The following is a 103160-nucleotide window of genomic DNA, read 5'->3' as shown; positions in this document are numbered from 1 at the left end:
GCGATGCGGACGTAGCTCAGTTGGTAGAGCGCAACCTTGCCAAGGTTGAGGTCGCCGGTTCGAACCCGGTCGTCCGCTCGGAGAGGGTTCGGCAGGCCAGCTTTCTTCCTGGTGGAGTGGCCGAGAGGCGAGGCAACGGCCTGCAAAGCCGTGTACACGGGTTCGAATCCCGTCTCCACCTCGCAACCCTGAATCTAGAGTTGTTCTTGTTGTTGTTTGGACGATTGGCGCAGCGGTAGCGCGCTTCCCTGACACGGAAGAGGTCACTGGTTCGATCCCAGTATCGTCCACGAAGGCGATGGGCGACGTGTGTCCGCGGAGTGCGCGGACCGCGTCGCCTTCGTCGTTTGTGCGGCAGCGCTGCGCTCGCCGCGAGCGGGGGCTCCGCCACCCGCACCCCCTTCTGGGGCCTTCGCTTCGCTCGGCCCGCTGGGGTTGGGCGCCGCGGGGACGGTTCCGGGCGGGGGCTGGCCGGCGCGGGACAGTTGCCGGCGGGGGTTGCTCACCGCCTGATGGGTTTCGTGTGTGGCTGGGGTGGGGTGGTTGCGCGGTCAGACCGCCGAGTTCAAGCAGCGGGTTAGGGGCGGCGGGCTTTTAGGGCTACTGCCGTTAGGAGGGTGGCGGCTCCTGTGAGGGTTTGGGGGGTTGGGTGTTCGTGGAAGAGGAGGACGGCTAGGGCTGTGGCTGTTAGGGGTTCTAGGAGGGCTAGGACGGCTGCTGTTGAGGGGGTCAGGGTGCGGAGGCTTGAGTAGAAGAGGGTGTAGGCGAGGGCGGTGGGGATGAGACCGAAGTACGCGAGGGTGGGCCAGCTTGCCGCGTTTGGGGTCAGGCCTTCGAGTAGGGCTAGTGGCAGGAGCGCCAGGGCTGCGGTGGTGAAGCCCAGGAGCGCCGTGGTGGTGGGGGCTGGGTGGTCGCGGTTGAGGAGGGTGGTGGCGGCGTAGCCGGCTGCTGAGAGGAGGGACAGGAGGATGCCGGGGAGGGATGCGGTGATGGCGGTGCCTGGGGCTGTTACCAGGAGAGCCAGACCTAGGACTGCCAGCAGGAGTGCCGGCGTGATGCGTTCTCGGGTTGCCAGGGCTATGAAGAGCGGGCCGGCGCCCAGAGAGATGACGGTGGCTACAGCTACGCCTACTCGGGGTATGGCGGCGAAGTAGCCGAGTTGGCAGGCGGTCAGACCTAGACCGGTGAGGATGTATCGCCTTGGCGCGGCCATGAACGTGGCGCGGATCGGGGTTCTGGTGAAGAGGCAGTTGGCCAAGAGCAGCCAGGCGGCGCCAGTGGCCAGTCGCCAGAAAGAGATCGCGGTGGACGTCAGACCGCTGGATTGGAACAACAGGGCGCCGGTGGGACCGCCTGTGCCCCAGGCGAGGCCGGCCAAGGCTACATAGGCGAGGGCGCGCGTCTTCGTGGGTCGGTGCAGCATCGAAGTACTCCGGGATGTTCGCGGGAGAATGTGGGTCGTCTGCGAACAGCCCGAAGAAGCCCAGGTCAGAACCTGGGCGCTAACCGAGTGACCGTCCGCCTAAGCGGCGGTCGGCGGGGTGATGATGCGATGCACGGTCAGGACCCTAGCCCGAAAGCGCGAGCCGGCCGAGCGAATTACATCCGCAGCTGGGAGCCGCCGTTGAAGTCCAGGACCGTGCCGGTGGCGAACTCGGCCTCCGGCGACGCCAGGTAGAGGATCGCCGCCGCGACTTCCGACGGGTCGGCGACGCGTTCGAGTGGGCTCTCCCTGCGGCGGCGGTCGTAGCCATCGCCGGTCAGGTGTACGGCGGCCATGTCGGTGGTCGTCCAGCCGGGCGCGATCGCGGTCACGGCGATGCCTTCCGGGCCGAGGGCACGGGCCAGCGACTGGGTGAACGACACGATGCCCGCCTTCGAGGCGCCGTACGCGGGCTGGTTGGGCTCGCCGCGGAACGCACCACGGGACGACACGTTGACGATCCGGCCGCCGCGGCCCATGTGCCGGACCGCGCACCAGGTGACGTTCGACGGGCCGACGAGATTCACCGCGAGGGTGTCCGCCCAGGCCTGCTGCCATTCGGCGTACGTCGTCTCGCGGATGCGATGGGGGTGGTAGACGCCGGCGTTGTTCACGAGTACGTCGATCCCGCCGAGAGCGGACGCTGCGTCGTCGACCATCGTCTGGATCGCGGCCGGATCAGCCAGATCGGCATGCGCGAGCACATGCCCCGATCCCGGCAAGGACTTCAGCACAGTCTCAGCAGCGTCGGCCGAGGCGCCGTAGTGCACCGCCACCCGGTCCCCCGCGGCCGCGAACGCCTGCGCCGTCGCCGCCCCAATCCCCCGCGAAGCCCCCGTCACCAACACAGAACGACCCATGCCCCGATCCTTTCACTCCACCCGACCGCCTTGGGGCCGGAGGAGCAGGGAGGGCGTCGATCTACTGGCGTGGGTTCACGTCGCGGCGGTAGGCCTTGGACTGGCGAGCCCATTGCTTCTTGGCTTCGGCGCGGAGGCGGAGGTTGTTGCGGCGGGCCATGAACGCGGCCTCGCGCTGCAGTTTGGTCCAGCTCTCGAAGCGGCGGATCGGCAGCGTGCCGTCCTCCAGCGCAGCCCGCACAGCGCACCCGGGCTCAGTCGCATGGGCGCAGTCCTTGAACTTGCATTGCTCAGCCAGCGCCGTGATGTCCGGGAACGCCGCAGCCAGCCCCTCACCGGACTCCTGCAGACCGATCCCTCGCAGCCCAGGCGTGTCGATGACCACGCCTCCACCCGGCAGCACGATCAGCTCACGCCGGACCGACGTATGCCGGCCCTTCCCGTCCTCACGGATGTCCTGCACGTCCAGCAACTCCACGCCGGCCAGCGCGTTCACCAGCGACGACTTCCCCGCACCACTCGACCCGAGCAGCGCCACAGTCGCGTCACCGTCCAGCAGCGCCCGTACCGACTCCAGGCCCTGACCAGTCGTCGCGCTGCACACCAGTACGTCGGCACCCGGCGCAGCACGCGCCACATCCTCAGCGAGGGCGTCGGCATCGCCGACAAGGTCCGACTTGGTCAGTACGACGACCGGCCGTGCACCGCTCTCCCACGCCAGCGCGAGGAAGCGCTCGATCCGGACGATGTTCGGCTCCGGCACCAGGCCGACGACGATCGCGATCACGTCGACGTTGGCCGCGAGCACCTGGCCTCTGGACGAACCACCGACCTCCGCGCGCACGATCGCCGTACGCCGTGGGGCCAGGGACTCGATCGTGATCCGGTCGTCCGGCCAGTACCGCAGTACGGCCCAATCCCCTGTACATGGGCCGGCCTGGGGGTCAGTGGCCATCGCGGCGAGGAGCGCACTGGACCACGTCGCGCGGACCGGGCCGTCCTCGGTGAGTACCGTCGCCAGGCCCTTGTCGACCCGGGCGACGCGACCCGGCACGAGCTCGGCCGGGACAGAGCTCAGGTAGTCGGCCGTGGAGCTGTCGAGTCCCAGGGCCTGGAGTGTGGCTGACATCGGCGAACCTTTCGGAGGGTCCGGCCGCGAGGTCAGCTCAGCGGACGGACGGGGTGGGAGACATCGGCCCGGTGGGCCTGATCCAAGCTCATGGCGGGCGCCTCCCTTCCAAGTCCTGCGGTCCTGGTCCAGGACCGGCTGATGGCGTCAGCGTAGGTCGTCGGTGTCGGTTTGCGCACCGGGTTTTCCGACCGGCTCGGGCTTGCGCTGCGGCGCCGCCCCGGGGGCCGGATCGGGCTTGCGCTGCGGTGTCGGCCCGGGGGCCGGCTCGGCGACCTCGGTCTTCGGTCCCGGCTCGGCCGCCGGAGCCTTCGGCGGCCGGTCCGTCGGTGGCCGGTCCGTCCGCTGCCTGTCCGTGGGTGGCCGGTCCGTAGGTGGCCGCTCCGACGACGGGGCCTTGGGCGGCTGGTCCGCCGCCGGTACGCCGAGGCCCTCGACTTTCCGCGCGATCTCGATCTCCGGCCGCTCCTGCGCGACCGGGGTCAGCGGGTAGTCGTGATGCGGCTCCGACTCCGCCTTCATCACCGGCTCGACCTCGTCCGGGGTCTCCTTGGCCATCTCCGTCACCCGGACCTTGTGCGGCCACAGCCGGTCGACGACCGCGTTCAGCGCCGCGCCGATCAGCACCGCGATCGCGGTCATGTAGAGCCACATCAGTACGGCGATCGGTGCCGCCAGCGGACCGTAGATCGACGTACCGCCGACCGTGCTCTGCAGGATCCAGCGCAGGACGAAGCTGCCCAGGATCCAGATCGAGAGCGCCAGGAACGACCCGGGCAGATCGGAGACCCAGGGCGTCCGCACCGGCACCGACAGGTGGTACAGGGTGTTCAAGAAGCCAGCGGACAGGATCGTGACGACCGGCCAGTACAGCTGGTTCAGGAAGTCGAGGCGGTGCGGCAGCAGGGCCTGTACGGCGTCCGGTCCGGCCAGCACCAGCGGCAGGACGATCACGCCGATCACGAGGGCGGCGCAGTACAGCGAGAACGACAGCGCCCGGGTCCGGACGATGCCACGCTTGCCGCCCATCCCGTACATGATCGTGATGGTGTCGACGAACACGTTCAGCGCACGGCTGCCGGACCACAGCGCGAGCACGAAACCGATCGAGATGACGTCCGGCCGGCCGCCGTTCAGGACCTGGTCCAGGGTCGGCACGATCACACCCTGGACCGAGTCGGCGGTCAGCGCCCGGGCGGCCAGTTCGACGATCTGCGCCTTGATGTCGTCGATCGTTTCGACCTCGAAGTACTTGCTGGCGATGTAACCCAGACTTCCGGCCAGCCCGAAAATCAGCGGCGGCAGCGAGAGGATCGCGAAGAACGCCCCCTCGGCCGCGAGACCGGTGACCCGGTAGCGCAGACAGACACCGACAGTCTGGGTGAGCAGCTTCCAGGTCGTCGCGGGGATCTTGCGGACCCATGCCAATGAGAGGGAGCTCCCACCCGCGGGTCTTGCCCCTGAACGTGCCATACCGCTTACCGTACTGACATGGCGGACCCATTCGCGGTAACGAATCAGGCTCCCCCACTCCAGGGGGTGAACTTCTTCACCCGGGACACGGCCCTCGGTGACGCTCTGCGTCCGTACGCCGACCTCGCGGACGATCCCGGACTGACCCGGATCGGCGAGCTCGCGGGCTCCGAAGAGGCCCTCGCCCAGGCACTCCCGGCGAACCAGAACCCACCGGTCCTGCGCACGCACGACCGGTACGGGAACCGGATCGACGAGGTCGAGTTCCATCCCTCCTGGCACTGGCTGATGGAGCGCGCCGTCGACTTCGGGCTGCAGGCCGCGCCGTGGATGAGCGACCAGCCCTCCCCACACCTGACCCGCGCGGCCGGCTTCTACGTCTGGTCCCAGGTCGAGCCCGGCCACGGCTGCCCGATCTCGATGACGTACGCCGCCGTCCCCGCTCTCAGGGCCGACGAACGGCTCGCCAAGGAGTGGGTCCCACAGCTGGCTTCGCGCCAGTACGACGTACGCCGGTTGCCTGCGGCCACCAAGACCGGCGTACTCGCGGGGATGGGGATGACCGAGAAGCAGGGCGGCTCGGACGTCCGGGCGAACCTGACCACCGCGACGCCGGCCGGTGACGACGGTGAGTACCAGCTGAACGGGCACAAGTGGTTCTGCTCGGCGCCACAGGTCGACGTCTTCCTGGTACTGGCGCAGGCGCCGGACGGACTGAGCTGCTTCGTCGTCCCGCGCGTGCTTGCCGACGGCAACCGGAACGCGTTTGCCCTGCAGCGGCTGAAGGACAAGCTCGGGAACCGGTCGAACGCGTCCAGCGAGGTCGAGTTCCACGGCACGGTCGGCTACCGCCTCGGCGACGAGGGCGCCGGGGTCCGCACGATCATCGAGATGGTGGCCGCGACCCGGCTGGACTGCGTCCTCGGCTCGGCCGCTCTGCAGCGGCGCGCGCTGGTGGAGGCGCTCTGGCACACCCGCCACCGTTCGGCGTTCGGTGACCTGCTCGCCGACAAGCCCGCGATGCAGAACGTGCTGGCCGACCTGGCGCTGGAGAGTGAGGCTGCGACAGCGCTCGCGATGCGGCTTGCGGCGGCCGTCGACGCGTCGGCCGGCGGCAACGAGCAGGAGGCCGCGTTCCGGCGGATCGGGCTGCCGCTGGCAAAGTTCTGGGTGAGCAAGCGGACGCCGTTCATGGCCGCCGAGGCCCTTGAGTGTCTCGGCGGGAACGGGTTCGTCGAGGAGTCCGGGATGCCTCTGCTGTTCCGGGAGTCCCCGCTGAACTCGATCTGGGAAGGGTCGGGGAACGTCAACGCCCTCGACGTACTGCGAGCCCTCAGACGGCCCGAGTCGCTCGAGGCGTGGTTGCTGGAAGTCGGCGCGGCGCGGGGTGCGGACGAGCGCCTGGACACCGCGGTGAACGACGTACTGCAAGCGCTTGCTGACGTCGAGGGCGCGGAGGCGGGAGCCCGTCGGCTGGCCGCGCGGATGGCGCTGTGCCTGCAGGCGTCCCTGCTCGTCCGGCACTCGACTCCCGCGGTCGCGGACGCCTTCGTCGCGTCCCGGCTGGCGAACGACTGGGGCGGCGTCTTCGGCACCCTCCCGCGGACCACGCCGTTCGGCCTGATCACCGACCGCAGCCTCTGACTCCGAGCGGCGGCCGCACGGTAGGGTGGCCGCGTCGCGACTGGCGCGCTGAGGTGGAGAACCACCGGGGAGCGAAGACCGTCGGCACCGTGCGCCTGGGTGCCCACGACCCACTGCAACCGCAGGAGAGACAACGATGACTCAACCCTTCGACGCAGCGGCCGCGTCGGCCGCGTACAACAACGCGCTCCAGGTGATCGCCGCGGTGGAACCCACCGTCGCCGGCGCGATCAAGGCCGAACTGGCCGACCAGCGTTCCTCGCTGAAGCTGATCGCGAGCGAGAACTACGCCTCCCCCGCCACCTTGCTGACGATGGGCAACTGGCTCTCGGACAAGTACGCCGAGGGCACCATCGGGCACCGCTTCTACGCCGGCTGCCAGAACATCGACACCGTCGAGCAGGCCGCGGCCGACCACGCCACGGCGCTGTTCAACGCCCCGCATGCCTACGTCCAGCCGCACTCCGGCATCGACGCGAACCTGGTCGCCTTCTGGGCGATCCTGGCCCAGCGGATCGAGTCCCCGGCGCTGGCCGAGGCGGGCGCGAAGCACGTCAACGACCTGTCCGAGGAGGACTGGTCCAAGCTGCGCCGGGCGTTCGGTGACCAGAAGATGCTCGGCATGTCGCTGGACGCCGGCGGCCACCTGACCCACGGCTTCCGGCCGAACATCTCCGGCAAGATGTTCCACCAGAGCTCCTACGGCACCGATCCGGAGACCGGGCTGCTCGACTACGACGAGGTCGCCCGCACGGCGCGGGAGTTCAAGCCGCTGATCCTGATCGCCGGCTACTCGGCGTACCCGCGGAAGGTGAACTTCGCGAAGATGCGCGAGATCGCCGACGAGGTCGGCGCGACGCTGATGGTCGACATGGCGCACTTCGCCGGTCTGGTCGCCGGCAAGGTCTTCACCGACGACTTCGACCCGATCCCGCATGCGCACGTCACCACCACGACCACGCACAAGTCGCTGCGCGGCCCGCGCGGCGGCATGGTGCTGTGCCAGCCGGAGTACGCCGACGCCGTCGACCGCGGCTGCCCGATGGTTCTGGGTGGCCCGCTCGGCCAGACGATGGCGGCGAAGGCGGTCGCGCTGGCAGAGGCCCGGCAGCCGTCGTTCCAGGAGTACGCCCAGGCCGTCGCCGACAACGCGGTCGTGCTCGCGGAGGGCCTGATGAAGCGTGGCGTCAAGCTCGTCACCGATGGCACCGAGAACCACCTGGCCCTGCTCGACGTCTCGTCGTACGGGATCACCGGGCGGCAGGCCGAGTCGGCGCTGCTCGACGCGGGCATCGTGACCAACCGGAACGCCGTACCGCGCGACCCGAACGGCGCGTGGTACACGTCGGGCGTCCGGATCGGTACGCCGGCACTGACGACGCGCGGCTTCGGGGCCGACGAGTTCGACCGGGTCGCCGAGCTGATGGTCGACGTACTGTCCTCGACGACGCCGACCACGACGTCCGCCGGCGCGCCGTCGAAAGCCAAGTACGTGCTGGCCGACGGTGTTGCCGACAAGGTCAAGGCCGCCTCGGCCGAGATGCTCGACAAGCACCCGCTGTACCCGGGCCTCGAGCTCAACTGACGTCATCGCGCGGCGCCCGCTCTCCCCTCGGGAGCGGGCGCCGCGCTGCTCTGTCAGGCGTCCTGCTTGATCCCCATCAGCGCCTCTTGCGAGGCCTTGGCGGCCTGCTTCGGCATCAGTACGGCGGCCAGTACGGCGCCAGCGACCGCGATGCCGGCCGAGACCCACATGGTCGTGTTGAGGCTGGTCATGAACGCGTCACGTACGTCGCCGAGCAGGTCCGCCGACCCGACCTTGGTCGCGACCGCGAGCCCGCCGCCCAGGCCCTTCTCGACCGCGTCAGCCGCCTGCGCCGGCAGGCCGCTCGTGTCCACGTTGTTCCGGTAGACCGAGTTCAGCACCGTGCCGAGGACGGCGACGCCGACGGTGCCACCGACCTGCCGGAACGCCTGCAGTAGAGCGGATCCGGTGCCGGCCCGCTCCGGGTCGAGCACACCCAGCGCCGCGTTCATTGCCTGCGGCATCGAACAGCCGAGGCCGAACCCGACCACCACGAACCAGATCGAGGTGTAGCCGTAGCCGGTGCCGAGATCGGTGAAGGCACCGAGCACGAACCCGGCGGCCATCACCACGAACCCGGCCATCACCACCAGCCGGGTGCCGACCTTCGCCTCGACCGGCTCAGCCAGCTTCGCCCCGACCGTCATTCCACCGATGAACGGCAGCAGCTTGATGCCGGTGTGCAGCGCGTCGGACCCGTTGATGCCCTGGAAGTACTGCGGCATCGTGAAGAGCAACCCGAAGATCGCGAACACCGCGACGGTAAGCAGCACTGCCCCGCCGGTGAACACCTTCTCCCCGAACAGCCGCAGCTCGATCAACGGGTCGGAGTTCCGCCGCTGCCAGAGCAGGAAGACGGCAAGGAGTACGACGGCCAGCGCCAGGAAGAGCACCGTGATGCCGTCGGTCCACGAGGTCTCCCCCGCCTTGGTCACGCCGTACACGAGCGAGGCCAGGCCGGCGCTGGAGAGCAGGATGCCGAGCCAGTCGATGGCCGGCCGGCGCGAGCTGCGGGTCTCCGGGACCAGCAGGCTGACCGCGATCGCGGCGATCAGCGCGATCGGTACGTTCAGGTAGAAGATCCACTGCCAGCCGGCGTGGTCCAGCAGCAGGCCGCCGACGATCGGGCCCAGCGGCATACCGATGCTGTTCGCCACGACGAAGAAGCCGATCGCCTTCTTGCGCTCCACCTCGGTGGGGAACAGCACGGTGATCAGGGACAGCGCGACCGGCACGATCATCGCGGCGCCGACGCCGAGGAAGGCCCTGGCGCCGATCAGCTGGCCGGCCGAGTCGGACAGCGCACAGGCGAGCGACGCCGCGCCGAACAGTGTCAGCGCGATCGCGATGATCTTGCGACGCCCGAAGCGGTCGCCGAGCAGACCGGCCGGCAACAGCAGCGCGGCGAGAACCAGGTTGTAGCTGTTCGCCATCCACTGCAGCTGACTGGTCGAGGCGTCGAGGTCGGCGGCCAGGGTCGGCAGCGCGACGTTCAGCACGGTCGTGTCCAGGCCGAGCACGAGCACGGCCAGGCAGAGGGCGAAGAGGACTCCGAAGCGGCGGGCGCCGGTGAGCGTCGGCCCTTCGGCAACGGAGGATGTCGTCATGTGGAGCAAATTATCAGATACTTGTGATAGTTGCGATAGATCAAATTACTGTAGTCTTCAACCATGGCGCCCGAACCCACTCCCGAAGAGGTCAGCCAGTTCGTCGAGCGCTTCGCCGGCATCCTGGCGAACAGTGGCGTCCCGACCATGTCGGCCCGGGTGATGGGCCGGATGCTGGTCAGCCCGACCGGGACGATGACGGCCGCCGAGCTGGCCGAATCGCTGAAGATCAGCCAGCCCGCGGTGTCCGGCGCTGTCCGGCAGCTGATCCAGGTCTCCTTCATCACCCGCGAGCGGCAACCCGGCTCGCGCAAGGACCACTACCGGATCCGCGACGATGTCTTCGCCGCCATCCTCGAACGGCGCAATCTCGCGCTGAGCGAATGGGAGTCCAGCAGCCGGTCCGGCGCGGAGCTGTTCGGCCCCGACAACCCGGTCGGCCGCCGCCTCTCCGAGGCCGCCGACTTCTTCGCCTTCATCCACGCCGACATGGACCAGATGATCAAGAACTGGCGCGCCGAACATCCCAGGTGAGCAGCCTGTAATCGTTGGTGGGGACCGGCAATAGACAGGTGTGGAACCGATGACCGAGCCTCCTGGGGCCGATCTTGAGCAGCTGTACCGGGAGCACTATCGCGCGGTACTGCGGTACGTCGTACGCCGGATCGGCGACGCTGACGAGGCGCACGATGTGACCGCGGACGTGTTCCTGACGGCCGTGCGGCGTTGGACGGACTTGCCGCAGGACCGGGCGCTGCCGTGGCTGTACCGAGTCGCGGCGAACGTACTGGCCGACCGACGTCGCCGCTCGCAGCGATCCGCAGCCGCGTATCAACGCGTCGGCAACGACCTGGTGACTCGAACCGGACCTGCCGCGGACGAGCGACTCGAGTGGTCCGACGAGCTCGCGGGGACGTTGGCAGCACTGCGAGCCCTGGGCGCGGCCGACCAGGAGGTGCTGATGCTGGCCGGCTGGGAGGAACTGCGCGGCGCTGATCTCGCGGCGGCGCTGGTTTGCTCGAGACCGGCCGCGGCGGTGCGGTTGCATCGCGCGAGAGCTCGGTTGAGGGCAGCACAGGAGCAGTACGACGCTCAGCTCACCCCGGTTCGAGGTTCCGCGGCGGTGCGACCAGGTGAGGCCAAGACGCAGGGAGAACGCTCATGAACACCAACGACCTCGAAGCACTGAAGCGCGTCGACCCGGCGGACGGGATCCCGGACGGACCGTTGACGCCTCGCGAGCTCGCGGGACTGCAACGGATCACGACCCGGATCGCCGCAGAGGAGCACGTTGCACAGCACAACGGCGTACCGGCTGACGTTGGTTCCCACCGCGGAAAGGTCCGTCGGCGTGCGGTGCTGGTCGGCGCGGCCGCGGCTGTGGGGGCGGCGGGCGCGGGGCTGGCGGTCGTCGACCCGTTCGGGTCGAGTGGGGTTGCGATGGCGGCGACCCCGCCGCTGCTGGAGGCGGAGCTCGCGCAAGGCCGGCCGGGCAAGGCGGCCTTGCTGGCGCTCGCGGCGAAGGCGGCCGCGGACAAGACGCTGCCAGGCGACGCCGGGTCGCACACAGTCCGGATGCAGGCGTGGTACTTGTCGACGGCAGTCGACAGCAAGGAGCGGGTCACGTCGGCGATCATCCCGGAAGAGATCACGCGGACGTGGACCAGCGATCTGTCCGGGCGCTGGGTGGTCAGGACCGGGCAGCCGTACTTCCCGGATCCGGCGTCCCACAAGGGCTCTGTCGGCAAGCCTGGCACGGTGAAAGGTGAGCAGTCGTGGCCACCGGGGAAATACGAGCCGATGTTCCACTATCCGTTGCCGAGTGACCCGGCCCGGCTCCTGGCGGCGCTGAGGATGGACCACGACCTCGACGCCAACGGACCCGGCTTCCTGACCGACGTGGTCACGGACATGTACAAGGAGACGATGCCGGCCCCGGCGGTGCGCAAGGCTGTGCTCGAGGTCCTCGCAGGTCACAGCGGCGCGGTATCGCTGGGGACGATGAAGGATCGCGCCGGACGTCGAGGCCGGGCGTTCGCGGTGGACAGCCGCTATGGTGGCCTGCCGAACCGGCGCGTGCTGATCTTCGACCCGGCGACCGGGCGACTGTGGGCCAAGGAAGAGGTGCTGACGAAGACTGCCGGCCGGCTGAACGTCCGGATCCCGGCGGTCATCTCGTACGAGCTCTATCTGTAGCCGGGTGGCGGGTTGTTTGCCGGCTGGCGGGTTGTATCACGCCACCGGTGAAACAACCCGCCAGCGACGTTAGCGGGTCAGGGCGTAGACGGCTATGGCGGCGAAGTCGTCGGCCGGTTCGGAGGCTTGCCAGGAGCGAACGTCGTCGACGTAGCGGGAGCCGTGGCCAGTGAACTGGGCGTACTGATCGACGCCGTCGGCCGGGCAGGGGTTCATGCCGTCGAGGTGATCGCCCAGGCCTTCCTCGAAGAGCTCCTCCGAGTTCGGCCCGTTCACGACCGCACCCGTGAGCTCGCGGCCGAGGATGTTGGCGATCTGGTGGTGCGGGCAGCGTTCGGCGTTCTGTCCGACGCCGACCATGAACGACACACCCCACGCGTTGGCGCCGAAGTTCCAGTCGAGCTGCTGCGTCCCGAAGTCGTCGTACCGCCGATCTCCCGTCACCTGCCGATACAGATGCGCGGTAGCGGCCAGCCCGAAGGCATGCGGTACGGCGTCGAAGTTGTCGTACTGCGCCCCAGCGCGGAACGGATCCGCGGACGCTCGCTCCGCCCCGATCTCCAGCTGCGCACGCAGATCACCAGCCAGCTTCTTCACCAGCGCATGCTCCGATCGGTTGGCCCGGATCAGATCCGCATGCGCCAGCGCGCTCACGTCGTACAGGTTGAGCGTGTCGCCGCCGGCCTCGTGCTCGATGTACTGCCCGGCCCAGTAGCCGGCCTGCTGCAACCACGCGTGTCCTCGTGGATCGCGGAGCCGCTGTGCGGCAAGCGCCAGCTCGGTGGCACCCAACTCGAGGTCGTCGCGCCATGCCGATTCCGGGTAGAACGCGAACGGCAGCGACGTGACCAACTGCCCGACGTTCTTGGTCTGAGCCTGAGCGAAGATCTGCGCCGCCGTCTCGAGATGACGACGAGCCTTGGCCGGATTCGTCCGCGCCTCGACCTGTGCGGCAAGGGCGAACGCCGCAGCAGTGCGGCCCGCAAGGTTGGGGCTGATCGGCTGCCCGGGCGCCGCTGCGCGGAACACCGGCCGGTTGCGCAGGAACCGCTCGGACGGATCGGTCAGGTGATCGTCGACCTCCGGCAGCCGCCAGATGTCGTGGTCGCCGATGAAGGTCTCCTCGACGTTGCCGGTACCGATTCCGACCTGGATGTAGAGCGTCTTCGTCCGCTCGTCCCACATCTTGTCCAGCCAGTCCAGGCCGTGCCGTGCCTCGGCCAGCACCTGCCTGTCCGGCTTCCGCGCGTCCCGGGTCGATGCCCACAGCAACGACTCCGAGTACGCCGCGATGTGCGTGAACTTCAGGTAGTCGCCGGCGTCGTACCAACCGCCCTCGACGTCGACCGGCCCGCCGATCCGCTGCAGCTCACCGACGGTCTGATCGGTGTCGGGATCGACGAACACCGGCCAGTCGTAGACCTGCGCGGCCCGGTCGTTCAGGTGCGCCGGCTGCCGCCCGAGCGAACCCGGTACGACGTTCGCGCCGTCACGCTGCTCGGTGAAGAAGGTGACCGCCTTGTCCTTGGCCCCGGTCAGCATCCGGTCGCTGTTCGCCCGGATCTCGAACGCCGCCGACGACGCGACCCCGGGCACCTCGACCCGGTAGGTCCCCGGCACCTTCAGCGCGGACAGGTCCAACTGGTACACGTGCTGGTACGTCGCGTTCCACTCCCCCGCGTCACCACCGACGCGCCCGGTCAGCACCCGATGCCCGTGCCGGTCGACCACCTGGAACTTCTTCCCGGCCGCCGCGTCCTGCGTCATCACGTACGCCGCCTTGCCGTCCAGGGCGCCGTACCCGAGCTGACTCACCCGCACCACGCCGCCGGACGCGGCAGCGGACACCGTACTCACCGGCCCCACCACCAGTCCCCCGGCCAACCCCGCGGCCATGACGATCGACCCCACCCGGCGCAACGACCTCACGAGCGACTCCTCCCACCCGACCGCGAACCCCAGGAAGACCAATAGGAAAGTTTCCTGTTGATTTTGTCGGAAGGTAGCGCAGTCCCCCGCCGGAGTACAGAGCTCAGCGCCCGACGCGAACGACCGCCCAGACCATCAGCGCAGCGAAGGCCGAACCGATCACCGCACACGCCACCGAGATCCCGGCCAGCGTGATGAACGCACCGAAGGCGACCATCGCGACCGGCATCAGGCCTTCGTCGGACAGATGCACGATGCTGAAGCTCCGGCCCAGGTACGACGCGTCGACCGTCAACTGGAACGCGGCCGACAACTGGGCGGACGCGATCCCGGCCGTGCTGCCGATCATGATCATGGCCAGGAAGATGCCGGCCCGCGGCATCACACCGATCATCACGCAGCCGGCCGCCTGGAAGATCAGCGCGATCAGCCCGCTGCGGGCGAGGTTCGCCGGCTTCCAGCGCATCGCGACGATCGCACCGGCCGCGGCCGAGATCCCCGAAACGGCCTCGAACCAGCCGAGCGCGGTCGGTCCCCACCCGTCCAGATGAGTCCGCTGCACCAGACCGACCGCCAGCACCGGACCCACGCACAGGTTCAGCCCGGAGAACGCGATCACCAGCGTCCGCGCCCTGGCGTCGCGACCGAGGTAGGCGAAGCCCTCCTTCAGGTCCGCGCGGATCGACGTACCGGTGGACGCGGGTTGCGGGAGCCGCGGCTTCACCAGGAACGCCAGGACACCCGCGATCACCGCGAACGACACCGCGTCGACGACCATCACGGTGACCAGGCCGCCGTGCGCGACCAGCAGGCCACCGAGTGGAGCCCCGACGAAGATGGCGAGGCGGACCGCCAGCTGGTTGCCGGCCATCAGCTTCACCTGGTCGTCCGGCTGCACCATCCGCCGCGGCAACGTCCCGGCGGCCGGCGTGTAGATCGCGTCGACCACGCCGAACACCACCGCGATTGCGAGCAGCAACGCCAGGGACAACCCCCACATCGAAGCGACCAGGGCGGCCACGGTCAGGACGACGATCCGGCCCAGATTCGCCAGGACCATCACCCGGCGTCCGTCGATGCGGTCGGCGAGCGCCCCGCCGAACAGCCGCACGAGCGCCTGCGGCAGGGCGCCGATCCCCATCACGAGTCCGGCGCCGGCCGGCGTCGTGATCTGCGCGGCACTCCAGGCCAGACCGACGTACCAGGCCATGTCGCCGACCTTCGAGACGGCGGCTGCGAAGATCCAGGCGTGCACGCGGGCGTCCCGGCGCAGCGGCGGGAACACGACGGCGGTAGCAGTGGGCGGAAGCTCGCTCATGGCCGGGCGGGCACCGCGTGCGCGAAGAAGAAGACCCGGTGGGCGTCCTCCCCCTCGGACGGTTCGTCGTAGTACTCGCGGACGAGATCCTCGATCCGCTCACTGAGCTCGTTCAGCCGCTCGGGCGTCAATGTGAGCCATCTCTCGGTCGCATACGCCGCGCGCACCCAGGGCTCCTCGAACTGGTACCTGATGTCGAACCACTGCCGCACTTTGCCGACGTGATGAGCGAGGTTCTGATCCTCGGCCGTGGCCGCGACCAACTCGCCGGCCGGGTCGCCCTGGGCGTCCGCGATGGACCAGGAGTACGACGACGTGTCGCCGAGCTTCCACCACCGTTCCCGCCGGTTCTTGGCCAGCTCGGGGGCCTCGACGATCACCCCGGCCGCGCTCAGAACCTTGAGGTGATGACTGATGTTGCCGACCAGTTCACCGGTGGCCTCGGCCAGCCGGGAGGCGGTCGCGGGGCCGTCGACGAAGATGATGTCGAGCATCCGGCGGCGGAGCGGATGGTGGATCGCGGCGAGTACGGACGGCGTCACCGACCGTCGGTTGGCGGGTGTCATGGGCAGCACGATAGCTTCCACAAGAATTCTTGTGCAAGAGTTCTTGTGGAACGAATCCGGAGCCCGAAACAATCTCCATCAGACTGGTAGACATAGCCGTATCGTGAGACCGGCGCTCAGGATGTGGGATTGTGGGTTGATTTGTCAGCCGCTGGAGCTGACTCTTGTGAACATGCTCGCTGCCCAGTCCACCCACCTCGTAGGTCGCATTCATGTCGACCTCGGGCGGATGCGCAGCGCCATCTGTTGTCCTTCGATGTTCTGACAGCGACCCCGCCGGGCCCGATGACGGCCCCTGATCACCCCCGATCACCGCTGGGTGCGCACCGCGCGGAACGCATCGAACCGACGACGCTTCGATCTCGCCGCCTGCGGACGCACCTGTCACGAGGACTAGGACACGTTCCCGATGACTGGCGTCACCTCAGCTCCCGCTCCCCGCAAACCGGCCCGCCCGCGCAAGGGCAAGGGCGAAGGTCAGTGGGCCCTCGGCTACCGCGAGCCGCTGAACAAGAACGAGGAGAACAAGAAGAACGACGACGGCCTCAACGTCCGGGCCCGGATCGAGAACGTCTACGCGCACACAGGCTTCGACTCGATCGACCCCGCCGACCTGCGCGGACGGTTCCGCTGGTGGGGGCTGTACACCCAGCGCAAGCCCGGGATCGACGGCGGCAAGACGGCGACGCTGGAGCCCGAGGAGCTGGACGACCGCTACTTCATGATGCGGGTCCGGGTCGAGGGCGGCCAGCTCAGCACCGAGCAGCTCAAGGCGATCGCGGAGGTCTCCACCGACTACGCGCGCGACTCCGCCGACATCACCGACCGGCAGAACATCCAGCTGCACTGGATCCGGATCGAGGACGTGCCGGCGATCTGGCAGAAGCTGGAGTCGGTCGGCCTGTACACCACCGAGGCCTGCGGCGACGTACCGCGCGTCGTCATCGCCAGCCCGGTCGCCGGGATCGCGGCCGACGAGATCATCGACCCGACGCCGGCCATCGACGAGATCGTCGACAAGTACATCGGCTCCTCGGAGTTCTCCAACCTGCCGCGCAAGTTCAAGACCGCGCTGACCGGTCACCCGTCGCACGACGTCGTCCCCGAGGTCAACGACATCGCGTTCGTCGGGGTGGTCCACCCCGAGCACGGGCCGGGCTTCGACCTGTGGGTCGGCGGCGGACTGTCGACGAACCCGATGCTCGCGCAGCGGCTCGGCGCCTGGATCCCGCGCGACGAGGTCGCCGAGGCGTGGTGGGGTGTCACCAGCATCTTCCGCGACTACGGGTACCGGCGGCTGCGCAACCGGGCGCGGCTGAAGTTCCTGGTCGCCGACTGGGGTGTGGAGAAGTTCCGCGAGGTGCTGGAGGAGAAGTACCTCCAGCGGAAGCTGATCGACGGGCCCGCGCCTGAGATCCCCGCCGTCCAGGGTGACCACGTCGGCGTTCACAAGCAGAACGACGGCAAGTACTTCGTCGGCGTCGCTCCGGTGGTCGGCAGGGTCTCCGGTACATCGCTCGGCAAGGTGGCCGACGTGGTCGCGGCCCATGGGTCGAACCGGATCCGTACCACCGCCCAGCAGAAGTTGCTCGTGCTCGACGTCGAGGAGTCGCAGGTCGACTCGCTGGTCGCCGCACTGGACGCGCTCGGCTTCCAGGCCAACCCGTCGGCGTGGCGGCGGAACACGATGGCCTGCACCGGCATCGAGTTCTGCAAGCTGGCGATCGTCGAGACCAAGGCCCGCGCCGCCCAGCTGATCGACGAGCTGGAGGAGCGGATCCCGGAGCTCGACGTACCGATCACCGTGAACGTCAACGGCTGCCCGAACTCCTGCGCCCGGATCCAGGTCGCCGACATCGGCCTGAAGGGTCAGCTGGTCCGCGATGCCGAGGGCAACCAGGTGCCGGGCTACCAGGTCCACCTGGGCGGCGGCCTCGGACTGGACGCCGGCTTCGGCCGGAAGCTGCGCGGCCACAAGGTCACCTCGGCGGATCTGGCCGACTACGTCGAGCGGGTCACGCAGAACTACCTGAAGGAGCGCAACGAAGGCGAGCGCTTCGCCCAGTGGGCCACCCGAGCGGACGAGGAGGCTTTGCAATGAGCGAGCGGGCTGCACCTCTGTACTGCCCCTACTGCGGAGACGAGGACCTTCGTCCTTCTGAGGAAGGCCATGGCGCCTGGGAGTGCCGGCCGTGTGCACGGGTGTTCCAGCTGAAGATGATCGGACTGCGGGTGGCGGTGGAATGAGTACAGATCTGAAGACGCTCGCCGAGGAGGCGAACGAACGACTGGGCGACGCCACGGCGCTCGAGGTGCTGGCGTGGGCGCGGGAGACCTTCGGTGACGAACTGGTGGTCACCGCCTCCATGGCCGACGGTGCACTCCCCCACCTGGCGGCCGAGGCAGCTCCCGGTGTCGACGTACTGTTCCTCGACACCGGCTACCACTTCGCCGAGACGATCGGGACCCGGGACGCGGTCGCGGCGACGCTGCCGATCAACCTGATCAACGCGCTCCCGAAGCAGACCGTCGCGGAGCAGGACGCGGAGTACGGCGAGAAGCTGCACGACCGCAACCCCGACCAGTGCTGCGCGCTCCGCAAGGTCGAGCCGCTGAACCGGTACCTGTCCGGCTACAAGGCCTGGGTGACCGGCGTACGGCGGGAAGAGGCGCCGACGCGGGCCAACACCCAGATCGTCGAGTACGACGAGAAGCGCGACATGGTGAAGCTCAACCCGCTCGCCCCGTGGACGCAGGCGGATCTGGACAGCTACATCAGCGACAACGGCGTACTGGTCAACCTCCTGCAGTACGACGGCTACCCGTCGATCGGCTGCGAACCGTGCACCCAGCGCGTCGCACCGGGCGAGGACCCTCGCAGCGGCCGCTGGGCCGGCCAGGGAAAGATCGAATGCGGGCTCCACACATGACCACTGTCGTGAACACATTTCCCGCCCCACCGCCCCAGTCGATTGACGCCCCGGAGGCCATCCTGACCACCATGAGCGCCACTCAGACAGTCACCGAGCTGGATGCTCTGGAGAGCGAGTCCATCCACGTGTTCCGTGAGGTGGCGGCGGAGTTCGAGCGGCCGGTGATCCTGTTCTCCGGTGGCAAGGACTCGATCGTGATGCTGCACCTGGCCCGGAAGGCGTTCGCGCCGGCCGGTGTCCCGTTCGCGCTGCTGCACGTCGACACCGGGCACAACTTCCCCGAGGTGCTCGCGTTCCGCGACGCCACGGTCGAGTCGCTCGGGCTGCGCCTCGAGGTGGCCAGCGTCGAGGACTACATCGCCGACGGCCGGCTGCGGGAACGCTCGGACGGGACCCGGAACCCGCTGCAGACGATTCCGTTGCTGGACGCAATCAACGGGCACCGGTTCGACGCGGTGTTCGGCGGCGGCCGGCGGGACGAGGAGCGGGCCCGGGCTAAGGAGCGGATCTTCAGCCTGCGCGACGAGTTCGGCCAGTGGGACCCGCGCAACCAGCGGCCCGAGCTGTGGTCGCTCTACAACGGCAAGCACCGCCCGGGTGAGCACGTCCGGGTGTTCCCGCTGTCCAACTGGACCGAGCTGGACGTCTGGAACTACATCGAGCGCGAGCAGATCCCGCTGCCGGACATCTACTACGCGCACCAGCGGGACGTGTTCGAGCGCGACGGCATGTTGCTTGCCGTCGGCCCCTACTCGCAGCCGCGCGAGGACGAGACGGTCGAACGCCGGGTGGTCCGCTACCGCACCGTCGGCGACATGTCGTGCACCGGCGCGGTCGCCAGTACGGCGACGTCCGCGGCCGAGGTCGTCGTCGAGGTCGCGGCCAGCGAGCTGACCGAGCGCGGCGCGACCCGCGCCGACGACCGCGTCAGCGAAGCCGCGATGGAAGACCGCAAGCGAGAGGGGTACTTCTGATGACCACGCTCCTCCGCCTGGCCACCGCCGGCTCGGTCGACGACGGCAAGTCCACGCTGGTCGGCCGCCTGCTGCACGACTGCAAGGCGATCCTGGCCGATCAGATCGCCCACGTGCAGACGGTCTCCGAAGCCCGCGGCGGTGAATTCGACTTCGCACTGCTCACCGACGGCCTGCGGGCCGAACGCGAGCAGGGCATCACCATCGACGTCGCCTACCGGTACTTCGCGACCGAGAAGCGCAAGTTCATCCTGGCCGACTGCCCGGGCCACGTGCAGTACACCCGCAACACCGTGACCGGCGCGTCCACCGCGGATGTGGTGATCATCCTGGTCGACGCGCGGCACGGCGTACTCGAGCAGACGCGCCGGCATCTGGCTGTGGCCGGGCTGCTCCGGGTGCCGCACGTCGTCCTCGCGGTGAACAAGATCGACCTGGTTGGCTACGACGAGGCCGTGTTCAAGGGAATCGCGAAGGACGTCGCGCAGCTCGCCGACCAGCTCGGGATCGCCGACGTCCAGGCCATCCCGGTGTCCGCGCTGGTCGGGGACAACGTGGTCGACCACTCGACCGAGACCAGCTGGTACGACGGCCCGACGCTGCTGGAGTACCTGGAGAACGCGGACGGCCGGATCGACTCCTCCGACCAGCCCCTGCGCTTCCCGGTCCAGTACGTGATCCGGCCGCAGACCGACGACGAGTACCGCGACTACCGCGGCTACACCGGCACCGTTGCCTCCGGCACCGTTGCGGTCGGCGACCCGGTGATCGTGCTGCCCGCCGGTCGCCGTACGTCGATCGCCGGCATCGACCGGCCCGTGGTCACCGCCACCAGCACCGCGGTCGCCGAACGGCCGTCCGCGGTCGCCGGTGAGGCCGTGACCGTCCGGCTGGCCGACGACATCGACGTCGCCCGCGGCTCGGTGATCGTGGCCGCCGCGGCCTCCCCCGGCACCCGCCGGGAGGTCGCCGCGACGGTGTGCTGGCTGTCCGACCGCCCGCTGACGGCGGGCGCTCGGGTGCTGATCAAGCACACCACCACGACCGCCCAGGCGATCGTCACCAAGATCAACGGGGCGCTGGACCTCGACTCGCTCGGCGTCATCGATGCCACCGAGCTGGGCCTCAACGACATCGGCAAGGTGCAGCTCAAGGTCGCCGCACCGCTGGCCGCCGATCCGTACTCCAGCAACGCCATCACCGGATCGTTCCTGCTGATCGACGCCCACGACGGGTGGACGCTCGCGGCCGGCATGATCGACGACGAAGAAGGGGAACTGCTGTGACTGCTCCAGCGCTCGTGATCCTCGCCCACGGCAGCCGCGATCCGCGTTCGGCCGCCACCGTCCACGGCCTCGTGAAGTGCCTGCGTGACCTGCGCGACGACCTGCGGATCGAAGCCTCCTTCCTCGACCACTGCCCGCCCACGCCGTACCAGGTCATCGGCAAGCTCGCCGCCGAGGGCGTGGAGGAGGTCGTCGTCCTGCCGCTGCTGCTGTCGTCGGCGTACCACGCCCGGGTGGACGTGCCGGCCGTCGTCGACGAGGCGCGCAGCCGGTTCCCCGACCTGCGGATCATCGCTTCCGACGTGCTCGGGTACGACGAGTCGCTGCTCGACGTACTGGATCGCCGGATGCGCGCCGAGCTCAAGGACGGCCGGGTGCGGGAGCTGGACGCGCTCGTGCTGGCCTGCGCGGGGTCGAGCGACTCGCAGGCGAACGCGAGCGTGACGCGCCTGGCGCGGTTGTGGGGTCAGCGGCACAAGCTGCCGGTCACCGCGGCCTTTACCGCTGCCGCCTCGCCGTCGCCGGCTGAGGCCGTGCTGCAATGGCGGCTCGAGGGTCGCCGTCACGTGGCCGTCGGTTCACTGTTCCTGGCGCCTGGCGTCCTGCCGGACCAAGCCGAGTCGACTGCTCGCCGGGCCGGTGCCGTCGCGGTGTCACGGCCGCTGGGTGTGAGCGCTGAGGTCGCCCGGCTCGTGCTGCTGCGCTACGGCGTGGCAGGCCTCGACCTGCTGACCCTGGCCCCGGTCGCGCGCCCGACAGTGATCAGCCGTCCGGAGCTCGTCCGCACCGCCTGATCAACCGCAGCGCAGTCACTCGATGAAGGAGACGCCGGCGTACGGCGTCTCCTTCGTCGTGTGTCGGCGACCAGCCGCCGAGACATGCTCGGCGGCTACCGGCTCTGCACCAGTTGAATGGGATTGCCGTCGGGATCCGCGATCCACGCGATCCGCAGGCTGCTGAGCCAGTCGTGTGGCGCGGACAGCGACGCACAGCCGGCCGCGGTCAGGCGGGCGAACTCGCCGTCGGTGTCCTCGCACCAGAGCACGAGCTCGGCGGCCCGGCCGGTGAGATCCGGTGAGAGGCCGTGGTCCTTGCGTGCGGAGGCGACATCGGCGATGCCGAGGTTGAAGCCTTCGAGAACCAGTTCGACGTGGATCGGATCGCCCTCGGGCGGATGCTGGAACCGTTGCGCGAAGCCGAGGCCGAGGTAGAAGTCGCGCAGCACCGGGAGCTGCTCGGAGTAGAACGTGATCTGGGGCGCCCTGAACATGCCGCCGATCCTTTCACGAGATCTGGCCCGGCGGAGATATCGTGATATCATGATAGCCATGACGAAGGATGCGACGAAGAACATCCTGTTGCGACTGGATCCGGAATTGGCGGAGCGGCTGCAGACAGTGGCGTCGGTCGAGGGCCGGTCGGTGTCGGACGTCGCCCGCGAAGCGATCGCCGCACTGGTCGACCAGCGGCGCGAGGACAGCCGGTTCAGCCAGTTGCTGGAGGAGAACCTCACTCGGCACGAGCAGTCGCTGCGCCGCCTCCGCGGAGACGACTGATGCGCTACCTCGGTGTGTACGACGTCCTGGCGGTGGCGGCCCGGGTGCTCCGGTGCAGCTCCGAGGACGCCGTACTCCGGACCGACCTGGACGCGGTCGAACGCGCACTGTCCGACGTACGCCGTGCCAGCGGACTGGCCGAGGCGGCCGGTGTCCTGCTGTCCGGGTTGATCCGGGCCCGGGCGTTCAGCGGAGCGAACCGGACGGTCACGGTCGCGGTGGTGCTGCAGTTCGTCACGCTCAACCAGGCCGATCTGCGGCTGGAGCCAGTGGACGATCTCGACGAGTTGCTGGACCGGATCGCGGCCGACGCGACCAACCGGCACGAGGTCGCCGGCTTCATCCAGGACCGGCTGGAGCACCTCGGGATGACCGCCGCCGAACTGCACGAGCACCTCCGGCTCGATCTGCTGCTGGAGGACGAGATCCCGGCACTGCACACCGACTGGCAAGGGATGGGAGAACACATGTTCGAGCACTTCAACGCTGAGGCCCGGCGGGCGGTGGTGGTGGCACAGGAAGCGGCGCGGAGCCTCGACCACACCTTCATCGGGACGGAGCACCTCCTCCTCGGACTGATCGAGGCGAGTCAGGGCGGGGTGGCGAAGGTCCTGTCCGACAAGGGGATCGTGGCCCCGGCAGTACGCGATCTGGTGCTGGAGATCATCGGGCGCGGCGAGCACAAGGCCCCGGGCGGACACATCCCGTTCACACCGCGGGCCAAGCACGCGCTCGAGCAGGCGTACAAGGAGTCGCGGCGGCTGGGAGCCGAGCAGCTCGGGCCGGAGCACCTACTGCTCGCCCTGCTCCACGATGGCGAAGGCGTCGCCGCCCAGGTCATGACGAGGCTCGGCGGCAAGCTCGACGAGCTCTGCGCGCGGATCGAGCAGTGGATCGACCGCCGGCAGCGGACCGAGGCCGTGGTCACCGACATGCTCACCGAGGACCCCTCGACCTGGACCACCTACGGCCGCCGTCACCACCTCACGGCCGAGCTCAACGCCGTACTGGACGAGAACGAGCGCCTGCACGAGCAGGTCGCACGGCTGCGCGACCTGCTCCGCAAGCACGACATCGACCCGGACAGCTGAGGCCGGACAGCTGAAGCCCGCGGCTGAGGGCCGGTCAGGTGGCGGCGAGGCGCTTCTTCTCGGCCGCCACGTCGTAGTCGGCCTCCGGCCACTGCGGGTCGAGCGACTTCAGCGTCTCCAGCAGGATCGTGGTGACCGCCCAGTTGCGGTACCACTTGCGGTCGCTGGGGATCACGTACCACGGCGCCTCGGCGCTGTTACAGCGCTCCAGTGCCGCGTGGTAGGCCTCCATGTAGTCGGGCCACAGCTTGCGCTCGTCGACGTCGCCCGGGTTGTACTTCCAGTGCTTGGTCGGGTCGTCCAGCCGGGCCTCCAGCCGGGCCTTCTGCTCCTCCTCCGAGATGTGCAGGTAGCACTTCAGCAGCGTCACGCCGTTCGCGTCCAGCTCGGCCTCGAAGTCGTTGATCTGCTCGTAGCGCCGGTTCCACACATTCGGGGTGACCAGGTTGCGGACCCTGGCGATCAGCACGTCCTCGTAGTGCGACCGGTCGAAAATGCCGATCAGGCCGGGATCCGGGAGCGCCTGCTTGATCCGCCACAGGAAGCCGCGCCGCTTCTCGGCAGGCGTCGGCGCCTTGAACGAGGTGATCTTCAGACCCTGCGGATCCATCAGCCCCGCGCCGTGCCGGATCACGCCGCCCTTGCCGGACGTGTCCATCCCTTGCAGCACCAGCAAGATGCTGCGCCGGCCGTCCTGGCGCCCCTCGGCGAACAGCTTCTCCTGCCAGTCCGACACCTCCGCGCCGAGGCCCTCCAGCGCGAGCTTGCCGTCCTCCTTGGACCCGTCGAACCCGGTGGTCGCGCGGGTGTCGTACTTCGTCAGGTCGACCGGACCCGACGGCACTCGCAGTTGCGCGGCCAATCCCCCAGCTTCCGCCTTCTCAGCTTTCTGGCTCTTCTTCTCCTTCGCCATCAGCCCATCCTGCCTCATCCACCCCCGACTTCAGCGCCTTTTGGTACGACGCCACAGCACAAGCTCGATGACCACGATCGCGACGAGGCAGACGGGGATGGCGACCAGGCCCCAGACCATGCCGCCAAGCGGAGCGAGGCAGTCACCGTCATTGCCCTTGCACACAGTCGCGTCGTAGTACGTGAGGCCGGCCAGGAAGGCAACGAAGACCAGCGCGACCGAGCCACACAGGTAGGCGGCTGCGCGAACGAGCCACCGGCCACCGCCCAGAGCCGCGCCGGCCGTGGTCATCAGCACGACCGCAACCAGCGCGACAACGACCTCCAGTTGCGCGAGCTCTCCCTCGTCCGACGTCCAGATGAACCGGAATCCGTCGTTCACGGCGTGCTGCCAGACCAGCAGAGTCAGCAGAATCGCGAGAGCGATCCCCAGCCAGAGCCGGGTCCGCGGGTCCGCCCAGGCGATGACGACGGCAGCGACTGCCAGGATCAGCGCGAGGATGCCGAACGGGAAGATCCAGCGCTCGCTCCCGAAGCCGGAGAAGTCATCGAACTGGATGAACCGACCGGCGAACAGCAGACCGACGCCGGCGACAAGGCAGGCCAGTGACGCGGTGCGTCGCCGTGCGTGACCGCTCATGCACTCAGGGAATCATGCCCGGGACAGCGCGATCAATCGCGACAGGGCGCGCAGGTACTTCTTCCGGTAGCCGCCCTTGAGCATCTCCGCGGAGAACAGTTGGTCGAGCGGTACGCCGCCGGCCAGCAGCGGGAGGTCCCGGTCGTACATGCGGTCGGCCAGAACAACGAGCCGCAGTGCGACGTTCTCGTCGGTCAGTGGCCGGATGTCAGTGATCGCGACGGTCTCCACTCCGTCGAGCAGAGCGCCGTACTTGCTCGGGTGCAGCTCGGCCAGGTGGCGGTGCAGGTCGACGAAGTGGTCGCACGACGCGCCCGGCCGCTCGGCGGCGATCTTCTCGACCTGCTCGTCCGGCCGTGGCTCCGGCGCGACCGGCAGCCCGCGATGACGGTAGTCCGGCCCATCGATCCGCCGTACGTCGAAGTGGGCGGCCAGGGCCTGGATCTCGCGGAGGAAGTCGATCGCCTGGAACCGGCCCTCCCCCAGCTTGCCGGGCAGGGTGTTCGAGGTCGCGGCCAGCTCGACGCCCGCGGCAACCAGTTGGCCCAGGAGCCGCGAGATCAGCATCGTGTCGCCCGGGTCGTCCAGCTCGAACTCGTCGATACAGATCAGCCGGTACGACGACAGAGCCTCGACGGCGGCGCGGAGACCGAGAGCGCCGACCAGGTTGGTGAGCTCGACGAATGTGCAGTACATCTTCGGCCCGGCCGCCTCGTGCCACAGCGACGCGAGCAGGTGCGTCTTGCCGACACCGAAGCCGCCGTCCAGGTAGATGCCCGGCTTGCCCGCGGGGGTGGCGCCACGTGCGCGGAAGCGCGACCAGAAACCCGGCGCTTGCCGTGGCTGGGCCAACCGCACCGCGCGCTCGCTGAGCACACTCAACGCGTCGGCTTGCGAGGGCTCGTCCGGATCCGGCCGGTACGTCGCGAAACGGACCTCGGCGAAGCGCGGTGGCGGCACACACTCGGACAGCAGCCGATCGGAACTGACGTCCGGCCACCGCTCACTCAGCCGGATCACCATGTCTCAACCTTAGGGCTATCCGCTCTGCGGATGACGACCCGTTCTTCTGCGGATGGAAAGGTCCGGAAACCCGGCTGCGACCTTGACCGCTTTCTTACTTTCAGTTAGGAAGTTGATGTGAGGTTCGTGAGGTGAGCGACTAGGAGTCGGCGATGGGCGAACGGCACGTACGGCGGCGGACGGTACTCAAGGGGGCGGTGGGCGCGCTCGGACTCGGGTCGGCGCTCGCGGCCTGCGGTGGCAGTGACAGCGGCGGCGGGACGACCAGCGGCGGGAAGGCTGTCGTCCGGATGTGGTCCTGGTACGGCGAACAGGAGAAGCAGTTCCCGAAGCTGATCGAGAAGTTCGAAGCGGCACACAGCAACATCAAGATCGAGAACCGGGTCTTCGGCACCCCGGACCAGTACCTGCCCGCCCTCCAGGCGGCGGTGGCCGGCGGCGACGTCCCGGAGATCTTCGCGCCGCACACCCGGGCGCTCACCTACGGGACCGGCGGAATCTCCGCCGACCTGAAGAAGGATCTCGGCGACGACTTCCTGAAGGACTTCTTCGACTCGGCCAACCAGGAGTACACCCTGGACGGCAAGCAGTTCGCGGTCGGCTGGATGGCGCAGACGTTCGGGATCTTCTACAACCCCGACCTGCTCAAGCAGGCCGGCGTCGGCGAGGACGAGATCGAGACCTGGGACGACCTGATCGCCGCGGCGGCCAAGATCAAGGCCATCGGCAAGTTCCCGGTCGCGCTCAGCTGCAACCCGACGACGAGCTCGCTGGACTTCTTCCTGCCACTCATCACGCAGGTCGCCGACGACCCGACCTTCTACCTCAAGCTCGACCAGTTGAAGGACGGGGCGACGTACGAGGACCCGAAGGTCGTGCAGGCGATCGAGCTGCAGAAGAAGATCGTCAAGGGCGGTGTCTTCCAGCCCGGCACCACCGGCACCAGCGGCGAGCAGGCGCCGGTGATCTTCTACACCGAGAAGTCCGCGATGCTGTTCAACGGCTCGTGGACACCGCAGGGCCTGACGACCGACGCGCCGCCGGCCTTCGTGAAGAAGTACAAGGTGATGAAGACCCCGGCGATCGCGCCCGGCAAGCGGCACTGGACCGCGAACCAGGCCGGCGCCGGCTGGGCGGTCTCGGAGACCAGCAAGAACAAGGACGCCGCGCTGGAGTTCCTCAAGTTCCTGTACTCCGCGGACGAGTACTCCCCCACCATGAACGAGTCCAACTCGATGCCCGCCACGAAGAGCGCGGCGACCCGGATCGAGCTGCCGATCATGAAGCAGATGACGTCGTGGCTGCTCGACGGCGACGGCTGCCCGCACATCCCGTTCGGTCCCGGTTCGGTCGCGGCCGGCGACCCACTCGCGAAGATCTTCGACGGCACCGGCGATCCGGCAGCGGTCGCGAAGGAGATGCAGCAGGCCGTGCTGAACGCCAAGGGCGGCTGATCGGATGGCGACGGCAACCTACAAGGCGAGCCGGACCGCGACGGTCACCACGCACAAGTTCGGTTCTCCGCTCCGCAAGTCGCAGCGGGTCGCGGGGTACGTCTTCATCGGGCCGACCTTCGTGCTGTTCCTGGGCTTCGTGCTCTGGCCGATCCTCTACACGGCGTACCTGAGCCTCACCTCCTGGGGAGGCTTCGGTACGCCGCGGTTCGTGAACTTCGACAACTACAGCCGGATGCTGTCGGACCCGATCGCGCGCCGGGCGATGATCATCACGCTGGTGCTGACCGGCGTCACCACCGTGCTGCTGACCTTCCTCGGCCTCGTCACGGCCGTACTGGTCAACGCGGTCTGGTCGAAGGTCGGTGTGCTGGTCCGGACGATCCTGTTCATCCCCGGCATCGTCTCGTTCGTGGTGTCGGCGGTGCTGTGGCGGCTGATCTACGACCCGAACATCGGCACGCTCAACCGGTTGCTCGGGGCCATCGGCCTGGACAGCCTGCAGCACGCCTGGCTGGCCGATCAGAAGACCGTGCTCCCGGCGATCATCGTGGTGACGGTCTGGGGCGGCATCGGCTTCAACATGCTGATCTACTACGCCGGTCTGCAGAGCATCGACCCGAACCTGTACGAAGCGGCGGCCATGGACGGAGCCAACACCGTCCAGCAGTTCCGCCACATCACCATCCCGAGTCTGCGGGTCGTCACCGGCCTGATCGTCAGCCTCGGCCTGCTGAACGGCTTCAAGGCGTTCGACGTGATCTTCGTCATGACCGGCGGCGGGCCCAACCACGCCAGTGAGGTGCTCGGCACCTATCTGTACTCGCTCGCGTTCGGGTCCACCTCGGGCTCGATCCCGCAGCTCGGCTACGCGAGTGCGTTCAGCGTCGTGACGATGGTGCTGTGCACGTTGGCCGTCATCGCACAGCTCTGGCTGACGCGGAGGGCAGACCGATGAGCGCCTCCAACGCGCGCCGGCCCTGGGTCGGCAAGTCGTTCGCCAGCTTCGTCCTGCTGCCGTTCTGTGTGCTGATGGCGTTCCCGTTCGTGTGGATGCTGCTCACCTCACTGCGGGACCAGAACACGATCTTCAACGGGCCGATCATCCCGCGGTCGTTCACGGGTTCGGCGTACAAGGAGGCGTGGACCTCGATCGAGTTCCCGCTGCATTTCTGGAACAGCGTCTGGATCACCTCGGTCACCGTGATCGGCGTGCTCGTCTTCGCGACGCTCAGCGGCTACGCGTTCGCCAAGCTCGAGTTCCCGTTCCGCAACACGCTGTTCGTGCTGTTGCTGACCACACTGATGATGCCGTCGACGGCGCTGATCATCCCGCTCTACCTGGAGCTCAAGTCGCTCGGTCTGCTGGACAGCCAGGTCGGGTTGCTGGTGCTCTACATCTCCGGCTCGGCACCGTTCGCGATGTTCCTGATGCGGGCGTTCTTCCAGACCTTGCCGGACGAACTGATCGAGGCTGCCCGGGTGGACGGCGGCAGCGAGTTCACCATCTTCCGCCGCGTCATCCTGCCGCTCACCCGGCCTGGCATCGCGACCGTGGTGATCTTCCAGTTCCTGTCCACCTGGAACGAGTTCCTGATCGCCAACACGGTGCTGCGCAACACCGACTCGCTCCCCCTGCAGCCGGTGCTGTTCACCCTGATGGGCCAGTACTCCACCAACTGGCCGGCCCTCACCGCCGGCCTCACCCTGTCCGTCGTACCGGTCATCGTCGTGTACGTCCGGATGCAGCGGCAGTTCGTCGCCGGGATGATGCTCGGCGCCGTCAAGAACTAGCGCACAGAAAGAGGCCTTATGCCGATCAAGAACCTCGTGGTCAACTGCACGGACGTCCAGCGCTCGGTCGAGTACTACACGAAGTTCCTGGAGCTGCCGGTGCTGGGCGAGCCGACCGCGGAGCGCGCCGTCCTGGACGCGGTCACCGCGACGATCGAACTGCGGGCCGTGGGCAACGGCCGGGATCAGACCACGTGGTCGCCGGACGATCTGCAGAAGGGCTTCCGGCACATCGGCTTCAAGGTCGACCGGCTGGACGAGCGGGCCGGCGTACTCAAGGCCGCCGGGGTCGAGTTCAAGCTCGACCCGCTCGATGCCGAGGGCAACGTGCGGATCTGCTTCTTCTACGACCCCGACGGCACGCTGCTGGAGATGATCCAGGGCGACCTGCAGTACGCCGCTGTCCTCGACGCCGACGGGGTGGCGCAGGAGCGGGCGCTCGGCGTACCGCGGCGCCCCCGGTTCGACCACGTCGCGGTCACCATCGACGACCGGGACAAGACCAGTGAGTTCTACCGTGACAACTACGGCTTCTCCTTCATCGGCACGATCGAGCAGCCGCACGACAAGCGCGGCTTCCACATCGGCTACCTGAAGGGCGGCGACACGGTCATCGAGGTCTTCACCTACGAGGTCGAGACGAGCTCCCGGGCGCCGCAGCTCGACGTGGCCGGGTTCGCGTACGCCGAGCTCGCAGGCGACCCGCCGGACCTTCCCGCGGACACCGCTCCCGATGGAACCAAGGTCTACATCGATCGCGACGGGTTCGCGTTCGCCGTAGGCTCCGAGGTATGAAAGAGAACTGGCTGCGGCCGCTCGGATCCACCGGCCTGACCGTCTCCGCCGTCTGTGCCGGCGGCAGTGGGATCGGGGGCATGCCCGAGGTGTTCGGGTACGACGTGACCCGGCAGGAGGCCGTCGACCTCGTACTCCGTGTCTTCGAGGGCCCGCTCACCTGGATCGACACCTCGAACGGGTACAGCGACGGCGAGAGCGAACTGCGGATCGGTCAGGCCATCAAGGAGTATGGCGGCCTGCCCGAAGGGTTCCTGGTCGCGACCAAGGTCGATGCCCGGGGCAAAGACTACTCCGGTGCGCGAGTCCGGGCGAGTGTCGCCGAGAGCAGGGAGCGGCTCGGCCTCGACGCCCTGCCGCTCGTCCACCTGCACGACCCGGAGTTCCACGACTTCGACTCGATGCGTGAGGCCGTCGACACGTTGATGCAGCTCAAGGCGGACGGCGAGATCGGGCACGTCGGGCTGGCCGGCGGCAACACGACCGAGCTCGGGCGCTACCTCGACCTCGGCGGATTCGAGGTGCTGCTCGTGCACAACCGCTGGAGCCTCGTCGACCACTCGGCCGGTGACCTGTTCCGGCGGGCACTCGGCGAGGGCATCGCGGTGATCAACGCGGCCGTCTACGGCGGCGGCATCCTCGCCAACCCGGAGGGCGCCACGAAGTACGGCTACCGCGATGCGCCGGCGGCCGTACTCGACGCTGTCGCGGCGATGGACAAGGCGTGCCGGGAGTACGGCACCGACCTCGCCACCGCGGCACTGCGACACTCGGTGGACAACCCGGACATCTCCGGGACCGTGGTCGGCATCACCAAGCCGGCCCGGGTCGACGCGCTGGCCGCCGCGCTCGCAACCGACCTGCCCGATGAGCTACTTAACCGGTTAGGTACCCTGCTACCCAACCCGCAGTACTGGCTCGAAGGCCCAAAGGAGACAACGTGACCAACGGCTTCCCACCCGGCTTCGCCTGGGGCGCGGCGACAGCGTCGTACCAGGTCGAGGGCGCGGTCGCCACGGACGGACGCGGCCCGAGCATCTGGGACACCTTCGCGCACACGCCCGGCCGCATCGCCGACGGCACCACCGGCGACGTCGCCGACGACCACTACCGCCTGTTCGCCGAGGACATCCGGCTGCTCGCCGACCTCGGTCTGACGGCGTACCGGTTCTCGATCGCCTGGTCGCGGATCATCCCGGCCGGCTCCGGCGTCACCAATCCCGACGGCCTGGCGTTCTACCGCCGACTGGCCGAGGCATGCCTGGAGAACGGCGTCACGCCGTACGCGACGCTGTATCACTGGGACCTGCCGCAGCCGCTCGAGGACGCCGGCGGCTGGCTCGTGCGGGACACCGCCGAGCGCTTCCGCGACTACTCGGCGATCACGCACGCCGGGCTGTCGGACGTGATCAAGCACTGGATGACGCTGAACGAGCCATGGTGCTCGGCGTTCCTCGGCTACGGGAACGGCGAGCACGCGCCGGGCCGGACCGAGGGCACCGACGCACTCAAGGCGGTGCATCACTTGCTGCTCGGGCACGGGCTGGCGCTCGACGCGATCCGGTCGGACGAGGGCACGTACGGCATCGCGCTCAACCCGGCACCGATCCACGCCGCCTCGGACTCGGCCGCGGACCTGGACGCGGCGCGCCGGATCGACGGACTGCGGAACCGGATGTTCCTGGATCCGTTGCTGGCCGCGAAGTACCCGGCCGACGTCCTCGAGGACACCGGGCTGACCGACTGGTTCGCGGAGCAGGAAGCCGACCTGCCGCTGATCGGTGCGCCGCTGGACTTCATCGGCGTGAACTACTACTGCCCGACCACGGTGGCCGCGCCCGAAGGCCCGATCTCCTCCCCCGGTCAGCCGAGCACGCAGCCGGGCAGCGAGAACGTCGTTGCCGTCGACACCGGTCTGCCGCGCACACAGATGGGCTGGCCGATCCAGGCGACCGGGCTGCGCGACATCCTGGTCACGATCAACAAGCTCGCGCCCGAGCTCCCGCTGTACGTGACCGAGAACGGAGCGGCGTACCTCGACGAGCTCACCGCGGACGGGACCGTCGAGGACGACGAGCGGCAGGAGTACCTGGAGCAGCACATCGCGGTCTGCCGGGACCTGGTCTCGGAGGGCTTCCCGCTCAAGGGGTACTTCGCCTGGTCGCTGATGGACAACTTCGAGTGGGCCTGGGGCTTCAGCCGCCGCTTCGGGATCGTGTACGTCGACTACGCGACCCAGCAGCGGACCGTGAAGAAGAGCGGCCGCTGGCTGAAGGAGTTCCTCACCAGCTAGCTGGTGATCAGCGGCCGGACTTCTGGTGGGGGGTCAGTTGGCTGTGGAGGACGAGTGACGCCGCGCCGAGGGCGGCGGCGCTCGGGCCGAGTTTGGACTGCTCGACGCGGGTCGGGTGCATCGCGCGGACGAACGACAGGCGGTTGATCTCCGTCGTCGTGATCCGGACGTAGATGTCACCCGCCTCGCTGAAGCCCGGGCCGGCCAGGATGATCTGGTCGAGGTCGAGCAGATTCGTGATCGACAGCAGCGCCTTGGCCAGGTAGGTCGCCGACTCCTCGATCAGCTCGGTGCACCGCGGATCGCCGGCGGCGGCGAGCCGCGCGATCTTGGCGAAGTCCGAGCGGACCGACGTCCGCCGGCCGCGGAGCCCGAGCTCGGTCGCGAGCGACGGGTCCTGCTCGGCACGCTTCACGACCGCGGCCGGCGCCGCCAGACTCTCGAGGCAGCCGATGCCGCCGCACCAGCACTCGGGTCCGTTCACGTCCAGGACCATGTGGCCGATCTCGCCGACGTTCGACGAGGACCCGCGGTACACGTCGCCGTTGGTGACCAGGCCGAGGCCGAAGCCTGCCGCCATGTAGACGGTGGCGAAGTCGTTCGCCGACGGGATGCGGCCGGCCCAGAACTCGCCGATGGCGGCGCAGGTCGAGTCGTTCTCCACCACGATCGGGTGGTCGATCGTCTCCATCAACGTGTCGCGAACGGCGAACGGCTCCCAGGCGTACTTCTCCGGGTCGGTGCGCAGCAGCCGCAGCCCTCCCCCGCCTTGCCGCCCGGCCAGCGCGACGCCGACGCCGATCAGCGAGGACGGCTCGACGTCCGCCTTGACGATCAGGTCCTCGAGCTCGGCGGTGATCCGCTTGACCGCGGTCGCGGGCGCGTCGCGGCCGATGCCCCGCGACGACACCTGCTCGATCACCCGCCCACTCATGTCGGTGATGACGTACGTCGTACTGGGCGTGTCGATCGAGATGCCCACGGCGTGCCGGGCGCGGGGGTTGAACTGCAGCAGGGTGGCGCGTTTGCCGCCGGTCGGATCGCCGAGGCCGGTCTCGATGATCAGGCCGTCGGCGAGCAGCTGCTTGACCACCCGGGAGATGGACGCGCCGGTCAGGCCGGACCGTTCGGCCAGGTCGACGCGGGTGACAGTGCCACTGGAGCGGATCAGGTCCAGGATCGCGCTGTGCGTCTCCTGCGCGGTCGCGCCCTTCAGAATCTTCGCCACGTGACACCCCTCCCTTACCGCGCACTTTAATACACAACGTAAGAAAGTGGGACAGGTTGACCTCAACACTCGTTGAGGTTCTAGGTTCTGGTAGTTGTGAAGACGATGACGCTGCACGAGTTCGGCCCGCCGGAGAACCTGCGCTACGAGGAGGCACCGGACCCGACTCCAGGCCCAGGGACGGTCCTGATCCGGGTGGAAGCCGCCGGTGTCCACCTGGTCGACACGATGCTCCGGTCCGGCGCGGCCGGCGGTGGCCCGATCCCACTGCCCGAGCTACCCACGATCCCCGGCCGTGAGGTCGCCGGCCGGGTCGAGGCGGTCGGGTCCGAGGTCGACGCCGGGTGGATCGGCAAGCGGGTCGTGGTGCACCTCGGCATGGTCCCCGGTGGGTACGCCGAACTCGCGGTGGCCAAGGTGGAGTCTCTGTACGAGCTCCCCGACCACGTGGACGGCGTACAGGCCGTCGCCGCGATCGGGACCGGGCGGACGACGGCCGGGATCCTCGCACAGGCGCAGTTGACCGCGGACGACGTCGTACTGGTGACTGCGGCCGCCGGTGGGATTGGGAGCTACGTGGTCCAGGCTGCCCGCAACGTCGGGGCGACTGTGATCGGCCTGGCGGGTGGGCCGGCCAAGGTGCGGCTGGTCCGGGACCTCGGGGCGCATTACGCGGTCGACTACCGCGATCCGGACTGGGTGAGTGTGCTCCGGTCGGATCTCGGCGACCGCGCCGTGACGGTGCTGCTCGACGGGGTCGGCGGTGATAGCGGCCAGCGGGCCTTCGAGTTGCTCGGGGTCGGCGGGCGGGTGCTGATGTTCGGGTGGTCCGGAGGCGGGCCGATCCGGCTCACCACCGAGGATCTGATGAACCGCGGGCTGACCGCCACCTGGGCGATCGGGCCGAAGCTGACACCCCGGCTCCGGGAGCTCGAGAAAGCGGCGTTGGAGGAGACCTTCTCCGGACGCTGGGAAGCGCTCACGACTACGTTCCCGTTGTCCGAGGCCGCCGCGGCACACCGCGCTCTCGAGTCCCGGTCGACGACCGGCAAGGTCGTGCTGATCCCCTGAGCACCGGCTGAGGCGCTCGGGGGCAGCGCCTCAGCCGGTGCGGGGGTCGTGGTTGGCGTGGGCGTCGCCGGCAGGGCGGGTGGGGGTGTCGTAGTCGAGGTCCGGGAAGGGGCTCGTCACGTCGATCACCCGGCCCTCCTCGGCGGAGCGCTTGGCGGCGAGCATCACCTCGAGTGCGTGGTAGGCGTGCTCGGGCCGGGTGACGGTCGGCGTACTGTTCTCGACGTTCTCGACGAGATGCCGCAGGCCGTCGGTCCAGGGCCAGTTCGGGTCGCGTTCGCCGAACACCTCCCAGGATCCACGGTCGTTCGACCACTGCTCGAACCCGTTCGGCGCCCAGTCGTCGCCGAGCAGCTGCAGTACGCCGTTGGCGCCGTACAGCTCGATCGCCGGCGACCGGTACTGCTGCATGGTGAACCCGGTCGTGATCGTGGCGAAGCGGGCGTTGCCGAAGTCGAGCGTGATCTGCGCGTTGTCGTCGGCGCGGACCGTCACGAGCTCGCCGTTGATCTCGCGCTTCGGTATGGCGGTGCCGACCATGGCGGTGACTCGCCGGACCGGGCCGAAGAACCCGCACAGACTCGTCAGGTTGTACACGCCGAGGTCGAACAGAGCACCGCCGCCGGCCTCGTAGAACCACCGGCCCCACCACGGGCCTGACCAGCCGTACCGGGCCCGGGCCAGGTGGAGGTCGCCGATCTCGCCGTCGCGGACCCGCCGGTGCATCTCCCGGTACGTCGGCGACAGCACGATGTGCGGAGCACACACGAGCTGCCCCGGTGCGACGGCGGCGGCCTCGAGCAGCGCCCGAGCGTCCTCCAGCGATGTGGACATCGGCTTCTCGACGAGCACATGCTTGCCGGCCTCGAGGGCCGCACGCGCCAGTGAGCCGTGCTGGTTCATGCTGGTGAGGACCAGCACGATGTCGAGGTCGTCGCGGCCGATCAGGTCCTCCGGCCGGTCGGCCGACGTATCGATCCCGAACCGGTCCGCGGCCACGGACCGCTTGTCCGGATCGGGGTCGTAGCCCGCGGTCAGCCGCACGCGCCCTTCCTGCTCGAGCTTGGTGATCAAGGAGGCGTACGGGCCGGAGAACACACTTCCGAGTCCGAGCACACCGATGGACAAAGTCATCGTGGCGGGTTCCTTCCCTAGGAGAGGCGCAAGGTCAGGCGGTCGCCGGCCGGGCCGGCGGGCCAGGTGATGAGCCAGCCCTCCGCGGTCCGGCTCACGGCGGCATCGCCGTCGACAGAGACATTCCGAGTGGTCTCGATCAGCGCGCGGCCCGGGCCGGCCGGACGCCGCAGCACCACGGTCGACCCGTCGCCGGGCCCGTCCAGCTCGGCGGTGGACCAGCGCAGTACCGCGTCGTCGAGCCGCACGCCGACCGGCAGGATCAGCCCTTCGCGAGCGCCGAGCTGGAGCTCGAGGGGTACGTCGTCAACAGTCAGCGTGAACGTCTGAGGCACCGGCGCGACGTTGATCAGATGCACCAGCCGCTGACCGGTGGCATCAGCCGTGCTCGTCGTCACCAGACCAGGAGTGTTGCCCTCAGCAATGATCCGGCGGCGGACGCCGATCCGCTCCCACACCAGCCGCCAGAAGTCCAGGTGGGACGGATAGTCGCAGGCCATCACCACGACCCGTCCACCGGCGAGCGCCACCGCGACCGGCGCACCGGTCGCGACATCGACGGCCAGCGGCTCTGCGTCCGGCGCAACCAGGTGCTCCATCATTCCGACCCGGACCTCCGGCTGGTCGCCGGCCCAGGCGATCGCACGCACCGACGGGAACAGGTGCGGGGAGCCCTGAATGGTGCCGTCGACCTTCACACCGAGCTCGTCGGCCAGCACCGTGCACGGCGTACCGTCGTCGTCGGTGACCGGGACCCGGCCGTGCAGCAGCAGCCTGCCACCGGCCCGGACGTATGCGGCCAGACGCTCCTGGATCGCGCGACTCAGTACCGGCGGCGTCGCCAGCGCGACCACCGGCCCGGCCGGATCCAGATCGGCCCCGGCCGAGGTCGGCGTACCGGACAGGTCGACCGCGCCGAAGGAGTAGCCGCCGAGCAGCAGGGCGCGGGCGAGGATGTCGCGCGGCCCCATCCCTCGGTAGCGCTCCAGTTCGCCGACCTGGTCACGGCGTACGGCGGAGTCCGGGTGGTGGTACTCGGTCAGGTAGTGGTCCGGCACGTAGCCGAGCACGACGTCGTCGTACTCCTCGTCCATGTCGGCCAGCAGGTGCTCGGCACCATGGACCGCCCGCACCGCGCTCGCCGTACCTGCGTAGGTCTGGCTCAGCCGGCCCTCCGGGTCGACCGGGGCCGCGAAGCCGTGCCGCTCGCCGGTGAACGCGATCCGGTCGTTGCCGTCGCCAACCGGTTCGTCCAGCGGTGGGTTGTGCCCGCCGGCGAAGAGGTAGTAGTTGATCAACCGGTTGCCCTGGGCAACACACAGCCGCGTCTTCAGCTCGGCGGTCTCCGGGCTGGTCAGCGAGCTCAGGTCCTCGCCGTAGTCGCCCGTCCCGGCCTCGAACTCGAGCGACGTGATCGGCTGGTCGGCGTCGTGGACCGCGGCCATGAAGGCATTCATGACATACAGGTCCGGCACCTTCTCGACGGTCAGTTCGCCCATGTAGTGATCGGATCCCGAGGTCGTCTGCGGCACTCCGGCATACGCCTTCGAGAGCTGGCTGATGCCGATCGGGAAGTGCCGGCCGCGTCCGGCGTACGTGCCGTGGAGATTGACCATGAACGGTACGCCGTCGACGCCGTGCTGCAGGGCGACGTCGCGCAGCCGCAACAGGTACCGCGCATAGCGGTCGCGATGATGCGCACCGAGGTCGTGGTGCAGCGCGAGTTGCTGGCTCTCCGTGCCACCGCCGGTGCCGCCGGCGCGCCACCACTCCGCCCAACGATCGGTGTCGCCCGGGTCGGCGCCGTACCGATCAACGCTGCCCTCACGACCCCAGGTCCGCTCGGCCCAGGTGGCAAGGTCTGCCAGCGTACGGTCGGTCAACTCCGGCGTGTTCGTGACCCACGAGAGCATGCCGACCTCGTTGTCCAGCTGGACCGCCGCGACCGGTCCGCCCTTGCTGACAAGGCGTTCCGCGAGTACCGGCATAATCGCGGCGTACCACCGCTCGGCCTCGGCGAGGTACCCGGGCTCGAGGTAGTCCAGGGTCGCAGTACTGGCCGGCTTGCCGTCCCATCCCAGTGGTACGGCGTCCGGGTGGTCGCGGTAGATCCGGAACGGCACGCCTTCGTTCTTCAACTCGGCCATCACGAACGGGCCCGGCCGGGCGATCACCAGCAGGTCACGCTCGGCGGCCAGTTCGAGGAATCCGATCAGGTCGCGGTACTCACTGGTGGCGCCGGTCAGGTCGACCTCGCCGGACGCGGTCTCATGCACGATCCACGGCATGTAGCTGGCCACCGCGTCGCAGCCTGCGGCGGCGAGTTTGTCGAGCCGGTCGGCCCAGTCCTCGCGGTGCAGCCGGAAGTAGTGCACCTCCCCTGCCATCAAGATCCGCGGTACGCCGTCCACCAGGATGCGGCGCCGTTCCAGGCGTATCGATCGGGGCAGTATCGATAGGGATCGGGCAGATGTCGTCACAGTCACGTCCTCGCCGGGTCTGGATCGTTCCGGGTCGCCGCGCCGACCTGTTGCCTCTGGGCGCGGTCGTGGTTATGGTCGTGAAACCGGTCTCATGAAACCGGTTTCAACCGTAACGGGAGTTCAGCCGATGGGCAACAGCCGTGTCACGCTCCGCCGGGTCGCCGAGATCGCGGGCGTCTCCCCCGCGACCGTGTCGCGCGTCTCGAGGGGCACGACCCCGGTCTCCCCCGAGGTCCGTGACCGGGTCCTGCGGGTGATCGAGGAGCACGGGTACAAACCCAGCCACTTCGGGCGTGCGCTGGCCGAGCGCCGGCACGGCGCGTTGGGCCTGGTGTTTCCGGGCCTGTCCGGGCCGTACTTCTCCGAGCTCATCCAAGGCTTCGAGGCCGAGGCGCTGGAGACGGGCGACAGCGTGCTGGTGCTGGCGTCGCATTCGCGCGCCGACACCGACGCCACCGTGCTCGACCTGGCCGACCGGGTGGACGGCATGGCCATCCATGGCGGGACAGTGTCGACCGACACGATCGCCAAGGTGGCCGAGCAGATCCGTGTCGTGGTGATGGCCAGCGAGGCCGGTCCGGCGCAGGCCTCGGTCAGCGCCGCCAACGACACAGTGAAGGACCTCACGCGGCACCTGCTGGTCGACCACGGCTATCGCCGGTTGGCCTTCGTCGGCACGCCCGACGGTTCCCCCGACGTGACAGCCCGCTGGCAGGCGTTCCTCGCCGCGCACAAGACGGCCCGCCGCAAACCGCCGGCCGAGCCGATCCGGGTCGGACTGCAGCAGTCCGACGGCGCGATCGCCGCGGAGCAGTTGCTCGATCGCGACGACCGGCCCGATGCGGTCGTCTGCGCGAACGACGAAACGGCGCTCGGACTCCTGCTCAGCGCGCTCGGCCGCGGGCTGCGGGTGCCGCAGGACGTCGCGATCACCGGCTTCGACGACATGCCGATGGCCGCCCTGGTGCGGCCCGCGCTGACGACGATCCGGCAGCCGATCCGCGAACTGGCCGCGACCACGGCCCGGCTGCTGGCCGACCCGCTCGACCAGCCGGCCGGCGACATCGTGCTACCGACCGAGCTGGTGCTGCGCAGCTCGTGCGGCTGCGGGGGTGTGCCCTGATCCTGCCGAGCTGAGGGGATCGAAGGTACGGGGATCGATGGGGGGAAACCGCCAACGTCCGGCCGCGGCCGGACACACCCTGAGGAGGACTCCCGATGACGAGACGAGCACGGCTGAAGACCCTCATCGCCGCAGTGGCAGGCGTCAGCCTGCTACTCGCCGGCTGTACCGGTACCGAAGGCCAGACCACGGCCAGTTCCGGCGACGGGATGGTCGACTTCCTCAACTACGGCGACTTCGGCGGCGGCGCCGCACCGAAGCCCAACTACAACCCGTATCTCGAAACCACCAAGCTCAGCGCGGCCGACTACATCTACGAGCCGCTGATGTACGTCGAGGGCTACAGCTGCAAGGCACTCCCCTGGCTGGCGACGTCGTACCAGTGGACCGCCCCGCAGACGCTCGTCTACACGGTCCGCGACGGCGTGAAGTGGAACGACGGCAAGCCGTTCACCGCCGCTGATGTCGCCTTCACCTTCAACATGATCAAGAAGTACACCGCCCTCGACCTCAGGGGCGTGTGGACGTACCTGTCGGCGGTGAAGGCCGACGGCAACAAGGTGACGATGTCGTTCAAGAAGCCGGCCGCCTCCGTATTCACCCTGGTGAGTGACGTACGGATCGTGCCGGAGCACGTGTGGTCGAAGGTCGCGGACCCGACGACGTTCACGAACGCGACCGCCCCGGTCGGCACCGGGCCGATGAAGCTGAAGTCGTTCAATCCACGCCAGCTCGTCGTCGAGCGGAACCCGGACTACTGGCAGGCCGACAAGATCAAGGTCAAGGAACTGCGGTTCAACAAGGCCGACGCCGGTGGCCAGGTCGAGCAGCTCAAGCTCAGCCGGGGCGAGTACGACACCAACGCGATGTTCGTCCAGGACATCAAGAAGGCCTACGTCGACCGCGACCCGAAGAACCACCACTACTGGTACGCACCGGGCGGCGTGATCAGCGTGTACATGAACCTGACCGAGACGCCGTTCAACGATGTGGCGTTCCGCAAGGCCCTGACCACGGCGTTCAACCACCAGCAGGTCATCGACCGGGCCCAGCTCGGCTACGTCACCCAGGCCAGCCAGAGCGGCCTCGTCGTGCCGGGCCAGAAGGACTGGCTGCCGCAGGGTCTGGCCGACGACGGCCGCATCAAGTACGACCCGGCCGCAGCAGACAAGGCGCTCACCGACGCCGGCTACGCCAAGGACTCCAAGGGCCACCGGCTCGGCAAGGACGGCAAGCCGATCTCCTTCAGCTTCAAGGTGCCCGGCTCGTACGTCGACTGGGTCGCGGCCGCTGACATCCTGATCAAGAACCTGACCGCGCTCGGCTTCAACGTCACCAAGGACACCCCGACGCCGGAGGCGCACGACCAGGAACGGGCCACCGGCAACTACGACATGATGTTCGGCGTCCACGGCGGCGGCTGCAACATGTACGCCAACTTCAGCGACCCGCTGAACAGTGCCCGCACCGCGCCGATCGGCAAGAAGGCCGACAGCAACGAGATCCGCTGGCAGGACCCGAAGACCGACGAGCTGCTCGGCCAGCTGGAGACCTCGCCGGACGAGGGCACCCAGAAGCAGGCCGTCGCCGGACTGGTCGACATCATGATGAACCAGGTCCCGATGATCCCGATCTGGTACGGCGCCAAGTGGTTCCAGTACGACACCAAGAAGGCCGAGGGCTGGCCGAACGAGCAGAACCCGTACGCCGACGGCGGCAACGGCCTGGTCGTGCTGACCCACCTCGTCCCGTCGTCCGGGAGCTGACCGCCGATGCTGTACTTCGTCCGGCGGGCCGGGTTCTTCCTGGCCACCCTGTGGGCGGCGGTGACGCTGAACTTCCTGATCCCCCGGCTCCAGCCGGGGGATCCGGCCCAGGCGTTGCTGAACCGCCTGCAGGGTGAGACCACGGCGGTCAACCCGGCCCAGCTCGAGGCCATCCGCAAACTGCTCGGGACTCCCGACGGCAACCTGCTGTCGCAGTACTGGGACTATCTGGGCGCCATCTGCACCGGGCACTTCGGGGTGTCGTACTCGTACTTCCCGTACACGGTGACGGCAATGATCAGCAGTGCACTGCCGTGGACGCTGATCCTGGTCGGTGTCACACAGTTGCTGTCGTTCGCGATCGGCACGTTGCTCGGCGCGTGGGCGGCGTACCGGCGGAACTCGCGGGTCGACTCGGTCATCACGCTCGGGTCGACGTTCGTCGGCACGCTGCCGTTCTTCTGGCTCGCGCTACTGCTGATCTTCGTGTTCGCCATCACGCTGAACTGGTTCCCCGACGGCGGCGGGTACGGCGGTGGCAGCAGTCCGAGCTGGACCTGGCTGTTCGTGTCCGACGCGTTCCAGCACAGCGTGCTGCCGGCGGTGGCGCTGCTGATCACCGGACCGATCGGCTGGATCATCGGGATGCGCAACAACATGGTCCAGACCCTCGGCGAGGACTATGCCCGGCTGGCCCGGGCGAAGGGACTGCCGCGGCGGCGGATCGCGCTGACGTACGGCGCCCGGATCGCGATCCTGCCGAACGTCACCGGGTTCGCGATCGCACTCGGCAGCCTGCTGGGCGGAACCGTGCTGGTCGAGACGATCTTCAACTATCCCGGGCTCGGCCGGCTGCTGCTGGAGGCGGTGTCGAACAAGGACTATCCGCTGATGCAGGCATTGTTCCTGTTCACCACGATCGGCGTACTGACCGCGAACTTCCTGGCCGACGTGACGTACGGCTTCCTGGATCCGCGAGTACGACGGGCGGAGGCCGTATGACGACCACTCCGGAAACCATCGACACAGAGGCTCTGCGGGTCACCGCGCTGGACGCCGACGCGTCCAGCCGGCTGCCTGGCTGGTTCGTGATCCTGTGGCGCAACGGGAAGTGCCGGGTGGGCATGCTGATGCTGGCGGCGTTCGTCGTGATCGCCGTACTCGCTCCGGTGATCGCGCCGTACGGCCCGCGGCTCGACGAGTTCGGCGCGTCCGAGGGGCCGACCGCCGCGCACTGGCTGGGCACCACGGCACGGGGTGAGGACGTGTTCTCCCAACTCGTGTACGGCGCTCGCACCTCGCTCATCGTCGGGCTGGTGGCCGGTGTGCTGAGCACGCTCATCGCGATGGCCGTCGGTCTCACCGCCGGATACCTGCGAGGTGTGGTGGACGAGGTGCTCTCGTTCTTCATCAACCTCGGCCTGGTGGTACCGGTGCTGCCGCTGATGATCGTGCTGGCCGGCTACGCCCCGGTGAAGGGTCTCGGGCTGATCATCATCGTCATCACCGTGACCGGCTGGGCGTACGGCGCCCGGATCAAACGCGCCCAGATCATCACGTTGCGGACCAGGGACTACATCACCGCGGCGAAGTTCGCCGGCGACAGCACAGCCCGGATCATCGCGTTCGAGATCGTGCCGAACATGATCTCGCTGATCGTGGTCGGCTTCATGGGCGCCGCGCTCGGCGCGATCGGCGCGGAGGCCGGTCTGGCCTTCCTCGGGCTCGGCGATCCGCAGACCGTCAGTTGGGGCACCATGCTCAACCAGGCCAGCCTCGGTGGCGCACTGACCACCGGCCAGTGGGCCTGGCTGGTGGCGCCCGGACTCGTACTGGCCTTGCTGATCACCTCGTTCACGCTGATGAACTTCGGCATCGACGCGCTGAGCAACCCGCACCTGAGGGAGGACTGACATGGCTCTGCTCGAGGTCAGCGACCTGAGCGTCACGTACAGCCCACGCGACTCCGCCGCCGTCCGGGCGGTGAACCGGGTCAGTTTCGAGGTCCACGACGGCGAGTTCGTCGGCCTGCTCGGCGAGTCCGGGTGCGGCAAGTCGACGCTCGGCAACGCCGTACTGCGGCTGCTCGACCGGCCGGCCGCGATCACCGGCGGGACGATCAGGTTCGACGGGCAGGACGTGACGACGACGCCCGAGGACGAACTGCGGGCGCTGCGCTGGGTCGACCTGTCCACGGTCTTCCAGTCGAGCATGAACTCGCTCAACCCGGTGATCACCGTGCGGCGCCAGTTCGCCGACACGTTCGAGGCCCACTCTGATGCCCTGGGCAACGACCTGGACGTCGACGCCCGCGCCACCGAGCTGCTCGAGATGGTGTCGCTGGACCGGTCGGCGCTGAGCCGGTTCCCGCACGAGCTGTCCGGCGGCATGAAGCAGCGGGTCGCGCTCGCACTGGCGCTGGCTCTCGAACCGCGGTTCGTGCTGCTCGACGAGCCGACCACCGGGCTGGATGTCGTGGTGCAGCGCGACATACTCGACCGGCTCCGCGAGCTGCAGGCACGGCTCGGCTTCGCCGTACTGTTCATCAGCCACGACCTCGGCACCGTGATGGAGCTGGCCGACCGGGTGATGGTGATGTACGCCGGGGAGATCGTCGAGGACCAGCCGGCCGCGGAGATGGTGACGCGCCACCTGCACCCGTACAGTGCCGGCCTGCTGGGTTCGTACGCCGACCCGCGGGACCACGTCGTCGAGGTCGAGTTCATCCCGGGCCGGCCGCCGGACCTGTCGCAGTCACACGCCGGCTGCCTGTTCCAGCCGCGCTGCCCGGTGGCGGTGGACGCCTGCCGGACCGTGCATCCCGAACTGCTGCCCGCGAGTCTCGGCCAGGTGCGGTGCCTGCTCGTCGAGCAGTCCGGCGACGCCCGCGTCGTACTGGAGCAGGCAGCGGAGCTGCGCCGCCGAGATCAGGTGTTCGCCGCCGGCTTGTCGGAGCGGATCGAGGCGGAGCCGGTGCTCGTGGTGGACGGTCTCAGCAAGGTCTACAAGACCAGGCGCGGGCTGAACACGTCTCTCACTCAGGCCGTCGACGACGTGTCGTTCGCGCTGCGACCGGGCCAGGTCACCGCGCTGGTCGGCCAGAGCGGTTCGGGCAAGACGACGATCGCCCGCATCCTCACCGGCGTGGAGCGTCCGACCACCGGATCGATCCGGTTCAAAGACGAGTCGGTCGACCACCTGGGACGCGGGGCGCTGCGGAAGTACCGGCGGCATGTCCAGTTGGTCTTCCAGGACCCGTTCTCCGCCCTCAACCCGACGCGGACCGTGGCGTATGCACTCAGCCGGCCGCTGCGCAACCACCTCGGTCTGACCGGTGCCCAGGCCCGCGCACGGGCCGCCGAGCTGCTGGAGACAGTCGGGTTGAGCCCGGCGGAGCAGTACCTGGACAAGCTGCCGCACCAGCTGTCCGGCGGGCAGCGTCAGCGTGTGGTCATCGCACGGGCGCTGGCACCCGAGCCCGAGGTGGTCGTCGCCGACGAGCCGATCTCGATGCTCGACGTGTCCATCCGCGCCGAGATCATCGCGCTGCTCGACAAGCTGGTCCGCGACCGTGGCATCGCCATGCTCTACATCACTCACGACCTGCTCAGCGCCCGGCTGCTCGCCGACGAGGTGATGGTGCTGAACCAGGGCGTGATGGTGGAGCGCGGCCCGACGCTCGAGGTCATCGGCGAGGCCAAGGACCCCTACACCCGCAAGCTGCTGGCCGCCATCCCCCGCCCGGGCGCGCGAGAGATCGCCTGAACCACGCGCCCGGGAACGGGATCAGCCAGTGATCTGGATCAGGACTGCCGACGGCTGCGGCAGGTCGAGCTCGAGGACTCCGGCGGTGAGTTCGACGGGCTCGGCCACCAGTTGGTCGGCGCGACGCAGTTCGTCCCACTGCTCGTCCGTCGGCCAGTCCTGTACGCCGATCCGGTCGGCAAGGGTCGCGATGTCGCCGTGGTCCGCGTCCAGCCGGGTGACTCGCGCCGTACCGCCGTCCTGGACGTGCAGCCGGACGGTACGGCGGAGGGCCGAGTCGCCACTGGCCTTGCCCTGGTCCAGCGTGTGGTTCCAGACCAGGATGCTCAGGCTGCCGTCGTCATGGCGTGAGGCCCACGCCTGCACCAGGCCGTCGGCGCCGTCGCCGGACGCCGTGACCGGCAGCTCGGTGTCGCCGAGCCGGGACAGCAGATGCAGCGCGTGGTAGCGCGCCTTGGCGATCCCGCCGACGGTGATGAGCCCGAACCCGCCGTGCAGCAGGCGCGGCGGCCGGCCGAGCTCTTCGAAGTGGTCGCTCGCCACCCAGTAGGACAGCGCGTCCAGCCGGCCCGACGCCGAACGCATCCCGTGCAGCAGGAACGTCGCCGAGGAGACGCTGTCGTTGACGGGGTTGAAATGCGTCGGGGTGACGCCCCATTCGGTCCACAGGATCCGCGCCGTACTGCCGTACCGGGCCAGCGTCGGCCGCAGGTCGAGCGGCGAGTTGCCGTAGGTGTGAGTGGTGACGAAGTCGACCGGCGCTCCGGACCGGCTGGTGTGCTCCAGCAGTTCGTCCACCCACCCGGCGGCCGCCGAGGACGGTCCGCCCACCGCGAGCCGCGGGTCGACCGCCTTCACCGCCGCGGCCGTCACGTCGTACAGGCGCATCCACTCGTCGCGGGAGCTGGACCAGAAGACCTCGAGGTTGGCCTCGTTCCACACCTCGAAGTCCCAGTGCAGTACTTCGTCCGCGCCGTACCGGTCGATCAGGTGCCGCACCAGCGAGCCGATCAGGTCCGACCAGCGGTCCCAGTCCTTCGGCGGCGAGATGATGCCGCCGTACTCGAAGACCGTGCGGTCCGGGTCGCCGGCCAGGTCGCGCGGCATGAAGCCGAGCTCGACGCACGGGCGCAGGCCGATCGCGAGCAGCTTGTCGTACACCTCGTCGATCCGGCCGAAGTCGTACGCCGGTTCGCCGTCGACCTCCCGGTAGACGCCGAGGTCGTCGTGCAGGATCGCGTGCGCGCGCACGGTCGAGACGCCGATCTCGTCGTGGACCCGACGCAGCGCGGCTTCCAGCTCGGTCCCGATCACCTGGCCGCCGGAGGTGTCGGTGCACAGCAGTTGGCTCAGCCGCTCGCTGCCGATCATCGGCTGCCAGGGCTTCGCGAGCGGCGTGCCGTCCGCTGCCGTGGCGACGGTCAGATCGATCACTGGGACGCTTCCGTCCGCGGGCTTGGCGGTGGCGGTGACCGGCTCGCTCACCTCGCCGTGCTCGGTCACGGTCGGCACCGAGGCGACGGCGTAGTCGTAGGTGGTGCCGGGCTCGCCGGTGGTGTCGACGTACCACGTCTCCGGGACCGACAGGACGTCACCGCCGAGGTGGTCGACGGGCTCCAGGTCCGCGTGCGGCGAACCGGCCGGCGCACGGTGCACGAGGTAGCCGATCGCGCCTTCCACCGGCTCCCAGCGCAGCAGCACGTGTCCGAGGCCCTCGACGACGGTCAGGCCGGCGGGCGGCGGCAACTGCGGCACGGGGACGGTCTCGCGCTCGTCGGAACGACTCGCGATGCGTTGCTCCCAGTTCTCGCGGGCGGTGGTGCCGGTGCTCATCAGTCCTCCAGGGCGTTTGGTCTGAAACCGGTTTCAGACCACCCCATCTCACTACACGCGAGGTGTCAAGGCGGATCTCAGGACCGACGGTATTCGCGCGGCGACACACCGAAGTGGGACCGGAACCGGCGTGACAGGTGGAACTCGTCCGAGAAACCGAGGGTCCGCGCGATCTCCCGGTGGGTCAGGTCGGTCAGCCGCAGCAGCGTGGCCGCGGCCTGGAGCCGACGCACACTCCGGTACGCCGCCGGCGTCTGGCCGACCTGTTCCGCGAACCGGCGCCGGAACGTGTCGTAGCTCAGCCCCGACTCGGCGGCAACCGTCGCCAGGTCCGTGCTCGCGGTGAGGTCGTCGGCCAGCCGGCCCATCGCGTCCACGATCTCCATGCTCACGTCGGGACTGTCCGCGGTGTCGTCGGTGTCGATCAGCCAGTCGGCCAGCGCCAGCAACTGATGCTCCGCGACCCGGCGCGTCCGCGGCGGCGAGCGCAGTACGGTGCGCAGCGCCTCGATCGACGGCGGCGGCACCGGGTACCGCGGGCCGGCGCCGGCCAGGTGGGCCAGCGAGTCGAACAGCGGTCCGGTGAAGACGACGAACAACTCCGTCCACCGCTCCCCCGCATCGGTGCCGTACGTGTGCGGGAACCCGGGCGGCACGATCGTGTGCGCGCCCGGCGTGATCCGCTCGTCCCGCCCGTCCGCGTCGCGATAGTTGCCCTCGCCTCCGATCAGCACCGACAGCACGTAGGCGTCCATCACCCGCAGCGTCGACGGCATGATCGGCTCGTCGTCGACCAGTTCGCCCGCGAGCACGATCTGACCGAGCCTGGTCACCGGCCCGTCGGAGATCGCGACGACCGTCCGCTCCGCCATGCCGGCCACGGTACGCCAAAATGTTCATGCCACGGTCGCGCGAAGACATTCTCTGCCGGTCCCTGCCGCCCTAGCGTTTGGAGGGCAGGAACGAGCCGACCGACCGGAGGACCGCATGACGACCTCGACCGACCTGATCACGCCCCAGCACCTGGCACAGTTCCGCGACGAGGGCTACTTCGTGCTGGACAGCGTGCTCACCGACGAGCAACTCGAGCTGCTGCGCGGCGGAGCGCAGTACTCGATCGACAAGCTCGACGCCGCCATGGACGAAGCCGGCACCGACTCGCTCGGCATCAACCACCGGGGCAAGCGGTACTTCAGCAGCATGATCTACCAGGACCGGCCCGAGCTGCGGCAGTTCCTGTTCAGCGACACGATGGCCGAGATCTGCCGGGCGACGCTGGGCGACGACGCCTTCCTGTTCTGGGAGCAGTACGTGATCAAGGCCGGCGACCCGAACACGGCGTTCGCCTGGCACCAGGACTCCGGCTACGTGCACGAGGACCACGACCCCTACCTCACCTGCTGGATCGCCCTCGACGACGTCACCGAGGAGAACGGCTCGGTCTACCTGCTGCCGTACTCGCGGTCCGGCATCAAGTCGTACATCAAGCACATCCAGGACCCGGAACTCAACGACATGGTCTGCTACTTCGGCTCGGATCCCGGCGTCCCGATGACCGCGAAGGCGGGCTCGATCGTGGTGTTCTCCAGCGTCGTCATCCACCGCAGCGGGGCGAACCTGACCGACCGGAACCGGCGCGTGTACATCGCGCAGTACTCCAAGGAGGTCATCCCGGCCAAGGACGGTACGACGGCCCACGGGGCGTTCGACCCGTTCCTCGAGGGCGGCCGCATCATCGCCGATCGCTGACGGTCAGGAGTGGCGCGGCGCGTACATGATCACGACGACGCCGACGAGACAGATCGCGGCACCGAGGAGGTCCCAGCGGTCCGGGCGGAAGCCGTCGACCACCATCCCCCACGCGAGCGAGCCGGCCACGAACACACCGCCGTACGCCGCGAGGATGCGGCCGAAGTTCGGATCCGGCTGGAACGTCGCGACGAACCCGTAGGCGCCGAGCGCGATCACGCCACCCGCGATCCACCACAGGCCACGATGCTCACGCCATCCCTGCCAGACCAGCCAGGCACCACCGATCTCGGCCAGCGCGGCCAGCACGAAGAGCGCAACAGACCGCAGTACGGTCACAAACGCTCCCCCTGGCCGAGCTCGGTGAACGGCAGCGGGCAGTTGGGGTCGCCCGCACAAGTCTGCAGGTCGTCACAGCCGGCCGCGATACCCGCGCGCAGGGTCTCCGCGATGACGGTGAGGTCGGCGATCTTCGCTTCCACATCGGTCAGCTTCTCCTGAGCCCGTGCCTGCAGCCCGGCTCCCTCGCCGAGCGCATGCCGATGCCTGGCCGTGTCGAGCAGTTCGGACACCTCCGTCAGCGTGAACCCGAGTCGCTGCGCCGCCTTGATCACGCGCAACGTGGTGACCGCGGCCTCCGGGTAGACGCGATGCCCGCCGAGACTCCGTACGGGCTCGTCGAGCAGCCCGCGACGTTCGTAGTACCGCAGCGTCTGGAGGTTCACGCCGGCGGCTGCCGCCACCTCGCCGGATCTCACGACGGCAGCCGATCCGCCAGGCCATCCAGTACGGCGACCTGGGTGGGCGGTACGCCGATCTGCAGGTGGAACTGGCCGTCGGTCGTATCGGTGAGGGTGAAGGCGAAGAACGAGCAGCACTCGGACTCGCGGGCGGTCAGGTCCGCGGTGGCATCGCGGGCTTCCGCTGCGAGCGTCAGGTCGAGCGTCCGAGGGTCGAGGCGGTTGGCACTGCGGAGATGGTCGGCGAAGAGCTGGTCGAACTCCGCGACCCGGAGTGGTTGCTCCGCGGTCGGCAGGGTGCAGGCGGCCGGAGCCCAGGCGAGGTGATCGGTCATGAGATCGACGGTAAACCTGTACCCAAGTACCGGATGCAACTATTCGGGCTGATCGGTCCAGGTGAGTACGTACGCCACCGCGCCGAAACGGACGTGGTCGCCCGGCCGGACCCGGACCGCGGTGGTGAGCCGGAGGCCGTTGACCTGGGTCCCGTTCATCGAGCCGAGGTCGCGCAGCATCCATCCGTCCTTCACGTACCGCAACTCCGCGTGGAACCGGGACACGGACAGGTCGGCCAAGCGCAGCGACGCGCCGGGCCCCCGTCCGATCCGGACCGTCGGCGAGCCTGGCGCCGGCAACGCGAGCCCGGGCGGCGGCAGAGCGGGCGTCTTCTGCACGACGCCAACCCGCGGAAGGGAACCGAGCCGCTCGAGGAACCCGAACCAGGCACCGACGACCCCGCTCGGCTCCGCAGGGTTACCGGCACCCGGCCAGCCCTCCACCCGCGCTGGTGGCCGGGTCGGGCTGGGGCTGCGGATGACTTCCAGCCGGGGGAGCCGGGACCGGAAGTCCCGGAGCCGGCTGGTGACGCGGGGCTCCTCGCGAGGCAGGTCGCGGATGGCGTCGGCCAGTTCGCCGCGGCTCTGGGCGCGCAGGACGAAGTTCATCCGGCGGACGAAGGTGTCGTGCGACAGCCGCCCGGTCCCGGCGCCGTCGCGCAGGATGGCCAGGGCACGATCCCGCTCGGCGTCCGACGGACGCGTGCCCTCCGCCGGAACCGATGTCATCTCTGCATTGTCCGGTCCGGTCCGGTTCACTGTCCACCGCTTCCCGGGGGCGGCCGGGGACCAGCTCAGCGGTACTGAATCCGGTAGGCGACGTGCGCGTCGCCCTGCGAGAGCCCGATGTTCGAGATCCCGACGACCAACTGGTGACCGTTGGCGTCGTTGCGGTACGTCAGGTACGTCGTACCCGCCGCACCTTCAGTCGCGATCCGGCGCCAGGACGGTCCGCCGGATGCGGCGATCTGTGTCAATGCCTTCGTCACCGCGGACGTCGCGTAGTACGACATCCACTTCGTGTCGCCACGGCCCCATGCGCGGACCAGGTTGTCGGACCACTGCACGGCGTTCCAGGCACGCGGTTCGTTGGCGAAGCTCACGACTCTGGCGGCGTGCCAGCCATCCGGCCCGCGCAGCTCCGGCGCGGCGTTGGCCACCCCGAGCGTGAGATTCCCGCCGCGGGCGTCGTCGTGGTACGTCACATAGATCGTCCCGGCCGCACCTTCCGCGGAAACCCGGCGCCAGTGGATCCCACCCGGCGACGCCTGCGCGAACAGCGCACGCGTGACCTCGGTCGTGCCGTAACAAGCTGTCATTCTCGTGTCGCCGCGACCCCAGGCGCGGACCAATCGATCCGCGTAGGTGACCGCATCCAGCCGAGCGACCGACGCACCGCACGAGGCGGTCGTCTGAGCACTGGCCGCAACGGCCGGAGCCGCCGAACCGCCGAGCACGAGCGGGGCGGCAACCGCGAGCGCGGCCGCCATCCCGCCGGCCCTGGATAGACCCTTGATCTTCATGATCAACCTCCCGAGTTGGTCATTTCGTCCTCACCGGTTCGACGCGCCCGATCGCCCACGAGTTGGCTGTAGGTGAGAATGACGGGATGCGACTGCCTGTGATGCCACCGGTCAAGCCGATGCTCGCCAAGCCCGTGAAGGAGATCCCGCGCGGGGAGATGAGCTACGAGCCCAAGTGGGACGGGTTCCGCTCGATCATCTTCCGGGACGGGGACGAGGTGGAGATCGGCAGCCGGAACGAGAAGCCGATGACGCGCTACTTCCCCGAGCTGGTCGAGGCGGTGAAGGCGAACCTGCCCGAGCGCTGCGCGATCGACGGCGAGATCATCGTGATCGGCGCGTCCGGCGACCGGCTGGACTTCGAGGTGTTGCAGCAACGCATCCACCCCGCCGCCAGCCGGGTGAACATGCTGTCGGAGAAGACGCCGGCCCGGTTCGTCGCGTTCGACCTCCTGGCGCTCGGTGACGACGACTACATGGAACGTCCGTTCGCGGAACGGCGTACCGCGCTGATCGATGCGCTGGCCGGTGTGAAGGCGCCGATCCACGTCACGCCGGCGACGACCAACCGCGACACGGCCGCGGAGTGGTTCGAGCAGTTCGAGGGTGCCGGCCTGGACGGGCTGATCGCGAAGCCGTTGGATGTCACCTACCAGCCGGACAAGCGGGTGATGTTCAAGGTCAAGCCGGAGCGCACCGCGGACTGCGTGGTCGCCGGCTACCGCGTGCACAAGAGCGGCCCGGACCGGATCGGATCGCTACTGCTCGGGCTCTACGGCGACGACGGCACGCTGGCGAGCGTCGGTGTGATCGGTGCGTTCCCGCTCGAGCGGCGCAAGGAGCTCTTCCAGGAGATGCAGCCGCTCGTCACCACGTTCGACGATCACCCGTGGGCGTGGGCGAAGCAGGAGGAAGGCGTGCGTACGCCGCGCAACGCGGAAGGCAGCCGGTGGCAGGCGGGCAAGGATCTGTCGTTCGTGCCGCTGCGGCCGGAGCTCGTGGTCGAGGTTCGCTACGACCACATGGAGGGCATCCGCTTCCGCCACACCGCACAGTTCGTCCGCTGGCGCCCCGACCGCACCCCCGAGTCCTGCACCTACGAACAACTCGAGGAGCCGGTCAAGTTCGACCTGGCCGACGTACTCTCCAGCGCCCAACGCTGATGAAGGTCCTGTACGACGTCTACGCCAGGATCCTGCGACGCCAACTGGCCGGACTGCCGATGCCACGGCACATCGCGATCGCGATGGACGGCAACCGCCGCTGGGCACGACGAGCCGGGTACGACGACGTGCGGGTCGGCCACCGGTTCGGCGCGGAGCATCTGGAGTTGTTCCTGCGTTGGTGTTCCGAGGCGGGCGTCCACTGCGTGACCGCGTGGGTCGCGTCGGCCGACAACATGCGCCGCCGTGACTCGGCCGAGGTCGACTACCTGATGCAGCTCACCGAGACGGTCCTGGCCGAGCATGTACGGCGTGACCACCGGTGGCGGCTCCACGTCGCGGGCCAGCTGGATTTGTTGCCTGACACAACTGCTCGGGCGCTGAAAGAGGCCGTCGAGGTGACGCGTGACCGGACGGATGCGGGTGACCTGACGCTCGCGATCGGGTACTCGGGCCGTCTCGAGGTGGTGGACGCCGTACGGGCTGTGCTGGACGAGGCCGCGGTCGCCGGGCGTTCGCTGGAGGATGTGGCCGACGAACTGAGCGAGGACGTGATCGGCCGGCACCTCTATCTGCCTGAACTGCCGGATCCCGACCTGGTGATCCGGACGAGTGGGGAGCTCCGGATGTCGGACTTCCTGCTGTGGCAGGCGACGCACTCGGAGGTCGAGTTCTGCGACCTGTACTGGCCCGCGTTCCGGCAGGTCGACCTGCTGCGGGCGCTCCGCACCTACGGGCGGCGGCGGCTGGAACGATCCAGTTGATCATTTGAGCAGCTGCTTCGGCCAGGACCGAATACATCGGGCCACCTTGGGGGCACTATGGAGGCATACCGACTGGTAGGAACCGGAGGTTGCGATGTACGACGTCGTACTGCTCGTCGAACAGGAACTGTCGGCGCCGGACGCGAAACGCGTCGTTGAACTGCACCAGGACATGCCCGAGTCCGTCACGTACCACGTGCTCGTGCCGTGCCACAACGCCGAGGCCGGTGTAGAGGCCTCGATCAGCGCGCTGGGCACCGCGGATCTGTACGGTCCAGGGCTGGCCAGTCAGCGCCAGGATCTCGCCGAGGCGCAGAAGGCGATCGACACCGAGGCGAAGGGCTGCAGCGGACGCAGCGTCCAGCGGCTGCGCGACCTCGGGCAGCATGCGGAGGGCGGCATCTCGCACGACCGTCCGATCGACGCACTGATCGCCACGGTGGAGCACGTGCAGGGCCAGGAGGTCATCATCCTGACCCGGCCGCACGTGGTGGCCGAGTTCTTCCACCTCGACTGGACCAACTCGGCCCGCCGCCACCTCGGCGTACCGGTCCTGCACCTGCTGGAGCACGACCCGCAGCGGGCCTCCGCCTCGTAGCGGGTCAGAACCGGAGCATGACTGCGTAGGTGACGCCGACCGCGAGGGCGGCCATCAGCAGCGACACCGTGGTGCGGATCGTCCGGTCGCCGGTTTCGCCGTAGTGGCGGCCGTCCTCGGAGTGGTACGCGAGCTTGTAGCCGGCGTAGCCCGCGGCGAGGGCCAAGCCCAGTCTGATCATTGTCCCCTCCCCCTCACTACCCCTCAGAACCAAAGTAGCTCGCTCAGACGCCGGCCGCGGACCCGGTCTCGGCGAACTGCGTGTGGTACAGGTCTGCGTACTCCCCGCCCTGGGCGAGCAACTGCTCGTGCGTACCGCGCTCGACAATGTTGCCGCGGTCAACGACCAGGATCAGGTCGGCGTTCCGCACCGTCGACAACCGGTGCGCGATCACCAGCGACGTACGCCCTTCGAGCGCGGTGTCCAGCGCCCGCTGCACGGCGACCTCGGACTCGGAATCCAGATGCGCCGTGGCTTCGTCCAGTACGACGATCTGCGGTGCCTTCAGCAACAATCGCGCGATCGCCAGGCGCTGCCGTTCACCGCCGGACAGCCGGTGACCACGGTCCCCCACCACGGTCTCGAGACCGTCGGGCAGGGACGACACCAGCTCCCACACCTGCGCGGCCTTCAGTGCCTCGATCATCTCGTCGTCGGTGGCGTCCGGCTTCGCGTACGCGAGGTTCGCCCGGATCGTGTCGTGGAACATGTGCGCGTCCTGCGTGACGTACCCGATCGTGTCGTGCAGCGACTGCAGCGTCACCTCGCGTACGTCCTGCCCGCCGACCCGCACGGTTCCGCCGGTCACGTCGTACAGGCGGGCCACCAGGTTGGTGATCGTGGTCTTGCCGGCACCGGATGGGCCGACAAGGGCAACCATCTGACCCGGCTGGACCACGAAGTTCACATCCTCGAGCACCTGCGAGGACACCCGCTTGTCGAGCACAGCGACCGACTCGAGGCTCGCGAGGGAGACCTGCTCAGCGGTCGGGTAGGCGAACGCCACGTGGTCGAACTCGACCCCGGCCCGCTCACTGCGCAGGTCCTTGGCGTCCGGGGCGTCCTTGATCATCGGCTCGAGGTCGAGCACCTCGAAGACGCGCTCGAACGACACCAGCGCGGTCATCACGTCGACCCGCACGTTCGACAACGCGGTCAGCGGGCCGTACAGCCGGCCGAGCAAGGCGACCAGTGCCAGCAGGGTCCCGACGGTCAGCGCCTCGCGGACGGCCAGGTTGCCGCCGACGCCGTACACCAAGGCGGTCGCGAGCGCGGCGACCAGCGTGAGGGCGGTGAAGAACACCCGGCCGAGCATCGCGATCCGGATGCCCAGGTCGCGGACCCGTCCGGCCCGCTCACCGAAGTCCCGATTCTCGATCGAGGGCGTACCGAACAGCGTGACCAGCAGCGCTCCCCCGACGCTGAACCGCTCGGTCATCGCCGTCGACATCTCGGCGTTGAGGTTCATCTGCTCACGCGTCAGCGCGGCCAGCCGGCGACCCAGGATCCGCGCCGGGATCAGGAACACCGGCAGCAGCAGGATCGCCACCACCGTCAACTGCCAGCTCAGCACGAGCATCGCGCCGACCACGAGGATCAGGCTGATGATGTTCGACACCACACCGGACAACGTCGAGGTGAACGCCTGCTGGGCGCCGATCACGTCGTTGTTGAGCCGGGACACCAAGGCACCGGTCTGCGTCCGGGTGAAGAACGCGACCGGCATCCGCTGCACATGCCCGAAGACCTTGGTCCGCAGGTCGAAGATCAGCCCTTCGCCGATCCGCGCCGAGAACCAGCGCTGCATCAGCCCCAGCGCGGCCTCGACCACCGCGAGCAGTGCCACCACCAGCGCGAGCGCGGTGACAAGTCCGGCGTTCCCCTTGGTGATGCCGTCGTCGACGATCTTCTTGAACAGCAGCGGCGAGGCGATGACCATGAACGCCGACAGGACGACGAGCACCAGGAACACCGAGATGTACCAGCGGTACGGCTTGGCGAACCGCGCGATCCGGCGCAGCGTGCCCTTGGCGAGCTTCTGCCCGGCCACGGACGAATCCTGACGCCGCCAGCCGTACGCGCCCATGCCCGCGCGTGCCATCCCTGAGGACATGCGGTTCCTCCCCGCTCCTGTGTCGTGAAGCTTCACAACAGTTCAGGTCCTCACAATGTTCCCACTCACCGTCATGCAACCAATGGTTGCGGTTCTATCGAGAGTGCCCTACAGTCATAGGCAACCAAAGGTTGCGAAAGGACGGTGGGTGAGATGGCGGACCGGACCATCGAGCGGGAGATCCGGGTGGAGGCGGCGCCCGAGGTCGTCTACGAGGTGATCAGCTCGCCGGAGCACCTGCGCGAGTGGTGGCCGGACGACGCGGACCTCGAGCCGGTCGCCGGGGCCACCGGGACCGTGTCCTTCGGCGAGAAGCCGGACGGGAAGGTCGTTTCGCTCACGGTCGTCGAGGCCGATCCGCCGCGACGGTTCGCCTTCCGGTGGGACTATCCGGAGGGCGAGACCGCCACCGAGGCCAACTCGCTGCTGGTGACGTTCGACCTCGTCGCCGCCGGCACGGGCACGGTCCTTCGGTTCGCCGAGACCGGGTTCGACGAGGCCTCCGACGCGCAGTACCACGATCACATCAACGGCTGGAACTACTTCCTCCCCCGCCTCGTCCCGTACGTCGACCGGCTGGTGTCCGCACCGTGATCGACGACGGGCTCTGGTCCGCGGTCGGCGATCCGACCCGGCGACGGATGCTCGACCTGTTGCTCGCGAACGGCGGCGGGACCGCGACCGGCCTGAGCGATCAACTGCCGGTCACCCGGCAGGCCGTCGCCAAACATCTCGCCGTCCTCGAGCGGGTCGGCCTGGTGCACGCCAAGCCGTCCGGGCGCGAACGGCGGTACACCGTGGACGAATCACAGCTTGCCCGTGCGATCGCGCAACTGACGTCGGTCAGTGACGCCTGGGACCGCCGGCTCCAGCGCATCAAGCGGATCGCCGAAACCATTCAACGCAGCACAGACACCTGAACGAGAGGCACTCCCATGGTCGACATCTTGCACCGCGTCGGAATCACGGCGTCCCCCGAGGACGTCTCCAAGGCCCTCACCACGATCCCCGGCCTCGCGGGCTGGTGGACCGACGACACGCAAGGCGACGACTCCGTCGGCGGCGTGATCGACTTCCACTTCCCCGTCGCCGGCGGCTCGTTCGGCATGAAGGTGCTGGAGACCAGGCCCGGCGAACTCGTCCGCTGGGAGGTCGTGCACGGTCCCGAGGAATGGGTCGGCACCGAGGTCCGCTTCGACCTCAGCACGACCGACGACTACACGATCGTCCTGTTCAAGCACGAGGGCTGGAAGGAGCCGGTCGAGTTCATGTACCACTGCAGCACGAAGTGGGGCTCGTACCTGCTGAGCCTGAAGAAGTACGTCGAGACCGGTACGGGCGACCCCGCTCCCCGCGACGTACAGATCAGCAACTGGCACTAGGCCTCAGGCCAGAGCTGCCAGGAGCTCCTTGAGCCGGCGCTCCTGGGCCTCCCGCTCGGCTTTCAGCTGGTCCTGGTAGGAACGGTCCGCGGCACCGAGGAGCAATGCCTTGGTCTCGCGGATCGCTCCTGGGAGCGGCGTCAGCAGGGCCTCGGTCAGATCCTTGACCGTCCCGGCGAGCTCCTCCGGCGGTACGACGATGTTCGCCAGACCGAGCTCCTTCGCCTCGTCCGCCTCCACCCAGCGGGTGGTCGCGCAGAGCTCCAGCGCCCGGGAGTACCCGACGAGCTGGACGAGCGGTTGGGTGCCGCCGAGGTCCGGCACCAGGCCGAGTGCGGTCTCGCGCATGCTGAAGCGGACGTCCGGGGTGACGACACGGAGGTCGCAGGCCAGTGCCAGCTGGAAGCCGGCGCCGATGGCGTGACCCTGCACCGCGGCGATGCTGATGATCTCCGGCCGGCGCAACCAGGAGAATCCCGCCTGGAAACCGGCGATCAGCTCGTGCACCTCGGCGGTGGGCTTCGCCCCGAGCGTGAGCAACGCCTCCTGTCCGTCGACAGCCTCACCCAGCATCAGCCGCCGGTCGAGTCCCGCCGAGAACGACGACCCCTCCCCCGACACCACGACCACGCGGACGTCGGCCGGCAGCGTCGTACCGAAGTCGGCCAGCGCCCGCCACATCGCCGGGGTCTGTGCGTTGCGCACCTCGGGCCGGTCCAGCACCACCCGTGCGACCGGGCCTTCCACGGTCAACCGCAGTTCCTTCATGCGAGGAACATTACTCGCGATTAACTTAGGCGAGCGACACCAGGTCGGCGTAGTCGTTGGTCCACAGATCCTCAACGCCGTCGGGGAGCAGGAGGACACGCTCCGGTTCGAGGGCCTCGACCGCGCCCTCGTCGTGGGTGACCAGCACGATCGCACCGGCGTACGACCGGATCGCGTTCAGCACCTCGGCGCGCGAGGCGGGGTCCAGGTTGTTGGTCGGCTCGTCGAGCAGCAGCACGTTCGCGGCCGAGACCACCAGGGTCGCCAGGGCGAGCCGGGTCTTCTCACCACCGGACAGCACCCGGGCCGGCTTGTCCGCGTCGTCGCCGGTGAACAGGAACGAGCCGAGCACGCTGCGGGCCTGCGTCTCGTTCAGATCCGGGGCCGCGGACTTCATGTTCTCCAGCACGGTCCGGTTCACGTCGAGCGTCTCGTGCTCCTGCGCGTAGTACCCGAGCTTGAGCCCGTGCCCGTCGATCACCTCGCCGGTGTCGGACTTCTCCAGCCCGGACAGCACCCGCAGCAGCGTGGTCTTGCCGGCGCCGTTCAGTCCCAGCACCACGACCCGCGAGCCGCGGTCGATCGCGAGGTCGACGTCGGTGAAGATCTCCAGTGAGCCGTACGACTTGGACAGTTCGCGCGCCATCAACGGCGTCTTGCCGCACGGCGCAGGCGTCGGGAACGCGATCTTGGCCACGCGGTCGGTCCTGCGCTCGTCCTCGAGCGAGGACATCAACTGCTCGGCCCGCCGCAGCATCTGCTGGGCCGCGGTCGCCTTGGTCGCCTTGGCGCGCATCTTGTTCGCCTGGTCGACCAACTGGGTCGCCTTCTTCTCCGCGTTCGCCCGCTCGCGCTTGCGCCGCCGCTCGTCGGCCTCGCGCTGCGTCAGGTACGCCTTCCAGCCCACGTTGTAGACGTCGATCTCGGCCCGGTTCGCATCCAGGTGGAACACCCGGGTGACGGTCTCCTCGAGCAGGTTCACGTCGTGGCTGATCATGATCACGCCGCCGGGGTACGACTTGAGGAAGTCGCGCAGCCAGACGATCGAGTCGGCGTCGAGGTGGTTGGTCGGCTCGTCCAGCAGCAGCGTCTCCGCCTGGGCGAACAGGATCCGGGCCAGCTCGACCCGTCGGCGCTGACCACCCGACAGCGTGCCCAGTGGTTGCCCCAGCACCCGATCCGGCAGGCCGAGGTTCGCCGCGATCCGGGCCGCCTCCGACTCGGCGGCGTACCCACCGGCCGCGTGCAGGTCGGCCTCGGCCCGCTCGTAGCGCCGCATCCCCTTCGCGCGGGTCTTCTCGTCCGCGCTGGCCATCGACTTCTCCGCGCTGCGCAACCGGCGTACGACGTCGTCCAGGCCGCGGGCGGACAGGATCCGGTCCCGGGCGAGGATCTCCAGATCCCCGGTCCGCGGGTCCTGCGGGAGGTAGCCGATCTCGCCGGAGGTGGACACCGAGCCGCTGGCCGGCAGACCCTCACCGGCCAGGATCTTGGTCAGCGTGGTCTTGCCGGCGCCGTTGCGCCCGACCAGACCCACCTTGTCGCCGGGTCCGACCCGGAACGAGGCGGGCGCGAGCAACTGCCTGGCACCGACGCGGACCTCGAGGTTGGAGACAGTGATCATCGCGGTGGCAGGCGTCCTCAGGGTCGGGAGTCAAGGCAGGGGGCTGACGGTAGCGGGTCGGCGGCGCAGCGTCACGACACGCCAGAATCCCCCGCAGTCTGTCAGGTCTAGTCTAAGTGCTGTGAAATTCAACCCGGACGCGGATCTCGACACCAGTGGGGTCGAGGACACCCGTGGGAGTGGCGGAGGCGGCGGCCGACTGCCCGGCGGGATGATCCCGGTGGGCGGTGGCATCGGCGGCATCATCCTGCTGGTCGTCATCCTGCTGCTGAACGGCGGTCTGCCGGGCGGCGACAGCGGCAGCCAGGAGCCGAGTGTCCGCAACACCGCGGCCGGCAACCTGGACTCGTGCAAGAAGGGCACCGACCTGCAGGACAACCCCGACTGCCGGTTCGTGTTCTACCAGAACTCGATCGAGGGCTTCTGGGCCGCGGAACTGCCGCGCCGGGGCAAGAAGTACACCCGGGCACCGATGCGGGTCTTCGACGGCTCGGTCAACACCGGCTGCGGACCGGCCACGAGCGCGGTCGGGCCGTTCTACTGCCCGCCGGACAAGCGGGTCTACCTGGACCTCGGGTTCTTCCAGACGCTCCAGTCCGAGCTGGGCGCGAAGGGCGGCAACTTCGCCGAGGCGTACGTCGTGGCCCACGAGTACGGCCACCACATCCAGAACCTGTACGGCATCCTCGGCCGGATCAAGACCCGCAACGGCCCGACGTCGGACTCGGTCCGGTCCGAGCTGCAGGCCGACTGCCTGGCCGGGATCTGGACCAACCACGCGACGACCGTGCCCGACAAGGACGGCGACACGTTCATCAGCGGCCTGACCGAGGACGACATCGCCCGCGGTCTGGACGCGGCGGCCGCCGTCGGTGACGACCGGATCCAGCAGAAGACCCAGGGTCAGGTGAATCCGGAGAGCTTCAGCCACGGAACCGCCGAGCAGCGGATGCGGTGGTTCAAGGCGGGGATGGACTCCGGCGACATGAACGCCTGCGACACCTGGTCGGCTAACCCGCTCTGACCCCCAGCCCACCCCACCCCACACCCCCATCTGGCTGGCTGACCAGCGAAACTGTGGGTCTGCCACCCGCACACCGGTGGCAAACCCACAACCTGGCTGGTCAGCCAGCCAGATGGGGAGGGCGTCAGTCGGCGCCGGAGCGCTTGTCGACGACGCGGCGGACGATGAGGCCGACCGCCAGCGCGGCGGCGACCAGGATGGCCGAGATGATCGCCCATTCGAGCGAGGACGCGCCGAGCTGGGTCCGGCTCCCGCGGGCACGCTGGGAGCGGGCCCGCGCAAGCGCATAACCGGCCATGGCACGCCAGAACTGCAGTTCCGAGTTCAACCGCTGTCCTCCCCTGTGCGATGGCCGCGAGGACCTCAGTATTCCCACGTCGGAGGACGTTCACGCCTCAGTGCGAATCGCCCGGAGGGTCGGTCAGCTCGATCCGGATCGCCCGGGCGTCGGCGCCGGCCTGCTCGAGCACCCTCTGTTTCGGATCGGGTACGCCGAGGAACGGCGGCCGCACGAGTCCGGCCAGATCCTTGAGTCGCGGATCCTCCAGCACCGTGTCGACGGCCCGGCGGTCTCCCCCGCACACCAGCGCCTCCAGCCGGGCTGACCCGAGGATCCGCACCGCAACCTCGGTCGCGGCGGCGAACGCCTCACGGGCCTGGTTGTCCCGCCGCCGCGCATATCGCTGCTGCGACCAGCCTCCCGCTTTGGTCGTCCCCTGCACGTGGCGTGAGCCGACCTTGGAGTCGACAAGCTTGCCCCCGGCAAACACTCCGGCGCCGTAGCCACCGCGCCGGACAAGCAGCACACCCAGCCGCCACTCGCGCAGCACATGAGCGAGGAGCCCGTCTTTCGACAACTCCTCCAGTGGTGCGAACGGCACCTCCACGACGGCGATGGAGCCGTCCGACGCGGAGGCAGTGACGCTCGTCGGCGTCACGTCGTACGTCACCGCGCCGTGGCGGTCACCGAAGCCGGCCAGCCACCTGTCCAGCCGCTCCGGTGCCACCGACACCGTTCGGGTCACACGTTGAAGCCGAGCGCCCGCAGCTGGTCGCGGCCGTCGTCGGTGATCTTCTCCGGGCCCCATGGCGGCATCCAGACCCAGTTGATCCGGAAGTCGTTGACCAGGCCGTCCAGCGCCATCCGGGTCTGGTCCTCGATCACGTCGGTCAGCGGGCAGGCCGCCGACGTCAGCGTCATGTCGATGATCGCCGTACTGGTGTCGTCCACGGTGATCCCGTAGATCAGGCCCAGGTCGACCACGTTGATGCCGAGCTCGGGGTCGACGACATCCTTCAGCGCCTCGGTCACGTCCTCGACCGCGGCCGGGCTGGTGCCGGGCTGTGACGCCTGGGCCGCCGCCTGCAGGTCGACCTCGGGCAGCTCGATCTTCTCGTCGGTCTGGTCAGGCATTGCTCACTCCTTCTTGCTGTGCGGCGTCCTGGGACTCGTTCTGCGCCAGCGCCCGGGCGGTCGCGTCCCGCCAGGCCGACCAGCCCAGCAGCGCACACTTCACCCGGGCCGGGAACTGCGCGACGCCAGCGAACGCGACGCCGTCCTCCAGAACCTCTTCGTCCGGCTCGACATTCCCCCGGCCCTGCATCAGCTCGAGGAACTTCTCGTACGTCGCCATCCCCTCGGCGACCGGCTTGCCGATCACCAGATCGGACATCACCGACGTCGCGGCCTGGCTGATCGAGCAGCCGACGCTCTCGTGCGTGACGCCGGTGACGGTGTCGCCGTCCAGCTCCACGCGCAGCGTCACCTCGTCCCCGCAGGACGGGTTCACGTGATGCACTTCCACGTCGTACGGATCCGCCAGCCCCGCGTGGTGCGGGCTGCGGTAGTGGTCCAGGATGATCTCCTGGTACAGCGAGTCAAGCTGCATGAGACGTCAGGCCACCTTGAAGAAAGAACGGACGAACCCGAGGCCGTCGACCAGCGCCTCGATCTCCTCCGGCGTCGTGTACAGGTAGAACGACGCCCGCGTCGAGGACTGTACGCCGAACCGCTCGTGCACCGGCCGCGCACAGTGGTGCCCGGCCCGTACCGCGATCCCGCGGGTGTCCAGCACGGTCGCCACGTCGTGCGGGTGTACGCCGTCCAGCTCGAAACTGATCGCGCCACCGTGGTCCTTGGCCTCGGTCGGACCGAGGATCGTCAGCCCCGGCACCGTCTTCAGCCCTTCGAGCGCGTACTCCACGATCGCGTGCTCGTGCGCCGCGATCTTGTCCATCCCGATCCCGGACAGGTAGTCGACGGCCGCACCGAGCCCGACGGCCTGTGCGATCGGCGGCGTACCGGCCTCGAACCGGGCCGGCGGCGGGGCGTACGTCGAACCCGTCATCCGCACGACCTCGATCATCTCTCCGCCACCAAGGAACGGCGGCAGCGAGGCGAGCAGGTCGTACCGGCCCCAGAGCACACCGATGCCGGTCGGACCGACGACCTTGTGCCCGGTGAAGCCGACCAGGTCGGCACCGAGCTCCGCCACGTTCACCGGCAGCTGGGGCACCGCCTGCGCGGCGTCCACCACCATCAGAGCGCCGACCGCGTGCGCCTTGGCGGCGAGCTCCTTGATCGGGTTGATGGTGCCGAGGGCGTTCGACACCCAGGTGAGCGAGACGATCTTGGTGCGCTCGTTGATCAGCTCGTCGGCGTTGCTCAGGTCCAGCCGGCCGTCGTCGGTCACGCCGAACCACTTCAGCGTCGCCCCGGTCCGCTCGCAGACCATCTGCCACGGCACGATGTTCGAGTGGTGCTCCATCTCGGAGATGACCACCTCGTCACCCGGCTTCAGCGAGCCGCCGGCCGTGTGCGCCACCAGGTTCAGCGCCTCGGAGATGTTCTTGGTGAACACGATCTCGTTGCGGTCGGGCGCGCCGATGAAGTCCGCGATCTTGTCCCGGGCACCTTCGTACGCCGCGGTCGCCTCGGCACCGAGCTGGTGCATGGCGCGGGCGACGTTCGCGTTGTGCTTCAGGTAGTGGTCCTCGATCGCCTGCACCACCTGGCGGGGCTTCTGCGAGGAGTTCGCCGAGTCCAGGTAGACCAGCGGCAACCCGCCGGCGAGCTCGCGCGACAGGATCGGGAAGTCCGCCCGGACCGACTGCAGGTCCAGGGGACTGCTGAACGTCCGGGCGGTCGTCACTTCGCGCCTGCCTTCAGGAAGCGCTCGTAGCCGTTGGCCTCGAGCTCTTCGGCCAGCTCCGGGCCGCCCTCTTCGGCCACCCGGCCGTCGACGAACACGTGCACGAAGTCCGGCGTGATGTAGCGCAGGATCCGGGTGTAGTGGGTGATCAGCAGGATGCCCTTGTCGCCCTGCTCCGCGAACCGGTTGACGCCGGTGGAGACGACCTTCAGCGCGTCGATGTCGAGGCCGGAGTCGGTCTCGTCGAGGATCGCGATCTTCGGGTTCAGCAGCTCCAGCTGGACGATCTCGTGCCGCTTCTTCTCACCACCGGAGAAGCCCTCGTTCACGTTGCGGGTGCCGAAGTCCGGGTCCATCTCGAGATCACCGAGCGCCTTGTTGACGTCCTTGACCCAGGTCCGCAGCTTCGGCGCCTCGCCGTCGATCGCGGTCTTCGCGGTCCGCAGGAAGTTCGCCACCGAGACGCCGGGCACCTCGACCGGGTACTGCATCGCCAGGAACAGACCGGCCCGGGCCCGCTCGTCGACGGCCATGGCCAGCACGTCCTCGCCGTCGAGCGTGACCGTGCCGCTGGTGATCTTGTACTTCGGGTGGCCGGCGATCGAGTACGCCAGCGTCGACTTGCCGGAACCGTTCGGGCCCATGATCGCGTGCGTCTGACCGCCGGCGATGGTCAGGTCGACGCCGCGCAGGATCTGCTTCGGGCCGTTCTCGGTGTCGACCGACACGTGCAGGTCGCGGATCTCGAGTGTCGCCATGAGGATCTTCTATCTCCGTCGCTTTACAGGGATGCCTGATTCAGGGGGTTCTTGACGTCGACGAGCAGGTCGTCGCCGTCCAGCCGGACCGGGTAGACCGGTACCGGGTCGTACGCGGGCAGGCTGGTCGGCTCGCCGGTGCGCAGGTCGAAGCGGGATCCGTGCAGCCAGCACTCGATCTCGCACTCGCCGACGTCACCCTCGGACAGCTGGATCTGCGCGTGCGAGCACTCGTCCCGCACCGCGAAGTACTGCCCCTCGCTCTTCACGACCGCGACCTCGACGCCGCCGACCTCGACCGGGATGACTCCCTCATCCGGTACGTCGGCGGCAGCGCAGGCGCGCTCGAAGCTGTCGCTCACTGCCCGACAACCGCCTTGGCCGATGCGCTCAACTCCGCGGCCCGCGCCAGCTTCTGCTCGATCACGTCGTGCAGGTGCTCGGTGACCTCGGGAACGCCGATCTTGCCGATGATGTCGTTGAAGAAGCCGGACACCACCAGCCGCCGGGCCTCGTCCTCGGGGATGCCGCGGGCCTGCAGGTAGAACAGCTGCTCGTCGTCGAACCGGCCGGTCGCGGACGCGTGCCCGGCGCCCTCGATCTCGCCGGTCTCGATCTCCAGGTTCGGCACCGAGTCGGCGCGGGCGCCGTCGGTCAGGACCAGGTTGCGGTTCAGCTCGAAGGTGTCGGTGCCCTCGGCCGCGGCCCGGATCAGCACGTCGCCGATCCACACCGAGCGGGCCTTGTCACCGGCCAGCGCGCCCTTGTAGAGCACGTTGCTCTTGCAGTTGGTGGCCTCGTGGTCGACGAACAGCCGGTTCTCGTGGTGCTGACCCGACTCGGCGAAGTACACACCGAGGAGCTCCGCGTCGCCGCCAGGTCCGGCGTACCGAACGTTCGTGGCGACCCGGACGACCTTGCCGCCGAGGGTGACGACGACGTGGTGGAGCTTCGCGTCCCGGCCGATCAGCGCGTCGTGCTGGCCGAGGTGGATCGACTCGTGGTCGCCCTGCTGGATGCTGACCACGCGCAGCTCGGCGCCGTCGCCGACGACGATCTCGACGTTGCTGCCGAGTTCGCCGGCGCCGGTGTGATCGATGATGACGATCGCGCGGCTGTGCCGGCCGGCGTCCACGATCAGGTGGCTGAAGCCGCGGGCGCCGAGGCTCGCGACGTTCACGTGCACCGCCTCGGTCAGCTCGGCCTCGACCGGGATCCGCACCGCCAGCGCCTCGCCCGCCTGGTTCCAGGCGACGGCGGCGGAGCGGTCCTGCGGCGTACCGACCTTCAGCGAGTCCGCGGCGACGGTCTCGAACACCACACCGTCGGGGCCGGACGCGTCGACCTTGGGGATCTCGGTGCCGGCCTCGTCGGCGAACAGCGCCTTGAGCGCCTTGACCGGGGTGAAGCGCCACTCCTCCTCGCGCCCGTTCGGCACAGCGAAGTCGGCGACGTCGTACGACGTCGGCCGCTCACTCCGGGCCTGGAGCGGGACCGGCGAACCCGGCCCGTGGGAGTGCGCCCGGTTGCCGGTGGCGACCAGGGTTTCAGCGGCGGACATCAGCCGACGGCCCCTTCCATCTGCAGCTCGATCAAGCGGTTCAGTTCCAGCGCGTACTCCATCGGGAGCTCGCGGGCGATCGGCTCGATGAAGCCGCGGACGATCATCGCCATCGCCTCGTCCTCGGCCATGCCCCGGCTCATCAGGTAGAAGAGCTGGTCGTCGCTGACCTTGGACACCGTCGCCTCGTGTCCCATCGCCACGTCGTCCTCGCGGACGTCGACGTACGGGTAGGTGTCCGAGCGGCTGATGGTGTCGACCAGCAGCGCGTCACAGCGCACCGTTGACTTGCTGTGGTGCGATCCCGGCGCCACCTCGACGAGCCCCCGGTACGACGTCCGGCCGCCACCGCGGGCCACCGACTTCGACACGATCGAGCTGGAGGTGTACGGCGCGTTGTGCACCATCTTCGACCCGGCGTCCTGGTGCTGGCCCTCGCCCGCGAACGCGACCGACAGGGTCTCGCCCTTGGCGTGCTCGCCCATCAGGTAGACGGCCGGGTACTTCATCGTCACCTTGGAGCCGATGTTGCCGTCGATCCACTCCATCGTCGCGCCCTCTTCGCAGGTGGCGCGCTTGGTGACCAGGTTGTAGACGTTGTTCGACCAGTTCTGGATCGTCGTGTAGCGGCAGCGGGCGCCCTTCTTCACGATGATCTCGACCACCGCGGAGTGCAGCGAGTCCGACTTGTAGATCGGCGCCGTACAGCCCTCGACGTAGTGCACGTAGGCGTCCTCGTCGACGATGATCAGGGTCCGCTCGAACTGGCCCATGTTCTCGGTGTTGATCCGGAAGTAGGCCTGCAGCGGGATGTCCACCTTGACGCCCTTGGGCACGTAGATGAACGAGCCGCCGGACCAGACCGCCGTGTTCAGCGAGGCGAACTTGTTGTCGCCGACCGGGATGACCGAGCCGAAGTACTCCTGGAAGATCTCCGGGTGCTCGCGCAGGCCGGTGTCGGTGTCCAGGAAGATGACGCCCTGTGCCTCCAGGTCCTCGCGGATCTGGTGGTAGACGACCTCGGACTCGTACTGCGCCGCGACACCGGCGACCAGGCGCTGCTTCTCCGCCTCCGGGATGCCGAGCTTGTCGTAGGTGTTCTTGATGTCCTCGGGCAGCTCTTCCCAGCTGGACGCCTGCTTCTCGGTCGACCGGACGAAGTACTTGATGTTGTCGAAGTCGATCCCGGACAGGTCCGCACCCCACGACGGCATCGGCTTGCGGTCGAAGAGCTTCAGGCCCTTCAGGCGCAGGTCGAGCATCCACTCCGGCTCGTTCTTGAGGGTGGAGATGCCCCGCACCACGTCGGCGGACAGGCCGCGCTGTGCGACCGCGCCAGCAGCGTCGGAGTCGGCCCAGCCGTACTGGTAGTTGCCGAGGCCTTCCAGTTCGGGGTGAGCGGTTTGCGTCATCGTGCAGTCCTCGCAGATTCGCCGTCGGATACAGGGGCAGGACCGGGCACGGCCTGGGGGGCCGGGACGTGTCCGGGAATATGTGTGGTGCAGACACCGTCGCCGTGGGCGATGGTGGCCAGTCTCTGGACGTGCCGGCCGAGCAACCGGGAGAACACCTCGGTCTCGGCCTCGCACAACTGGGGGAACTGCTCGGCCACGTGCGCGACCGGGCAGTGGTGCTGGCAGAGCTGCTCGCCGTGCGCGGCCTTCGCCGTGGACGCGGCGTACCCGTCCGTGGTCAGGGCCTTGGCGAGTGCCTCCGCCTTGTCGCTCTCGGGAGCAGCGTCGATCAGCTCCCGGTACCGCTGCTCCACCTCGGCGACCCGGCCCCGGGCGAACTCCGCGACCGCCTCGTCACCGCCGGACTCGGCGATGAACTTCAGCGCGGTGGCCGCCAGGTCGTCGTACGCCTGGTGGAACGCGTGCCGGCCGGTGTCGGTCAGCACGAAGACCTTCGCGGGGCGGCCGCGGCCACGCGGGCCGTAGACACGCTCCTCGCGGGACTCGACCAGGCCGTCCTCGAGCAGGTGGTCGAGATGCCGGCGGACCGCCGCCGGCGTCAGCTCCAGGCGCTCGGCGAGCACCGCGGCGCTGGACGGACCGTTGGTCAGGATCGAGCGGGCGACCCGGTCCCGGGTGGACTCGTCCCGCGCCGCAAGCGCGCCGGTGGGCGCGGTTCCGGTAGTCGCAGGAGTTTTCACAACATCAGTGTCGCGTAATTCCCGGGGGCCTTCAAATAAGGCTCCCCTAACCGCTTCCCGCGCGCACGCGGGGCCCGGCGGCCGATCGTGACCAGCGTCACGCCGTTCGGCTCCGCTCCCGACCCGGGCCGAAGGCCGGACAGCCCGGTCCTAGACTTCATCCGTGCCAGTCGCGGTGGAGATCGACAACCTCGTCGTGCGGTACGGCGAGAAGGCCGCGGTCGACGGTCTCAGTCTCACCGTAACCGTCGGCACGGTGACGTCCGTGCTCGGCCCCAACGGCGCCGGCAAGACCACCACCGTGGAGAGCTGTGAGGGGTTCCGGCGGCCCGAGTCCGGGCGGGTCCGGGTGCTCGGGCTGGACCCGATCGCGGACCACGACGAGTTGATGCCGCGGATCGGCGTGATGCTGCAGGAGGGCGGTGCCTGGTCCGGCGTCCGCGCCGTCGAGATGCTGAAGTACGTCGCCACCCTGCATTCGCACCCGCTGGAGATCCCGGCCCTGGTCGAGCGCCTCGACCTGGGTAGCTGTGGCAGGACGCCGTACCGGCGGCTGTCCGGCGGGCAGAAGCAGCGGCTGTCGTTCGCGCTGGCGATCGTCGGGCGCCCGGAGGTCGCGTTCCTGGACGAGCCGACGACCGGGCTCGACCCGCACGGCCGGCGGGAGATCTGGCAGCTGATCCGCGACCTGCGCGACGACGGCGTGACCGTCGTACTCACCACGCACGCGATGGACGAGGCCGAGCAGTTGTCGGACCAGGTCCACGTGGTGTCCGCGGGCAAGGTGATCGCCTCCGGCACTCCGGACGCGCTGACCGAGCACGGTGCGAAGTCCCTTGAGGACGTCTACCTCGCGTTGACGGCACCACCCAAGCGGGAGCACTCATGAGCACCTATGCGCCCCAGCCAGGGAGTGCGCCGTGGCCACGGAAGGTGCTTGCGCATTCACGGATGGAGTTCCGGCTCGTGATCCGCAACGGCGAGCAGTTGCTGCTGGCGCTCGTCATCCCGCTCGGGATCCTGTTGCTTCTGGGTGGCACCGGACTCGGCGACCGGCTGCCGCTCGGCGACGGGCGGGCGATCGACGACGCCGTACCGCGGGTGCTCGCGCTCGCCATACTGTCCTCGTCCTTCACGTCGCTCGCGATCGCGACCGGCTTCGAGCGCCGGTACGGCGTGATCAAGCGGCTCGGCGCCTCTCCCCTGTCCCGGACCGGACTGCTGGCGGGGAAGATCGGTGCCGTCCTGGTCGTGCAGGTGATCCAGCTCGCCGTCCTGATCGGGACCGGCTTCGCCCTCGGGTGGGACCCGGCCGGCGGTTTCGACGCCGTGTTCGGGGTGATCCTGATGGTCCTGTGCGGTACGGCGGCCTTCGCGTCCCTCGGACTGCTGATGGCCGGCGTCCTCCGGGCCGAGGCCACCCTGGCCGCGGCCAACCTGCTCTATCTGCTGTTGCTGGTCGGCGGTGCGGTGATGACACCGGTCGACGAGTACCCGGCCGGCATGCAGGGTGTCGTCCGGCTGCTGCCGAGCGCCGCGCTGGCCAACGGGCTGGCGAACTCGACCATCGAGGGTGTGATCCCGTGGGCCGCCGCACTGTCTCTCGCTCTGTGGGCCGGGGTGCTCGGATACCTGGTGTCCAGGACCTTCCGCTGGGACTGAGCAGACCTTTCTCTAGAGTGTGCCGGTGATGAGCACGGAGACCCCGCCGCAAGAGACCGAACCAGTCAACGCCTTCTGGCGACTGGTGCCCGAGCCGAGCCTGGATGTCGTCCGGCGCTGGGGCTGGGCGTCGGTGGTGGCGAACATCGGCATCGTGGTGACCGGCGGACTGGTCCGGCTGACCGGCTCCGGCCTCGGCTGCCCGACCTGGCCGCAGTGCACCGACCAGTCGTACGTGCCGCACTCCGCGCTCGGCATCCACGGCGCGATCGAGTTCGGCAACCGGATGCTCGGCTTCGTGGTCGCGGTCATCGCGATCTGCACCTGGCTCGTGGTGATGCGGTACCGCCCGATCCGCCGGGACCTGCGCCGGCTCGCGACCGCGGCCGCGCTCGGCGTACCGCTGCAGGCCGTGATCGGCGGCATCAGCGTGCTGACCGGACTGAACCCGTGGATCGTCTCGGCGCATTTCCTGGTCTCGCCGGTGATCATCACGCTGACGGTGTCGATGATGCGGCGATCCCGGACCAGTCCCTACCCACACACTCCCCCGGTGGTCCGGGCGCTCGCGACCGCCTGTGTGGTGGCGGTCTGGCTGACCGTTGCTCTCGGCACCTTGGTGACCGGCGCCGGCCCGCACTCGGGCGATCCGGACACCGGCCGGAACGGGTTCAACGAGGAGCTGATCAGTCAGCTCCACGCGGATGTCGTGTTCGGACTGCTCGGGATCACGATCGCGCTGGTGATCGCGACCCGGGTGACCGCGACGTCACGGACATTGCGGAAGCTGGCCGCCTGGCTGCTCGCGATGGAACTCCTGCAGGGCGCCGTCGGCTTCACGCAGTACTTCACCGGCCTCCCGTGGGGCCTGGTCCTGGTGCACATGTTCTTCGCCGGCCTGCTGATCGCACTCGTCACCGCGGTCTACGGCGAACGCGGCACCCCCGCAACGTAGGACCTGCGCTCAGCGCCGAACGTTCGACCCAGTGGTGAGATCCTCGGCGATCGTCGGCCGGCTCGATCGCCAGCCGAGCTCGGGACCGATTTCACATCTTTGCCATCACGCGCCACGGCGGGGAGCGACACCCCGCCGTGAACGTCGTCCTCGACCGCCTACGGACAGCGACCCGGGAGTTCGAGGTTCAGGCACCACAGACACCTTCCGGTGGGACCTAGGCGGTCCCACCGGAAGGAGCACTACGACCGACTGACTGTCAGCGACGGACCTTGTAGACCGCGCCAGGTCCGAAGACCGGGCCTGCGACGTACAGGTCGCCCCACTTGCTGAACGCGGCGCCGCCCGGCAGGTTGAGCTGTCCGCGAACCAGTTCCTTCTTGAACCCGGCCTTGTGGTGCCTGCCCGGGTACTGCAGGTACAGCGAACCGATGGTCGAGCCGCCCATCTCGAACTTCAGCCAGCTGTCCCTGGCCAGCTGAACGACGGCGAGCGTGCCACGCGGGCCTCCGGCCAGATCGACGATCGACGTGTAACCGTCGGCGTACCGCTGGCACTTGCCCTTGTACGGCCTGGCCGGATCGCACACCGCGCCCACCGAGCCCGGCTTGATCCGCCAGATCTGCGACGTCCCCGGAGTCGCCGGGAAGCCACGCAGCTCACCGACGTACCAGTAGCCGTCCGATCCCACCGTCACCGACGTGGCGACAGCCTCGGCCACGAACGGCGTCCCGGCGGGCGGCGCGTCCGGCCCGAGACCGGCGGGAACCTTGACCGTGCGTGGCTTCAACCGCGCGACGGTCTTGATCTTGCCGTTCGGCCAGACCCGGAGCAGGTCGTTGCCGGCGGCATCCGCTACCAGCACTGTGCCGTCCTTCAGGGCCGCGACGCCGAACGGGTTGGTCTCCGTCGGCGGATCGGCCTGGTTGTACGGATCCGGGTCCTTCGCCTGGTACTTCGCGATGTCGGCCACCGCCACCGGTGACTTGCCCGGCCGGAGCCGGAACAGCGTCGCGCCACCCGGCGGGATCGCGCCCTCGGGTCCGCCACCGCCGGTCAGGGCGTACGTGACACCCCACTTGTTGGTGTCGATCGCCGGTGCGAACCCACCCGGCACCTGGCCGAGCTTCCAGGTCTTCTTGCCGTCCGTCGCGTAGACCGAACCGTCCGTGACGCTGTAGATGACCTTCTTGCCGTACGTCGAAACCCCGCGCGGGCCGTCGAGACCCGTTGCCACCGGCTTCAAACTGCTGGAATGCCCACCGGCGTCGGCCGTTCCGGCCACCAGCACGGAACCGGCCAAGGCGAGTGCCGCGACCGCGGCAATGCGTGTTCGTACCCCCACTGCGAACCCCCTGAAGTCACGTCTCCCCAGGTGCGGATTCCCCCTCCGCAGACCCCCACATCGCAACATCGGATCACGATTAGGTCAACCGGAGAACTCCCCGCGCCCGCGGGGCGACGCTCAGTGCAGGAGCGGATCGATGGCCGCGGCGATGAACAGCAGGGCCAGATAGATGTTCGAGAAGTGGAAGAGCCGCATCGGTCGCAGCGCGGCTCCGTCGGCGCCGGTGTGGGCCCGGAGCAACAACGCGCGGGCCTCGCGCAGGAACAGGAAACCGAGCACGATCGCGGCCAGCGGGTAGACGAAACCGGTGCCCGCGACCGGCCACAAAGCGATCGAGGTGATCACCATCACCACGGAGTACGCCATGATCTGCCGGGCCGTCGCGACCGGAGTGGCGACGACGGGCAGCATCGGTACGTCGACCGACGCGTAGTCCTCGCGGTAGCGCATCGCCAGCGACCAGGTGTGCGGCGGCGTCCAGAAGAACACCACCCCGAACAGCACGATCGGGGTCCAGGCCAGCTCATTGGTGACCGCGGTCCAGCCGATCAGCGTCGGGAAGCAGCCCGCGATCCCGCCCCAGACGATGTTCTGCACGGTCCGGCGCTTCAGCACCATCGTGTAGCCGAAGACGTAGAACGCGTTCGCGGCCAGGGCCAGCACCGCCGACAGCCAGTTGACCAGCAGACCGAGCTCGAGGGTGGCCAGGATGCCGAGCACGATGCCGAAGATCGTCGCCGACCGCGGGCTGACCGCGTGCCGGGGCAACGGGCGGCGGCGGGTCCGGCGCATCTGCTCGTCGATGTCGCGGTCGAGCACACAGTTGATCGTGTTCGCGCTGCCGGCCGCCAGGATGCCGCCGACCAGGGTGGCGGCGACGACCTCGAGGCCGGGCACTCCCCCGGCGGCCAGGAACATCACCGGCACGGTGGTGATCAGCAGCAGCTCGATGATGCGTGGCTTGGTCAGACCGACGTACGCCTTCACCACGTCGCGCACCGACGGACTGAGAACAGCAGTACCGTCCGGCTGCGGCGTCGGGTACGACGTCGTCGCGGCTGGACGCGGGTCGACGGCCGTCACGAACACCTCGAACTGAGTGGGTTGACGCCGGAGGCCCGGCGCTGACGGTTCGACAGTCTACGACGCCCCGTAGGAGGGTTCGTCCACCCCCCGGGTGAGTCCGACGAACAAGTGTGGGCCGGTGTTCATCCGGATGTGATTCCGATGGCGTGAAATGGGCCCGGGTGTGATGTCGCGGACGTCCGGAACGCCCCGGGAACAATGACGCCACGAACCAGGTTGCGGATCAGTGGAAGGCAGGAAAGGTCAGGGCGAGTAGGCTCGCTCACGGTGACGCGCGGGGGCGCGATCGAACCGGCCGGTGGGGCCGGTCGCGATCCCCTTCGACGCTGACCGGAAGACCTGACGCAGCCATCGAGAGGAGCGCCGCCGGCGTGACGGAGAAGACCAGCCCGAAGCTTGAATGGACCGACCTCGACCAGCGCGCGGTCGACACCGTACGGGTGCTCGCGATGGACGCGGTGGAGAAGGTCGGCAACGGCCATCCCGGTACGGCGATGAGCCTGGCGCCGGCGGCGTACCTGCTGTTCCAGAAGGTGATGCGGCACAACCCGGCGGACGCGCACTGGGCCGGCCGGGACCGGTTCGTGCTGTCGGCCGGCCACTCCAGCCTGACCCTGTACATCCAGCTCTACCTGGCCGGCTTCGGCCTCGAACTGGACGACCTGAAGTCGCTGCGGACCTGGGGCAGCAAGACCCCGGGCCACCCGGAGTACGCCCACACCAAGGGCGTCGAGACGACCACCGGCCCGCTCGGCCAGGGCGTCGGCAACGCGGTCGGGATGGCGATGGCGGCCCGCCGCGAGCGCGGCCTGCTCGACCCGGACGCCCCGAAGGGCGAGGGCCTGTTCGACCACCACATCTACGTGATCGCGTCGGACGGCGACCTGGAGGAAGGCGTCTCGGGTGAGGCGTCCTCGCTGGCCGGGCACCAGAAGCTCGGCAACCTGACGGTGATCTACGACGCCAACAAGATCTCGATCGAGGACGACACCGATATCGCGTTCTCCGAGGACGTGGCGGCCCGGTACGCGGCCTACGGCTGGCACACCCAGGACGTCGACTGGACCAACGGCGGCACGGGCTACGAGGAGAACGTCCAGGCCCTGTACGACGCCATCCAGGCGGCCGAGGCGGTCACCGACAAGCCGAGCTTCATCCGGCTGCACACGATCATCGGCTGGCCGGCCCCGAACAAGCAGAACACCGGCAAGATCCACGGCTCCGCCCTCGGCGCCGACGAGGTCGCCGCGACCAAGAAGGTGCTGGGCTGGGACCCGGAGCAGAGCTTCCAGGTCGCCGACGACGTGATCGCGCACACCCGCCAGGCGCTCGACCGCGGCAAGGCCCTCCAGGACGACTGGGACGTCAGGTACGACGCCTGGCGGTCGGCGAACCCGGAGCGCGCGGCACTGCTCGACCGGCTGTCCAAGCGTGAGCTGCCGGCCGGTTGGAAGGACGCGCTGCCGAGCTGGGAGGCCGACACCAAGGGTGTGGCCACCCGCGCCGCCTCCGGTGAGGTGCTGACCAAGCTGTCGCCGGAGCTGCCCGAGCTCTGGGGCGGTTCGGCCGACCTGGCCGGCTCGAACAACACCACCCCGAAGGGCCAGCCGTCCTTCATCCCGCCGGAGTACTCCACCAAGGAGTTCCAGGGCGACGAATACGGCCGCGTCCTCCACTTCGGCATCCGCGAGCACGCCATGGGCTCGGTGCTGAACGGCATCACCCTGCACGGCCTGACCCGCCCGTACGGCGGAACCTTCCTCGTCTTCAGCGACTACATGCGCCCGGCGGTCCGGCTGGCCGCGCTGATGAAGCTGCCGGTCACCTACGTGTGGACGCACGACTCCATCGGCCTCGGCGAGGACGGCCCGACCCACCAGCCGGTCGAGCACCTGTCGGCGCTGCGGGCGATCCCGGGCCTGGACGTCGTACGTCCGGGCGACGCGAACGAGACCGCGGCCGCGTGGGCCGCGATCCTCGAGCACACCGACCGCCCGGCCGGCCTGGCGCTGACCCGGCAGAACGTGCCGACGTTCCCGCGTGGCACCGACGGCTTCGCTACCATCGAGAACGTCAAGAAGGGCGGCTACACGCTGCTCGACACGGACGGCACGCCGGACGTCGTGCTGATCGCCACGGGCTCAGAGCTGCAGCTGGCCGTCGAGGCCCGCGAAACGCTGGCCGGCGAGGGCGTCAAGGCCCGAGTCGTCTCGATGGTGTCCCGCGAGTGGTTCGACGAGCAGGACGACGCGTACCGCGAGTCCGTCATCCCGGCCGGCGTCCGGGCGCGGGTGTCGGTCGAGGCGGGCATCGCGCAGAGCTGGCACGACATCGTCGGCGACGCCGGCCGCAGCGTCAGCCTCGAGCACTACGGCGCCTCGGCCGCCTACCAGACCCTGTACGACGAGTTCGGCATCACCGCCGGCGCCGTCGTCCAGGCCGCCAAGGACAGCATCGCCGCGGCCGCGCAGATCAGCGGCCCGGGTGTGCCGCCCAAGCGAGCCGCGGCCGGCCCGGTCGGACCCGCCGACGCCAACTGACACTCACACAACAGAACATTCGGAAGGCTCCGGACATGAACGATCGCTTGAAAGCACTCGCCGACGCGGGTGTGTCCATCTGGCTCGACGACCTCTCCCGGGAGCGGCTGACCAGCGGAAGCCTGGCCGACCTGATCCAGGACAAGCACGTCGTCGGCGTGACGACGAACCCGACCATCTTCGCCAAGGCGATCTCCGACGCCGACGCGTACGCCGAGACGATCTCCCGGCTGGCCGCCGAGGGCGTCTCGACCGACGAGGCGATCCGGGTCATCACCACCGACGACGTCCGGGACGCCGCCGACCTGTTCAAGCCGGTGTACGACGACACCGAGGGCCAGGACGGCCGGGTCTCGATCGAGGTGGAGCCGAGCCTGGCCCGCGACACCGAGAAGACGAACCGGCAGGCCAAGGAGCTGTGGGAGGCCGTCGGCCGGGAGAACGTGTTCGTGAAGATCCCGGCCACCAAGGAGGGCCTGCCCGCGATCACCGCGACGCTGGCCGCCGGGATCAGCGTGAACGTGACGCTGATCTTCTCCCTGGACCGCTACAAGGCGGTCGCGGACGCGTTCCTGTCCGGCCTGGAGCAGGCGATCGAGAACGGTCACGACGTGACCAAGATGGCCAGCGTCGCGTCGTTCTTCGTCAGCCGGGTGGACACCGAGGTGGACAAGCGGCTGGACGCGATCGGCACCGACCAGGCGAAGGCGCTGAAGGGCAAGGCCGCGATCGCCAACGCCCGGCTCGCGTTCGAGGCGTACGAGGAGATCTTCGACACCGACCGCTGGCGCGAGATCGAGACCGCCGGCGCCAAGCCGCAGCGCCCGCTGTGGGCGTCCACCGGCACCAAGGACCCGTCGTACTCCCCCACCCTGTACGTCGACAACCTGGTCACCAGCGGCGTCGTCAACACGATGCCCGAGGCAACCATCAAGGCGGTCGAGGAGCACAGCGAGTTCGCCGGTGACACGGTCCGCGGCGAGTACGACGCCGACCGCAAGGTGATCGCGGACCTGGAGCGGCTCGGCATCTCCTACGACGAGGTCGTGCAGGTGCTCGAGGACGAGGGCGTGGCCAAGTTCGACGCGTCCTGGTCGGAGCTGCAGGACACCGTCACCGCGGCCCTGAAGGGTGCTGCCAAGTGACCGCACCGAAGGTGAGCACGCAGAACGGCGACTGGGCCGAGGTCGTCGACCGGCTGGTCTCGGAGAAGATCGCATCCCGGATCGCCGCGAAGGACGCGACGATCTGGGGGCCGGAGGCCGAGGAGGAGGCCTCGATCCGGCTCGGCTGGGTCGACCTGCACGAGACTTCCCGGCCGCTGCTGGCCGAGATCGAGGCCCTGCAGGCGGACTTCCGGTCCGAGGGCCTGGACCGGGTCGTGCTGTCGGGCATGGGCGGCTCGTCGCTGGCCCCCGAGGTGATCACCCGGACGGCCGGCGTGGAGCTCGTCGTACTGGACTCGACCGACCCGAGCGTGGTCGCGCGGGCGCTGGGCGGCGACCTGTCGAAGACGGTCATCGTGGTGTCGAGCAAGTCCGGTGGCACGGTCGAGACCGACAGCCACCGGCGGACGTTCGTCAAGGCGTTCACCGACGCGGGCATCGACGCCGCGTCACGGGTCGTCGTGGTCACCGACCCGGGTTCGCCGTTCGAGAAGCTGTCGGCCGACGAGGGCTACCGCAAGACGTTCCTCGCCGACCCGAACATCGGCGGTCGTTACAGCGCGCTGACCGCCTTCGGGCTGGTTCCGTCCGGTCTGGCCGGCGCGGACATCGCCGAGTTGCTGGACCAGGCGGCTGAGGCAGCTCCCGAGCTGCAGGCCGACTCGACCGACAACCCGGCGCTGTGGCTGGGCGCCGTACTCGCCGCCAGCGCGGGGCGGGACAAGGCGATCATCGCGGCCGAGGGCTCGGACATCGTCGGCTTCCCGGACTGGGCGGAGCAGTTGATCGCCGAGAGCACCGGCAAGAACGGCACCGGCGTGCTGCCGGTCGCGGTCGAGGTCGACGCTCCCGAGTTGCGGAGCGAGGCGGCCGACCTCACCAACGCCCTGCTGGCCGAGAAGGCCGCGAGCGGTGTGCCGACGGCGCTGACCTCGGGCCCGCTCGGCGGTCAGTTCCTGCTGTGGGAGGTGGCCACGGCGGTGGCCGGCTACCTGCTCGGGATCAACCCGTTCGACCAGCCGGACGTGGAGAGCGCGAAGAAGGCGGCCCGCGGCCTGCTCGACGCACAGCCCGAGCCGGAGGCAGCGGCCTTCACCGAAGGTTCCGTCGAGGTCCGTGGATCCGAGGGGCTGCTGGACGGCGTGGACTCGCTGCAGGGTGCGGTCGACGCGCTGCTGGGCAAGCTCGACGCGAAGGGGTACCTGGCCGTCATGGCCTACCTCGACTCCGAGCGCGACGCCGATCTGGCCTCCGTACGCCCGGCGCTGGCGACCCGCACGGGCCGTCCGGTGACCTTCGGCTGGGGTCCGCGGTTCCTGCACTCCACCGGCCAGTACCACAAGGGCGGCCACCCGGAGGGCGTGTTCCTGCAGATCACCGGTGCGCACCCGACCGATGTGGAGATCCCCGACCGGCCGTTCACATTCGGCACGCTGATCTCGGCCCAGGCGGCCGGTGACGCGAACGTGCTCGCCGAGCGCGGCCGTCCGGTCCTGCGACTCCACCTGACCGACCCGGCGAGCGGCGTACAACAGCTCCGTGCCCTCTTCGGGAACTAGCCCCTGTTCGGAAACCACAACTCGGAGGGAAGCGGCTGATGACCGCTCAGCTCGACGAAGAGTCGTCCGGTCCGGTGAACCCGCTGCGGGATCCGCAGGATCGGCGGCTCCCCAGGATCGCCGGGCCGTGCAGCCTGGTGATCTTCGGCGTCACCGGTGACCTGGCCCGCAAGAAGCTGATGCCGGCGGTCTACGACCTGGCGAACCGGGGGCTGCTGCCGCCCGGTTTCGCCCTGGTCGGGTTCGCCCGTCGCGACTACACCAACCAGGACTTCGCGCAGATCGTGCACGACTCGGTCAAGGAGCACGCCCGGACCCCGTTCCGCGAGGAGGTCTGGCAGCAGCTGGCCGAGGGCTTCCGGTTCGTGCCGGGTGACCTGACCGACGACGCGGCGTTCGAGCGGCTGCGGGAGACCGTGGACGAACTGGACGTGAACCGCGGCACCGGCGGCAACCATGCGTTCTACCTGTCGATCCCGCCCGGGCTGTTCCCGCAGGTCGTGCAGCAACTGTCCGAGCACGGGCTGACCAGGGAGACGCCGGGCTCATGGCGGCGGGTGGTGATCGAGAAGCCGTTCGGCCACGACCTGAAGAGCGCCCGTGAGCTGAACCAGGTGGTCGAGTCCGTGTTCCCGCCCGAGGCGGTGTTCCGCATCGACCACTACCTGGGCAAGGAGACCGTCCAGAACATGCTGGCGCTGCGGTTCGCCAACTCCATGTTCGAGCCGGTCTGGAACAGCCACTACGTCGACCACGTCCAGATCACCATGGCCGAGGACATCGGCATCGGCGGCCGGGCCGGGTACTACGACGGCATCGGTGCGGCCCGCGACGTGATCCAGAACCACCTGCTCCAACTGCTCGCGCTGGTCGCGATGGAGGAGCCGGTGAGCTTCGACGCGTGGTCGCTGCGGCAGGAGAAGAAGAAGGTGCTCGCCGCGGTGAAGCTGCCCGACCGCCTCGACCTGCACACCGCCCGCGGTCAGTACGCGGCCGGCTGGGCCGGGGGCGTCAAGGTGAAGGGCTACCTGCAGGAGGACGGCATCCCGGCGTCGTCGGCGACGGAGACCTTCGCGGCGCTCCGGGTCGACGTCGACACCCGCCGCTGGGCCGGCGTCCCGTTCTACCTGCGCACCGGCAAGCGGCTCGGCCGCCGGGTGACCGAGGTCGCGGTGATGTTCAAGCGCGCACCGCACCTGCCGTTCACCAAGACCGAGACCGAGGAGCTGGGCCAGAACGCGCTGGTCCTGCGGATCCAGCCGGACGAGGGCATCACGATGCGCTTCGGCGCCAAGGTGCCCGGCACGATGATGGAGATCCGCGACGTGAACATGGACTTCCAGTACGGCGGTTCGTTCACGGAGTCCTCGCCCGAGGCCTACGAGCGGCTCATCCTCGACGTCCTGCTCGGCGACCCGCCGCTGTTCCCGCAGCACACCGAGGTCGAGCTGGGCTGGAAGATCCTCGACCCGGTGATCGGGTACTGGGCCGAGCACGGCAAGCCGGAGCAGTACGCGTCCGGCGACTGGGGCCCGGCCTCCGCGCACGAGATGCTCGCCCGCGACGGACGCGCCTGGAGGCGGCCATGATCATCGACCTCACCGGTACGACGTCGAGCGAGATCGCGTCGGCACTGCTCCGGGCCCGCCGGAACGCGGGCTCGCCGGCCATGGGCATGGTCGGCACGATCGTGGTGGTCGTCGACGAGGCGTCCCACCACGACGCGATGAAGGCCGCGAACGAGGCCGGTCGCGAGCACCCGTCGCGCGTCCTGGTCGCGATTCTGCGGCCCGGCCGGGGTGCACCCGGGCTCGATGCCGAGGTGCGTGTGGGTGAAGGCATTCCCGGCGAGGCGGTGCTGCTTCGGCTGCACGGTGAGCTGGCGAAGGTGCCCGAGTCCGTGATCACCCCGCTGCTGCTGCCCGACTCCCCCGTCATCGTCTGGTGGCCGGGCGGCGGGCCGAAGGTCCCCGCCGACGACCCGCTGGGCAAGCTGGGCCGTCGCCGTGTCACCGATGCGGCCGCGACCCGGCGGGCGTCGGTCGACTTCACGGCGCGGGCCGAGGGCTACGAGCCGGGCGACACCGACTTCGCGTGGTCGCGGCTGACGCCGTGGCGTGCGCTGATGGCGGCCGCCCTGGATCAGTACCCGACCAAGGTGAGCGCGGCCGAGGTCGTGTCCGCCAAGGGCAATCCGAGTGCCGACCTGATGGCCGCCTGGCTGCAGAGCCGGCTCGGCGTTCCGGTCGAGCAGAAGAACTCGCGGGGCCCGGGTGTGACCGCGGTGCGCATGTTCACGCCGGCCGGACCGATCGCGCTGACCCGGCCGGATGGCGCGGTGGCGACGTTCAGCATCCCCGGCCAGCCGGACCGGCCGGTCGCGTTGAAGCGCCGTACGACGTCCGAGCTGCTGAGTGAGGAACTGCGGCGGCTCGATCCGGACGACGTGTACGCGCAGACGCTCGAGTGCCTGGTCGAGCGGGAGTCGATGCCGGAGGACGTCAAGAAGGTCGGCGCCGCTCAGCGGAAGACGGCGGCGGAGCGAGCGTCTGCCGCCGCGAAGAAGGCGACGGTCGCGAGCACTCCGGTGCAGGAGACAGCGGCGAAGAAGTCCTTCGCGAGGAAGGCGACAGCGAAGAAGCCTGCCGGTACGTCGGCCGCTGCCGGCGCGGCCAAGAAGGCGGCGGCCAAGAAGTCGGCGGCCAAGAAGTCGGCTGGCGTGAAGAGGTCGCCGGCCAAGAAGACCGCTGCGAAGAAGGGCACGGGCAAGAGGGTGGCGGGGCGCTCATGAGCGCTCCGTCCGTCCTGGTGAACCGTGACGCCGAGGGGCTGGCCCATGCCGTCGCGGCGCGCTTCATCACCCGCCTCGTCGATGTCCAGAGCAGTGGCCGGGTCGCTCAGGTCGTGCTGACCGGCGGCCGGGTCGCAGCGGTCGTGTACCGCGCGGTGGCCGAGTCTCCCGCCCGGCACGCGATCGACTGGCGGCGGGTCGAGTTCTGGTGGGGTGACGAGCGGTTCCTGCCGGACGGCGACCCGGAGCGCAACGAGACGCAGAACCGCGAGGCGCTGCTCTCCCGCGTGGACGTGGATCCGGCCCGGATCCACCCGATGCCGGCCGATGCCGGCCAGGGCGCGGAGGCTGCCGCAGCTGCCTACGCCGCCGAGTTGAAGGCCGCGATGGGTTCCGGTGATCAGGACGGCGTACCGACCTTCGACGTACTGATGCTCGGCGTCGGGCCCGATGGACACGTGGCGTCGCTCTTCCCCGGATTCGCCCAGCTGAAGGTCACCGACGTCGCGGCCGTTGCCGTCCACGACTCGCCCAAGCCCCCGCCGACCCGCGTCTCGCTGACGCTCCCGGCGCTCGACCGGGCCCGCGAGGTCTGGTTCGTGGTGTCGGGTGACGACAAGGCTCACGCGGTTGGTCAGGCGTTGAGCGGCGGCGACGTACCCGCGGCGCAGCCGAAAGGCCTGGACCGCACGCTGTGGCTGGTCGACGAGGCCGCCGCGCAGGAGCTCCCGGGGTCATGACGACGTTCCGCGAGCTGCACGCCGGCCGCTTCGTGATGCCGAACGCCTGGGATGCCGGGAGTGCGGTGCTGCTGACCGAGGCAGGGTTTCCGGCGATCGCGACAACGAGTGCCGGGATCGCGTTCTCGATGGCGAAGGGCGATCACACGCTGCCCGACGGCGCGCCCGCCGTGTCGCGGGACTCCATGTTCGAGCGGATGCGGGAGATCACCGCGGCGAGCGCCGTACCCGTGAACGGGGATCTCGAGGGCGGGTACGGCGCTGCGCCGGCCAAGGTCGCGGAGACGATCACGCTGGCCCGCGAGATCGGGCTGGCCGGCGGGAACATCGAGGACTTCGACGGACGCGAGCTGTACGACGTCGAGCTGGCGGTGGAGCGGATCGTCGCGGCCCGCGAGGCGGCCGGCGCGGACTTCGTGCTCACGGCGCGCACCGACGGGCAGATGCTGCGTACGCCGGCCTCGTTGAGCGAGTCGATCGACCGTGCCAACCGCTTCCGGGCAGCCGGCGCCGACTGCCTCTACGTGCCGGGCGTCAACGACCTCGACCCGATCCGCACCTTGGTGCGCGAGATCGACGGTCCGGTCAACGTCGTGATCGGCCTGGGGACGTCGACCCTGACCGTCGGCGATCTGCAGGATGCCGGTGTCACCCGGATCAGCCTCGGCGGCAGCATCGCCCGCGCTGCGCTCGGTTTCATCCGCCGCAGCGCGCACGAGCTCGCCACGCAAGGCACCATCACCTTCGCCGCCGACCAGATCCCCCAAGCCGAACTCAACCAGCTCTTCGCGAATCACCCCGGGTGAACTGACCCGAAGGCGGCTTCCAGCGGTGGAAACATCGCTCGTACGTCGCCGCCGGTGACCCAGATGCCGATGGCCAGGGCGGCAGTTGCCTCCAGCAACTTCGCGCGGGCGAGGCCGCCTGCTTGCACGGGCTCACAACCGAGTGCCCGGACCAGTCGGCTGACCTGCGCCAGCGCGGTCGGGTCGTCGCTACACAAGGGCACGGCCAGGCCCTCGGGTGGGTGATGCCAGACCGTGTCTGCGGCGAGGTTGAAAGCCTTGACGACGTGGACGTGTGGCACAGCTCGGGCGATGCGCTCGGCGACGGCCGACACGGCGAGGGTGAAGTTCTGCTGGTCGATCGCGTTCGTGCAGTCGATCAGGATCCGGCCCGGCGGGACGTCGAGCGCTCCGACCGCGTCCACGGCAGCCTCCGCGGGCAGTGCCAGCAACAGGACGTCACCGAAAGTCGTTGCCTCCTGCAAGGTTCCGGCCCGGGCGCCGACGCGCCTCGCCAGCTCGCTCGCGCGGCCGGGGTCGCGGCCGCCGATCATCACCTCGTGTTCCCGCGCCCATTGCCCGGCCAGCGCCTCGGCCATCAACCCGTTGCCCAGTGTTCCAATTCGCATGCGGCCGACGGTAGACGTTTCGTTGCACACCTTCCGGTGCGCAACGAGCGAGGCAGAATGGTGCTGTGACGTTCTTCGCCGACTGCCAGGCACGCGTGGCCGCCGAGCTGCTCAGCGGACGCTGGCCGATGGTCGTCCTGTACGCGCTGTCCCACGGTCCCGCCCGTCCCGGCGAGCTCCGGCAGCAGATCGGCGGCATCAGCCAGAAGGTCCTGACCGAGACGCTGCGCCGCCTGGAACACAACGGCCTCGTCCAGCGCCACCGGTACGCCGAGGCGCCGCCACGAGTCGAGTACTCGCTCACCCAGCCGGGTGAGGACCTCCTGGTTCCGATCCGCGCACTCGGTGACTGGGCGGCGGCGTACGCGGACCGGATACCTACCGGAAGGAAACCGTAAGACGGCTCGGGCATGGTGCTGGTGTCAGGTCGATCCAGCCAGGAGGTCCCGCTCATGTTCACGCTCACCCAGACTGTCGACGCACCGCCCACCGAGGTGGCCCGCGCATTCACCGAGCCCGAGCCGTTCGCGGCGTGGTTCGTCGCCGACGGGTTCACCACGCCCGCCGACCGGGTCACGATCGACGCTCGCCCCGGCGGTCTGATCTCGGCCGTCTTCGTCAGCGCCGACGGCTCGAGTGAGGTGCCTTTCACCATCCGCTTCGGCACGGTGGACCTGCCGCGGCAGGTCGTCCTGTACGTCGACGAGCCCGAGGAGGTCACCGTCGAGCTGACGGAGGCCGGTGAGGGACGGACACGGCTCGACTACCGGAGCACCGGGCTGGCGCCCGAACACGAGAACGAGGTCCGGACCGGTGTCGCACACATGCTCGGATGCCTGGCGACGTACTTCGAGTGATCGGCCTTCAGGTGATCAGCCTGGGTACAGGCCAGGGCGGGCCGGTTCGCCGGGTGAGTAGTCCGGTACGTCACCGTTGGTGGCTCCGAGGAGCCGGCGGGTGAGCGCGTCCCGAGACGACAGGAGCTCGTCGACAGCAGCCCGCAGGTGGCTCGAGTCAGGAGCTGCGCCGGACTCGGCGGCCAGCAGGACGGTGCGGCGGACGAGTTCCTTCATGAAGGAAGCCGTGGTGCCCTCGGTCCGGCTGATCACCTCATCGACGACGTCCCTGCCAGGTCGCAGGTTCGGGCCGTACAGGCTCAGCAGGCGGGCCCGTCCGTCAGCGTCGGGCAGCGGCACCTCAACCGCCAGATCGACCCGACCGGGACGCTGCATCAGTGCCGGCTCGAGCAGATCGGCGCGGTTCGTGGTCAGCAGGAAGGCGACGTCGGCGTCCTCGGCCAGGCCGTCCATCTCGTTGAGGACCTGGAACAGCAGCGGATTCTCCATCCCGCGCGCGTAGTCGCGAGCCTCGGCCACCAGGTCGCAGTCCTCGAGAACGACGAGCGCCGGCTGCAGCAGCCGAGCCAGCGCACACGCCTCCGAGATGTACTTGATGCTGGTCCCCGCCAGCAGTACGACGGTGAACTCGGGCAACCGCGACAGCAGGTACCGCACGGTGTGCGTCTTCCCCGTCCCGGGCGGTCCGTAGAGCAGCACTCCACGACGCAGGTGCTGACCGGCCGTCAGAAGCGTCTCCCGATGCTCCGCGATCCCGATCACTTCACGCTCGACCCGCTCCAGCACACCGTCCGGCAGTACGACGTCCGTACGAGCGACTCCCGGCCGTGGATGCAGCCGGAACGGACCGACCCCGTGCCCGAAGTCGTGTCCTTCGAACGAGATCACCTTGCCGCGGAACACGTTGTGCTCGCGAATCAGGTCGGGCAGCGCCCCGAGGAAACGATCGCCCGCCTCCTTCTCGACCGACAGCACCTCCAGGTCGACCGACATCCGCCCGTACTGCGGGTTCGCCGCGCGCAGCAGAGCGACGTACCGATCGGGGCCCTGGACGCCGAGGTAGAAGCCGAAGGCGACGCTGTCCAGCTCCTCGTCGACGTCGATCTGCAGCCGCTGGTAGTCGACCGCGCCGATCCCGAAGCGGTCGTACTCGGCCATCTCGAGCAGCTCACCGAGGGTGTGGTGCCCACGGTTCGACCCGGCCAGGCCGAGTACCTCGAACTCGTCGAACCAGGCCTCGACCGCGCGCTGCACGTTCGGCAGGTCGTACGGCGCGAAGCTCGCCGTGACCACCGGCACCTGCTCGGGATCGATGCCCAGATGGGCGCGCAACCGGTCCCGCAGGCTCTCCCGGCCGACCGGGCCGCTGTACTGCATCCGCTCCAGGAACCGCTTGAACAGGCGCGCGAACTCGTCTACCCCGTCCTCGTCCGGCATGCCGCCGTACCCCCTTCGTGGTCCATTCCCCGGGCCGATCCGGAGGGCCCTCCGCAACGCGGATAGGATCTCCACCATGACAGATTCCGAGTCCATCGACCGTCCGTACGCCGCCTTCCCGGTACGGATCGGCGTCCAGGTCCAGCCCCAGCACGCGCAGTACGCCGACATCCGGCGGACCGTCGCGGCGGCGGAGGAGATCGGCGTCGACGTGGCGTTCAACTGGGACCACTTCTACCCGCTGTCGGGTGAGCCGGAGGGTCTGCACTTCGAGTGCTGGACCATGCTGGCCGCCTGGGCCGAGGCGACCGAGCGGATCCAGTTCGGCGCCCTGGTCACGTGCAACTCCTACCGCAACCCCGACCTGCTCGCCGACATGGCCCGCACGGTCGACCACATCAGCGACGGCCGGCTGATCTTCGGCATCGGCTCCGGCTGGTTCGAGAAGGACTACGACGAGTACGGCTACGAGTTCGGCACGGCGGGCGGCCGGCTCGACGCGCTCGGCGAGGCGCTGCCGCGGATCGAGCAGCGGTGGGCCAAGCTGAACCCGCTGCCGACCCGCGACATCCCGGTGCTGATCGGCGGCGGCGGCGAGAAGAAGACGCTGAAGCTGGTCGCGAAGCACGCCAACATCTGGCACGGCTTCGGTGACGCCGAGACGCTCGCGCACAAGCACGCCGTACTGGACGAGCACTGCAAGACGATCGGCCGCGACTCGGGCGAGATCGAGCGTTCGGTCGCGGTGAGCAAGCCGCCGGAGGAGGTCGCGAAGTCGCTGCTCGATGTCGGCACCCGCCTGTTCACGATCCACAGCTCGGGCCCCGACTACGACCTCGGCCTGCTCCGTGAGTGGGTCGCCTGGCGCGACGAGATGAACGCGAAGTAGTCCCTGCCGGCGCGGGTGGTCGCAGCCTCGGCCACCTGCGCCGGAGCCGGCAGCTAGGATTTCCCGCATGTCTACGTTGCCTGCGAACGGTTCGGTGCGGCCCATCACGCGGTGGGGCGAGGACGTCATGCACCGGGTCAACCAGCCCGTCACCGACTTCGGTGAGGACCTGCAGACGCTCGTCGCCGACATGGTCGCGACGATGCGCGCGGCCGACGGTGTCGGCCTGGCCGCGAACCAGGTGGGCGTGGATCTGCAGCTGTTCGTGTTCGACTGCCCGGACAAGGACGGCAACCACGTCCAGGGCGTCGTCTGCAACCCGGTGGTCGAGGTCCCCGAGGGCAAGGACCGCAGCCTGGACGAGGGCGAGGAAGGCTGCCTGTCGCTGCCGGGTGCCTTCACCAAGTGCGCCCGCCCGGACTTCGCCCGCGTCACCGGCGTCGACCAGCACGGCGAGCCGGTCAGCTTCGAGGGCGACGGCCTGCTGGCGCGCTGCCTGCAACACGAGACCGACCACACCCAGGGCACGGTCTTCGGCGACCGGCTGTCCCGCAAGTACCGCAAGCGCCTGTACGGCGAGGCCGAGGAGCTCGCGCCGGACTACCCGTCGGACTGGCCGGTCTCACCGATGATCGAGCACGACGAGCACCACCAGGAATCCCAGGCCACCTGAGGTTCTACCAGCGGGCCTTCGGGAGATCCGCAAGGATCGCGTCGACCGACTGCTCCGGGGTCTGGTCACTGGTGTCGAGCCACAGACCCCGGCGCGGCATCGCGTCCAGATCCTTCTTCAGGGCACGGACCGCGTCCGCGAGCGTGCCGCCGGGTTCCTGCCAGTCGCGGTAGGAGTTGTTGCCTCCTCGCGCGATCTCCCGCTCGACGATCGAGTCCACCGGCGGGTCGAGCACGACCAGGTACATCTCCACGCCACGCAACCCGGCGAACCACTTCTCGACGTGCTCCCCGAGGACGATGTCGCTGCAGACGAAGTCGAACCCGGCGTCGGCGTAGTGCTGCGCCACGAGTGCAGAGGCGTCGTACCGCAGCTCCAACTGGCGGACCGCCTCGGCGGACGGGTCCGGCGTCATCACCTCGGCGCCCGCGACGACCGCCTTGAAGAAGACATCCCCGTCGAGCGTCGCCGCCGGCGGCCCGAGCCGCGCGGCGAGCAGCGGCGCGATGGTGGATTTCCCCGCAGCCTGCATTCCGGTGATGAGTACTACTTTCGGCATGCCTGCCAAGCCTCCGCGGTCATCGTGTAGACGGTGGCACGAAACGGTACGCCGTCCTCCTCGAGATCCACCTCGTGATCGAAGGTCATGCCGAGCCGGCGCATGACCGCGATGCTACGGAGGTTCGGCGAATCGGTCACCGCAATAATCCTGGGTAGCTCCAGCGACGTGAAGCCGTGCTCCAGCCAAGAGGCTGCGGCCTCGGTCGCGTAGCCGTGACCCCAGTACTCACGGGCCAGTCGCCAGCCGATCTCCAGATCGTCCGGAAACCACTGCTCCCGGGTGAGACCGCACGCTCCGAGGAACGCGCCGTCGGAACGCCGTTCGACCGCGAGGAACCCGTACCCGTCGGAGGCGTACCGCTCGTTGACCGCGGAGGCGATCTGGTCACACTCGTCCCGGCTCAGCGGCCCGCCGAGGTACGTCAGCACCTCCGGGTCCACGTTGAGCGCGGCCCACGGCTCCAGATCCTCTTCGCGGAACGGACGCAGTACCAGGCGTTCCGTCGTACGCATGGCTCCCCCTAAGGCATGGGTCGCGTGGCGTAGAAGGCGACCGCTGCCGAGCTTGCCACGTTCAGCGAGTCGACGCCGCCTGCCATCGGGATGCGCACCGCCAGGTCTGCCTTTTCGAGCACGTGCGGCTTGAGGCCGTGTCCTTCAGTCCCGAAGATCAGCGCGAGCCGCTCGTCGTTTCGGGCGACCAGGTCGTCCAGCGTGATCGAGTCGTCGGTCAGTGCGAACGCGGCCGCCACGAAGCCGCGGTCCCGCAGTTGGGTGAGGTCGCCGGGCCAGGACTCCAGCCGGGTCCACGGCACCTGGAAGACCGTCCCCATCGACACCTTGATCGACCGGCGGTACAGCGGGTCGGCACAGGTCGGCGTCACCAGTACGAGGTCGACGCCCATCGCCGCGGCCGCGCGGAAGCCGGCACCGACGTTCGTGTGATCCACGATGTCGTCGAAGATCGCGATCCTTCTGACGTCCTGGTTGAGCAGCTGCTGGAGTGGTATCCGCGGCCGGCGGCGGTACGACGCGAGTGCGCCGCGGTGGACGTGGAAACCGGTGACCTGCTCGGCCAGTTCCTCCGAGACGACGTACACCGGCACGTCAGGCCACTGTGCGAGGACGTCGGCCAGCGAGTCCAGCCAGCGCGGCGCGAGCAGGAACGACCGCGGTTCGTACCCGGCGTCCGCGGCCCGGCGGATCACCTTGTCGCCCTCGGCGATGAACAGCCCGTGCTCCTCCTCCAGCAGCCGGCGCAACGTCACCTCCCGCAGCCGGACGTAGTCCGCCAGCCGCGGGTCAGCCGGATCGTCCAGCGGGACCTGTGGGCTCATGCGGTCCCAGGCGACCGGGTGCCGTCGCCGCGGGCCTGCGCGGCCACGTCGACGACGTTGCCGATGACAACGATCGCGGGAGCGCCGACGCCGGCTTCGGCCATCCTTGCGGCGATCCCGGCCAGGTCGGACGTCACCATCCGCTGACCGGGAAGGGTGCCGTCGGCAATTGCTGCCGCGGGCGTGCCAGACGGACGGCCGGCGGCGATCAGGCGCTCGGTGATCGCGGGCAGGTTCTCGACCGCCATCAGCAGCACGAGAGTGCCGGACAGCTGCGCCAGCGCGTCCCAGTTGATCAGTGAGTCCGGGTGCGAGGGCGGGATGTGGCCCGACACAACGGTGAATTCGTGGGTGACCCCGCGATGCGTCACCGGTATGCCGGACACCGCCGGCACCGAGATCGAGCTGGTGATCCCCGGCACGACCGTCCACGGAACGCCGGCCTCGGCACAGGCCAGCGCTTCCTCGAAGCCGCGGCCGAAGACGTACGGGTCGCCGCCTTTCAGGCGTACGACGACCTTCCCCTGCTTTCCGCGGTCGACCAGGATCCGGTTGATCTCCTCCTGCTGAGCCGCCCGGCCACGCGGGAGCTTGGCCGCGTCGAACAGCTCGACATCCGGAGGCAATTCGTCCAGCAGTTGCTGCGGCGCGAGCCTGTCCGCGACGACAACGTCGGCCTCGGCCAGCAACCGCCGTCCGCGCACCGTGATCAGGTCCGGGTCGCCCGGGCCCCCGCCGACCAGGTACACGCCAGGATGTTTGCCGGCCTCACGTGCACCCAGCTCCCCTGTCCGCAGACCTTCGAGGATGGCGTCCCGGACAGCGGCCGAACGGCGGTGATCGCCGCCGCCGAGTACGCCGATGGTCACGTTGTCGTGCTGGCCCGATGCCGGCGTCCAGGCGGTTGCCCGGGATCGGTCGTCGGACCGTACGCAGAAGATCCGGCGTTCCTCGGCCTCCTCAGACACCTGGTCGTTGACCGCGGTGTCGTCGGTGGCCACGACGACGTACCAGGATCCGTCCAGGTCGCCGTACTGATAGCCGCGTTCGGTCCAGGACAGGGACGGGTTGGAGAGCAGTCCCTCGATGGTGGGAGTGATCGACGGCGAGATCAGGTCGATCCGGGCGCCCGACTCGAGCAGACGCGGGAGCCGCCGCTGCGCGACCCCTCCGCCGCCGACGACCACCACACGTCGTCCCTCCAGCACGAGGCCGGACAGGTACTGATCCGTCACGAGCTGATCCCCGCGGACTCGAAGGTCGCCATCTCGCCGAGCGCCCGGACCGCGCAGGTCAGGATCGGGTACGCGAGCACCGCGCCGGTCCCCTCGCCAAGCCTGAGGTCCAGGTCGACCAGCGGCTGGAGGCCGAGCGTCTTCAACGCGACCGCGTGCCCTGGCTCCGCTGAGCGGTGCCCGGCGACGCAGTAGTCGATCACTGCCGGGTGGAGCGCCTGGGCGACGAGCGCCGCGGCACCCGCGATCACGCCGTCGAGGATGACAGGCACCTTGTTGGCCGCTGCGCCGAGCAGATATCCGGCCAGCGCTGCGTGCTCGAGACCGCCGTACGCCTGGAGCGCCTTGAGCGGCTCGGTCGCCGGTACGTCGTGCATCGCGAGGGCAGCCTGGACGATCGCGGTCTTATGGGCCAGCGTGGCGTCGTCGATGCCGGTGCCTCGGCCGGTCACCACGGCCGCGGTCGAGCCGGTGAAGGTGGCGATCAGAGCGGCACTCGCGGTCGTGTTGGCGATGCCCATGTCGCCGGTGAGCAGACAGCGGTAGCCGTCCTGGATGAGCCGATCTGCCAGGTCGAAGCCGACGGCGATCGCGGCGCGTACCTCGTCCTCGGTGAGGGCTGCCTCGGCAGACAGATCACGCGTCCCCGGCCGGACCTTGGCGTGGATGATGTCCAGCTGGTCCACCGGGGTCGCTACGCCGACGTCGACGACCCGGACATCGACCCGGTTGTTGGCCGCGAAGGCGTTCACCGCGGCGCCGCCGGCGGCGAAGTTCGCCAGCATCGCGGCGGTCACCTCCTGCGGCCAGGGCGAGACTCCTTGTGCGTGTACGCCGTGATCCGCGGCGAACACCGTCACCACGGCCGGCGCGGGCACCTCGGGCGGGCAGCTCCCGGTCATCCCGGCGACGCGGACGGACAGCTCCTCCAGCACCCCGAGCGAGCCGGCCGGCTTCGTCAGCTTCGACTGACGCTCCGCGGCAGCCCGCATCGCCGCACCATCCGCCGGCCCGATCCGACCCAGGTACTCCTCCACCGCACTCCTCCACTCCAGCACACCCCTCCCGCCCGGTTGGGCGGGGTCGAGTCCGATCTTCGCATCCCCGGACATGTGCCCCGGTCCGGACCGGCGTGATGTGGACAGTAATGTCGGAATCACCACACCTTGCGAGATCCCGGAGGATCACAGATGTCGCTCGATCGTCCCGTTGCCCCGGACCCGTACGAACTGCTCCCGCAGGCCGGTACCTTCACCGTGACCAGCACCGACGTCGCCGACAACGAACAACTGGCCGAAGACCACGCGTTCGCCGGCGGCAACAAGTCGCCGCAGCTGAGCTGGTCCGGGTTCCCGGCGGAAACCAAGGGCTTCGTCGTCACCTGCTACGACCCGGACGCGCCCGTCGTGTCCGGCTTCTGGCACTGGGTCCTGGTCAACCTGCCCGCCAGCGTGACCGAACTCCCCACCGGCGCCGGCACCCCCGAACGCCTCGACAACGGCGCCTTCCACGTCCGCAGCGACTTCGGCACCAAGGCCTTCGGCGGCGCAGCCCCGCCCCCCGGTGACCAGGTCCACCGCTACTACTTCGTCGTCCACGCGATGGACGTGGAAGCCCTCGACGTGGACAGCGACGCCTCCCCCGCCGTAGTCGGCTTCAACCTCGCCTTCCACACCCTGGCCCGAGCCATCATCACCCCCACCTACAAAATCGCCGAGTAACCCACAGGGAGTCGCCCTCCCAGGCGACTCCCCACCGGCGTACTGCTCACCCGGCTCCTTACGTCGCGTGCTCGTCACCGCACCCGCTTGGCGTGTGGAGTTCGAGCCGCACGGCACCACGTGAGATGCCGGACAGTGTCGGGTCGACTTGCGACGATCTGCAGCGTGGAACCGACAAGCATTCTCGCGGCACTCATCGCGCCTCACTGGGACGGCAAGGATCCAGCGACCGTCCCCAAACCGCCGTTCGAGACCGACCTGAACTCCGTGCTGACGCTGCGGACGCCTGTCGCCGAGCCTGAGCCAGGGGTGGCAGCCGAGACGGATCACCTGCGTGACCTGCTGGCGTCCGGTGGCGGACGCGACCAGACGGGCGCACTGACGCTGGAAGTCTGGTCCCGTGGCAGTGCCGTAGGCAGCCAGTTGGACTCCTACACCGCCTCGGGAACCTCGAGGCTCGACCGCCTGTATGTGCTCGAGTTCCAGGGATCCGAGCAAATGATCAAGTTCGGGCACTCCACGAACCTTCGGCGGCGAGTCGCGGTGCATCGCCAGAATGCCGAGATGTTCGGCTTCGCCCTGCTGAACGGCTGGGCGTCACCTGGCGTTGACGACGCGAGCTATGCGGAGCAAATGGGCAAAGCGGCTGTCTACCTGCTGCGTGGCCACATCCTCTCTCGCGAATGCGTGTACAACATGCCGTTCCGTGAGGCACTCAGCATCGCCCGGGCAGCGTTCGAGCTGCACACCGACTGGCGTCCCCATCCAGCCGAGGACGCGCTGGTTCGCTAGCTGTTCTCGAATCGGCGCCCGCGGTCCGTCGAGTCGTGAAGACTGGTCCTGCTGGTCGCTGGATCTGCGATGAATTCCACGACTCGAACTGCTCGCCGTGTGCGGTGGGTGTTAGGACGTGGTGGGGTCGAGGTGGCAGCGGGAGGTCTGGGGGTTGGAGTGCTGTTGTCGGGTCCGGTGGCCGAGTGCGGTGAAGGCGGTTAGGAGCAGGGTTAGGGTCGTGGCTGCGGCGGCTACGGTGACGCAGGTTATGAAGCCTGTGTTGAGGTTCGTGGTGGTGCCTATGAGGGGGCCGAAGGTGGCTATGCCGATCGCGGCGCCTAGTTGGCGGGACGTGTTGAAAGCGGCGGACGCTGCGCCGTGGGCGGCTGGTACGACGGCGGCCAGCGACTGTGAGGTCATGGTCGGCACTAGCAGCCCCGAACTGAAGCCGGCGGGGATGAGGGCGAGTGCCAGCGGCCACAGTGCGTTCGACGTACTGGCCCATGCGACAGCGGCGAGGGTGACGGCGAGGACTGCCTGACCTAGGGCGAGTACGCCTCGGCGGCCGAGGCGTTTGGCGAGCGGGGCTGCGCAGATGCTGCCGATCGAGATCAGGCCGGTGAGCGGCAGGAACAGCAGTCCGCTGACCAGCGGGCCTAGTCCGCGGCCTTGCTGCAGCATCAGGCTCATCGCAAACAGCAACCCGTAGAACGCGAAGTTGAACAACGCGCCCTGTACGGCGGTGACCACGAAACCGCGATCGGAGTAGACGCCCCGCGGCAGCAACGGCATACGGGTGGAGCGTTCGGCCCAGACGAAGCCGACCAGCCCGGCCAAGGTCAGGGCGGCCGCGGTCACGACAGGAGGGCTCAGCCAACCCTGTGCGGGCGCCTCGATGAGGGCGAAGACCAGTCCGCCGATCAGCACGGTCGCCGTACCCATGCCTGCCAGGTCCAGGCGCCGGCCGGCGCTCGCGACACCGGGCATGAAGCGCAGAGCCCAGATCGCGGCCGGTATGCCAATGACGACGTTCACCGCGAACACAGCGCGCCAGTCGGCGACCGCGACCAGCGCACCGCCCAGCAGTGGTCCGGCAGCCATGCCAACGCCTCCTGCGGCGGCCCACCAGCCGACAAGACGGTGCCGCATCTGCTCGTCCCGCGCGGTTGCGGTGGCGAGTACAAGCGCGCTCGGCAGGAGCAACGCGGCGCCGGCACCCTGGATCAGCCGGGCGAGGTTCAGCATCAGCATCGACGTCGAGACCGCGCACGCCGCGGAGGACGCGGTGAAGATCAGCAGCCCGGCCACGAACGCCCGCTTGGCGCCGAGCGTGTCCGTGATCGCACCGGCGCCGAGCATCACCGCCGCGAACGACAGCGTGTACGCGTTCACAGCCCACTCCAGCTCCGGCCGCGAGGCGTGCAGGTGCTCGGCGAGTTGCGCGAGGGTCAGGTGCACGATCGTGCCGTCGACGAAAACCATGAAGGCGGCGACCAGTGCGAGCACCGTGACACCCCGGCGGTGTTCGATAGTCATAGAACTACTCTAGGACAAGTTCGATGCTCATCGAACTCCGGGTACGCTGGGCGAGATGGAGGAACCCATGACAACGGCACCGCACGCTCCCGCGACTCTGGAGGTCACCGCGGTCCTGCACGCCCTCGCGGACCCCGTCCGCCTGGATCTCGTCCGGCAGTTGACCGAGTCGGAGACGGCGATCGCGTGCGGGCGGTTCGAGACGTCAGTGGCCAAGAGCACGCTCAGCCACCACTTCAAGATCCTTCGCGAGGCCGGCATCATCGCCACCCGTCGCGACGGTGGCCTCGCCCTCAACGTCCTGCGCACAGCGGAACTCGAAGCGTCGTTCCCCGGCCTGCTGAACGCGATCTTCCCGCGCTAGGTCGATCCCCTCGGCCCTGCCGAGAAAGGGCTGGACTCCGGGTTGTTCCACACGTTCAACACCGAGGAACGGCGGGAGTACGCCGCCAGCCTCGCGACAGCCACGGAGTACGGCGGGACGCTGTATGTGCTGTGCTTCGGCGACGAAGGTCCCGACGTCGGCCCACATCCCGTGAGTCAGCAGGATCTGCGCACGGCGTTCGGTCCGAGCTCCGGTTGGACCATCGCCTCCATCGTGCCGGAACGGGTCAGGACGGCATTCCACGACCAGAACGGCGCCCCAGCCTGGCTCACAATCATCAACCGAAACGCCACGTAAACCCTTTGCTGGTGCCGATCGGCGCCGTTAGCGTCGACGACCATGACGTACGACGATCCGAAGCAGATAGTTCGCCGTGGGTACGACGTCCTGTCGCTGCGGTACGACGAGGCGACCGGCGCCGACTCGAAGTACCGGACCTGGATCGACGATCTGATCACGCGACTCGAGGGCGGTAGTCGGGTGCTCGACGTTGGCTGCGGGAGCGGGGTGCCGGTCGCACGTGAACTCGTGGCCGCGGGACATCGCGTCACCGGGGTCGACATCAGCGAGGTGCAGATCCGTCGCGCTCGTGAACTCGTGCCGGACGGCGAGTTCATCAACGCCGACGCCACGACACTGGACTTCCCGGCTGAGTCGTTCGACGCGATCGTCTCCCTCTATGCGCTGATCCACATGCCGCAGGACGAGCAGCAAGACCTGCTGCACAAGATCGCGACCTGGCTCCGCCCCGGCGGATGGTTCCTGTGCACCACCGGCCAGCGCGCGTGGACCGGCGTCGACGAGGACTGGCTCGACGGCGGAGCCTCCATGTGGTGGAGCCACACCGACGCCGACACCAATCGCACCTGGATTGTTCAAACCGGCCTGACCATCGAACACCAGGCGTTCATCCCCGAAGGTTCCGGCGGTCACGCCCTCTTCTGGTCGCGCCGGCCACAGCAGGCCTGAGCCGGAGTACCGACCGGCGGGGAGCCTGGTGGACTCCCCGCCGGGGTGGGGCCAACTTCTTCAAGGGTCGAGAAGTTGGAGCATTTGCCTTAGTCCTTGATGCCGGACTGGGTTACTCCTTGGATGAGGTAGCGCTGGAGGAAGGCGAAGATCAGGACCAGCGGCAGGATCGACACCGCGACGGCCATGAACAGTTCGTGGATGTTGATGGTTTGCGCGGTCACGAACGTGGACATCGCGACCTGGACGGTCCATGACGACGAGTCCTGACCGATCACCAGCGGCCAGAGGAACGAGTTCCAGTTCGCGATGAAGGTGATCGCGGCCAGCGCGGCGAAGAACGGCAGCGAGTTCGGGACCACGATGCGCCAGAACACACCGAAGTACCCGGCACCGTCCACCCGGGCCGCCTCCTCCAGCTCCTTGGGGAACCCCAGGAAGTACTGCCGGAACAGGAACGCCGCGAACCCGCTGAACAGCGTCGGGATGATCAGGCCGCGCAGCGTGCTGACCCAGCCGAGCGACGAGACCACGATGAAGCTCGGGATGAAGGTGACCGCGGCCGGGATCATCAGTGTGGCCACGATCGCGTAGAAGATCTTGTCCGCGTGCCGGTACGGGATCCGGGCCAGGCCGTACCCCGCCATCGATGCCAGCAGCAACTGTCCGGCGGTGCCGAGGACGCCGACCACCGCGGAGTTGTACATCGCCCGCGCCATCGGCACCTGGGTGTCGTTGAACAGTTCGCTGATGTTGCTCCACTGCAGATCCTTCGGGAACAGCGTCCAGTCCGGCGCGGTGATGTCCGCCTCGGTGGACAGTGCGTTGCGCAGGATCAGGTAGAACGGCAGCAGGAACAGCACCACCGCGACGAACAGCGCGATCCAGCGCCCCACCATGCCGACCACGCCGAGCGGGCTGCGGCTGAAGCCGATCGGCTGTGGGGTTCCCGTCGTACGTTCGGTGGCCGACATCAGTCACCCGCCTTTCCGAAGCCGAAGATCCGGCCCTGCAGCAGCGTCACGATCATGATGATCACGGCCAGGATGAGCGCACCCGCGGAGCCGTGCCCGAGGTCCTGGATCGACCCGAGCGAGATGCCGTACAGGTAGACCAGTGGCGGCCGCGCGTAGTTCACGTTGCCGATCAGGTTGTAGAACTCGTCGAACGCCTGGTACGCCGCGATCAGGTTCAGGATCAGTACGGCGACCGACGTGGCGCGCAACTGCGGCAGCGTGATGTAGCGGAACACCTGCCAGCCGGGTTTCGCCCCGTCGACGTACGCCGCCTCGTAGAGCGTCGGCGAGATCCGCTGCAGACCCGCGATGAACAGGATCATGTAGAACCCGAGTTGCAGCCACAGCCGGACGGTGACGATCGGGAGCCAATACCACGGCGGATCGACCGTCGACAGCCAGGCGATCCCGTCGACTCCGAACCAGCCGAGGACCGTGTTGGCCAGGCCGAACCGGACACCGTTGAAGATCGACAACCGCCAGATCAGCGAAGCGACGACGTACGAGCACGCGGTCGGCAGGAAGAACACGGACCGGAAGAACGCCCGGGCGATCTTGACCTGGTTGACCAGCAACGCCAGCGCCAGCGACAGCACGAACGTCAGCGGCACGATGAACACCGCGAAGATCGTGAACGTGCCCAGGCTGGACAGGAAGTTGTGGTCGGTGAGCATGTCGACGTAGTTCTGCAACCCGACGAACTTCGACGGCGTGACCGTGTTGTAGGCCTCGAAGAAGCTGAGGACCAGGCTCCAGATGATCGGCAGGTAGGAGAAGATCAGCAGCCCGACGACGAACGGTCCGACGAACAGCCAGAACGACATCGTGGTGCCGGCGATCCCCCGCCGGCGTCGCGTCCCCCGCCGCTCACCAGTGGTGGCGGGGGACGCGGCCGGCTTCGTGTCTGCCGGTGCGCTGCGGCTCACCCGAACAACCGGGACAACTCGTCGTTGACGGTCTTCTCGGCTTTGGCGATCTCGGCGGCGGGGTCGGCTCCCTTCTTGATCACGTTGGTGAGCATGTCGCCGAACGCCGTACCCATCTTGGGAGTCCAGGCCGGGTTGTCGGTGTGGCCGTAGTCAGCAGTGAGCTTGACCGTCTCGGCCGCTACGCCGCTCTGCAGCTTCGCCGCCTTGGCCGCAAGGCTCTTGCGGGGCGGGATGTGGAAGCCGTAGTTCAGCGACCAGTCCTCCTGGAAGTCTTCCTTGTCGATCCACAGCCACTTCACGAACTTCTTCGCCGCGTCGACGTTCGGGCTCTTGGACGAGACGAACTGCGTCCAGCCGCCGGAGTACACGGCCGGCTTGCCCTGTGCGTCCAGCGCGGGGAACGGGAACACGCCGAGGTCGTCGCCGAGCGCCTTCTGCATGCCCGGCACGGCCCACATGCCGATCCACTGCATCGCCGTCAGACCCTGGTTGATCGCACCCGGGTCGGTCCAGTCGGTCGGCGAGCCCAGGAGCACGCTCTTGCTCGCGTACAGCTCGTGCAGCTTGCCGAACGCCTGCGCCGCGCGGGCGTCGGTGAAGCCCGGCTTGTTGTCATCGGTCAGGTAGCTGCCTCCGGACGACCACAGCGCCGGCCCGCCGAGTGCGAGGCCGCCGTCGTTGCCGACGAAGATGCCCTTCACCTTGTTCGTGGTCAGTTCCTTGGCCGCGGCGATCAGGTCGTCGACCGTCTCCGGCGGCTTGATCCCGGCCTTGTCCAGCAGGGACTTGCGGTAGTAGATGACCTGCGGGTCGACGATCATCCGGATCCCGTAGATCTTGCCGTCGACGGTGTTGGTGGCCAGGTCGCCCGGCTGGAAGTCGTCCTTGACGTCGGCCATGATGTCGTCCAGCGCGACCACCTGGTTGCTCTTCACCATGCCGATGTTGAGCTGGCTCTCGAAGACGTCCGGGCCCTTGCTCGACAGCAGGCCGGACGACAGCTTGGCGGCGTAGTCGCCGGGCGTCCAGGCGACCGAGACGTTCGCGTCCGTATAGGCCTTGGCGTACTTCGTCGCGGCTTGCTGAGTGCCGGTCTCGCCGTACTGGTGGTACCACTGCGACAAGGTCGCCTTGGCACCGCCGCCGTCGCCACCGCTCGAGGGCCGGCCGGTATTGCCGCCGCAGGCCGCGGTGAACGCGGCGAGAGCGGCCAGGCCACCGGTCCGCTTGAGCAGATCCCGCCGGGTCAGACCGGCGTTCGGAACATGAGCAGGCATGAATTCCACCTTCCCGAGGAACAGCGCCGCAGGGGGTACGACGCCGGCGGTTCCGAGTTACTTAACGGCGTTAAGCATCTCCGATTTCGCACACGCTACAACTAGATCCAACATTCCAACAGCCTTCGACACAGGTCTTTCCGGCACGGTACCCATCACACTCACGGATACCGCTCCGACGCTCCCAGGTGAATCGTTGGAGAAGTGTGTAGCACCATCGCTCAAAAGCGCGCCCGGCGCAAGACCGGGCGCGCTCTTCTTTGTTCGAATCTGTGGAATGTTGCTCGGGTGGTATCAGACCGTGATCAGCGGAACATCTCGCCCGCCGAAGCCTTACGCACCAGGAGTTCCGGCGGCTCGAACCGGGTTCCGTACGACGATGCCAACGCCCGCGCGCGCTCGACGAACGCGGGCAGTCCATAGCCGTTGATGTACTGCAGCGCGCCGCCGTACAGCGGTGGAAAACCGATGCCGAAGATCGAGCCGATGTTGGCGTCGGCAACGGAGCGTAGTACTCCTTCGTCCAGGCACTTGACCGTCTCCAGCGCCATCGCGAACGTCATCCGCTCCTGCAGGTCGATCAGCGGTACGTCGTTCCGTTGCGGGAAGTGCTCCCACAGTCCGGGCCACAGGGTCTTGGGACCATCCGCCGGGTAGTCGTAGAAGCCGGCACCCGCAGCCTTCCCGCGCCGGTCGAACTCGTTCACGAGCCGGTCCGCGACCGCCATCCCCGGATGCTCGTCGAACGCGCCGGCGCTGTCGCCGGCCGCCCTGGCCGCGTCCCGGATCTTCTGCGGCAACGTCAGCGTGACCTCATCCAGCATCGCGAGCGGCGGCGCCGGGAAGCCCATCTGGGTCGCGGCCCGTTCGATCGTCACCGGGTCGATGCCCTCGGCGACCATCGCCGCGCCCTCCATCACCAGTGTGCCGAACACCCGCGAGGTGAAGAACCCCCGGCTGTCGTTGACCACGATCGGCGTCTTCTTGATCTGCCGGACCACGTCGTACGCCTTGGCGACGGCGCGGTCGGAGGTCTTCTGCCCGACGATCAGCTCGACCAGCGGCATCCGGTCGACCGGTGAGAAGAAGTGCATGCCGAGGAAGTCGTCCGGCCGGTCGATGCCGTCGGCCAATGAGGTGATCGGCAGCGTCGACGTGTTCGAGCAGAGCAGCGCGTCCGGCTCGACGACGCCCGCGACCTCGGCGAACACCTTCTGCTTGAGCTCCTCGCTCTCGAACACCGCCTCGATCACCAGATCGCAGCCGGCCAGGTCGTTCGGGTCCGCGGTCGGGGTGATCCGGCTGAGGAACTCCTCCACCTCCCCCGCCGTCGTCCGCCCCTTCTGCACCTGCTTGGCCAGCAGCTTCTCGGAGTACGCCTTGCCCTTGCCGGCTGCCTCCAGCGACACGTCCTTGAGCACGACCTCGATGCCGGCCTTCGCACACACGTACGCGATCCCGGCGCCCATCATGCCCGCGCCGAGCACGCCCACCTTGCGCGCGGAGTACTTCGGTACGCCGTCCGGCCGCGACGCGCCGGCGTTGATCGCCTGCAGGTCGAAGAAGAACGCCTGGATCATGTTCTTCGCGATCTGCCCGGTCGCCAGCGACACGAAGTACCGCGACTCGATCCGCGAAGCGGTGGCGAAGTCGACCTGGCTGCCCTCGACGGCCGCGCTCATGATCGCCCGCGGCGCCGGGTACGGCGCGCCCTTCAGTTGCTTGCGCAGGTTCGCCGGGAAGGCCGGCAGGAACGCGGCCAGCTTCGGGGACGACGGCGTACCGCCGGGGATCTTGTAGCCGTCGCGATCCCACGGCTGCTTGGCGTCACCGTCGTACGTCTCGATCCACCGGTAGGCGGCGTCGAGCAACTCCGCGGCGGGGACGACCTCGTCCACGATGCCGACCGACTTGGCATGGGCGGGCTTCATCCGTTGCCCCTGCAACAGGACCTTCATCAGTGCGTCCTGCAGGCCGAGCATCCGGACCGTCCGGGTCACGCCGCCACCGCCGGGCAGCAGGCCCAGCGTCACCTCGGGGACGCCGAGCTCGATGCGGTTGTCGTCCGCAACGATCCGGTGGTGACAGGCGAGCGCGATCTCGAGACCGCCACCGAGCGCGGATCCGTTGACCGCGGCAACGACCGGGACACCCAGTGTCTCCAGTGCACGGAGTTGCCGCTTCACCTCTTCCACCGTGTCGAAGACCTCGGCCGCATCGCTGGGCTGGATCTGCGACAACATCTGCAGGTTGCCGCCCGCGAAGAAGGTGGACTTGGCGCTGGTGATGACGACACCCCTGAGGCCAGACTCGGACTGGAGCCGGGAGATGGTCTCCCCCATCGCGGTCAGATACGCCTCGTTCACCGTGTTCGCCGACGCGTCCGGGTCGTCCATCGTCAGGGTGACGACACCGTCGACGTTCTGCCAGGAGATCATGCCGCAAGCCTCTCGATGATCGTCGCGACGCCCATCCCGCCGCCGACGCACAGGGTGGCCAGTCCGTACCGGAGCTCGCGCCGCTCCAGTTCGTCCAGCAGGGTTCCGATCAGCATGGCGCCGGTGGCACCGAGCGGGTGGCCGAGCGCGATCGCACCGCCGTTCACGTTCACCTTCTCGTGCGGTACGCCGAGATCCTTCATGAAATGCATGACCGCGGCGGCGAACGCCTCGTTCATCTCGAACAGGTCGATGTCGCTCACCTCGAGCCCGGCCTTGGCCAACGCCTTGCGCGCGGCCGGGGCCGGACCGGTCAGCATGATGGTCGGGTCGGCGCCACTGACGCCGGTGGCGACGACTCGGCCGCGAGGTGCCTGCCCGAGCGCCTCCCCGGCCTTCTCGTTGCCAACGGCAACCAGAGCGGCGCCGTCGACGATGCCGGACGAGTTGCCGGCGTGGTGCACGTGGTTGATCCGCTCGACGGTCACGTACTTCTCCAGCGCGACCGAGTCGAAGCCGCCGTGCTCCCCGATCGCCGCGAACGACACGGGCAGTCCAGCCAGCGTCTCGACCGTCGTACCGGGCCTGACGAGTTGATCGTGGTCCAGGATCTGCAACCCATTGCGGTCCTGCACCGGGATGACCGAACGGCCGAAGTAGCCGTTCGCCCAGGCCTTGGCGGCTCGGGCGTGCGACTCGGCGGCGTACGCGTCGACGTCGGTGCGGGAGAAGCCGTCGAGAGTCGCGATCAGGTCCGCGCTGATGCCCTGCGGGATGAAGTTCGTCGCCAGCGCCGTCTCCGGGTCCATCGCCCACGCGCCGCCGTCCGAGGCCATCGGCACCCGGGACATCGACTCGACGCCGCCGGCGAGGATGAAGTCCTCCCACCCGGACCGGACCCGCTGGGCTGCCTGGTTGACCGCCTCGAGGCCCGACGCGCAGAACCGGTTGAGCTGCACGCCGCCGGTCGTCTCCGGGTAGCCCGCCGCCAGCACCGCCGTCCGGGCGATGTCCATGCCCTGGTCGCCGATCGGCGTGACGACACCGAGCACGACGTCGTCGATCGTGGCCGGGTCCAGCTCGGGGTGCCGGTTCCGCAGTTCGTGCAGGAGGCCGGTGATCAGCTGGATCGGCTTGACCTCGTACAGGGCACCCGCCGGTTTGCCCTTGCCGCGTGGGGTGCGGATCGCGTCGTACAGGAAGGCTTCACTGGTCATCATGATCCCGTCGGTCGAAGACTCTCCAAGATTGTGACAGTTCTGGTGTCACGATGGACAAGGGGGCCTCGTTATGATCTCCGCCATGCCGGAAACCAGCGCGGGGGGAACCGTGGACGAGGCGACACTGACGGTGGACGAACTCTCAACCCGGGTCGGGATGACGGTGCGGACGCTCCGCTTCTACGCCGGCCGCGGCCTGATCCCGCCACCCATCCGGCGCGGCCGGGTCGGCTACTACGGCCCGGAGCACATCGCCCGGCTCGATCTGGTCCGCGAACTGCAGGCCCACGG

Annotated in this window: 103 protein-coding genes, 3 tRNA genes and 1 riboswitch (1 of these 107 running past the window's edge); of the genes, 55 read left to right on the top strand and 51 right to left on the bottom strand. The window is 68.8% G+C overall.

The features are described 5' to 3' along the window. The first annotated feature begins 5 nt into the window (after window positions 1-5). From ACGFH6_RS17635 to ACGFH6_RS17625, 3 genes are all read left to right on the top strand, one after another. Window positions 6-78 (top strand) — tRNA-Gly (locus tag ACGFH6_RS17635). 32 nt (window positions 79-110) lie between these two features. Continuing rightward, window positions 111-181: transfer RNA gene (locus ACGFH6_RS17630), tRNA-Cys, on the top strand. A 37-nt stretch (window positions 182-218) separates the two neighbouring features. Next, window positions 219-290, top strand: a tRNA-Val gene (locus ACGFH6_RS17625). Window positions 291-577: 287 nt separating this feature from the next. Here ACGFH6_RS17625 and ACGFH6_RS17620 read toward each other — a convergent pair. The 4 genes from ACGFH6_RS17620 to ACGFH6_RS17605 form a co-directional block, all read right to left on the bottom strand. Further along, on the bottom strand, window positions 578-1423 hold the full coding sequence (locus tag ACGFH6_RS17620) for a DMT family transporter (RefSeq protein ID WP_393384811.1): 846 nt from the start codon (window positions 1421-1423) through the stop codon (window positions 578-580). Window positions 1424-1599: 176 nt separating this feature from the next. After that, on the bottom strand, window positions 1600-2343 hold the full coding sequence (locus ACGFH6_RS17615) for an SDR family NAD(P)-dependent oxidoreductase (protein ID WP_393384809.1): 744 nt from the start codon (window positions 2341-2343) through the stop codon (window positions 1600-1602). A gap of 61 nt (window positions 2344-2404) precedes the next feature. Next, on the bottom strand, window positions 2405-3472 hold the full coding sequence (gene rsgA, locus ACGFH6_RS17610; RefSeq protein WP_393384807.1) for a ribosome small subunit-dependent GTPase A: 1068 nt from the start codon (window positions 3470-3472) through the stop codon (window positions 2405-2407). A 147-nt stretch (window positions 3473-3619) separates the two neighbouring features. Beyond that, window positions 3620-4945, bottom strand: a complete 1326-nt coding sequence (locus ACGFH6_RS17605; protein ID WP_393384805.1) for a YhjD/YihY/BrkB family envelope integrity protein — start codon at window positions 4943-4945, stop codon at window positions 3620-3622. Window positions 4946-4963: 18 nt separating this feature from the next. Between ACGFH6_RS17605 and ACGFH6_RS17600 the strand changes: the two genes are divergently transcribed. Then, on the top strand, window positions 4964-6589 hold the full coding sequence (locus ACGFH6_RS17600; protein ID WP_393384803.1) for an acyl-CoA dehydrogenase family protein: 1626 nt from the start codon (window positions 4964-4966) through the stop codon (window positions 6587-6589). Between the two features lie 26 nt (window positions 6590-6615). Then, a riboswitch (ZMP/ZTP riboswitch) is annotated at window positions 6616-6697 on the top strand. 28 nt (window positions 6698-6725) lie between these two features. Continuing rightward, window positions 6726-8174, top strand: coding sequence for a glycine hydroxymethyltransferase (locus tag ACGFH6_RS17595; RefSeq protein ID WP_393384802.1), 1449 nt, complete (start codon window positions 6726-6728; stop codon window positions 8172-8174). Between the two features lie 53 nt (window positions 8175-8227). Here ACGFH6_RS17595 and ACGFH6_RS17590 read toward each other — a convergent pair whose 3' ends face one another. Continuing rightward, complete coding sequence (locus ACGFH6_RS17590) at window positions 8228-9781, bottom strand: MFS transporter (RefSeq protein ID WP_393384800.1); 1554 nt, start codon at window positions 9779-9781, stop codon at window positions 8228-8230. 63 nt (window positions 9782-9844) lie between these two features. Here ACGFH6_RS17590 and ACGFH6_RS17585 point away from each other — a divergent pair, with 63 nt between their 5' ends. The 3 genes from ACGFH6_RS17585 to ACGFH6_RS17575 are packed head-to-tail and all read left to right on the top strand — an operon-like array spanning window position 9845 to window position 11977. Then, window positions 9845-10315 carry a GbsR/MarR family transcriptional regulator gene (locus tag ACGFH6_RS17585; RefSeq protein ID WP_393384798.1) on the top strand — a complete coding sequence of 157 codons (471 nt, stop codon included), beginning with the start codon at window positions 9845-9847 and terminating at the stop codon, window positions 10313-10315. A gap of 49 nt (window positions 10316-10364) precedes the next feature. Next, window positions 10365-10946: an RNA polymerase sigma factor gene (locus ACGFH6_RS17580; RefSeq protein ID WP_393384796.1), complete on the top strand. Its 582-nt coding sequence runs from the start codon at window positions 10365-10367 to the stop codon at window positions 10944-10946. Next, a complete protein-coding gene (locus ACGFH6_RS17575) occupies window positions 10943-11977 on the top strand; it encodes a CU044_5270 family protein (RefSeq protein ID WP_393384794.1) in 1035 nt (344 codons plus the stop codon). The genes ACGFH6_RS17580 and ACGFH6_RS17575 overlap by 4 nt, the downstream gene beginning before the upstream one ends. 69 nt (window positions 11978-12046) lie before the next feature. Here ACGFH6_RS17575 and ACGFH6_RS17570 read toward each other — a convergent pair whose 3' ends face one another. The 3 genes from ACGFH6_RS17570 to ACGFH6_RS17560 all read right to left on the bottom strand — a co-directional run bounded on the left by ACGFH6_RS17570 (window position 12047) and on the right by ACGFH6_RS17560 (window position 15790). Further along, entirely contained in the window at window positions 12047-13906 is a 1860-nt protein-coding gene (locus ACGFH6_RS17570) for a glycoside hydrolase family 9 protein (RefSeq protein WP_393384792.1), read from the bottom strand. Window positions 13907-14009: 103 nt separating this feature from the next. After that, on the bottom strand, window positions 14010-15224 hold the full coding sequence (locus tag ACGFH6_RS17565; protein WP_393384790.1) for an MFS transporter: 1215 nt from the start codon (window positions 15222-15224) through the stop codon (window positions 14010-14012). After that, a complete protein-coding gene (locus ACGFH6_RS17560; RefSeq protein WP_393384788.1) occupies window positions 15221-15790 on the bottom strand; it encodes an ArsR/SmtB family transcription factor in 570 nt (189 codons plus the stop codon). The genes ACGFH6_RS17565 and ACGFH6_RS17560 overlap by 4 nt, the downstream gene beginning before the upstream one ends. 409 nt (window positions 15791-16199) lie before the next feature. On the opposite strand from ACGFH6_RS17560, the gene ACGFH6_RS17555 reads away from it, so the two are divergent. From ACGFH6_RS17555 to ACGFH6_RS17535, 5 genes are all read left to right on the top strand, one after another. Further along, window positions 16200-17891 carry a nitrite/sulfite reductase gene (locus tag ACGFH6_RS17555; protein WP_393384786.1) on the top strand — a complete coding sequence of 564 codons (1692 nt, stop codon included), beginning with the start codon at window positions 16200-16202 and terminating at the stop codon, window positions 17889-17891. Window positions 17892-18033: 142 nt separating this feature from the next. Then, complete coding sequence (locus ACGFH6_RS17550) at window positions 18034-18720, top strand: phosphoadenylyl-sulfate reductase (RefSeq protein ID WP_393384785.1); 687 nt, start codon at window positions 18034-18036, stop codon at window positions 18718-18720. Between the two features lie 71 nt (window positions 18721-18791). After that, window positions 18792-19697: a sulfate adenylyltransferase subunit CysD gene (cysD, locus tag ACGFH6_RS17545; RefSeq protein WP_393384783.1), complete on the top strand. Its 906-nt coding sequence runs from the start codon at window positions 18792-18794 to the stop codon at window positions 19695-19697. Further along, complete coding sequence (locus ACGFH6_RS17540; RefSeq protein ID WP_393384781.1) at window positions 19697-20983, top strand: sulfate adenylyltransferase subunit 1; 1287 nt, start codon at window positions 19697-19699, stop codon at window positions 20981-20983. Before cysD ends, ACGFH6_RS17540 begins: the two co-directional genes overlap by 1 nt. Next, window positions 20980-21777 carry a sirohydrochlorin chelatase gene (locus tag ACGFH6_RS17535; protein WP_360439180.1) on the top strand — a complete coding sequence of 266 codons (798 nt, stop codon included), beginning with the start codon at window positions 20980-20982 and terminating at the stop codon, window positions 21775-21777. Before ACGFH6_RS17540 ends, ACGFH6_RS17535 begins: the two co-directional genes overlap by 4 nt. Window positions 21778-21872: 95 nt before the next feature. On the opposite strand, the gene ACGFH6_RS17530 is transcribed toward ACGFH6_RS17535, so the two are convergent. Continuing rightward, on the bottom strand, window positions 21873-22253 hold the full coding sequence (locus ACGFH6_RS17530) for a VOC family protein (protein ID WP_360439183.1): 381 nt from the start codon (window positions 22251-22253) through the stop codon (window positions 21873-21875). Between the two features lie 58 nt (window positions 22254-22311). Here ACGFH6_RS17530 and ACGFH6_RS17525 point away from each other — a divergent pair, with 58 nt between their 5' ends. Together ACGFH6_RS17525 and ACGFH6_RS17520 are read left to right on the top strand one after the other, a co-directional pair. Further along, window positions 22312-22539 carry a ribbon-helix-helix protein, CopG family gene (locus ACGFH6_RS17525; RefSeq protein ID WP_360439186.1) on the top strand — a complete coding sequence of 76 codons (228 nt, stop codon included), beginning with the start codon at window positions 22312-22314 and terminating at the stop codon, window positions 22537-22539. Continuing rightward, window positions 22539-23630, top strand: a complete 1092-nt coding sequence (locus ACGFH6_RS17520; RefSeq protein WP_393384779.1) for a Clp protease N-terminal domain-containing protein — start codon at window positions 22539-22541, stop codon at window positions 23628-23630. Before ACGFH6_RS17525 ends, ACGFH6_RS17520 begins: the two co-directional genes overlap by 1 nt. A 34-nt stretch (window positions 23631-23664) precedes the next feature. Here ACGFH6_RS17520 and ACGFH6_RS17515 read toward each other — a convergent pair whose 3' ends face one another. Genes ACGFH6_RS17515 through zapE form a run of 3 tightly spaced genes read right to left on the bottom strand, consistent with a single transcriptional unit; the run spans window position 23665 to window position 26205 of the window. After that, a complete protein-coding gene (locus tag ACGFH6_RS17515; protein ID WP_393384777.1) occupies window positions 23665-24543 on the bottom strand; it encodes a polyphosphate kinase 2 family protein in 879 nt (292 codons plus the stop codon). Window positions 24544-24573: 30 nt separating this feature from the next. Next, entirely contained in the window at window positions 24574-25182 is a 609-nt protein-coding gene (locus tag ACGFH6_RS17510; RefSeq protein ID WP_393384775.1) for a hypothetical protein, read from the bottom strand. Window positions 25183-25194: 12 nt separating this feature from the next. Then, window positions 25195-26205: a cell division protein ZapE gene (gene zapE, locus ACGFH6_RS17505; RefSeq protein WP_393384773.1), complete on the bottom strand. Its 1011-nt coding sequence runs from the start codon at window positions 26203-26205 to the stop codon at window positions 25195-25197. Window positions 26206-26357: 152 nt separating this feature from the next. On the opposite strand from zapE, the gene ACGFH6_RS17500 reads away from it, so the two are divergent. The 6 genes from ACGFH6_RS17500 to ACGFH6_RS17475 are packed head-to-tail and all read left to right on the top strand — an operon-like array spanning window position 26358 to window position 32541. Next, complete coding sequence (locus ACGFH6_RS17500) at window positions 26358-27659, top strand: ABC transporter substrate-binding protein (protein WP_393384771.1); 1302 nt, start codon at window positions 26358-26360, stop codon at window positions 27657-27659. Window positions 27660-27663: 4 nt separating this feature from the next. After that, entirely contained in the window at window positions 27664-28617 is a 954-nt protein-coding gene (locus ACGFH6_RS17495; RefSeq protein ID WP_393384769.1) for a carbohydrate ABC transporter permease, read from the top strand. After that, window positions 28614-29453 carry a carbohydrate ABC transporter permease gene (locus tag ACGFH6_RS17490; protein ID WP_393384767.1) on the top strand — a complete coding sequence of 280 codons (840 nt, stop codon included), beginning with the start codon at window positions 28614-28616 and terminating at the stop codon, window positions 29451-29453. The genes ACGFH6_RS17495 and ACGFH6_RS17490 overlap by 4 nt, the downstream gene beginning before the upstream one ends. Before the next feature lie 18 nt (window positions 29454-29471). Then, window positions 29472-30248 (top strand): VOC family protein, encoded by a 777-nt coding sequence (locus ACGFH6_RS17485; protein WP_393384765.1) that lies wholly within the window; start codon window positions 29472-29474, stop codon window positions 30246-30248. Then, complete coding sequence (locus ACGFH6_RS17480) at window positions 30245-31192, top strand: aldo/keto reductase (RefSeq protein WP_393384764.1); 948 nt, start codon at window positions 30245-30247, stop codon at window positions 31190-31192. The genes ACGFH6_RS17485 and ACGFH6_RS17480 overlap by 4 nt, the downstream gene beginning before the upstream one ends. Beyond that, entirely contained in the window at window positions 31189-32541 is a 1353-nt protein-coding gene (locus ACGFH6_RS17475; RefSeq protein WP_393384763.1) for a GH1 family beta-glucosidase, read from the top strand. The genes ACGFH6_RS17480 and ACGFH6_RS17475 overlap by 4 nt, the downstream gene beginning before the upstream one ends. A gap of 7 nt (window positions 32542-32548) precedes the next feature. Here ACGFH6_RS17475 and ACGFH6_RS17470 read toward each other — a convergent pair whose 3' ends face one another. Then, complete coding sequence (locus ACGFH6_RS17470) at window positions 32549-33769, bottom strand: ROK family protein (protein ID WP_393384761.1); 1221 nt, start codon at window positions 33767-33769, stop codon at window positions 32549-32551. 105 nt (window positions 33770-33874) lie between these two features. On the opposite strand from ACGFH6_RS17470, the gene ACGFH6_RS17465 reads away from it, so the two are divergent. Then, window positions 33875-34840: a zinc-binding dehydrogenase gene (locus ACGFH6_RS17465; protein WP_393384845.1), complete on the top strand. Its 966-nt coding sequence runs from the start codon at window positions 33875-33877 to the stop codon at window positions 34838-34840. Window positions 34841-34870: 30 nt separating this feature from the next. Here ACGFH6_RS17465 and ACGFH6_RS17460 read toward each other — a convergent pair whose 3' ends face one another. Together ACGFH6_RS17460 and ACGFH6_RS17455 are read right to left on the bottom strand one after the other, a co-directional pair. After that, window positions 34871-35974 carry a Gfo/Idh/MocA family protein gene (locus ACGFH6_RS17460; RefSeq protein ID WP_393384760.1) on the bottom strand — a complete coding sequence of 368 codons (1104 nt, stop codon included), beginning with the start codon at window positions 35972-35974 and terminating at the stop codon, window positions 34871-34873. A 17-nt stretch (window positions 35975-35991) separates the two neighbouring features. Then, entirely contained in the window at window positions 35992-38385 is a 2394-nt protein-coding gene (locus ACGFH6_RS17455; RefSeq protein WP_393384843.1) for a beta-galactosidase, read from the bottom strand. Window positions 38386-38584: 199 nt separating this feature from the next. On the opposite strand from ACGFH6_RS17455, the gene ACGFH6_RS17450 reads away from it, so the two are divergent. From ACGFH6_RS17450 to ACGFH6_RS17430, 5 genes are all read left to right on the top strand, one after another. Continuing rightward, the gene (locus ACGFH6_RS17450; protein ID WP_393384758.1) at window positions 38585-39580 is read left to right on the top strand and encodes a LacI family DNA-binding transcriptional regulator; all 996 of its coding nucleotides are present in this window, start codon (window positions 38585-38587) and stop codon (window positions 39578-39580) included. Between the two features lie 95 nt (window positions 39581-39675). Continuing rightward, window positions 39676-41346 (top strand): ABC transporter substrate-binding protein, encoded by a 1671-nt coding sequence (locus ACGFH6_RS17445; protein ID WP_393384757.1) that lies wholly within the window; start codon window positions 39676-39678, stop codon window positions 41344-41346. A 6-nt stretch (window positions 41347-41352) separates the two neighbouring features. After that, the gene (locus tag ACGFH6_RS17440) at window positions 41353-42348 is read left to right on the top strand and encodes an ABC transporter permease (protein ID WP_393384755.1); all 996 of its coding nucleotides are present in this window, start codon (window positions 41353-41355) and stop codon (window positions 42346-42348) included. After that, window positions 42345-43259 carry an ABC transporter permease gene (locus tag ACGFH6_RS17435; protein WP_393384753.1) on the top strand — a complete coding sequence of 305 codons (915 nt, stop codon included), beginning with the start codon at window positions 42345-42347 and terminating at the stop codon, window positions 43257-43259. Before ACGFH6_RS17440 ends, ACGFH6_RS17435 begins: the two co-directional genes overlap by 4 nt. 1 nt (window position 43260) lies before the next feature. Further along, complete coding sequence (locus ACGFH6_RS17430) at window positions 43261-45111, top strand: ABC transporter ATP-binding protein (protein ID WP_393384751.1); 1851 nt, start codon at window positions 43261-43263, stop codon at window positions 45109-45111. Window positions 45112-45132: 21 nt separating this feature from the next. Here the strand turns inward: ACGFH6_RS17430 and ACGFH6_RS17425 are convergent, their stop codons facing one another. Next, complete coding sequence (locus tag ACGFH6_RS17425; protein WP_393384749.1) at window positions 45133-46944, bottom strand: xylan 1,4-beta-xylosidase; 1812 nt, start codon at window positions 46942-46944, stop codon at window positions 45133-45135. 77 nt (window positions 46945-47021) lie between these two features. After that, a complete protein-coding gene (locus ACGFH6_RS17420) occupies window positions 47022-47816 on the bottom strand; it encodes an AraC family transcriptional regulator (RefSeq protein ID WP_393384748.1) in 795 nt (264 codons plus the stop codon). Between the two features lie 115 nt (window positions 47817-47931). Between ACGFH6_RS17420 and ACGFH6_RS17415 the strand changes: the two genes are divergently transcribed. Next, window positions 47932-48693: a phytanoyl-CoA dioxygenase family protein gene (locus tag ACGFH6_RS17415; protein ID WP_393384746.1), complete on the top strand. Its 762-nt coding sequence runs from the start codon at window positions 47932-47934 to the stop codon at window positions 48691-48693. Between the two features lie 3 nt (window positions 48694-48696). Here ACGFH6_RS17415 and ACGFH6_RS17410 read toward each other — a convergent pair whose 3' ends face one another. The 5 genes from ACGFH6_RS17410 to ACGFH6_RS17390 all read right to left on the bottom strand — a co-directional run bounded on the left by ACGFH6_RS17410 (window position 48697) and on the right by ACGFH6_RS17390 (window position 51291). Further along, window positions 48697-49032 carry a YnfA family protein gene (locus ACGFH6_RS17410; RefSeq protein ID WP_393384744.1) on the bottom strand — a complete coding sequence of 112 codons (336 nt, stop codon included), beginning with the start codon at window positions 49030-49032 and terminating at the stop codon, window positions 48697-48699. Further along, window positions 49029-49451, bottom strand: coding sequence for a MerR family transcriptional regulator (locus ACGFH6_RS17405; RefSeq protein ID WP_393384742.1), 423 nt, complete (start codon window positions 49449-49451; stop codon window positions 49029-49031). The genes ACGFH6_RS17410 and ACGFH6_RS17405 overlap by 4 nt, the downstream gene beginning before the upstream one ends. Next, on the bottom strand, window positions 49448-49768 hold the full coding sequence (locus tag ACGFH6_RS17400; RefSeq protein WP_393384740.1) for a hypothetical protein: 321 nt from the start codon (window positions 49766-49768) through the stop codon (window positions 49448-49450). The genes ACGFH6_RS17405 and ACGFH6_RS17400 overlap by 4 nt, the downstream gene beginning before the upstream one ends. 39 nt (window positions 49769-49807) lie before the next feature. Continuing rightward, window positions 49808-50497, bottom strand: a complete 690-nt coding sequence (locus tag ACGFH6_RS17395) for an FHA domain-containing protein (protein WP_393384738.1) — start codon at window positions 50495-50497, stop codon at window positions 49808-49810. A 65-nt stretch (window positions 50498-50562) separates the two neighbouring features. Then, the gene (locus ACGFH6_RS17390) at window positions 50563-51291 is read right to left on the bottom strand and encodes a hypothetical protein (protein WP_393384736.1); all 729 of its coding nucleotides are present in this window, start codon (window positions 51289-51291) and stop codon (window positions 50563-50565) included. Window positions 51292-51377: 86 nt separating this feature from the next. On the opposite strand from ACGFH6_RS17390, the gene ACGFH6_RS17385 reads away from it, so the two are divergent. The 3 genes from ACGFH6_RS17385 (at window position 51378) to ACGFH6_RS17375 (ending at window position 53816) form a co-directional block, all read left to right on the top strand. After that, on the top strand, window positions 51378-52454 hold the full coding sequence (locus ACGFH6_RS17385) for an ATP-dependent DNA ligase (protein WP_393384734.1): 1077 nt from the start codon (window positions 51378-51380) through the stop codon (window positions 52452-52454). Then, window positions 52454-53218, top strand: a complete 765-nt coding sequence (gene uppS / locus ACGFH6_RS17380) for a polyprenyl diphosphate synthase (protein ID WP_393384732.1) — start codon at window positions 52454-52456, stop codon at window positions 53216-53218. Before ACGFH6_RS17385 ends, uppS begins: the two co-directional genes overlap by 1 nt. Window positions 53219-53312: 94 nt before the next feature. Continuing rightward, on the top strand, window positions 53313-53816 hold the full coding sequence (locus ACGFH6_RS17375; RefSeq protein ID WP_393384730.1) for a hypothetical protein: 504 nt from the start codon (window positions 53313-53315) through the stop codon (window positions 53814-53816). A 4-nt stretch (window positions 53817-53820) separates the two neighbouring features. Here ACGFH6_RS17375 and ACGFH6_RS17370 read toward each other — a convergent pair whose 3' ends face one another. Then, complete coding sequence (locus tag ACGFH6_RS17370) at window positions 53821-53997, bottom strand: hypothetical protein (protein WP_393384728.1); 177 nt, start codon at window positions 53995-53997, stop codon at window positions 53821-53823. A 43-nt stretch (window positions 53998-54040) separates the two neighbouring features. After that, window positions 54041-55930 (bottom strand): ABC transporter ATP-binding protein, encoded by a 1890-nt coding sequence (locus tag ACGFH6_RS17365; protein ID WP_393384726.1) that lies wholly within the window; start codon window positions 55928-55930, stop codon window positions 54041-54043. A gap of 153 nt (window positions 55931-56083) precedes the next feature. On the opposite strand from ACGFH6_RS17365, the gene ACGFH6_RS17360 reads away from it, so the two are divergent. Genes ACGFH6_RS17360 through ACGFH6_RS17350 form a run of 3 tightly spaced genes read left to right on the top strand, consistent with a single transcriptional unit; the run spans window position 56084 to window position 57312 of the window. After that, a complete protein-coding gene (locus tag ACGFH6_RS17360; RefSeq protein ID WP_393384724.1) occupies window positions 56084-56524 on the top strand; it encodes an SRPBCC domain-containing protein in 441 nt (146 codons plus the stop codon). Continuing rightward, window positions 56521-56850 (top strand): ArsR/SmtB family transcription factor, encoded by a 330-nt coding sequence (locus ACGFH6_RS17355; RefSeq protein WP_393384723.1) that lies wholly within the window; start codon window positions 56521-56523, stop codon window positions 56848-56850. The genes ACGFH6_RS17360 and ACGFH6_RS17355 overlap by 4 nt, the downstream gene beginning before the upstream one ends. A 15-nt stretch (window positions 56851-56865) precedes the next feature. Then, the gene (locus ACGFH6_RS17350; protein WP_393384722.1) at window positions 56866-57312 is read left to right on the top strand and encodes an SRPBCC domain-containing protein; all 447 of its coding nucleotides are present in this window, start codon (window positions 56866-56868) and stop codon (window positions 57310-57312) included. Between the two features lie 3 nt (window positions 57313-57315). Here the strand turns inward: ACGFH6_RS17350 and ACGFH6_RS17345 are convergent, their stop codons facing one another. Together ACGFH6_RS17345 and ACGFH6_RS17340 are read right to left on the bottom strand one after the other, a co-directional pair. Beyond that, a complete protein-coding gene (locus ACGFH6_RS17345; RefSeq protein WP_393384720.1) occupies window positions 57316-58080 on the bottom strand; it encodes an enoyl-CoA hydratase/isomerase family protein in 765 nt (254 codons plus the stop codon). 25 nt (window positions 58081-58105) lie between these two features. Beyond that, window positions 58106-59704 carry an ABC-F family ATP-binding cassette domain-containing protein gene (locus tag ACGFH6_RS17340; protein ID WP_393384718.1) on the bottom strand — a complete coding sequence of 533 codons (1599 nt, stop codon included), beginning with the start codon at window positions 59702-59704 and terminating at the stop codon, window positions 58106-58108. A gap of 121 nt (window positions 59705-59825) precedes the next feature. Here ACGFH6_RS17340 and ACGFH6_RS17335 point away from each other — a divergent pair, with 121 nt between their 5' ends. Continuing rightward, entirely contained in the window at window positions 59826-60728 is a 903-nt protein-coding gene (locus tag ACGFH6_RS17335; protein WP_393384717.1) for a neutral zinc metallopeptidase, read from the top strand. A gap of 124 nt (window positions 60729-60852) precedes the next feature. Here the strand turns inward: ACGFH6_RS17335 and ACGFH6_RS17330 are convergent, their stop codons facing one another. From ACGFH6_RS17330 to ACGFH6_RS17285, 10 genes are all read right to left on the bottom strand, one after another. Then, complete coding sequence (locus ACGFH6_RS17330; RefSeq protein ID WP_393384715.1) at window positions 60853-61056, bottom strand: hypothetical protein; 204 nt, start codon at window positions 61054-61056, stop codon at window positions 60853-60855. A 67-nt stretch (window positions 61057-61123) separates the two neighbouring features. Then, window positions 61124-61753, bottom strand: a complete 630-nt coding sequence (locus tag ACGFH6_RS17325; RefSeq protein ID WP_393384714.1) for an acVLRF1 family peptidyl-tRNA hydrolase — start codon at window positions 61751-61753, stop codon at window positions 61124-61126. Then, window positions 61750-62142: a metal-sulfur cluster assembly factor gene (locus tag ACGFH6_RS17320; RefSeq protein WP_393384712.1), complete on the bottom strand. Its 393-nt coding sequence runs from the start codon at window positions 62140-62142 to the stop codon at window positions 61750-61752. Before ACGFH6_RS17320 ends, ACGFH6_RS17325 begins: the two co-directional genes overlap by 4 nt. Continuing rightward, the gene (gene sufU, locus ACGFH6_RS17315) at window positions 62135-62617 is read right to left on the bottom strand and encodes a Fe-S cluster assembly sulfur transfer protein SufU (RefSeq protein WP_393384710.1); all 483 of its coding nucleotides are present in this window, start codon (window positions 62615-62617) and stop codon (window positions 62135-62137) included. The genes ACGFH6_RS17320 and sufU overlap by 8 nt, the downstream gene beginning before the upstream one ends. A gap of 6 nt (window positions 62618-62623) precedes the next feature. Further along, entirely contained in the window at window positions 62624-63880 is a 1257-nt protein-coding gene (locus ACGFH6_RS17310; protein ID WP_393384708.1) for a cysteine desulfurase, read from the bottom strand. Next, a complete protein-coding gene (gene sufC, locus ACGFH6_RS17305; RefSeq protein ID WP_393384706.1) occupies window positions 63877-64638 on the bottom strand; it encodes a Fe-S cluster assembly ATPase SufC in 762 nt (253 codons plus the stop codon). Before sufC ends, ACGFH6_RS17310 begins: the two co-directional genes overlap by 4 nt. Window positions 64639-64661: 23 nt before the next feature. Continuing rightward, entirely contained in the window at window positions 64662-65000 is a 339-nt protein-coding gene (locus tag ACGFH6_RS17300) for a non-heme iron oxygenase ferredoxin subunit (protein ID WP_393384704.1), read from the bottom strand. After that, window positions 64997-66199 carry a Fe-S cluster assembly protein SufD gene (gene sufD, locus ACGFH6_RS17295; RefSeq protein ID WP_393384702.1) on the bottom strand — a complete coding sequence of 401 codons (1203 nt, stop codon included), beginning with the start codon at window positions 66197-66199 and terminating at the stop codon, window positions 64997-64999. Before sufD ends, ACGFH6_RS17300 begins: the two co-directional genes overlap by 4 nt. Continuing rightward, a complete protein-coding gene (sufB, locus tag ACGFH6_RS17290) occupies window positions 66199-67611 on the bottom strand; it encodes a Fe-S cluster assembly protein SufB (protein WP_360439318.1) in 1413 nt (470 codons plus the stop codon). The genes sufD and sufB overlap by 1 nt, the downstream gene beginning before the upstream one ends. Further along, complete coding sequence (locus ACGFH6_RS17285) at window positions 67608-68354, bottom strand: helix-turn-helix transcriptional regulator (RefSeq protein WP_393384700.1); 747 nt, start codon at window positions 68352-68354, stop codon at window positions 67608-67610. The genes sufB and ACGFH6_RS17285 overlap by 4 nt, the downstream gene beginning before the upstream one ends. A gap of 163 nt (window positions 68355-68517) precedes the next feature. Here ACGFH6_RS17285 and ACGFH6_RS17280 point away from each other — a divergent pair, with 163 nt between their 5' ends. From ACGFH6_RS17280 to ACGFH6_RS17270, 3 genes are read left to right on the top strand one after another with little or no spacing between them, the layout of a single operon-like run. Next, window positions 68518-69243 (top strand): ABC transporter ATP-binding protein, encoded by a 726-nt coding sequence (locus ACGFH6_RS17280; protein ID WP_393384699.1) that lies wholly within the window; start codon window positions 68518-68520, stop codon window positions 69241-69243. Beyond that, a complete protein-coding gene (locus ACGFH6_RS17275; RefSeq protein ID WP_393384697.1) occupies window positions 69240-70016 on the top strand; it encodes an ABC transporter permease in 777 nt (258 codons plus the stop codon). The genes ACGFH6_RS17280 and ACGFH6_RS17275 overlap by 4 nt, the downstream gene beginning before the upstream one ends. Window positions 70017-70044: 28 nt before the next feature. After that, window positions 70045-70971 carry a heme A synthase gene (locus ACGFH6_RS17270; protein ID WP_393384695.1) on the top strand — a complete coding sequence of 309 codons (927 nt, stop codon included), beginning with the start codon at window positions 70045-70047 and terminating at the stop codon, window positions 70969-70971. 259 nt (window positions 70972-71230) lie between these two features. Here the strand turns inward: ACGFH6_RS17270 and ACGFH6_RS17265 are convergent, their stop codons facing one another. Both ACGFH6_RS17265 and ACGFH6_RS17260 read right to left on the bottom strand, forming a co-directional pair. Continuing rightward, entirely contained in the window at window positions 71231-72316 is a 1086-nt protein-coding gene (locus ACGFH6_RS17265) for a ScyD/ScyE family protein (RefSeq protein ID WP_393384694.1), read from the bottom strand. A gap of 120 nt (window positions 72317-72436) precedes the next feature. Continuing rightward, on the bottom strand, window positions 72437-73402 hold the full coding sequence (locus ACGFH6_RS17260; RefSeq protein ID WP_393384692.1) for a heme o synthase: 966 nt from the start codon (window positions 73400-73402) through the stop codon (window positions 72437-72439). 374 nt (window positions 73403-73776) lie between these two features. Here ACGFH6_RS17260 and tkt point away from each other — a divergent pair, with 374 nt between their 5' ends. Genes tkt through ACGFH6_RS17225 form a run of 7 tightly spaced genes read left to right on the top strand, consistent with a single transcriptional unit; the run spans window position 73777 to window position 83007 of the window. Next, complete coding sequence (gene tkt, locus ACGFH6_RS17255; protein WP_393384690.1) at window positions 73777-75945, top strand: transketolase; 2169 nt, start codon at window positions 73777-73779, stop codon at window positions 75943-75945. Between the two features lie 35 nt (window positions 75946-75980). After that, on the top strand, window positions 75981-77090 hold the full coding sequence (gene tal / locus ACGFH6_RS17250) for a transaldolase (RefSeq protein WP_393384688.1): 1110 nt from the start codon (window positions 75981-75983) through the stop codon (window positions 77088-77090). Beyond that, entirely contained in the window at window positions 77087-78670 is a 1584-nt protein-coding gene (locus ACGFH6_RS17245) for a glucose-6-phosphate isomerase (protein WP_393384686.1), read from the top strand. The genes tal and ACGFH6_RS17245 overlap by 4 nt, the downstream gene beginning before the upstream one ends. A gap of 38 nt (window positions 78671-78708) precedes the next feature. Continuing rightward, complete coding sequence (gene zwf / locus ACGFH6_RS17240) at window positions 78709-80259, top strand: glucose-6-phosphate dehydrogenase (RefSeq protein ID WP_393384684.1); 1551 nt, start codon at window positions 78709-78711, stop codon at window positions 80257-80259. Continuing rightward, complete coding sequence (locus ACGFH6_RS17235) at window positions 80256-81461, top strand: glucose-6-phosphate dehydrogenase assembly protein OpcA (protein ID WP_393384682.1); 1206 nt, start codon at window positions 80256-80258, stop codon at window positions 81459-81461. Before zwf ends, ACGFH6_RS17235 begins: the two co-directional genes overlap by 4 nt. Continuing rightward, entirely contained in the window at window positions 81458-82201 is a 744-nt protein-coding gene (gene pgl / locus ACGFH6_RS17230; RefSeq protein WP_393384680.1) for a 6-phosphogluconolactonase, read from the top strand. The genes ACGFH6_RS17235 and pgl overlap by 4 nt, the downstream gene beginning before the upstream one ends. Then, complete coding sequence (locus ACGFH6_RS17225) at window positions 82198-83007, top strand: oxaloacetate decarboxylase (RefSeq protein ID WP_393384678.1); 810 nt, start codon at window positions 82198-82200, stop codon at window positions 83005-83007. The genes pgl and ACGFH6_RS17225 overlap by 4 nt, the downstream gene beginning before the upstream one ends. Here ACGFH6_RS17225 and ACGFH6_RS17220 read toward each other — a convergent pair. Further along, entirely contained in the window at window positions 82995-83615 is a 621-nt protein-coding gene (locus ACGFH6_RS17220) for an NADPH-dependent F420 reductase (RefSeq protein WP_393384677.1), read from the bottom strand. The genes ACGFH6_RS17225 and ACGFH6_RS17220 overlap by 13 nt on opposite strands. A gap of 65 nt (window positions 83616-83680) precedes the next feature. On the opposite strand from ACGFH6_RS17220, the gene ACGFH6_RS17215 reads away from it, so the two are divergent. Both ACGFH6_RS17215 and ACGFH6_RS17210 read left to right on the top strand, forming a co-directional pair. After that, complete coding sequence (locus ACGFH6_RS17215; protein WP_393384676.1) at window positions 83681-84013, top strand: winged helix-turn-helix transcriptional regulator; 333 nt, start codon at window positions 83681-83683, stop codon at window positions 84011-84013. Between the two features lie 54 nt (window positions 84014-84067). Then, the gene (locus ACGFH6_RS17210) at window positions 84068-84472 is read left to right on the top strand and encodes an SRPBCC domain-containing protein (RefSeq protein WP_393384674.1); all 405 of its coding nucleotides are present in this window, start codon (window positions 84068-84070) and stop codon (window positions 84470-84472) included. A gap of 15 nt (window positions 84473-84487) precedes the next feature. On the opposite strand, the gene ACGFH6_RS17205 is transcribed toward ACGFH6_RS17210, so the two are convergent. Then, window positions 84488-85909 carry an AAA family ATPase gene (locus ACGFH6_RS17205; RefSeq protein WP_393384672.1) on the bottom strand — a complete coding sequence of 474 codons (1422 nt, stop codon included), beginning with the start codon at window positions 85907-85909 and terminating at the stop codon, window positions 84488-84490. Between the two features lie 76 nt (window positions 85910-85985). On the opposite strand from ACGFH6_RS17205, the gene ACGFH6_RS17200 reads away from it, so the two are divergent. Both ACGFH6_RS17200 and def read left to right on the top strand, forming a co-directional pair. After that, window positions 85986-86798 (top strand): LLM class F420-dependent oxidoreductase, encoded by an 813-nt coding sequence (locus ACGFH6_RS17200; protein WP_393384670.1) that lies wholly within the window; start codon window positions 85986-85988, stop codon window positions 86796-86798. 67 nt (window positions 86799-86865) lie between these two features. Then, window positions 86866-87471 (top strand): peptide deformylase, encoded by a 606-nt coding sequence (gene def, locus ACGFH6_RS17195; RefSeq protein ID WP_393384668.1) that lies wholly within the window; start codon window positions 86866-86868, stop codon window positions 87469-87471. 4 nt (window positions 87472-87475) lie between these two features. On the opposite strand, the gene ACGFH6_RS17190 is transcribed toward def, so the two are convergent. From ACGFH6_RS17190 to cobT, 5 genes are read right to left on the bottom strand one after another with little or no spacing between them, the layout of a single operon-like run. Beyond that, window positions 87476-88030, bottom strand: a complete 555-nt coding sequence (locus tag ACGFH6_RS17190) for an AAA family ATPase (protein ID WP_393384667.1) — start codon at window positions 88028-88030, stop codon at window positions 87476-87478. Beyond that, on the bottom strand, window positions 88018-88545 hold the full coding sequence (locus tag ACGFH6_RS17185) for a GNAT family N-acetyltransferase (protein WP_393384665.1): 528 nt from the start codon (window positions 88543-88545) through the stop codon (window positions 88018-88020). The genes ACGFH6_RS17190 and ACGFH6_RS17185 overlap by 13 nt, the downstream gene beginning before the upstream one ends. Window positions 88546-88553: 8 nt before the next feature. Continuing rightward, entirely contained in the window at window positions 88554-89369 is an 816-nt protein-coding gene (locus tag ACGFH6_RS17180) for a TrmH family RNA methyltransferase (protein ID WP_393384663.1), read from the bottom strand. After that, window positions 89366-90604 carry a uroporphyrinogen-III C-methyltransferase gene (gene cobA / locus ACGFH6_RS17175; RefSeq protein WP_393384661.1) on the bottom strand — a complete coding sequence of 413 codons (1239 nt, stop codon included), beginning with the start codon at window positions 90602-90604 and terminating at the stop codon, window positions 89366-89368. Before cobA ends, ACGFH6_RS17180 begins: the two co-directional genes overlap by 4 nt. After that, window positions 90601-91641 carry a nicotinate-nucleotide--dimethylbenzimidazole phosphoribosyltransferase gene (gene cobT, locus ACGFH6_RS17170; protein ID WP_393384659.1) on the bottom strand — a complete coding sequence of 347 codons (1041 nt, stop codon included), beginning with the start codon at window positions 91639-91641 and terminating at the stop codon, window positions 90601-90603. The genes cobA and cobT overlap by 4 nt, the downstream gene beginning before the upstream one ends. Window positions 91642-91794: 153 nt before the next feature. Here cobT and ACGFH6_RS17165 point away from each other — a divergent pair, with 153 nt between their 5' ends. Together ACGFH6_RS17165 and ACGFH6_RS17160 are read left to right on the top strand one after the other, a co-directional pair. Continuing rightward, window positions 91795-92325, top strand: a complete 531-nt coding sequence (locus ACGFH6_RS17165; protein WP_393384657.1) for a YbhB/YbcL family Raf kinase inhibitor-like protein — start codon at window positions 91795-91797, stop codon at window positions 92323-92325. 165 nt (window positions 92326-92490) lie between these two features. Further along, window positions 92491-93117 (top strand): hypothetical protein, encoded by a 627-nt coding sequence (locus tag ACGFH6_RS17160; protein WP_393384655.1) that lies wholly within the window; start codon window positions 92491-92493, stop codon window positions 93115-93117. Window positions 93118-93228: 111 nt separating this feature from the next. On the opposite strand, the gene ACGFH6_RS17155 is transcribed toward ACGFH6_RS17160, so the two are convergent. Next, on the bottom strand, window positions 93229-94635 hold the full coding sequence (locus ACGFH6_RS17155; protein WP_393384654.1) for an MFS transporter: 1407 nt from the start codon (window positions 94633-94635) through the stop codon (window positions 93229-93231). A gap of 67 nt (window positions 94636-94702) precedes the next feature. On the opposite strand from ACGFH6_RS17155, the gene ACGFH6_RS17150 reads away from it, so the two are divergent. From ACGFH6_RS17150 to ACGFH6_RS17140, 3 genes are read left to right on the top strand one after another with little or no spacing between them, the layout of a single operon-like run. Continuing rightward, window positions 94703-94999, top strand: a complete 297-nt coding sequence (locus ACGFH6_RS17150; protein WP_393384652.1) for an ArsR/SmtB family transcription factor — start codon at window positions 94703-94705, stop codon at window positions 94997-94999. A gap of 42 nt (window positions 95000-95041) precedes the next feature. After that, on the top strand, window positions 95042-95317 hold the full coding sequence (locus ACGFH6_RS17145; RefSeq protein ID WP_393384651.1) for a hypothetical protein: 276 nt from the start codon (window positions 95042-95044) through the stop codon (window positions 95315-95317). Window positions 95318-95359: 42 nt separating this feature from the next. Next, window positions 95360-95989, top strand: coding sequence for a class I SAM-dependent methyltransferase (locus tag ACGFH6_RS17140; protein WP_393384649.1), 630 nt, complete (start codon window positions 95360-95362; stop codon window positions 95987-95989). Window positions 95990-96078: 89 nt separating this feature from the next. On the opposite strand, the gene ACGFH6_RS17135 is transcribed toward ACGFH6_RS17140, so the two are convergent. The 5 genes from ACGFH6_RS17135 to ACGFH6_RS17115 all read right to left on the bottom strand — a co-directional run bounded on the left by ACGFH6_RS17135 (window position 96079) and on the right by ACGFH6_RS17115 (window position 102866). Continuing rightward, on the bottom strand, window positions 96079-96963 hold the full coding sequence (locus ACGFH6_RS17135; protein WP_393384647.1) for a carbohydrate ABC transporter permease: 885 nt from the start codon (window positions 96961-96963) through the stop codon (window positions 96079-96081). Next, window positions 96963-97931 carry a carbohydrate ABC transporter permease gene (locus ACGFH6_RS17130; RefSeq protein WP_393384645.1) on the bottom strand — a complete coding sequence of 323 codons (969 nt, stop codon included), beginning with the start codon at window positions 97929-97931 and terminating at the stop codon, window positions 96963-96965. Before ACGFH6_RS17130 ends, ACGFH6_RS17135 begins: the two co-directional genes overlap by 1 nt. Continuing rightward, window positions 97928-99211, bottom strand: a complete 1284-nt coding sequence (locus ACGFH6_RS17125; protein WP_393384643.1) for an ABC transporter substrate-binding protein — start codon at window positions 99209-99211, stop codon at window positions 97928-97930. Before ACGFH6_RS17125 ends, ACGFH6_RS17130 begins: the two co-directional genes overlap by 4 nt. Window positions 99212-99516: 305 nt before the next feature. Then, window positions 99517-101649, bottom strand: coding sequence for a 3-hydroxyacyl-CoA dehydrogenase NAD-binding domain-containing protein (locus ACGFH6_RS17120; RefSeq protein WP_393384641.1), 2133 nt, complete (start codon window positions 101647-101649; stop codon window positions 99517-99519). Then, entirely contained in the window at window positions 101646-102866 is a 1221-nt protein-coding gene (locus tag ACGFH6_RS17115) for an acetyl-CoA C-acetyltransferase (RefSeq protein WP_393384841.1), read from the bottom strand. The genes ACGFH6_RS17120 and ACGFH6_RS17115 overlap by 4 nt, the downstream gene beginning before the upstream one ends. A gap of 85 nt (window positions 102867-102951) precedes the next feature. Between ACGFH6_RS17115 and ACGFH6_RS17110 the strand changes: the two genes are divergently transcribed. Then, on the top strand, window positions 102952-103160 hold the 5' portion of the coding sequence (locus ACGFH6_RS17110; protein ID WP_393384639.1) for a MerR family transcriptional regulator. Its footprint extends 538 nt past the window's final position; only the first 209 of its 747 coding nucleotides appear in the window; it begins with the start codon at window positions 102952-102954; the stop codon falls past the right edge of the window.

The organism is Kribbella sp. NPDC049227 (genome assembly GCF_043197265.1).
Taxonomy (GTDB): Bacteria; Actinomycetota; Actinomycetes; order Propionibacteriales; family Kribbellaceae; genus Kribbella.
This window is presented reverse-complemented; position numbering and strand designations above follow the sequence as displayed.

What these genes read in the sequence shown, in the direction of transcription:
- ACGFH6_RS17620 (WP_393384811.1), bottom strand. Translation starts at nt 1,423, where the DNA reads ATGCTGCACCGACCCACGAAGACGCGCGCCCTCGCCTATGTAGCCTTG.
- ACGFH6_RS17615 (WP_393384809.1), bottom strand. Translation starts at nt 2,343, where the DNA reads ATGGGTCGTTCTGTGTTGGTGACGGGGGCTTCGCGGGGGATTGGGGCG.
- rsgA (WP_393384807.1), bottom strand. Translation starts at nt 3,472, where the DNA reads ATGTCAGCCACACTCCAGGCCCTGGGACTCGACAGCTCCACGGCCGAC.
- ACGFH6_RS17605 (WP_393384805.1), bottom strand. Translation starts at nt 4,945, where the DNA reads ATGGCACGTTCAGGGGCAAGACCCGCGGGTGGGAGCTCCCTCTCATTG.
- ACGFH6_RS17600 (WP_393384803.1), top strand. Translation starts at nt 4,964, where the DNA reads ATGGCGGACCCATTCGCGGTAACGAATCAGGCTCCCCCACTCCAGGGG.
- ACGFH6_RS17595 (WP_393384802.1), top strand. Translation starts at nt 6,726, where the DNA reads ATGACTCAACCCTTCGACGCAGCGGCCGCGTCGGCCGCGTACAACAAC.
- ACGFH6_RS17590 (WP_393384800.1), bottom strand. Translation starts at nt 9,781, where the DNA reads ATGACGACATCCTCCGTTGCCGAAGGGCCGACGCTCACCGGCGCCCGC.
- ACGFH6_RS17585 (WP_393384798.1), top strand. Translation starts at nt 9,845, where the DNA reads ATGGCGCCCGAACCCACTCCCGAAGAGGTCAGCCAGTTCGTCGAGCGC.
- ACGFH6_RS17580 (WP_393384796.1), top strand. Translation starts at nt 10,365, where the DNA reads ATGACCGAGCCTCCTGGGGCCGATCTTGAGCAGCTGTACCGGGAGCAC.
- ACGFH6_RS17575 (WP_393384794.1), top strand. Translation starts at nt 10,943, where the DNA reads ATGAACACCAACGACCTCGAAGCACTGAAGCGCGTCGACCCGGCGGAC.
- ACGFH6_RS17565 (WP_393384790.1), bottom strand. Translation starts at nt 15,224, where the DNA reads ATGAGCGAGCTTCCGCCCACTGCTACCGCCGTCGTGTTCCCGCCGCTG.
- ACGFH6_RS17560 (WP_393384788.1), bottom strand. Translation starts at nt 15,790, where the DNA reads ATGACACCCGCCAACCGACGGTCGGTGACGCCGTCCGTACTCGCCGCG.
- ACGFH6_RS17555 (WP_393384786.1), top strand. Translation starts at nt 16,200, where the DNA reads ATGACTGGCGTCACCTCAGCTCCCGCTCCCCGCAAACCGGCCCGCCCG.
- ACGFH6_RS17550 (WP_393384785.1), top strand. Translation starts at nt 18,034, where the DNA reads ATGAGTACAGATCTGAAGACGCTCGCCGAGGAGGCGAACGAACGACTG.
- cysD (WP_393384783.1), top strand. Translation starts at nt 18,792, where the DNA reads ATGAGCGCCACTCAGACAGTCACCGAGCTGGATGCTCTGGAGAGCGAG.
- ACGFH6_RS17540 (WP_393384781.1), top strand. Translation starts at nt 19,697, where the DNA reads ATGACCACGCTCCTCCGCCTGGCCACCGCCGGCTCGGTCGACGACGGC.
- ACGFH6_RS17530 (WP_360439183.1), bottom strand. Translation starts at nt 22,253, where the DNA reads ATGTTCAGGGCGCCCCAGATCACGTTCTACTCCGAGCAGCTCCCGGTG.
- ACGFH6_RS17525 (WP_360439186.1), top strand. Translation starts at nt 22,312, where the DNA reads ATGACGAAGGATGCGACGAAGAACATCCTGTTGCGACTGGATCCGGAA.
- ACGFH6_RS17520 (WP_393384779.1), top strand. Translation starts at nt 22,539, where the DNA reads ATGCGCTACCTCGGTGTGTACGACGTCCTGGCGGTGGCGGCCCGGGTG.
- ACGFH6_RS17515 (WP_393384777.1), bottom strand. Translation starts at nt 24,543, where the DNA reads ATGGCGAAGGAGAAGAAGAGCCAGAAAGCTGAGAAGGCGGAAGCTGGG.
- ACGFH6_RS17510 (WP_393384775.1), bottom strand. Translation starts at nt 25,182, where the DNA reads ATGAGCGGTCACGCACGGCGACGCACCGCGTCACTGGCCTGCCTTGTC.
- zapE (WP_393384773.1), bottom strand. Translation starts at nt 26,205, where the DNA reads ATGGTGATCCGGCTGAGTGAGCGGTGGCCGGACGTCAGTTCCGATCGG.
- ACGFH6_RS17500 (WP_393384771.1), top strand. Translation starts at nt 26,358, where the DNA reads ATGGGCGAACGGCACGTACGGCGGCGGACGGTACTCAAGGGGGCGGTG.
- ACGFH6_RS17495 (WP_393384769.1), top strand. Translation starts at nt 27,664, where the DNA reads ATGGCGACGGCAACCTACAAGGCGAGCCGGACCGCGACGGTCACCACG.
- ACGFH6_RS17490 (WP_393384767.1), top strand. Translation starts at nt 28,614, where the DNA reads ATGAGCGCCTCCAACGCGCGCCGGCCCTGGGTCGGCAAGTCGTTCGCC.
- ACGFH6_RS17485 (WP_393384765.1), top strand. Translation starts at nt 29,472, where the DNA reads ATGCCGATCAAGAACCTCGTGGTCAACTGCACGGACGTCCAGCGCTCG.
- ACGFH6_RS17480 (WP_393384764.1), top strand. Translation starts at nt 30,245, where the DNA reads ATGAAAGAGAACTGGCTGCGGCCGCTCGGATCCACCGGCCTGACCGTC.
- ACGFH6_RS17465 (WP_393384845.1), top strand. Translation starts at nt 33,875, where the DNA reads ATGACGCTGCACGAGTTCGGCCCGCCGGAGAACCTGCGCTACGAGGAG.
- ACGFH6_RS17460 (WP_393384760.1), bottom strand. Translation starts at nt 35,974, where the DNA reads ATGACTTTGTCCATCGGTGTGCTCGGACTCGGAAGTGTGTTCTCCGGC.
- ACGFH6_RS17450 (WP_393384758.1), top strand. Translation starts at nt 38,585, where the DNA reads ATGGGCAACAGCCGTGTCACGCTCCGCCGGGTCGCCGAGATCGCGGGC.
- ACGFH6_RS17445 (WP_393384757.1), top strand. Translation starts at nt 39,676, where the DNA reads ATGACGAGACGAGCACGGCTGAAGACCCTCATCGCCGCAGTGGCAGGC.
- ACGFH6_RS17440 (WP_393384755.1), top strand. Translation starts at nt 41,353, where the DNA reads ATGCTGTACTTCGTCCGGCGGGCCGGGTTCTTCCTGGCCACCCTGTGG.
- ACGFH6_RS17435 (WP_393384753.1), top strand. Translation starts at nt 42,345, where the DNA reads ATGACGACCACTCCGGAAACCATCGACACAGAGGCTCTGCGGGTCACC.
- ACGFH6_RS17430 (WP_393384751.1), top strand. Translation starts at nt 43,261, where the DNA reads ATGGCTCTGCTCGAGGTCAGCGACCTGAGCGTCACGTACAGCCCACGC.
- ACGFH6_RS17425 (WP_393384749.1), bottom strand. Translation starts at nt 46,944, where the DNA reads ATGAGCACCGGCACCACCGCCCGCGAGAACTGGGAGCAACGCATCGCG.
- ACGFH6_RS17420 (WP_393384748.1), bottom strand. Translation starts at nt 47,816, where the DNA reads ATGGCGGAGCGGACGGTCGTCGCGATCTCCGACGGGCCGGTGACCAGG.
- ACGFH6_RS17415 (WP_393384746.1), top strand. Translation starts at nt 47,932, where the DNA reads ATGACGACCTCGACCGACCTGATCACGCCCCAGCACCTGGCACAGTTC.
- ACGFH6_RS17400 (WP_393384740.1), bottom strand. Translation starts at nt 49,768, where the DNA reads ATGACCGATCACCTCGCCTGGGCTCCGGCCGCCTGCACCCTGCCGACC.
- ACGFH6_RS17395 (WP_393384738.1), bottom strand. Translation starts at nt 50,497, where the DNA reads ATGACATCGGTTCCGGCGGAGGGCACGCGTCCGTCGGACGCCGAGCGG.
- ACGFH6_RS17390 (WP_393384736.1), bottom strand. Translation starts at nt 51,291, where the DNA reads ATGAAGATCAAGGGTCTATCCAGGGCCGGCGGGATGGCGGCCGCGCTC.
- ACGFH6_RS17385 (WP_393384734.1), top strand. Translation starts at nt 51,378, where the DNA reads ATGCGACTGCCTGTGATGCCACCGGTCAAGCCGATGCTCGCCAAGCCC.
- uppS (WP_393384732.1), top strand. Translation starts at nt 52,454, where the DNA reads ATGAAGGTCCTGTACGACGTCTACGCCAGGATCCTGCGACGCCAACTG.
- ACGFH6_RS17375 (WP_393384730.1), top strand. Translation starts at nt 53,313, where the DNA reads ATGTACGACGTCGTACTGCTCGTCGAACAGGAACTGTCGGCGCCGGAC.
- ACGFH6_RS17370 (WP_393384728.1), bottom strand. Translation starts at nt 53,997, where the DNA reads ATGATCAGACTGGGCTTGGCCCTCGCCGCGGGCTACGCCGGCTACAAG.
- ACGFH6_RS17365 (WP_393384726.1), bottom strand. Translation starts at nt 55,930, where the DNA reads ATGTCCTCAGGGATGGCACGCGCGGGCATGGGCGCGTACGGCTGGCGG.
- ACGFH6_RS17360 (WP_393384724.1), top strand. Translation starts at nt 56,084, where the DNA reads ATGGCGGACCGGACCATCGAGCGGGAGATCCGGGTGGAGGCGGCGCCC.
- ACGFH6_RS17350 (WP_393384722.1), top strand. Translation starts at nt 56,866, where the DNA reads ATGGTCGACATCTTGCACCGCGTCGGAATCACGGCGTCCCCCGAGGAC.
- ACGFH6_RS17345 (WP_393384720.1), bottom strand. Translation starts at nt 58,080, where the DNA reads ATGAAGGAACTGCGGTTGACCGTGGAAGGCCCGGTCGCACGGGTGGTG.
- ACGFH6_RS17340 (WP_393384718.1), bottom strand. Translation starts at nt 59,704, where the DNA reads ATGATCACTGTCTCCAACCTCGAGGTCCGCGTCGGTGCCAGGCAGTTG.
- ACGFH6_RS17320 (WP_393384712.1), bottom strand. Translation starts at nt 62,142, where the DNA reads ATGCCTGACCAGACCGACGAGAAGATCGAGCTGCCCGAGGTCGACCTG.
- sufU (WP_393384710.1), bottom strand. Translation starts at nt 62,617, where the DNA reads ATGCAGCTTGACTCGCTGTACCAGGAGATCATCCTGGACCACTACCGC.
- sufC (WP_393384706.1), bottom strand. Translation starts at nt 64,638, where the DNA reads ATGGCGACACTCGAGATCCGCGACCTGCACGTGTCGGTCGACACCGAG.
- sufD (WP_393384702.1), bottom strand. Translation starts at nt 66,199, where the DNA reads ATGTCCGCCGCTGAAACCCTGGTCGCCACCGGCAACCGGGCGCACTCC.
- sufB (WP_360439318.1), bottom strand. Translation starts at nt 67,611, where the DNA reads ATGACGCAAACCGCTCACCCCGAACTGGAAGGCCTCGGCAACTACCAG.
- ACGFH6_RS17275 (WP_393384697.1), top strand. Translation starts at nt 69,240, where the DNA reads ATGAGCACCTATGCGCCCCAGCCAGGGAGTGCGCCGTGGCCACGGAAG.
- ACGFH6_RS17270 (WP_393384695.1), top strand. Translation starts at nt 70,045, where the DNA reads ATGAGCACGGAGACCCCGCCGCAAGAGACCGAACCAGTCAACGCCTTC.
- tal (WP_393384688.1), top strand. Translation starts at nt 75,981, where the DNA reads ATGAACGATCGCTTGAAAGCACTCGCCGACGCGGGTGTGTCCATCTGG.
- zwf (WP_393384684.1), top strand. Translation starts at nt 78,709, where the DNA reads ATGACCGCTCAGCTCGACGAAGAGTCGTCCGGTCCGGTGAACCCGCTG.
- ACGFH6_RS17235 (WP_393384682.1), top strand. Translation starts at nt 80,256, where the DNA reads ATGATCATCGACCTCACCGGTACGACGTCGAGCGAGATCGCGTCGGCA.
- pgl (WP_393384680.1), top strand. Translation starts at nt 81,458, where the DNA reads ATGAGCGCTCCGTCCGTCCTGGTGAACCGTGACGCCGAGGGGCTGGCC.
- ACGFH6_RS17225 (WP_393384678.1), top strand. Translation starts at nt 82,198, where the DNA reads ATGACGACGTTCCGCGAGCTGCACGCCGGCCGCTTCGTGATGCCGAAC.
- ACGFH6_RS17220 (WP_393384677.1), bottom strand. Translation starts at nt 83,615, where the DNA reads ATGCGAATTGGAACACTGGGCAACGGGTTGATGGCCGAGGCGCTGGCC.
- ACGFH6_RS17210 (WP_393384674.1), top strand. Translation starts at nt 84,068, where the DNA reads ATGTTCACGCTCACCCAGACTGTCGACGCACCGCCCACCGAGGTGGCC.
- ACGFH6_RS17205 (WP_393384672.1), bottom strand. Translation starts at nt 85,909, where the DNA reads ATGCCGGACGAGGACGGGGTAGACGAGTTCGCGCGCCTGTTCAAGCGG.
- ACGFH6_RS17200 (WP_393384670.1), top strand. Translation starts at nt 85,986, where the DNA reads ATGACAGATTCCGAGTCCATCGACCGTCCGTACGCCGCCTTCCCGGTA.
- def (WP_393384668.1), top strand. Translation starts at nt 86,866, where the DNA reads ATGTCTACGTTGCCTGCGAACGGTTCGGTGCGGCCCATCACGCGGTGG.
- ACGFH6_RS17190 (WP_393384667.1), bottom strand. Translation starts at nt 88,030, where the DNA reads ATGCCGAAAGTAGTACTCATCACCGGAATGCAGGCTGCGGGGAAATCC.
- ACGFH6_RS17185 (WP_393384665.1), bottom strand. Translation starts at nt 88,545, where the DNA reads ATGCGTACGACGGAACGCCTGGTACTGCGTCCGTTCCGCGAAGAGGAT.
- ACGFH6_RS17180 (WP_393384663.1), bottom strand. Translation starts at nt 89,369, where the DNA reads ATGAGCCCACAGGTCCCGCTGGACGATCCGGCTGACCCGCGGCTGGCG.
- ACGFH6_RS17165 (WP_393384657.1), top strand. Translation starts at nt 91,795, where the DNA reads ATGTCGCTCGATCGTCCCGTTGCCCCGGACCCGTACGAACTGCTCCCG.
- ACGFH6_RS17155 (WP_393384654.1), bottom strand. Translation starts at nt 94,635, where the DNA reads ATGACTATCGAACACCGCCGGGGTGTCACGGTGCTCGCACTGGTCGCC.
- ACGFH6_RS17150 (WP_393384652.1), top strand. Translation starts at nt 94,703, where the DNA reads ATGACAACGGCACCGCACGCTCCCGCGACTCTGGAGGTCACCGCGGTC.
- ACGFH6_RS17140 (WP_393384649.1), top strand. Translation starts at nt 95,360, where the DNA reads ATGACGTACGACGATCCGAAGCAGATAGTTCGCCGTGGGTACGACGTC.
- ACGFH6_RS17135 (WP_393384647.1), bottom strand. Translation starts at nt 96,963, where the DNA reads ATGTCGGCCACCGAACGTACGACGGGAACCCCACAGCCGATCGGCTTC.
- ACGFH6_RS17125 (WP_393384643.1), bottom strand. Translation starts at nt 99,211, where the DNA reads ATGCCTGCTCATGTTCCGAACGCCGGTCTGACCCGGCGGGATCTGCTC.
- ACGFH6_RS17120 (WP_393384641.1), bottom strand. Translation starts at nt 101,649, where the DNA reads ATGATCTCCTGGCAGAACGTCGACGGTGTCGTCACCCTGACGATGGAC.
- ACGFH6_RS17115 (WP_393384841.1), bottom strand. Translation starts at nt 102,866, where the DNA reads ATGACCAGTGAAGCCTTCCTGTACGACGCGATCCGCACCCCACGCGGC.